The sequence below is a fragment of the Ruminococcus sp. XPD3002 genome, assembly GCA_900119535.1.
Lineage (GTDB): Bacteria > Bacillota > Clostridia > Oscillospirales > Ruminococcaceae > Ruminococcus > Ruminococcus flavefaciens_H.
The window spans coordinates 57672-138437 of sequence record FPJT01000010.1 but is presented as its reverse complement, the minus strand read 5'-3'; the positions used below and the strand labels follow the sequence as shown (position 1 = coordinate 138437).

Below are 80766 nucleotides of genomic sequence, written 5' to 3'. Positions count from 1 at the left end.
ACCGTTTAACGGAAAACTATTGTGTTTTTTTTGCATCATGCTATAATAGAATCATGAGGTGAGCACAAAGAAAGAAAACACCTCAGAAATTCCTTTTCTAAGGTATCTCAGCCTAACCTTCAAGCGCGCGTAGTATGGAATGGCTTTGATATAAATACATTAAAAAACAATATTAAAAAAATTCAGGAGGAATTTACAATGGAAAACGTAATGACAAACGGTTTTGTTGAGCTTTCAGCAATGGATATGTGTGATGTTAACGGTGGTTCATTAGGCGAATGCTTATGTGTTGCCGCTGGTGCAGGAATAGGCGGAAAAGTAGGCGGATATATTGGAGGTACAATTGGATCAGCTGCAGGACCTGCTGGCACAGCTGTCGGCATACTCGTTGGTACTGCTGCAGGATATGGAATTTATCACCTTTGTGACTGGCTGTTTTAATTAATTGGAAGGAGAATGTAATATGAATAATTATTTTGTTGAATTAAACAATAATGAAATAGAAGAAATATACGCTGGTGGAGTCGTTGGCGGCATAGTTGGAGGTATTTTCGGTTTTACCGGCGGAGCAATTGTTTTGGCTGGAGCTGCGATTGCAAAAGGCGGCGATTTAACTGGTAAAGACTGTTGGCACATATTAAGTACGGGTGCATTGTGCGGAGCATATGTAGGATGCTGCACACCAGTTTAATATTATTATATTAATTTTTGGGAGATGAGCATAATGAAAGTTTTTTATAGGTATTTGTTGCATTTTTCTGCCATTGGATTAATTGCATTTGTTATTGGACTAATTGCAATACACAAAGATAAAGATTTATTCAGTATGAAATTCATACCTTTTTTAATTTTAGCAATACTTGTTTATGTTGTTCCAATGACATATTTTTGTTCAAATTCTGCTAAAAGTTATTCATTTAAAATAGAAGATACTTCTCCAGAATTAATAACTAAGCTTGATAATATATTCTTGAATTCAAAAGATCCCAAGCGAATCAAGCAAATAAAAAACGGAACTATCTACTACGTATATGAAAACAAATATAGCGCATGGTTAGCAGGGAGTATCTCCATTATTCAAAATGATGAATATACTATCGTTTATGCTCCCAAAAGATATAAAAATAAAATTGAGTCTTTATAATACCACATATAGAAGCATACTGCGTTTTTTATAATGCAGTATGCTTTTTATTTTCTCCCCGTTCCTATTTACTTTTTCGCAGAGAAGTGGTATAATATTCAGCAGATGTTATGATACGGAGGTTTTACCCATGAGCTTTACTCCAAAGGAGATACTGAATTTTGTCGAAGAGAATGACGTAAAGTTCATACGTCTGACATTCTGCGACATGTCGGGCAGTCTGAAAAACGTAGCGATCATGCCGAACGAGCTTCAGCGTGCATTTACGGACGGCATACCCTTTGATGCTTCATACTTTGACAGCAGCTGCTCTGATCTGCTGCTTTTCCCTGATATATCGACTCTTTCCGTACTTCCGTGGAGGCCGAAATCCGGAAGAGTAGTACGTTTCTTCTGCAGTCTCAAAAACACGGACGGTTCTGACTACGCAGGAGATATGCGAAGCGACCTCATAAACTACATGAATTCGCTTAGACTGGACGGCTATTCCTGTGAAATGGGTACTAAATGCGAATTTTACCTCTTTGAACTGGATGAAAACGGCGAACCCACAAAAACTCCACATGACAACGGCGGATATCTGGATGTTGCACCTCTCGACAAGTGCGAGAACGCCCGCCGTGAGATATGTCTCTCTCTCGAAGAAATGGGACTCAGTCCGAAAAGCTCATGTCACAAGCACGGTCCCGGACAGAACGAGATAGAGTTCCGTGAAAACGAACCTGTTACAGCTGCGGACGATATGGTACACTATAAGACCGTAGTTAAATCCATTGCCGCACAGAACGGACTTTTCGCTTCGTTCATGCCAAAGCCTCTTCAGAACGAGCACGGAAGTGCGCTCAGCATACTTCTCAGCCTGAAAAAGAACGGCGAATACATCTTCGGAAGCAGCACAGATACCATGTCCGAAGAGGGAAAGTGCTTTATTTCGGGAGTTCTCAACCGTATAAGGGAGATAACCGCATTTCTGAATACCACTATCAACTCCTACGAACGTCTCGGGATAGGATATGCTCCCAAGTACGTAAACTGGTCCTATGAGAACCGTTCTCAGCTTATACGCATACCTGCTGCCGCAGGAACAGCTCCGCACATCGAGCTTCGCTCTGCGGACGCCTGCTGCAATCCATATATCGCCTTCAAGCTCATTCTCGCCGCAGGCATCGAGGGTATCCGTTCTGGGGATTCATCACTTATGGGTTCGACCATGAAAACGGACGGTGCACCTTCGGGATTTGATCCGCTGCCCCACACACTTGACGAAGCGCTTGAAATAGCAAAGGAAAGCGAATTTGTAAGGAAAACTCTTCCCGAGAGCATCAGAAACGGCGCATATGCACTGATCGAGAGCCAGCTTCAGGAATACAGACTTGCAAAGGACAAGGAAGTATTTGAATACACTAAATACTTCAAATACATCTGACGGGGACGTAGATAGTTATGAATAAAGCTATGATAGTCGCACACCAGTCCGATACCACATCCTGCATCGAACAGGTACTGAGGAACGAGGGATTCGGAAAGATATCCGTTATATCGAGCTGCAGTGAAGCGCGGCGCATAATAAAAAGCGAGACCGAACCCGATATCATCGTAATAAGTACGCCTCTGCCCGATGAATTCGGTCAGGAGCTTGCTGAAATGGCGGCGGACAATACCTCCGCAGGCATAATACTCGTCTGTCTAAACGATATAGCAGAGGATATTGCGGACCGTGTATCGGATTCGGGAATAACCGTAGTTCCCAAACCGCTGGACCGTCAGCTCTTCACACGTACCGTAAAGCTGGTAACAGCCAACCGTTCACGTATGCTCGGACTGAAAAAAGAGAACGAGGAGCTTCTCTCGAAAATAGACGAGATGAGACTGATAAACCGTGCAAAATCCACACTTATGAAGTATCTTAAGTTCACCGAGCCTCAGGCTCACAAATATATCGAAAAGCAGGCAATGAATACACGTCAGACACGCCGCGAGGTGGCAATGCGCATCCTTGCGACCTATGAAAGATAACAAAGCCCGTCAGACTCTCGGAACAGAGCGGTCTGACGGACTTTTTGATTTTACGGATAAAAAGTAAAAAGCTATGCTGGGGAAGCATAGCCGAAAATGAAATAAATATAGAAGGGGAATTGGGGGATTACTTAATCCACTTTTATTATATAGAGCCAATCTTAAAATAATCTTAACCGAAACTTAAAACCAACTGAAATTTATCGGACGAATCTTGCCTTGATTATCGTATAGCCATATGGACTTACGGTAAGTCTGTCATCTGCAAAATGTCCATAGGCAGGAGCAAAATCTGTAAATCTGTAGAGTATCCTGCTTACATTTTCAAGAACTACATTATCTCCGCTCCTGTTGACGAACACGATATAATCCATATCATCGCCCTGACGGGTAAAGCCTGCAAGTCTGTCATCCGTTATCTCCTCGTCGTTGAGTACGAAATAAGCTCTTCCGAATCTCATGTTCGGTATGGACTTCCTTACGCGGCTGAGTTCCGAAATATACTCGATAAGCTCCTGATCCTCGTGTCCCCAGGGGTAACAGCGGCGGTTGAAGGGGTCCTTATAGCCCTGCATACCTGCCTCGTCTCCGTAGTAGATGCAGGGAACTCCGGGAAGGAAGAATATGAGTGCATAAGCGGCTTTCAGCAGGTTCTTGCCCTTCTTGTACTGTTCCTCATCGAGCATACGCTCTGCCATCCAGTCCTTGCTCTTGCCCTCGCATGATTCGCCGCCAAGACAGTTTATGGCACGTTCTATATCATGAGTTGAAACGAAGTTCATAAGTACGTTTCGTGAAGGTCTGGGGTAGTGTTCAAGGATAGTCATGATGCCGTCGATAAGGTCTGACTGACTTCCGCCCTTAAGGAAATTGATGACAGCTTCACGGAAGGGGTAATTCATGACGGAATCAAGCTGATCGCCAAGCAGATAGCGTCTTTTTACGCCGTAGCTCTCCTTGTTGGTAGCGTCCTCCCATACCTCGCCGATTATCAGCTTTTCGGTGTTGAAACCTTTGACCGATCTTCTCAGGTCGTTAAGGAACTTATCGGGAAGCTCGTCCGCAACGTCCAGACGGAATCCCGCTGCGCCAAGTCCCAGCCAGTAGTGGAGAACTCCCTCCTCGCCGCATATGAACTCGGTATAGCTTTCGTTGGTCTCGATAACGTTCGGAAGAGTGTCGATTCCCCACCATGCCTCATATTCATTCGGATAGTTGATGAATGAATACCATTCGTAGTATTTGCTGTCCTTGGACTGGTAAGCGCCGACCTCGGGATAGCGTCCGTTCTTGTTGAAGTAGATGCTGTCTGAACCTGTATGGGAGAAAACTCCGTCCAGAAGAACGTACATGCCGCGCTTTTTTGCCTCTTCGCAGAGCTGTTTAAAGTCCTCATTGGTACCGAGAAGAGGATCCACCTTCATGTAATCTGCTGTATTATAGCGGTGGTTCTCGTGGGCTTCAAATATCGGGTTGAGATAAATACAGGTAACACCGAGCTTTTCAAGGTAATCGAGCTTTGATATGATACCTGCTATATCGCCGCCGAAGTAATCGTTGTTCCAGACATGACCGTTATGGTCGGGCTTATACCAGGGTGTACCGTCCCAGTCCTCGCGGATAACTCGTCCGGCAGGGATATTATCGTGAGGCTTTCCGCTCCTGCAGAAGCGGTCGGGGAATATCTGGTACATGACTCCGCCCTTAAGGAAATCGGGAGTGAAATAGTCATCGGCATATACAGTCAGCTGGAAAAGTTCACCGTCCTGTACCGCACCCTGATGCGCATTGATACGCTTGATGTAATAGCGTATTCCTCCGCAGGTATAGGAAAAGTAGTAGTAGTGGACATCGGTGTATCTTGCGTTATAATCGCAGGAATATACGAAGCAGTCCTCCTCCTCGGCGGAAACGTGCATAGGTATGAAGCGCTCCTTGAAGCCTGTTCTGAAGAGAACAAGTACAGGCGGATAGTCGGGACAGACATCCTTCGGGAGCCTTATTGAGAAGCGGCAGGTCTCGTTCTTGCGGACCGCACCGAAAATAGACTTATATTCAATATGCCATGTATCATATATAGGTCTCATGAAAAACACTCCTTATTTTGATATTCAGCAAAGCGGTTGTGTTACCACAAAGGGAACGCCCCACAAGGCGTCCCCTCTTTTGATCGTTGTATTATTAAAGATTCCAGATGTTCTCTGCGTACTCGGTAACAGCACGGTCAGCCGAGAATATACCTGCGCCTGCGATGTTGTTAAGAGACATCTTAGCCCATTTCAGCTTGTCATTGTAACATTCTGTAATATAGTTCTGAGCGTTTCTGTAGCTGTCATAGTCGGCAAGCACCATATACGGATCACGGGTTCTGAGCGAATCAGCAACATCGTTGAAGGTGCATCCGTTTATACCGTGATACATGCGCTCGATAGCCTCATGGATCCTGCCGTCATTGTTGAAATAGTACTGCGGATCATAGCCTCTGCCCTTAAGGTCGTTGACCTCGGGAGTTGTCATGCCGAAGATGACTATATTATCGTCGCCGCAGGCTTCCTTGATCTCGATGTTTGCGCCGTCGAGAGTACCGAGTGTGATAGCGCCGTTGAGCATGAGCTTCATGTTGCCTGTACCCGAAGCCTCTGTACCAGCAAGGGATATCTGCTCGGATATATCAGCGGCAGGCATGAGAACCTCTGAAAGCGATACGCAGTAGTTCTCAAGGAATACCACCTGAAGCTTCTGGCTGATGCGCGGATTCTTTCTTATCTCCTCGGATATAGCCCATATCAGCTTGATTATCTGCTTTGCAAGGTAGTAACCTGGAGCAGCCTTAGCAGCGAAAATATAGGTCTTTGGAGTGAACGGAGCATCGGGATTATTCATAAGATAAGCGTAATCCGTGAGTATATTCATAACGTTAAGGTGCTGTCTCTTGTATTCGTGGAGACGCTTTACCTGAACATCGAAAATGCTGTCCGTGTTGAGTATCACGCTTGTGGAGTTCTTTACATGCTTAGCGAAGAACTCCTTGTTCTCCTTCTTGACATCCATAAGTCTGTTGAGAACTTCCTCATCGTCAGCAAACTTTCTGAAATTTTCCAGCTCAGCGCCGTCCTTGATGAACTTCGGACCGATAGTGTCCTTAAGGAGATTTGTAAGTCCGGGATTGGACTGATACAGCCAGCGTCTGTATGCGATACCGTTGGTAACGTTCTTGAACTTCTCTGGAGTATTCTCATACTCATCGTGGAATACAGACTGCTTGATTATCTCGGAATGGAGCTTTGATACGCCGTTTACGCTGTGTGAAGCCGCAACGCAGAGCGTAGCCATGTGAACTGTATTGTCCTTGATTATGGACATGCGTGTGGTCTTTGCACTGTCATAGCCGTTCTTTTCCATAAGTGACTGGCAGTAGCGGTTGTTTATTTCAACGATGATAGAGAAGATTCTCGGAACGATGTGCTTCATGAGGTTGACATCCCATTTTTCGAGAGCCTCTGCCATAACAGTGTGGTTAGTGTAAGCGAAGGTCTTTGTAACTATGCTCCAAGCCTTATCCCAGCTGTAGCCGCAGTCGTCAAGAAGTATACGCATGAGCTCGGGGATAGCGAGAGTCGGGTGGGTGTCATTGATATGGATAGCTACCTTGTCTGCAAGGTTTTCGAGAGTTCCGTAGACCATCATGTGGTTGTTTACGATATCGCCGATAGATGCAGCACAGAGGAAGTACTGCTGACGCAGACGGAGGCTCTTGCCTTCAAGGTGGTTATCGTTAGGATAGAGTATCTTTGAGATAGCATTTGCTATAGAGTTCTGAGCAAGAGCGCTTGCATAATCGCCCTTGTTGAACATGTTCATATCGAATCCGGGAGCCTTTGCGGACCAGAGACGGAGAGTTGATACTCCCTCGCCGCCGTAACCCGATACATAGAGGTCGTAAGGAGTTGCAACGACAGTATTATAGTTTACGAGTGAGATGTGGTGATACTGTTTGTCCCAGTACTCCTGAAGGTCTCCCTCGAAGTGTACTTCAAGTGAAAGCTCGGGCTTTGGTACGAGCCATACGCTTCCGCCGGGGAGCCAGTTATCGGGGAGCTCGGTCTGCCAGCCGTCCTCAAGCTTCTGCTGGAAGATACCGTACTCATAGCAAATGGAATAACCCATTGCAGGATAGCCTGTAGTAGCAAGACCGTCAAGGTAACATGCGGCAAGACGTCCGAGACCGCCGTTTCCGAGACCTGCATCAGGCTCGTGCTCGAATACCATGTCGAGATTTATAGTATAGTCCTTGAGGAATTTGCGTACATCGTCCGCAAGCTCAAGGTTATAAAGACTTGTTTTCAGTGAACGTCCCATCAGGAACTCCATTGAAAGGTAGTATACCTGCTTGCCGCCGACAGAGTGAGTGTGGTTAACGAAGCTTTGTCTTTTTGCACCAAGGATATCCACGATTATGGAAGAGAGTACCTGATAGACCTGCTTATCTGAGGCTTCCTCGGGAGACACGCTGTAAAGAGCCTGTAACTTCTTCGGAAAATCCTGTTTGATTTTTTCCATCAGAGGGTTTGCCTTTTTATTAGCCATTTTATTCTCCTATCCGCCGCACTGCGGCTAATTTACTTTCTGTATATTTTCATACTTATTTGCAATACGGAGAGTAGCCGAAAATCCACAGCGTAATTACAAAAAGTATATATAATATTCTATCACGTTTAATGAAAAGTTGTCAACTGTATATTTCAACAAATATTTCTCAACCGAATATCTATATTGCTGAAAACCAAACGAAAAAACGTGCATGTAGCTCTAATAAGCCTTAATTTATTTGTGCACATTATCCAAACCATACAAGTAGCAACGCCTAACTTTGTCTAATAAGTCGATTACAAAAAATATGCAAAAACACAACGATTTGATAAAAAAATAAAATTATATAAAATTTTCAAAAACATTTGAAATCTTTATAAATGTGTGGTATAATAAGTTTACAGACGTTTTTCACGGTTCGTCATAATCCGATGAAAAAAGACAAAATGTGTAGAATTATCAAAGAAAAAACAAATGTAAAGGAGCTTGAAAGAATGGAAAAAAAGAAAGGATTCTCAGTACTTAAACTGATCATAACTATTATATGCATCGTCCTGATAATTATTTCAGTGGCGCTGAATATTGCTTTTTCAAAAAGCAGTTCCCCGAAACTTCTCGGAAGACAGATCTTCATCGTCAGCGAAGAGAATAACGCTATCGGCGATCGCCTTGTAAACGGCGCCGCTATCCTCGCAAAGGATGCCGCTGATGTAACTCTCGCCGTGGACGATATCGTTCTTTGCTATCCCGCAGATAAGCCCGATGAGCTCTGCGTAAGAAGCATCAGCTCCATAATCACATCTGATGACGGAAGCGAAAGATACTACACCCGTGATTCAGCTCACGAGGATAACAGCGATTCGATAACAAAGGATAAGATCTCTGCGGTCTGCACAGGCTATCCACAGAGCCTCGAGCTCGGACAGTTCATCAGCTTTGCCACAAGCGGCAAGGGCATAATCGCACTTCTCCTTATCCCGTGTATCCTCCTCGTTATCTTCCTCATCGCAAAGATAGCTTCTTCAAGAAACTCCGACGAGGCAGACGGAGGAAACTTCGATTTCTACGAATACGACGAGCAGCAGCCTGTTCATACAAACACTGCTCCTCTTTACGATCCTGCTGCAGAGGCAGCAGCCAATAACGAACTCGAGCGCAAGAAGATGTCAATTGCCGAGAACTTCAGCCAGAAGAAGGTCAACCCCGATTCTCCTTACCAGAAGGAAAAAGAGCGCACGATGCAGTTCAAGGCACAGCGCGCAGGAATGGGCAACACCACTTCATTTGCAGCTCCCGGAACTTCAAGCTCAGCCGAGTCCGCATTCGCAGCAAGAAACATGGGAGGACAGTCCTCTACAGCTCCTATGGCAGACGCTCTCCGCGAGGAGATGCTGAGAAAAACTGCCGAGGCAGAGCGTACAGGTACATTCAACATCAAGACCACAAGCGTTACAGGCAACCCGATGTCACCCGTTGATGCAGTTGCCGATAACACAGGCATCCTTTCCAAGTCACAGCTTGCAGAGATGTCAAGAGACGATATCCCTAAGACAACTCCTCTGAGAAGTCAGTCCGCTGCACCGTCGGCAGCTCCGAGAAAGAGCAGTTCACCTGATATTTCAGATATTCTCAGCAAGTCTGAGAGCCTCGAACTGAAAAAGACTCCGTCAAAGATGTCAGTTGATGACCTTCTTAAGATGATCGAGGACGAAAAGAGCAGATTATAATAAAAAGCGTACTTAAGGTACTGCTTACAAAGATTTTTAAAGCCATAGCATTTCTGATATCCATTCGGAAACACTATGGCTTTTCTTTTAACACTGAGGAGGTATAAAATGAACGCACTTGTTATTAATTGTAGTCCCGTAAGAACAGGAGCTACGGCAGAAATAGTAAGACTGGTCTCGGAACAATTATCCCCGAAATACAGCACAAAAACAGTCTGTATCGATGACTACGGTTTCGGATTCTGCAAAGGCTGCCGAAGCTGTCATACGACCGCTCAATGCGTACAGCATGACGAAGTCGACCTGCTGATGAGTGAATTTGAATGGGCGGATGTCATCGTTTCTGTGTCTCCCTCTTATTGGGCAGATATCCCCGGACAATTCAAGGCGTTTATCGACAGATGCACTCCATGGTGCAACACCCACGAACCTCACGCCTGTATCAGTCCCGGTAAAAAAGGGTATGCGATAGCATTGCGGACGGGACCAAGTATGAAAGAATGCGAAAAGGTCACAGGCAGCATCGAGCATTTTTACGGTCACTTAGAAATAGAGTGCTGTGGCAGGCTTGGGTTATGTTCCGTGGAATTCAAAGAGTCGGTAAAAGACAGAGAAGCTGAGATAGCGGATTTTTGCAGGCAGATATAATATAAGCAATGTCTTGATAATTAAAACCGTAAAGCTGACATAGATCATTATATGGAGGAATTTGATCATGAAAAAATGGTATGATGAAGAATATGAATTCAGTATTGAAGTAACAGGTTTTCTTCGCAGAGACCATACAGAAAGATACTGCCGTAACGGAGAAGAGATCGGTGACAAATACACATGTACATACGGATGTCCTGTTAATAAGGATGGATACGGTATCTGCTCCAAAGCCATGATGATGCTGTTTCCGTTAATGGAAGCCGTCAGAAGCGGCGGTGATCTTGAAAATCTAGGCGGAGACAGCAAATACACTAAAACTATCGTCTGTCCGGACGGCTGTGTTGTTTTCAGACTGACAGCAACTCCGCTGGGAAACATTAATTTTCACAAGGGTGGTTTCTGGAAAGAACCATAAATATATAGTATCTTTATTCAGAACAATGATACCAAAGCAAAACGCCCCAAACGATAACCGTTTCGGGGCGTAACTTTTATATTGATATCAGCGGACATTGCGTCTTTTACGACAGACGCTTTACCGCTTTTTTTGCGCTCTCATTTCCGCCGTCCGCCGCACGTTTATACCAGCTTTTTGCCGCAGTTATATTCGGAAGACTTCCTATGCCCTTTTCAAGGCAGAAGCCTAAATTGTACATCGCAGGAGCAAATCCCCTTTCAGCAGCCTTCCTATAGAAGGACATCGCCTTATCGGGGTTCTTATCCGTACCTCTGCCGAAGAAATAACAGTTTCCGATGGCGTTTATAGCCGATGAGTAGTTCTTGTTAGCCGAGAGATTATAGTACCTGAAAGCCATTGCATGGCTCTTTGACGTACCTTTTCCCGTCTCGTAGCAATAACCTGTATTGTACATAGCCGCAGGACTTCCCTTATCCGCAGCCTCCTTGAAATAGCGGAAAGCAGTAGTCGGGTTTTCGGTAACTCCTCTGCCGTAGAAATAGCAGTTTCCGAGTTCCAGCTTAGCGGCAGTGTGTCCCTTGTCGGAAGCCTGCTGGAGATATCTCACTGCTGAGGTATAATTCTTCGGAGTACCGTTACCGTAGTAATAACAGCAGCCGAGGTTATAGAGTCCCGCAGGATCGTCGTGCTCGGCAGCCTTCGAGAACCAGTAGAAAGCCGCAGGTATATTTTTATCCGTGCCTTTTCCCAGGTAATAACAGCGTCCCAGCTCGTTTTCCGCAGGAGGATATTCCGCATCTGCGGCATAGGTGAAGCTGTTGAAGGCGCTTACGAAGTCATCGGACTGGAATGAAAGCAGACCTATCTTATACTCGTCCTCAGGTAGAAGGGAACGTCCCTCCACTGTCATTTTTTCGGGCTTGGGAGCATCACAGACCATGCAGTTCTCACTGCTGTCCTCATTTGAAGTTGAACACATGGGACAAACCCAGCTCATTTGAATACCTCCCTGTAGTATCAGTCAGCCGTTTTTGAAGCAAGCTTCTGTATTACAGCCATTTCCTGACGGATGAACCTGCTGTTTCCGTCAGCAGTGTAGAAATTATAACCGTTCACGCCGCCGAGAGTAGTTCTCTCGCAGCTTACGAAGCCTTTCGCTCTGATGCCTTCCTCGTTGAAGACTATTTTGTGATCTTCCCACGGTTCGCAGATGCCTGAAGGTACCGAAGCCATTTCGGGTTCGGGAGCTGCTGTTGTTTCAGCGGCAGGTGCAGGAGCGGCAGCAGGAGTCGGAGCAGATACAGGCTCAGGTGCGGGAGCTGAAACAGGCTTTGGTGCAGGTGCGGGAGAAGCTGCACCTGCTGCACTTCTGAAGCGCTCTGCATCGGGATGATCCGACGGTACTGCGTACTTCATAGCAATGAGCATCTCAGGCTTGAAAAACATGGAATTAGAGTCCGCTCTGTAGAGCTGATAACCCTTGATACCGCCCATTTCCTTCTGTTCGCCCGAAACGAATCCGCGGTGATTGAGTTTTTCCGTATCGAATACCAGATCATGCTCCGCCCAGGGCTCGCAGAAGCCTACAGGAGCAGTGAACTCCATGAAACCGAGGCTGATTATATCGTCCTTTTCAGCGGGAACTGTCCTGCCGTCGCCGTAGAGCAGCTCGTAGGAGTGCTTTCCGTCGGTATTGACCTTCTTCATGCCGCATACGCCTGCGGTCTTCATAGCTTCCCTGTCGAGAATGAGGGAATGTTCGGGCCACGGCTCTTCTATAACGGGTTCAGCCTCACGAAGGCGCTTAAGGACCTCTGAAGCTGTAGGTCTTGCCTCGGGATCCTTGTTGAGCATATCACGTATGAGTGAAGCATACTTGTGGCTCTTTATCTCGGGACTTATCTTAAGCTCGCATCCGCTGTTGAGCATTATCCAGCAGTATACGACTTTACCCTTAGCCTTGCGCTTTTCCAGTTTTTCGGTAAGTGAAACCGCTTCGGGAAGTGCGCCTGCAAGGTAATAGTGGAAAATGAGTCCCAGTGAGAATATGTCCGATTTTTCGGTTATCTTCTTAGCGATCTCCTCGCGTTCGTCCTCTGAATCGGCGTATTCGCCAAGCTCAGGGGAGTAGTAATCTATAGTTCCGACAATCTCATCGGGCTTATCGTCAACGAAGTAGCTGCTGTCGAAGTCGATGAGCTTTGCAACATAGTTGCCTGTCTTGTTGCGTACAAGGAGGACGTTTTTCAGCTTAAGGTCGCTGTGGATGATGCCCTTGCTGTGTACGCTGAACAATGCGCCTGCGGCGGTCTGCATAAGGAGCTTCTTTACGTCTGTGGAAAGACTTGCAAGAACTGCCTCTGTCTCGTCGTCACTGATAGCGCCGTCCACGAATTCAGCGGCTTCAACGTACTGATTGCCCTCTATGAACTCATCGCAGGGTATGACTATATTGCCGCCTGCGCCTGCGATAGTGCGGATAGTTGTGTTTACGCCTTTTCTTGTAGCGACGAATTTATTGAAAAGCTCCTGATTGTGAGCGAACGTCTTAGCATCGAGAGTGCCGTTATTCAGCGGTGCAACAGGAGTCTGATACTTCTTAAGAAAGTACTTCTTTCCTCGCTTCGTAGCAACTGCTGTCTGTCCGCACTGACTGTTCTTCCAATCACTTACAAGGTCATAGCCGTGGAACATCATTATTCGTCACCTCTCATATACTTTGAATAGTTCTTATTGTATTTTCCGAAGAGCTCTCTCTGGAGCTTAGCCTTTTCTGCTGTTTCGCTGTCCTCACTTGCGGCAGCTTCAAGAGCAGCATTTATCTCAGCAGCCACATCCTCTGGGATCCCGGTAATATTGCCGTTTGCAGCCTTTTCAACTATAGCGGCGCCGTTTGAATTCCAGTATTCAGCGGCAGCCTTTGCAACTGCTTCGGCAGCTGACTTGTCAGAAAGCTCCTTTACCTTCTCTCTTGAATCCTTTACAGCCTTGACCATAGCGGAAGCTTCCTTCGATGCAGGAACAGTCCCGTCTATGACCAGTTCACAGAGACGGTCAAGCTGATTCTCGCTCTTTTCCGCAAGTTTACGGTTCTGACGGAGATACTCGTCCTTGCGCTTAAGCATATTGTTTATGCTGATATTGCTGCCTTCTTTGAGACTTACAAGGAAATCGAGAGTGCTGTTCATAGACGCCTCGCAGGATTTCAGCTCGCTGAAAGTCACTGCCCTGTAATCGTCGATGCTGTCGGGAACTCCGATACCGCTTATCTGCTCGATAAGGGAATTGAGCTGTTTTGCAGTCTCGCCGACGCTGTTCTTATGCTGTTCAAGCTGCTTGATGTAGCTTTCAAACTGCACACGGCAGCCCTCGCCCATTTCAGCCACCTGTTCTGCGGACTTTGTATCGAAACCGCTGCCCTCGGGAGCGCGCATAAGGTACTCGGCGTAATTCCTGCGTATCTCGTCCGCAAGGGGAGCGACTGCCTTTTCAGCAGCTTCCTTTGCAGCTTTCAGCTCATCGCTGTCCTGCATATCTGCTAAAACGCTGTCTCTTACCGCTGTGCAGCAGAAATTCTGAACTGCCTTGCTGCCGTTAAGAGACTCCTTTATCTCAGCATACATCTTCTTTTTCTCATCGGGAGACTTTTCCGAATCGCTGATATAGTCATTCTCCAGAAGGTCGGGCATCTTTGAGATATACTCTTTCTTTATGACATCAAGGCGCTTCTGTGCTTCATTGCGGAATGCGGAGAAGTCCCTGTAGCCGAAGAATTTCATTGCAATGGTACTGCTGTCGTCGTGTCTGCCGTACTCCGTGAAGAACTCTGTGAGCTGCTTGCCCATTTCCTCCTCGGATACGCACTTGCAGGCAGTTTCAAGGAGAAGCTTCTCGAAAGCCATAGGAGCGATGAAATAGCCCGAATCGAAGCATCCGTCCGAAGCGCAGAAGAGTACACAAGGCTTATTGAAGCGCATATAACGGCAGTTTATGCGGAAAGACTCGTCATCGTTGGCTTTTATGTAGTTGGTCATACCTCCGTCGTCGCCTTCCTCATCGGCAACTATCTGCGAAAGACCGTCCGTAACGTTCCATACATAGGGGCGCGAATCGCCTGCGGTGATGTAAATAGCCTCAACAGCGTCCTTGAGCTCGTGGTAGTAAGCAGCGCAGAGCGTAGTTCCGAGAAGGGCAAGTCCCGAGTATGATGACTCATAGACGAGGTTTGCATTCTTCGCTATACTGCGAAGGTCGGAACGTATCTTATCCGAGAAGTAGTCTCCGAGACGGCCGAGAGCCTTTTTCCTTTCGTCCTCATTTTCCTCTTTTGCAAGGGCATCGAAGAACACCTCAGGCTTGAAAACGGGATTTGTAAGGAAATCGTGGAGAAGTATCGCAGTTACGATACGAGAAGCGAAATATCCGCTCTTTTTTATATTGTTGACGTTATCCGTATAGCAGTCCTTAACGGCAAACAGCTCGAAAAAGGAATCGGTAACGTATTTTACGAGAATATCGTTATTATAGTCGTTATAAACGCCGTTGAAAAGGGTATCAAGAAGCTTGTCCTCGCTGAAAAGCTCGGGAGCGATTTTCTGATGCCTGATAGCGGCAGCTCCGCCGAGTCCGTCGGCAGCCATGATAAGCTGTCCGTCAACATAGGGCAGAGCGTCCTCGCCCTTATAGACCACAGTGCCGTCGGGGCGTGTTTTAGAGGACTGTCTGTATACGGTCAATTCCATAATTATCTCCTTATTAAACAAATTATGACCGAAGCAGAAATAGCTCCGCCTCGGTCAAATACGCTGATCAGAATGAACCTACAACAAGGTCGATAGCAGACTGTATATCTACATCGGGAAGACCTGTTCCTGCAGGTGAGAATGCAGGCCAGTATCTGTTCCATGCCTGAAGCTCTGTCCAAGGCTCTGCGTTAGGAACGAAGGCAACAAGACGTCCTGCCTTAGCCTGATAGTTGCTTCCGAGAGTCTGGTCTGTAGCTTCCCACCAAGCACCGAGCTGAGCGATATCAGCAGGCATTCCTGTAGGATATCCTGCGGAACCTGCACGAGCGCCGAGCGGAAGTGCCGGAGCGTCTGAGAACACCAGTACAACGTGACGTCTCTTGGAACCCTCTGTAGTCCAGTCGGACTTAAGTGCAAGAGCGATAGCCTCAAGAGCGTTCTCGGGGATGTCTCCGCCGCCCTTAGCCTCGATACCGTTGACAAATGCACGGAATGCATCGTTATCCTCAGGTAACTTAAAGAACTGAGACTCTACCATTGGTTCGGGATCTACACCGTAATCGCGGAAAGCGATGACCTTTATACGAAGGGTTTCGACCTCTTTATCATTTTCATCCATTGATTCGATGAATTTCTCATAGAATGAGATAGCGTTTCTTTTAACTTCATCCAGAATAGGAGCCATACTGCCTGTAGCATCGATACACATAACGATATCAACGCAGTATTCACCCATGCCCTGTCCTGCCATAATTATATCCTCCTTTAATCTGTACATCATGCAGAATAAACTGCAAATATAAGTATACAGTATTTTACCGAAAAAGTCAATATATTAAGCGTTATTTCATCACTTTTTCACAATGGAGGACAGCTGTTTTCATCAATTCATCACAGTATTGTTCCGCCAATTTACTCTCGAAGAATTATAGCGAAGGACGGGCAGCGAAAGGCAAGGGAGAAAAATCAAGAGTCAGTTGGCGGAGCAATAAAAACGCGTGATAAATTATGTGTCATAAAATTCGCCATTTTTTTACTATGTGAACTATAGACAAATTCCACAAAATATGATATAATATTTGTGAAACTACAACGAGGAACCTGCTTGATATCCAACAGGTACTCACATTATGCCGCCGAAAGACGGCAGGAAAGGAATGAGCATGCTTCACGAAAAATCATGCGGAGCTATCGTATACAGGAAATTCCACGGGAATACCGAGATACTCCTCATAAAGCATATAAACAGCGGTCACTGGTCCTTCCCGAAGGGACACGTTGAATCAGGCGAAACCGAAGTTGAGACTGCAAAACGTGAGATAATGGAAGAGACCTCGATCGATGTGATAATCGATCCGACTTTCCGCGAGACGGTGACATACTGTCCGAAAAAGGATACCATAAAAGTCGTTGTTTACTTTCTTGCAAAAGCCAAAAACGTCAATTTCATCCCACAGGAGGATGAGATAGCAGAGATACGCTGGGTAGATATCTCATATGCGGCAAATATTCTTTCATACGATAACGATAAGACCATAGTCACAAAGGCAAAAGCCGCTATAAAAGAAGCTATTTAGCTAAATATTCAAAAAATTCCATATACCACTTGACAAACGCTTTACGATGTGATATAATCAATAAGCTGCGATAAATAAGCAGTATCGTATTCTAAAGACAGCTGGCAGGTTTTAACCATAAGTCCCGCCGAGGAATTGCAAGTGATATATCTATGTTATCATTGTCCTTTTCCGCGCTGTCGGCAAAGGACTTTTTTGCTCTTCGGATACGATAAGATCAATTCGGAGGTGAATACACACATGCCAAGTAATGCTGTACTCGAAGCTAAGAAGGCTAAGGTTGAACAGCTCACAGACCTCATCAAGAATTCCGTTTCAGGCGTTCTCGTTGATTACAAGGGTATCACTGTTGAAGAGGATACTAAGCTCAGAAAAGAGCTCCGTGAGGCTGGCGTTAACTACTTCGTAGAGAAGAACACAATGCTTCTCCGTGCTTTCAAGAACTGCGGTATCGAAGGTCTTGACGATGTACTCAACGGTACAACTGCTATCGCTCTTTCAAACGACGATCAGACAGCTCCCGCAAGAATCCTCGGTAAGTTCGCTGAGAAGGCTGGCGACGATAAGTTCAATCTTAAGGCTGGCTACGTTGAGGGTGAGATCTATGATCAGGCAGGAGTTATCGCTCTTTCCAAGATCCCTTCAAAGGACGTGCTGCTCGCTCAGCTCGTTGGCTCTCTGCAGGGTCCCCTTCAGAAGCTCGCTGCAACTGTCAAGGCTGTTGCAGACAAGAAATCAGAAGAAGCTGCCTGATTTCTTTCATATCTACAGGACTTTTCAGTCCGCAGCTTAATACAAGATCTATCGCCGTTTAACGGCAAATACTATTAAAAGGAGATTATTATCATGGCTTCAGAGAAGATCACTAAATTTGTTGAAGATATCAAGACTCTTTCCGTTCTTGAGCTTTCAGAGCTCGTAGACGCTATCCAGGAAGAATTCGGCGTAACAGCTGCTATCGCTGCTGCTCCAGCTGCTGGCGGTGCTGCTGCAGGCGGCGCTGCTGCTAAGACAGAGTTCGACGTAATCCTTGCTTCATTCGGTGACGCTAAGATGGCTGTTATCAAGGTTGCTAAGGAAGTTCTCGGTCTCGGTCTTAAGGAAGCTAAGGAAGTAGTTGAGTCTGCTCCTAAGGCTATCAAGGAAGGCGTTTCAGAGGCAGAGGCTAACGAGCTTAAGGCTAAGTTCGAAGAGGCTGGCGCTACAATCGAGATCAAGTAATTTTTACTTAGTATCTTTCAGGACTGTACCTTCGGGTGCAGTCCTTTTTATTTTTCACAGAAAAACTCCTCTGAACCTGATAAGCAATATTTCAAAGTTGTAATATTCCGTAATATTAAAAACAGGACAATTCTTCGTCTATATGATATACTATGATCATGGAAACGAAATAAACCTCAGAAAAAGGAGTAATAACTATGAAAAATAATGCAAAACAGATCACAATGGATTTCATCGAAAACAGAGAAACTATCAAAAAGGCAGTAAAATTTGAAGACTCTTATATATATCCCGTTGCAGCAAATGTATTCTGTACAGCAGGAGTTAAAGCTGATGAAGACAAGCTTCGTCAGTGCAGGAGCATCATAAAGAAAAACGCAGGCTTCGGCTCATATCTCAAGGGAAATGTTCTTCCGGTATTTGCCTCTAAACTCTGCGTTTCGGAAGATCCCGAGGCTCATTTCGAGAAGACAATGGATATGTACGCTATACTCAAAAAGCACTTCAATAGCTCGGAATACCTCGCTATGCTGGCAACTCTTCTTGCTGAGAGAACAACTCCCGAAGAAGCCGAGCAGATAGCTTCAAGAGGCCGCAGAATCTACGATCTTATGAAGAAGGATCACCCTATCCTCACATCAAGCGAGGACAGTATCATGGCAGGCTTCATGGCATTCTCGGAAAAGGCCGATAAGCAGCTTGCAGACGAAGCAGAGCAGTGCTATCTCCTTCTCAGGAAGAAATTCTCCGACAAGAACGCTGTTCAGACAGTTTCACATATACTCGCTATAGCTGACGGAACTTCCGAGGAAAAGGTCGGAAGGTTCTGCAATATGTTCGATATGTTCAAGAATTCGGGACACAAGTTCGGCAAATCCTACGAGCTTACCTCACTTGCAGCATTATCCGTTATCGATGCCGACGAAAAGGAACTTGTTGACACAGCTGTTGAGATCGACAGCCTTCTCGCAGAACAGAAGGGCTACGGCATATTAGGTCACGACAAGAAGACAAGACTCATGCATGCAGCAATGCTCACAGCCGACCTTTACGATGACAGCACTAACAATCAGGCAGCCGTATCCGCTTCTTCACTGGCAATTATCGCCGCTCAGGAAGCCGCAATGTATGCAGCTATAACTGCTGCTGTAATTGCATCATCTGCTGCAAACAACTCGTATTGATGAAAAAATACGAATAAGCGACGATAAGACCGTAAAAAAGTCCTCTCTTACTATTGCTTTTTTGAAAATGATATGTTATAATATCTTTTGTATGGATCAACGACCAAGCAAGTAAGGAGATATAATTATGAAGAAAAAAATCACAAGATACCTTATCGCCGCTATATCAGCAGTTTATACAGCTTCATTCGCTGCTATGACCGCTTTTGCAGAAGAAGCAGGCGATGCCGCAGACAATGCAGCTAATAAGCAGCAGGGCTCAATGATGACATTCGTTGTACCTTTCATTATTATGATAGTTCTGTTCTACTTCATGCTCATAAGACCGCAGAAGAAGAGAGAACAGGAAATGAAGGACCTTCAGAGCAGCATTCAGGTAGGCGACGAAGTTGTTACAAACGGCGGTATCGTAGGAATGGTAGTCCGCACAGGTGAAGACACAGTTGTTATTGAGACAGGCGGAGAGCGCAACAAGATACGCATAAAGAGCTGGGCTATCGCAGAGAATGTTTCCGCTAAGGAGCGCGCTAACGAAGCCGCAGGCAAGGACAAGGCAAAGAACCCTCTTGCTGCCGCAGGACTCAGCGAAGATCCCTCAGCTAAGAAAAAGAAGAAGAAAAAGTCGGACGAAGACGACGAGGACTGATCCCGTCATACGATAAAAAACAGCCATAAAGAAGTTTCAATGCTTCTTTATGGCTTTTCTTGTTTATTCTTTTACGTAAACTCCTGTTATCTCTGCGATGTAAGCGCGGTGATAGGGATCTTTTCCGAAGAACTGTGCAGGGAATCCGTCATCTGTAACGAATCCGCTTTCCTGCCAGTCGTAAACATAGAGCTTGCGGCAGGTGAATACCATTTCCGCTTCCTCGAATGTAACAAGTCCGCCGACCTCAGCAGGAGTTATGCCCGCTTCCTTCGCCTTATCGCAGTCTCTGCCCGAATGTGAACCGCAGAAAGCAAGTGCCTCACGGCATCCTTCACCGAAAAACGATGCGGTGAACTCCTCTTCCTCTTCCACAAAGCCGTAGGTATAGCGGTTGGGACGGATATAGCAGGTAAGCACGTTTTTGCCCCATGCTACTCCGAGCTGTCCCCATGAAGCGGTCATGGTGTTGTATTTGTCCATATTTCCGCCTGTAATGAGCATCCACTCTTTTCCTATCTTGGTAAAAGGATTGAAGCAGAGCTCTGAAATATCGATCTTTCTGAATGACATATGTATTACCTCCCTGTTTTGTTTATATAGTTTATTCCGAGCCGTGCGTTTTCATTCCGCAACGGCTTCTGTTTCGGTATCCTGTACTGCTTCCTCAGCACCTGTTTCAACTGCGGTAGTTGTGGTTTCGGCAGGCTTTTTGGTAGCAACTGTTGTTACGGCAGGCTTAAGCTCCTCGCCGTCCATTATCTTCTTGTACTCATCGAGAGTTATAGCGCCGTCGGAGTTGTATGCACGTACCAGCTTGTCCTTTGAAGTGAACTCCTCGGAAAGCTCGCCGTTCTCATCGCAGAGATACTTTCCGTACCAGAGTCCGAAGAAGGACCACAGTGAATTATCACGGTAAGCCTCGTCAATATCGGGTATGGTACTGCACTCGCTGAGGCCGATTATCTTGTTCTTGCCGACTATCTTCTGAAGTGCAAGGAACTGTTCATATCGGCTTCCGTACTCCTTGTCGCTTCCCATGTATATGTCCACAGAAGCAATATCGAAGGTCTTCTTGTCCACGAGAGTGCTCTCGCTCTGACCGTTCCACACCCAGATAAGGTTATCAAGCTCGAAGTACTTGGTAAAGCGGTCGTACATAAGCTGCCAGAGCCATTTATAGGCATCCTCGCCGCCTGCTCCCCACCAGAACCAGTCACCGTAACCCTCGTGGAGAGGTCTCCAGAGTACAGGTATGCCCTTGTTTTTCAGTGAAGTGAGCTGACCTGCCATATTATCGATGTCAAGCATGATGCCGTAGCACTCTTTTGATATCTTCTTTTCGGCGTAGAGACCGCGGAGCTCCTCCTGTGTGAGCTCAGCTATCTTCTGATCGGTAACAGCCTTTGTTATGTCGAAATCAGTGTCCTTTGCGTATACGGAAGGCTTCTTCGAGGGCGCTTCCCAGAACCACATAAGTCCCACTATACCGCCCTTTCTGTACCAGTCCGCACAGGCGTCTATGTCCTTGAAGGTATTGTCGAAGGACGCATTCGCATTGTGTATCGCAGAGAATCTTATAACGGGATATTTGCCCGTAGTCTGGTATATCAGTTCAAGCTCCTTGTTTTCCTCATCGGAAGCATACTGTCCCGTGATAACGAACTTTCCGAAGTTGTCATTAAAGAAGGTGAGAAGCTTCTTTGCCTCTTCGCCTGCATCCTTGTTTGATGGAGCATCGTCCGCATCATATGCTATCTGACTGAGCGATGTATTATTGGACATTCTCAGATAATCAAGCTTGATATCGCCGTTTTCGGGACGTATCTCTATCTCGGACTTGCCCTTTGTAAGGAACACTCCGTAAAGAGTTATAAGTGTGAACTCGTTATCGTTCATCGTCTTGAAGGTACTTACCTCCGCACCGTTTACAGTAACAAGGCAGTCCACTATGCGCTTTGAAGCGATACTGAATGACAGGTCGTAGTGCTGGTTACTCGGAGCATCCACGGTAAATGTAAGGGAAGTGCTTCCGTCGGGCTTGAATCCCGTAACATATCCCTCGCCGCTGTAAGGCTTCCTTACTGCCTGAGTAGCAGCTTCCGTAGTATCCTCACTGTCGTAGTCATTGTCATCAGAGGTCGCCGCATGAGTCGGAGTCTCAGGCTCAGGGGACTCAACTCGCAGGTCTCCGTTGAACTTTGCTTTCTCCGCCTCGTAGAGGTCACCTGTGTCCTTCTGCTCTATTTCGGGGAAGGATACGGGATAATCGGGGTAAGTTTCGACCTGAATATCTTCCTTTCCCTTTTTCTCGGTAGCTTTCTCAGAATCCGATACCGATGAAGTATCGGAAAGACTTTTCTCGTTCTTTCCTTTTTTTCCGCTGCATGATGTCATGCCCGAAACGGCTATGACTGCTGCCGCAGCGGCACATAACAGCTTTTTAAGTTTCATATTTATCCTCCTGAGCCTTACGGCTTTACGGTATAGACCGCACCTTCTGCGGTATTGAAGACTATAACGCCGTCCTCTATGCGTGAGCCGACAGTTTCTCCGCGGCATATTATACTTGCAACGCAGTTAGGTCTGAGTCTGCATTCTCCGCCCTTTTCCGAGGTTATTGAAGCAGATACGAGCTTTCCAAAGCGCCACTCTATATCCACCGTGAATCCGCCCTTTGCCCTGAGACCGCGTACACTTCCGCTCTCCCACTCATCGGGAAGTGCAGGAAGAAGTTTTATCTCTCCGCCTGTGGACTGCATAAGAGCCTCTGCAATAGCGTTCGTACCGCCGAAGTTTCCGTCTATCTGGAAAGGCGGGTAGCAATTGAGCATATTGGGACTTGTGGAATGTGAGAGGAGCTTTTTAAGGTTCTCATAGACCATTCTTCCGTCATAAAGACGAGCCCACATATTCGTTATCCATGCACAGCTCCATCCCGTGTGACCGCCGCCGTGAATAAGTCTGCGGACAAGTGTGGCTCTTGCCGCATTTGCCAGCTTCGGAGTCTTTTCGGGAGTTATAAGGTCAGCAGGGTGAAGTGCGAAAAGCTGGGATATGTGTCTGTGACCGATATCCACTTCATCCACGTCCTCCAGCCACTCCTGTACCTGACCATATCTTCCGACCTGCGGCTGAGGTATCTTCTCCAGCTTAGCGGAAAGCTCTTCACGAAGCTCGCTGTCGCAGTCCAGTATTTCCGCAGCCTTTATGGTATCACGGAACAGGACCGTTATTATCTGGCTGTCCATAGAGGGACCTTCGCATAGGCATCCTCTTACGCCGTCCTTTGTGATATATGTATTTTCAGGCGATACAGAGGGAGATGTGACAAGTCTGCCCTTGTCGTCCTCAATAAGGAAGTCCGCACAGAACTCCGCAGCGCCTTTCAGCAGGTGATACCTTTCAGCAAGGAACTCCTTGTCGAGGGTATACTCGTAATGCTCGAAAACATGCAGAGCGAGCCATGCTCCGCCCATAGGCCACAGAGTAGAGGGGATCCATGTATCCTGCGGCGCAGGATCTCCCCATATATCGGTATTGTGGTGACATACATATCCTCTTTTTACACCGTACATGTCCTCGGCTGCCTTCCTGCCGTTTGCGGCAATTCGTTCAAGCAGCTCGAACAGCGGCATATGACATTCCGAAAGATTGCATATCTCCGCAGGCCAGTAATTCATTTCTGTATTTATATTAAGTACGAATCGGCTTCCCCATGCAGGCCACATTGTCTCGTTCCATATACCCTGAAGGTTCATGGGCTGAGTGCCGTTACGGCTTGCCGATATCATAAGGTATCTTCCGAAGTTGAAGTAAAGCTCGATGAGCTTGTTATCGTGTATAAGGCGTGCGCAGTCCTTAGTGTCCAGCTCGTCACCTTTAAGTCGAGCTATACGCTGATCCGTCATAAGACCGCTTATATCCTCGTCGGCATTTTCACAGAGTTCCAGTTCAACACGTCCGAAGAGCTCACGGTAGTCCTCTGCGTGGCGGTAATACAGTTCGCCAAAATCGCAGTCCATAGCCATTTCAACGTCCACTTCGGCAGCTTCACGGTAGTTCTCTGTGTAGAAGCTGGTTCTTACAGAGAGCAGAAGCAGCGCCTCGTCCGCACCGCTTATGACTATCTTTCCGCCGAGAGTACGGCAGGTTCCGCCAACGCTCTTTGCACCAAGACATGCCGCAAAGAAAATACCGTCGCTGCTTCCCGTACCGCCTGTGTAGATGAGCATATTCTCACCGCAGGGACGGTTATCGTCATAGTAATCATCTCTGCCGTCCAGTCGGACAGTAAGATCCACAGCGCCCTCCTTATCTGCGGTTATATGTACTGCCATAACATCATCGGGAGCGGAAACGAATACCGAACGGGTATACCTTACGCCGTCAGCGGTGAAGCTTACCTCCGAAACCGCATCGGAAAGGTCAAGTGTACGTGAATACTCTCTTGCCTTGCCGCTGAAACTGCTGTGGATAAGCAGATTGCCTAAAGGCATATAATGTCGGCTGTTAGGAGTTACACCCTGAAGCTTTTCAAAGGCGATCTTTTCAGCTTTGGCGATATCTCCGCTTCTCAGCAGACTGCGGACTTCGGAAAGTCCCTCGGCGGAATCGGGATTTATCCTGTCCCTGAGGCCGCCTGACCATATTGAATCCTCGTTCAGTCTGATGACTTCATCCACGGCATTTCCGAAGATCATGCCGCCGATACGGCCGTTTCCGACTGGTATAGCCTGATTGAAGTCCTCTGCGGGGCTGTTGTACTTTAGAAGTGTTTCTGTAGCCATATTTATCTCCTGATCCGAAATAGTATTCATCCTTGATATCCTTTGAACTTGCGCAGAGTATAAATCTGTGCGCAAGCTGCAACTGTAACCGATCCCTGACAGTTAATAACTTATATTAATGTCTGCTCAACAACTAAAAAATGGCTTATTATAGCTTCCAAAGCCGTTTTTTAGTTGTCAAAGTGCAAGAAAATAATGATATTAAAGTTTTTTCTTGCACTTTGTTTTGCCCTTTCGGGCAAAATGAGCTTGACATAAAGAAATGTGACGCGCAAATTCTTTATATTTCAGGGAATTTGCGCTCCCCGAACAAAGTTCGGGGCAGTAACCGCCCAAAGGCGGTTACTGAGTACACATTATATTATAACACATCCTGAACTCTTTTGCAAATTTCCGGTACTTGACCGGAAAATTTCTTGATTTATCATAAAGAATGGTAAACTCATTGCAGACTATTTAGTAAAAAATACAACAATATTCCCCATAAATGACAAAAAAAGTCTTTGGAAAAGAGTTCGGGGAAAACCTTCCTCAGAAAGGTTTCCCCCGATAATACATTTTAAATTGTCTGTATACACAGCGCTTGTAAGACGTTCTTTTTATTCCTTCTCGGAATTGATGAACATATCGTATATTCTGCGGATAGCCTCGGCAAAGTCGCTTTCGCTTACGCCGATTATAACGTTCAGCTCGCTTGAACCCTGATCGATGAGCTTGACATTTATACGGGCATGAGCCATAGCAGCGAAGATACGTGCAACAGTACCGCGGGTATTCTTCATTCTTCTTCCCACAACAGCGATAGTAGCTATACCGTCCTCGATCTCGATATGGTCAGGCTCTACAGCCTTGCGTATCTCAGCGACTACCTTATCACGGATAGGCTCGAGCTGAGCGCTGTCGAGAGTAATGCTCATAGTGTCGATACCTGAAGGCATATGCTCGAATGAGAGGTCGTTATCATAGAGGACCTTAAGGACCTTCATGCAGAAGCCCTTTTCGTTGTTCATCATTGCCTTTTCGATATTTATAGTGCTAAAGCCCTTTCTTCCTGCGATACCTGTGATAGTATGTGCAAGGCTCTCCTTGCTGAAATCGTAATCATTTGACACTATCATAGTACCCGGATCCTCGGGAGCATTTGTGTTTCTGATATTTATCGGTATACCTGCTGAACGAACAGGGAAGATAGCGTCCTCATGAAGAACAGAAGCACCCATGTAAGCAAGCTCACGAAGCTCGCGGTAAGTGATAGTCTCGATAACATCGGGCTTTTCAACTATTCTCGGATCAGCTACGAGGAATCCCGAAACGTCAGTCCAGTTCTCGTAGATCTCAGCTCTTACGGCATTTGCGATGATGGAGCCTGTAACGTCCGAACCGCCTCTTGAAAAAGTCTTGATATAGCCTTCTGTGGTACGTCCGTAGAATCCCGGGATAACTGCGTTGTCAAGTCCCTTTATTCTCTCGCGTACTGCCTTGACAGTCTCGTCGAGAAGAAGGATACCCTTTGTATCGAATATGATAACATCAGCGGCATCCACGAAATTGAAGCCGAGGTAATTTGCAAGTACCTTTCCGTTAAGGTACTCGCCGCGGCTTGCAGCGTAATCCTTTGCAGGACGAGCCTTAAGCTCCTTAGCGATAGTATCAAACTCGTCCTCGAGTGAGAAATCCATGCCGAGGTCGCTGATAATGCCGTTATAGCGTTCTTTGATGAGAGCGAGCTGCTCTGTGAAATCAACGCCGCTGCCTGCAAGTTCGCAGCACTTATACAGCATATCGGTTACCTTGATATCATCGGAGAAGCGCTTTCCCGGTGCAGAGGGCACTACAAAACGGCGCTTGTCATCCGACTTTATTATAGCAGCTACCTTTCTGAACTGATTTGCATCAGCAAGGGAGCTTCCGCCGAATTTTACTACTTTATAACTCATTTATCATCATTCCTTCAGTATTGATAGTCCGCAAAGCGGAATTGAGATTTTAGTAACAAATACAATTATATTCCAAAAACACCATAAAATCAATTGACAGATGCCCCAAATAATAGCCGCATCGATTTGTATTTTTGGTAAATACGCTTGTACGCCAGTGGCGGACAATGCGGGCAAAATAAAAAGCCCTTGCAGACCGTGAGTTGTCCGCAAGGGGGATATTTAAATAAAAGAGACTGAATTATTCAGCGGCATTGAGCTTCTTAGCGAGCTGAGCCTTCTTTCTTGCAGCCTTGTTCTTGTGCATAAGACCATGAGCGCAAGCCTGATCAACTCTCTTTATAGCTACCTTGATAGCCTCTGCCTTGTCAGCAGCACCTGTAGTGCAAGCGATATCAGCCTTCTTGAGAACTGTCTTGAGGTTAGACTTTCTTGCCTTGTTAGCAGCAGCCTTAGTTGCATTAACCTTAACTCTCTTCTTTGCAGATTTAATATTTGGCATTTCTTTACACCTCCTTGACTTGCGTGAGCGAATAAAGCTCCGCATAATACAGATAATAGGCATACACGGGTTCGTATGCCCCGATAGCTGCAACGCACAGCTATCCTACTGAGACAATGTTAATTATACCATTTTTCGGACTGTATTTCAATAGGCAAAATAAAAATAATCCGCCAAATTTACCGTATCAAATTAAACACTATGCACAAAACAAGGAGAAACAGGCTATGAATATACGTACAGACCTCGCTCTTGAACAGCTTCCGCCAGACTCTCTCCCCGAGGGCGTAAGCATCAGACGAAGGGGAAAACACTTTGCGATAACCGAGATAATCGTAAGAGATGACAGCTGTATCGGAGTTCTCGGGAAGGGAAGGGGACGCTATATAACTCTCGAAGGCAGTGACATAAGCCGTTTTTCTGCATACTATGAGGATATGGCGAAGGAACTTGCCGAAGAACTGTCACATCTCATACCCGAAGGTGAGATACTCGTGGCAGGGATCGGAAACAGGGATATAACTCCAGATGCCATAGGTCCGAAAACTGCGGAAAAAGTACTTGCCACACGTCATCTGCAAAACGAACTCAAGGACAGCGAGCATCATTTTCTCACATCACTTCGACGGGTAAGTTCCTTTGCAGGCGGAGTAATGGGACAGACAGGTATAGAGACCGCAGAACTGATACACGCCGTATGCCGCGAAACAAAGCCTTCCGCGGTCATAGCCGTAGATGCACTGGCGTGTTCGGATATAAGCCGTCTCGGCAAGACGATACAGATAAGCGACGCAGGTATATCTCCCGGAAGCGGCGTGGCTAACGCAAGATGTGAGATATCACAGCGCAAATTAGGTGTACCGGTCATAGCAGTGGGAGTTCCGACTGTAGTGGATATGCACACGATAGTCCGCAGTCTTACAGGGATAGAGATAGACCGTGAACTGCCGAATATGATGGTAACTCCCCGTGATGCGGACAGACTTGCGGAAAGAGCCTCTCAGCTTGTTGCACTCGGCATTAACCTCGCATTACAGCCGACTCTCAGTTTCGACGAAGTACAGGGACTTTTCTGAATGTCAAATTCATCAGGGATACATTCAAAAAAATATTTTCAAACATATAAAAAACTCTTGACAAACCTGCAAAAGTGTGATATCATTGTATTAGTCAATTAATACATGAATACATTAAGACAAATTGGGGACATTGTTAACTGTGGGTATTATTTTTTCAGGAGGTGTTTTTATGTGGAACTTTACTAATGACAAACCTGTTTACATCCAGATCATCGAAGAGATAATGTACAGGATAGCTTCAGGCATATATAAGCCGGGCGAACGTATCCCTTCTGTAAGGGACCTTGCGGAAGAAGCAAGGGTAAACCCTAATACTATGCAGCGTGCCCTTTCCGAGATAGAACGCAGCGGATATATAATCTCTCTGCGAACTTCAGGAAAATTTGTCACGGACGATCAGGAACTCATCAATAAGCTTAATAAAGACCGTGCTTCCGATGTCGTCAGAAACTTCGTTGATGAAATAAAAAAGATAGGACTCTCAATTGAAGACGCAATAAAATTACTTGAACAATATAAATAATTAAGATCATAAGGAGATCAGATATGGAAGATAATATGATAACAACAAACAACTCAACAGATTTACTTGACGAAACGATGACCGAGACAGATTCAGCTATAATGCTTGAAGAGACAAGCAAAGAATTCAAAAAGAACTGTTCACGCAAGGTAGGCGTAGGACTTCTCCTCTATACGCTCGTTTCATTCGCTGTGACCGCCATTGTTGCACTGGCATACATTGCGGTTCAGGGTATACAGGGAAAGCTCGATTCATTATCAGGAGATGTTGATCCTTCACTTGAAGGCTGGTCGATGTTGATTGCCGTAATACTCGGAATCATTTTCCTTTTTGTGTATTCCCAGAAGTTCATCACACCAAAGCAGGTTCTCAAAAAGCAGAACAAAATAACTCCCAAAGCGATCCTCGGAGCTACCGCACTTTTCCTCGGCATGTCATTCATCTATGAATTCATGATGGATGGTATGGAAGCATTATTAAATCTCGGCGGTTATACAATACAGGATTCAATTGACACAGCCAATCTTAATATGGAAATGTCGCTGTCGCTGACACTCTATGCAGGTATAATCGGACCTATTGCCGAAGAACTCGTTTACCGCGGATTCGTTATGAAATCCCTTGAAAGGTTCGGAAAGGTATTCTCTATTATAACTTCTGCACTTTTCTTCGGCGTAATGCATGCAAATCCCGCTCAGATACCATACTGTGCTATCGGCGGACTTATTCTCGGATACATAGCTTCAAATTACGGAATTATCTGGTCGATGTTCATACATATAGTGAATAACCTGATATTCGGCGTATTTGTAGAGGACGCTCTGGATAAATTTTTCGGCGAGAAAGTCGGCGAATACGTAGAAATGGGTATGCTTTTCGTCCTTCTTGTGATCGGAGGATACATCGTTTATCTCAACAGAGAGAAGATCGGCAGATTCATTAAAAACAATCCCGCAAAAAATAAAAAGGTTTACCTCTGGACATTTACAACAATTCCTGTTATAATATTTATCGTATTCAATCTTATTTTAGCTGTCACAGCTATCGAAAAAATCAAATAAAGGAAGAATTGTCTTTGACTCTCACAAAACCGGATAACAAAGAACTAACTCCGAAGCAGATCTTCAAAAAAGACATAAACTATGTACTCTTTGCAATAATATTCAATCTGCTGTTCCAGCTGATAGGCGTATCGATCGCATCTTTCATTATCAGCGACCAGGTATTATCTACCGCTGTCGGTATGTACGCAGGAGATGCAGTTTCCTTCCTGCTTCTTATGCTCTATTTCAAGGGAAGGCTCTCTCTCGGGGATATATTCTCGGGACGCAGCAGAATGACTCCTCGTATGCTTGCTGTTGCAGTATGCCTGACAGAAGGCATGAGCTTCGTATGGACTAACCTTTCACATGGCATCGAGGCTGTGCTTCAGAAGATAGGTCTGTCTGCTGCTGAAGGTCTCGCCGCTGAATCACAGATAGGAACTTCGGCAGCCGATATAATTGCCGCATGTATACTTGCTCCGATATTTGAAGAGATACTGTGCCGCGGATTTATTATGCGCGGTCTCGAAAAATACGGAAAGGTATTTGCGATCGTAGTTTCCGCAGTTATCTTCGGTCTCATGCACGGCAACCTCACCCAGACTATCGGCACATCTCTTATGGGAATCGTTCTCGGCTATGTCGCTATGGAATATGGCATAAAGTGGAGCATGTTCCTGCATTTTACAAATAACTGCATATTCTGTTGTCTTATTGAGCCTGCACTGAAAAAACTGGAGCTCGATCCTGCAATAACTATAATGTATGCACTGTTTTTTGCTGCATCTGTAGTTATCCTGATAATCAACAGGAAAAAGGTCGCTTCATATCTGAACAGAAACAGGACCGATAAGAAAAAACGCTATCTTTACACTGTTCTCACGGCATCATTCATTACTTATACTATCATTAAAGTCCTTGAAATGACTCTTTTCATAGCAAGGACAGGAAAGGGGTAATTATATGGCTGAACTTGTTAAATGTTCAGGACTTACCAAGAAGTACGGCAGCAAAGAAGCGCTGTGCGGTATAGATCTTACGCTTGAAAGCGGCAAGATAATCGGACTTCTCGGTCCAAACGGAAGCGGAAAGACCACATTCATAAAGATACTCTGCGGACTCCTTACACCAACTTCGGGAGAAGTTACCATAGCAGACAATAAAATAGGTCCCAAAACCAAAGCTATAGTATCATACCTTCCCGAAAGGACCTATATCCCCAACTGGATGAAGGTCTCGGATATACTCGAATACTTCCAGGATTTCTATAAGGACTTCCGCCGTGAAGTTGCTGAGGATATGCTCAGAAGGCTGAATATATCCCCCGATCAGAAAATGAAGACTCTTTCAAAGGGTACTAAGGAAAAGGTTCAGCTCGTACTTGTAATGAGCCGTGATGCAAAGCTCTTCCTTCTTGATGAGCCTATCGCAGGTGTTGATCCTGCTGCAAGAGACTACATCCTTGATACTATCATTTCAAACTATAACCCCGATGCTTCCATAATCATCTCAACCCACCTTATTTCCGATATAGAAAACGTTCTTGACGATGTTGTAATGATAGAATACGGTCATATCAAGCTCCACGGAAGCGTGGATTCCCTCAGAGAAGAAAAGGGAATGTCCATCGATCAGATTTTCAGGGAGGTATTCAGATGTTAGGAACTCTTATAAAGCACGAATTCAGATATATCATAAAGACCTTTTCGATGATATATATTATATTTCTTCTTATTGCTCTTGTGCTGAAGATTCTTTCTTCCACAATAATCTCATTATCACCTGAAAAAATCGACAGCGCTTTCGATGCATCATCCACCGATCCGATGATGTCTACGGTATACATAGCGTTCATGACAATCACATTCATATTCGGCGCTCTGTCGGCAGCTATGCCGTTCTTCGCTATAATTGACAATATCCGCCGTTTCCAGAAAAACATGTTCACGGACGAGGGATATCTCACAAATACCCTTCCCGTAACAGCTACAGAGCATGTTGCAGCAAAGCTCCTTGCAGGACTTGCGAACTATATAGTCTGCGGCATCGTACTTATCGTAGGTATGCTCATTACAGGCGGAACTGATACGATAGAGGTCCTCAACGAAATAATCGGAGGCATCACAGATCCGAATATCCCGATACATGAAAAGCTCGGCGTTGTGCTGATACTGATAACAGGCTTCATCATGTTCATACTCTATGGTTATCTCATCACAGCGTTCAACTCCATGACCAACAGTAAGGGATGCGTAACAGCTATCATCGTATTTTTCTCGATAACACTCGGAATAACATTCTTCTCAAGACTTATGTCAGCTATAATACTTGCTACCAACAGCGAAGACTTCGGAATGTTCATAGTAGCCGGAGTATTCACACTCGTTTCAGCATTATTCTGGTTCCTGCTGACGAATATACTCAACAAACACCTTAATCTGCAATAATTCAATACAAATCAAAGGGCGGGACTATAGTTCCGCCCATAACCTGTTTAAGGCAGCACCGCACATTATATAAAGGAGTGATACTATGTTTGAAGCGGTTCAGACATCACGAAGCCTGAATCCCGAACAATCGGCACTTATAAAAAAGATGACAGGCGAAGTTGAAAGACCTGATATAAAAGCTGTTAATATACGCCTTGAAGATGTACTCGTACTACTGCCCTTTTCGGAATATTATGATATATTCATGCTTCTCGAGGACGACTTCAAAAGCCTGTATATAGGCAAACGTACCTTTACCGAGCTCCGTACCGAAGCACAGGAAGAGGCTGAGAAAAAAACTCAGAAAAGCGGTAAGCTGACTATCGACCTCATCTATGATATACTCATGAAAAAGAGCAAGATAAGCCAATCGAGCCGCGATAAGCTCCTGAAAAGAGAATGTGAACTATATGTTTATTTCGCTTATCCGAGAGAATTCGGCAAGCTTATATTCACCAAAGCAAAAGAGAACAGGAAAAAGGTCATCATAACGGCAGATATGCCCTATCCCCGCAGTATAGCCGTAAACGTACTCAGCAGATACGGATATGAGACCTGCGACGAGCTGATAGTGACCTCAGAACTTGATGCATCCGAAAGGAACGATATTTTTGCAGAGGTGCTCAGACGATCGGGAGTTTCCGCAAGGGAACTGCTGAATATCGGCGGAAATGTTGAAAGAGACGTTGAAAAGCCTATAATGCAGGGAGCTAAAGCACTTCTTGCCGCACCTGTCGATATGCTCATGGTGCGTTCGGGAAACCTTCGCTGTGCTGTTCAGGCAAGACATATCTACGATTATGAATCCCCTGCCTGTCTCGCACTCCACTGCGCTTTCGGCATCTATGGCGCCTATGGCTTCGATGTACCGCAGAACCGTCAGCCTCACAGTGATTTCTGCAGCGACGGCTATATGCTGGGATTCATGGTATACGGTCCGCTTCAGCTGGTCAAGAAGTTCAAGCCCGAGAACGAGCTTCAGTCCGCAATTCTCGACGCCATGGAAAAATGTCCCGAAACTCGTGCAGGCAGAGATGATTTCGTTGCGGTATTCCGCTCTCACTTTGCCGATTTTCTTGATAAATTCGGCTACAGCTCCTGTGAGCTGCCCTTCGAGATATTCACATACAACAGCAGTGTAGGCGACAGGATGCTCCTTCAGAAGTACATGTCCCCCGAACATAATCAGCTCTGGACCGATTCTTCCTCTTCTCCTGCACTTGCACCCATACAGAAGCGCAAAATGAAAAAGAACGCCATGGAAAAATTTGCGGACAAAATGTTCCCGCCGGGAACAAGAGTAAGGATCATGACAGATGAGATGATATACAAAATGAAAGGCGGCAAATAACTCGCAGCATACGAGAATTTCAGAAAATATTCACATATTATTTCAATAAAAGTATCAGATTTGTAAGTTTTAATCTTGACAACTATGGAAAAAACAGTTATAATAAAATCATAAATCTTGATTGGAGGAGTTTTACCGTGCGCGCGGGAGTCTCGACTGCTTGTCTTTACCCTAAGCCGCTGGAAGAAAGCCTGTATGATCTTACTGTGAATGGCGTATCTTGTGTTGAGATATTCATAAATACCCATTCCGAACTGAAAAAAGGCTTCGCTCACGGCGCTGCTAATATGTTGAGACGCTTTGATGCTCAGTGTGTTTCGGTCCACCCCTTTACATGCGAGATCGAGCCGCTTATGTTCTTTTCGGACTACGAGCGGCGCATAAATGATATTCTTGAATACTATAAGCTGTATTTTCGCTTCATGAACATTGTCGGCGCCGATATCTTCGTCTTTCACGGAGGTAAGGCTGACCGCGGCAAAGAGCTTTACTGTGAAAGGTATTCTCAGCTTTACCGCCTCGGAAAAGAGTTCGGTATAACAGTAGCCGTTGAAAACGTTTCAAGATGTCAGAGCGCTTCCTCTGCATTCATACGAGATATCGCAAGAATGCTCGGAAACGAGTTCGCATTTGTCCTTGATACAAAACAGGCTATACGTGCAGGAGAATCCCCCTTCGCATTCCTCGAAGCAGCAGGCGATAAAATAAGACATGTCCATATCAGCGATTCGGGAGAGCTCGGCGACTGCATGCTCATAGGAAAGGGCAGTTTCAGGTTCAAACAGTTCTTTCAGCGCCTTGCACAGCTGAATCCCGATGCAAACGTTATTCTTGAGCTTTACCGCAGCGGCTTCGGCGGCATCAGCGATCTGATCTCAAGCTATAACAGACTTGTTGGCATGACAGAGCCCTACAGCAGAGAGGTGATCACATGAAATGCCCATACTGCGGCTTCGATGATTCAAAAGTCATCGATTCAAGACCAAAGGAGAACAAGATCAAACGACGGCGTGAATGTACAAAATGCCTCGCAAGATTCACTACCTTTGAGGCTGTTGAAAAGCCACTGCTCATGGTTGAAAAGAAAAGCGGTATGTACGAGCCCTTTGACAGCAGCAAGCTGATAAAAGGCATCTACAGCGCTATAAAAAAGCGTCCCGTGACCTATGATCAGGTAGAAGATATAGCAAATTATGTCGAGAATCATTTTGCAAACGATCTTAAAACTGTAGCAAAATCAAGAGAGATCGGCGAACTCGTGCTTGAAAAGCTGAGGGAGATCGATCTGATAGCATATATCCGATTTGCTTCTGTATACGAAGAATTTACGGATATTGCAAGTTTTGTGGAGATGATCAGTGAGCTGGAAAGAAAAAACACCGCTCCTGACGATAAATTATTGGAGGTAAATGAAAATGCTTGATAACATCTTTGAAACTTTTAACGATCCCGCTGCTGAGGAAAGCTTCGGTCCCGACTCTGAAACATACAGAGTACACGCTTTTGTAGCTTATCTTATCCCGATCCTTTTCTTCGTTCCGTTTATTACTAATAAGTATTCCGATTACTGCAAATTCCACTCAAACCAGTGCTTAGCATGGATGATCGGTGTTTTTGCTCTTAACATAATAAAGACTATCCTTGCTCATATCCCTGTACTTGGTACTATTTTAAATCTTGTTATAACACTTGCTATGCTCGCTGCATGGGTAATTCTCCTTATCGGCGTTTGGAGAGGCAAGGCTCTTAAGATCCCATTCCTCGGTGACCTTATCCAGGCTTTCAAATAATCTTATATAACAGGCAGTCTTATACTTCCGCCGTCCTCACTGTATACAAGCGAGGCTGCGGCTGTATCATCACATACGATCAGCTCCGCAAGCATTTTATGGCTTTCGGGGCTGTAGTTTTTTACATTATATATGTATATCTTTCCACTGTGTCCTTTGAAGCGGTCAAGCGGAAGATGCTGTGAACGCTGTATTTCAGCGTATTCCTTATACTCACCTGTGAATTCCGCAGGGATGATTATGTCCCTTTCGGATACTTCTTCAACCTCCCAGCCGTGAGAGGCGAAAAAGCTTATGCGCTGGGATACCGTCGCCGCAGGTATGAGCGTCGGTTCGTTTTCATAGGTCCTGCTGTCAGGGAATAGTATCACGATGACCGCAAGGATGACTGCGGCTGAAATAAGTATAACTGCCGTACTTTTCTTCATAAATATACCTCCGATACTTTGTTTCCGCTTTGCGGACAATATATATTATTCACCATATAACCTGTTATATTCACGAAAGGAGCCCGAATGGCACTTATCAGACTTGATAAATTCATATCTGAAAGAACTGAATATTCAAGAAGCAATATAAAAGAGCTTGCAAAGAAAGGTCAGCTTTCTGTCAACGGCATTGTTGAAAAAGCTGCCGACAGAAAAATAGACTCCGATAAGGATACAGTAAGCGTCTTGGGAAAGACTATTTCCTCACAGCGCTACAGGTATATCCTCCTTAACAAGCCCGCAGGATATGTCTGCTCTACCGACGATAAGGACGGCAAGACAGTTATGAAGCTCATTCCGCCCGATATGCGAACAAAAGATATGTTCCCCGCAGGCAGACTTGACAAGGATTCACTGGGAGCACTGCTGATAACGGATGACGGTGATCTCGCACACAGGATACTCTCTCCGAAGCACCATATACCGAAAATATATATTGTGAAACTTGACAGACCTTTTCAAAATAAATATGTTGACATATTCAAAAAAGGAATAGCCTTATCTAATGGGGAGCAGTGCCTGCCCGCGCTTGTCCGAAAAGCTGAAAACAGCGATTTACTGGCTTTTATCCAGTTGAACGAAGGAAAATACCATCAAGTTAAAAGAATGTTCGCATCTGTTGACAACCATGTTGAAACTTTAATGAGAGTTTCCGTCGGAGGTCTGATTCTCCCCGAAAAACTGGCATGCGGTCAATGTATGGAATTATTGCACAAAGATGTTGAAAACTTGTTCCGTCCAATCGATTTTGAAGCTTTCTGTTCGGATTTTTCGGCTTTTTTTTCGGCATTGTTAATAAACAAGTAAATGTAAGTTTGTCAATTTAGCATCTTGAAAAATTTACGGAAAAATGGTATTATATTAACATAGCTGATACTGTGTAGAAATAATAAATTATCAGCAAGAAATTTTGAACTGGAGGACTGGACTAAATGGCAGGCTTAACACTTAAAGGCATTTACAAGAAATATCCGGGCGGCGTTGTTGCTGTTTCAGATGTTAACTTAGAAATAAGAGATAAGGAATTTATCGTTCTCGTTGGACCTTCGGGATGCGGTAAGTCAACAACTCTCCGTATGATCGCAGGACTTGAAGAAATCTCAGAGGGTGAACTTTATATAGGCGATCGTCTCGTAAACGACATCGCTCCTAAGGACAGAGATATCGCAATGGTTTTCCAGAACTACGCTCTGTACCCACATATGACTGTTTTCGATAACATGGCTTTCGGACTTAAGCTCCGTAAAGTTCCTAAGGAAGAAATAGAGAGAAAGGTTAACGAAGCTGCTAAGATTCTCGACCTTACACACCTCCTCGACAGAAAGCCAAAGGCTATGTCAGGTGGTCAGAGACAGCGTGTTGCGCTCGGTCGTGCTATCGTTCGTTCACCTAAGGTATTCCTCCTCGACGAGCCTCTCTCAAACCTCGATGCTAAGCTCCGTGCACAGATGAGAACCGAGATTGCTAAGATCCACAAGAAGCTCGGTACAACATTCATCTATGTAACTCATGACCAGACAGAGGCTATGACAATGGGCGATCGTATCGTTTGTATGAAGGACGGTTTCGTTCAGCAGGTCGATACACCTCAGAACCTCTACGAGAATCCTACAAACAAGTTCGTTGCAGGCTTCCTCGGATCACCTCAGATGAACTTCATCGACGCTGTACTCAAGGAAGAGTATGGCCAGTATATAGTTGAATTCGGTTCAAACGATTCAAGAATGAGACAGGGCGTTAAGTACCAGATCATCGTTCCTGAGTCTAAGGTAAATGATGCACTCGGTCACTATGTTGGCAAGGAGATCATCCTCGGCGTTCGTCCTGAGAGCATCCACGATGAGGAAATGTACCTTTCAAATGCTACAACAGGTATCATCGATGCATATGTCGAGATCACTGAAATGATGGGTGCAGAAACATACCTCTACCTCCTCTGCGAAGGTATTCCGCTTACAGCAAGAGTAAGCCCAAGATCAACAGCTAAGCCTGGTGATGACATCAAGGTAGCTATCGATCCTAACAGAATCCATATCTTCGATAAGGAAACAGAGAAGGCAATTGTTAACTGATATATTCACTTTTCATATTTATCCTTTCTTTCTTCTCGGTCGTCCTCAAAGATGATCGGGGCAAAAAGCCGCAGTCAGTTCTGCGGTTTTTTGTATTTTATACGGAGGTTACAATGCAGAACTCAATAAAAAAATATCTTGAAGAACATAAACAGGAAATGATAGACTTCCTCGCTGAACTTGTGGCAGTTCCAAGCGTTCAGGGAGAAGCTGAGGAAGGCGCTCCCTTCGGAAAAGAACCCAAACGCGCCCTTGAAATAATGCTTGAAAAGTGTCGGGAGTCCGGTTTCAACGTTGAAAATGTTGAAAACTATGTTGGTACAGCAGATTTGAACGATCTCTCCCCCGAACTCGGCATTCTCGCACACCTTGATGTAGTACCTGTGGGAAGCGGCTGGAGCAGTCCGCCTTTCACCCTTACCTACGATGAAAAGACCGATAAACTGGTCGGCAGAGGAACCTGCGACGATAAGGGACCTGCCGTAGCTGCGCTCTACGCCGCAAAAGCTGTGAAAGAACTCGGTATCCCCCTGAAAAAGGGCGTGCGACTCCTTTTCGGTACGAACGAGGAGAACGGTTCGGCTGATCTGGCTTACTACCGTCAGAAGCGTCAGCTTCCGCCGAATGTATTCACTCCCGACGGCGAATACCCCGTTATAAATGCGGAAAAAGGTATGCTGAGAGTTTACTTTTCAACAGTTGCACCTGAGAATGTTGAAATCTCGGCAGGTACCGTTATAAACGCAGTTCCTGCAAGCTGTAAATATCAGCTTCCGAAGGCAGGAAATGCCGATACAGAGGCAGTTTTCGGAACTGTGGAAGGCAGCTCCGCTCATGCTTCAACTCCCGAAAAAGGCGAAAACGCTATAACAAAGTTTCTGCGATCCACCGATCACGGTCTGCCGATGTTGAAAAGTCTCTCGGAACTTTTCCCACACGGTGAATTAAACGGCAAGAGCTGCGGACTTGGTTTCCGTGACGATATATCGGGAGATATGACCTGTGTGCTTTCCATGCTCAACACCGAGAACGGAAGGCTTTGCGGCGGTATCGACATTCGTTTCCCGCTGGACCGCAGCAAAAATGAGATAAGTGAAATAATATGTGGAAAACTCCGTGATGCAGGTTTCGAGATCGATTCCTGCGAGGGAGTTGATCCGCACTGTACCGATGAGAACAGTCCGTTTGTGCAGGCGCTTCTCCGTGCTTATGAGGGAATTACAGGCGACAAAGGCCGCTGTATCGCTATCGGCGGAGGTACTTACGTACACGAAATAGAGGGCGGAGTCGCTTTCGGAGCTGAATTTCCCGGCGAGGACGGCAGGATGCATTCGCCTGACGAATTTATTACCTCGGAAAACCTGATAAAAAATGCGGAGATAATGGCTGCGGCTATTATCGAGATCTGCGGATAATTTGGGATTCTAAAGGGGTTTCACCCCTTTAGCGAAGTCCAGAGGCAGAGCCTCTGGCAGGGTGTGGGACAGCGTCCCACATTCTACAAAGCGCTCCTAACAGGAGCGATGACCATCTGTCAGCTTCGCTGACATCTCCCTACACTGTAGGGAGTCACCGCAAAGGGTGAATTTCAAAACAGTCCAGTGGACTGTTTTGAAAGAGGGAACGCCCTGTAAGTGAGGGCGTTCCCTCAAAAGAATACAAAACAGGGGACAGCCAAATGTAATGCTGTCCCCTTATCTTTTTATCTTCCTGTAGTTACCGAAATTGTCGGATATTCCGTCTCCCGTTCACCGTCCATACCGTCAGCGATGTCCTTTGCAGCTTCACCTGCGCCCCTGACGATATCTTCGCCTGCATCTTTTGCGCCGTCAACTGCGTCATCTACTCTCTCCTTGACGGGACTTGTAGCGTCAAGCTTGTCCTTGCGTTCCGCATCATCCTCGGTAATTCGCTTATCGTGGTCATTATCCCGATAGCCGAAATCGGTTACTGTTGAACTTGTATCACTTGTTTCCGCATGATCCCTGTCCGAACCGCAGCCTGTCATGATACTGCAAGCCGCAAGTAATACGGACGATATTGCTAATACTTTCTTCATTCTGATCAGATCCTTTGCATAGAGTTATTGTGGACAGCTTTTCCACAATACATTTTTATTGTTTACACATTTTCCCCATTTATCCACCGAGTTTTCAACTTTTCACAGGTGGTAAAACTTGTATTTTTCGTATTTATCCACACTTTCCACATTGTTTTCAACAATTGCACCCAATTGCCAACAGTGTTTTCAACAGGCTGTTGAAAACAAATCCACATATATGTGTAAAGTGAAATTAGGATAATATTGCTTTTACAGAACATTCTTTCTCATGCAAAATTCTGTTATCAGTTACATTTTATCCAATTTTGTTATTTTCTTTTTACTTGTATTTTTTTGAGTAATTATGATTTTTTTCTTGCAATTCGTCTTTATTTGTGATATGATATAAGGTAAGAAATTATGCCAAGCTTAAGTTGGTAAATATTATTACGTACATCTTTGATGTACGGGTTGGGAGAAATAGTATGCCAAAAAAACAGGATATCAACAAAATAATGATAATCGGTTCAGGTCCTATCATTATTGGACAGGCCTGCGAGTTCGACTATTCGGGCACTCAGGCATGTAAGGCACTTCGCAAGCTGGGCTATGAGATAGTTCTCGTTAACTCTAACCCCGCTACTATCATGACAGACCCCGATGTTGCCGATATTACCTACATCGAGCCTCTTAACCTTGCAAGACTCACTCAGATCATCGAGAAAGAGCGTCCTGATGCTCTCCTTCCAAATCTCGGCGGTCAGTCGGGTCTTAATCTCTGTTCGGAGCTTGATCAGGCAGGCGTACTCAAAAAGTACGGCGTACAGGTCATCGGTGTTCAGGTAGATGCTATCGAGCGCGGCGAGGACAGAATAGAGTTCAAGAACGCTATGAGTGAACTTGGTATCGGAATGCCCAGAAGTCAGGTTGCATATACTGTTGATGAGGCTGTTAAAATAGCTGAACAGCTCAAATACCCTGTTGTTCTCCGTCCTGCTTACACAATGGGCGGCGCAGGCGGCGGAATGGTTTACAATGTGGACGAGCTCAAGGTTGTCTGTGAAAGAGGTCTTCAGGCTTCTCTCGTCGGACAGGTACTTGTTGAAGAGTGTATCTTCGGCTGGGAAGAGCTCGAGCTTGAAGTAGTACGTGACGCTAACAACAACAAGATCACTGTATGCTTCATCGAGAATATCGATCCTATCGGTGTTCACACAGGTGATTCATTCTGCTCAGCACCAATGCTCACTATCCCTGAGGACGTTCAGAAGACTCTTCAGGAAATGTCATACAAGATAATCGAGTCTATCGAAGTTATCGGCGGATGTAACTGCCAGTTCGCAAGAGATCCCGAAACAGGACGTATCGTTGTTATCGAGATCAACCCAAGAACTTCACGTTCTTCTGCACTTGCTTCAAAGGCTACAGGATTCCCGATCGCTCTCGTATCTGCTATGCTCGCTTGCGGACTTACTCTCGATGAGATCCCATGCGGTAAGTACGGAACTCTTGACAAGTATGTGCCCGACGGCGACTACATCGTTATCAAGTTTGCTCGCTGGGCATTCGAGAAGTTCAAGGGCGCAGAAGACAAGCTCGGAACTCAGATGCGTGCAGTCGGCGAGGTAATGAGCATCGGTAAGACTTACAAGGAAGCTTTCCAGAAGGCTATCCGTTCACTTGAAAAGGATCGCTACGGTCTCGGATTCGCTAAGAACTTCCACGACCTCAGCAAGGAAGAACTCCTTGACATGCTGAAATATCCTACAAGCGAGAGACAGTTCGTAATGTACGAGGCTCTCCGCAAGGGCGCTACAGTAGATCAGCTTCACGATATCACAAAGATCAAGAAGTATTTCATAGACCAGATGTACGAGCTTGTTCAGGAAGAAGAAAAGCTCATCGAAAACAAGGGCAGTGTTCCCGGTAAGGACGTTCTCAAACAGGCTAAGATGGACGGTTTCTCAGACCGTTACCTCAGCTCTCTCCTTGAAGTTACAGAGGAAGAGATACGCAATGCACGTATCGGCTTCGGCATCAAGGAAGCATGGGAAGGCGTTCACGTAAGCGGTACTGAAAACGCTGCATACTACTACTCGACATATCACCTTGACGAGGACAAGAGCCCTGTAAGCGACAAGAAGAAGATAATGATCCTCGGCGGCGGTCCTAACCGTATCGGTCAGGGTATCGAATTCGATTACTGCTGCGTTCATGCTGCTCTTGCTCTTAAGAAGCTCGGCTTCGAATCAATTATTGTAAACTGCAACCCAGAGACAGTTTCAACTGACTATGATACATCAGATAAGCTCTATTTTGAGCCACTTACTCTTGAGGACGTTCTCTCTATCCACGATAAGGAGAAGCCTTTAGGCGTTATCGCTCAGTTCGGCGGACAGACTCCGCTCAACCTTGCTAACGACCTTAAGAAGTACGGCGTTAATATACTCGGTACAACTCCAGAAACTATTGACCTCGCTGAGGACCGTGACCACTTCCGTGCTATGATGGACAAGCTTGGTATCCCGATGCCCGAGGCAGGCATGGCTGTAAATGTGGATGAGGCTCTCGAGATCGCTAACCGCATCGGCTATCCTGTTATGGTTCGTCCTTCCTACGTTCTCGGCGGACGCGGAATGGAGATAGTTCACGATGACGATATGATGAGAGTTTATATGTCCGCAGCTGTTGGTGTAACTCCTGACAGACCTATCCTCATCGACCGCTTCCTCAATCACGCTACAGAGTGCGAGGCTGACGCTATCTCAGACGGCGAGCACTGCTTCGTTCCTGCTGTTATGGAGCATATCGAGCTTGCAGGCGTTCATTCAGGCGACTCGGCTTGTATCCTTCCTTCAAAGAACCTTACAGAAAAGCAGATCGCTACTATCAAGGACTACACAAAGCGTATAGCTGTTGAGATGAACGTTTGCGGTCTTATGAACATGCAGTACGCTATCGAGGGCGATACAGTATACGTTCTCGAGGCTAATCCGCGTGCTTCAAGAACAGTTCCGCTTGTATCAAAGGTATGCGATATCAACATGGTAAAGATCGCTACAGATATAATCACATCCTCACTCACAGGCAGACCTTCTCCCGTGCCTGAGCTTAAGGATCGTCAGATCAACCACTACGGTGTTAAGGAAGCTGTATTCCCATTCAATATGTTCCCGGAAGTTGACCCTGTTCTCGGACCTGAGATGCGTTCAACAGGTGAAGTTCTCGGTATATCAAAGTCATTCGGCGAGGCATACTATAAGGCTCAGGAAGCTACAAAGAATCCTCTTCCCGAGGAAGGCACAGTTCTCCTCAGCGTTTGCGACAGAGACAAGCCTGAACTCGTAGAGATCGCTAAGTCCTTCCATGAGCTCGGATTCAATATCATCGCTACAGGCAGAAGCTACGAGATGATAAAGGAAGCAGGCATCCCATGCAAGAAGATCTTCAAGATCTACGAGGGACGTCCAAACATTGCTGACGAGATCGCAAACGGCGAGATACAGCTCATTATCAATACTCCTGCAGGTAAGACAAGTGCTCACGACGACAGCTACATCCGTAAGGCTGCTATCAAGCACCGCGTAACTTATATCACTACTATGGCAGCTGCAAAGGCAAGCGCAGAGGGCATCAAGGCTATCAAGGCTAATAAGCACTTCGAGGTCAAGTCCCTCCAGGCTCACCACGCTGACATACTCTGATCGAATTATATTCGTACTCAGAAAAATCTTCTTCATAGCGTCCCCTGATAATAATATAGGACTGCATATGGCAGTAACAAAAGATCACCTTTTGCATACAATGCAATGAGGTGATCGTTTTGTTTAAAGAAGTCATTCTCGCAGCTGTTGTAAGCGTTGATACTCTGCTTGCATCCGCTGCTTACTGCGGAAGCGGCATAAGGATACCGTCCTCATCTGCGGCGCTCATAAACCTTATCAGCAGCGCAGTACTGTACATTTCGCTTATTTTCTCGGAACTTGCAATGCGCTGTATTCCCGTGGAAATATGCCGTATCTCAGGCTTTATCATTATGACGGCGATTGGTATGTTCGCTATATCTAAAAGCCTTGTACGGGGGATAGTCCGCCGTATATCACGTCATGGAGAACTGTCTCTGCGTCTCGGCAGCGAGGGCATTGTTATGAAGCTCTATCTGGACGATACCGCAGCGGACCGTGACCACTCGAAAATCCTCTCTCTCGGTGAAGCCGCTGCACTTGCCGCCGCAGGTTCTCTTGATTCCGCAGCTACGGGACTTAGTGCAGGTCTTACGGATGTACGTCCGCTATACGCAGCGTTATTTACTTTCATTGCAGGAACACTTGCGATAATTCTCGGAAATATCGCAGGAAAAAAGATCTCCTCCATGAACCGCGATCTCTCGTGGACAGGAGGAGTTTTACTTATAGTATTTGCTCTTCTGAGCTTCTGTCATATCTTATAAACGACCATTTCCGCAGGATTGAATAGTCTCAGCTTACCGATTCCCGAAGTTACGAGAAGCTTCATATTACCTACCGTATACACGCCCTTTGTGTATTTCGGGAAGAATTTACGCTCGGGAGAAAGAACACCCTTTCCGAATATTCTCACAGCACCGCCGTGTACGTGACCGCTGAAGGTCATATCAGCGCCCCACTGAGAATAAGCCTCGGCAAACAGCGGATTATGGGCAAGGAGCAATGTCCTTCCATTTGGCTTATCACCTAAAACATTGATGATATCCTGCTTGTTTACGGTATCGAGGTTTCTGTAGCCGTCCTTTCGGTATGTGGTATATTTTGGCGTAAAACCGCAGATAAACAGTTCCTTGTCATTTACAACTATCTTTGAAGTATTGTTATCCAGGTAGTAAGTATTCGTTTTTTTAACTCTTTGTATAAGCTCCTCATGATATTCCGCAGGGAGACTCTGCTCGTGATTTCCGAAGATCAGATACACATGAGCGATCTCGTTGAGCTTCTTAAGAAGCCTTTCAGCCTCTGTAAAATCGTAGCAGTCACGGGTTACAAGATCACCTGTAACGAAGATAATATCGGGATTTTCCTCACGTATCATGTCCACGAGCCTGCAATTCTCTTCACCGATATGGCGCTTGTGCAGATCGGATATCTGGACTATCTTAATTTCGCCTCCAAGATCTTCACGGCGTACCTTGAAGCTATACAGCGAGTCAATTACAGTAATTACCGCCAATACGATAAGTATTATTAATACTATCAGTAAAACAACAATCATACCACACCTCACAGTCGGTCTTATACTGAAGCTCTGCGGCGGTTTATCGGGGGCAAACCTTTCTGAGGAAAGGTTCTTCCCCCGCACCCCCTTTCCAAAGACTTTTTGCTCCAAATTTTCAGCCTGATATATCCCTTTCAAAAAATTATTTGCTGCTTATAATGCATAACAAAGGGATATATCAGGCCGAAAATTTAAGGCGAAAGTTTTAGGAAGGGAGTTTGAGGGAGAACCCTTTTTCAAAAGGGTTTCCCTCAATAATCGCTGCAAAACTCCGTATAAGATCATTCTTCATCATCGGGTTCTTCGTCGATGATGACTTCGTTCTTTTCTTCTTCAGCGGCTTCAGCCTCAGCCTGTCTGAGTTCTTCCTCGCTGAGCTGCTCGACCTTTTCCGTCTGAGCGTTCTCGTCATGCTCTGCACGGGTAAACGCAACTACCTGAGCGCCCTCGTTGACTCTCATAACTCTTACGCCCTTAGCGTATCTGCTCATGATACGGATATCGCTTGCAAGTATCCTTATGATGATACCGTCGCTTGAAACAAGGATTATATCGTCTTCCTCGTCAACTATCTTTATGCCGCAGACGTGTCCCCTGACATCGTCCACCTTATAGTTCTTAATACCGTAGCCGCCGCGGTTCTGAATTCTGTAGCTGTCAAGGCTTGAACGCTTACCGTAGCCGTTTTCGGTAACAGTAAGGAGAGAAGCTCCCTCTCTGACTCTTGCTATACCAACAACGTAGTCGCCCTCACGGAGCTTGATAGCCTTAACGCCATGAGCCGAACGTGAAAGTGCTCTGCCCTTGTTCTCCTCGATGCGGATGACCATACCGTCACGGGTAGCAACGAATATCTGAGCGTTGCCGTCAGTCATGCGAACTCCTGCTATCTCGTCGCCCTCATCAAGACCGATAGCGATAAGACCGTTCTTGCGGACGTTCTTGTAAAGCGAGAGGTTAGTTCTCTTTATCTTACCGTTCTTTGTTACCATAGTGATGAACTTCTCGTCGCTGAAATCGGTAGTCTTTATCATAGCGGCGATCTTCTCACCATCGGTAAGAGGAAGGAGATTTATGAGATTGAAGCCTCTCGAAGCCTTTGAACCATCGGGTACTTCATAGCATTTCAGCTTGTACATGATACCCTTGTTGGATATAAACAGTATATTATCGTGAGAACCGCAGATGAACATTTCCTCAACGAAGTCTTCTTCACGCTGTTTCATACCTGTTATACCGCGTCCGCCACGGCGCTGAGTCTTATACTCTGTAACAGGCATACGCTTGATATAGCCGTTGTTTGTAAGAGTAACAACGCAGTCTTCCTCGGGGATAAGGTCCTCTATGTCGACTTCACCGCTTACGGACTCGATATCTGTACGGCGGTCGTCGTTGAACTTCTTGCGGATAACGTTAAGGTCCTCCATGATGATACCGTAAACACGGTTGATATCAGCAAGAATATCCTCGAAATCGGATATCTTAGTGAGAAGTCCGTAGAGTTCATCGGTTATCTTCTGGCTTTCGAGACCTGTGAGCTGTCCGAGACGCATCTGAACGATAGCCTCAGCCTGTTCCTCTGAAAGACCTTTTGCGCTTGCAAGGTGATTGCCTGAAAGGTCGAATTCAGCGGTATCAAGGATATTGAACACGTTCATGCCCTTGAATGCGTCGGTTCTCTCGAGAAGTGCGGAGAGGTCCTCGTCCTTGAAGCGCTCCATGAGCTTTTCTTTAGCTTCGGGGATATTCTTACTGTTGCGGATGATCTTTATGATCTCGTCGATATGATCGGCTGCGAGGATGAAGCCCTGAAGGATATGAGCTCTTTCGAGAGCCTTTCGCAGGTCGAATCTTGTTCTGCGCTGGATAACGTCTACCTGGAAATCAAGGTAATTCTGGAGCATCTGCTTCAGTGTAAGAACCTTTGGTTCGCCGTTTACCAGAGCAAGCATAATGATACCGACAGTATCCTGTAATTTTGTCATCGAGAAGAGCTTGTTAAGGACGATATTGGGTATAGCATCCTTTTTCAGCTCGATAACTATTCTCATACCCTCCTTATCGGACTCGTCACGGAGGTCATAGATACCTTCAAGGCGCTTGTCCTTACAGAGCTGACTGATATTCTTGAGTATGAGAGTCTTGTTTACCATGTAAGGTATCTCGTCAACTATGATGCAGTTTCTGCCCTTTATCTCCTCGAAGTGTGTACGGCTTCTGAGGATAATCTTGCCTCTGCCTGTACCATATGCAGCACGTATACCTGCCCTGCCCATGACGATACCGCCTGTAGGGAAATCAGGTCCCTGTATATGCTCCATGAGCTGTTCAAGGGTGCAGTCGGGATCATCGATAAGGAGCTGAAGTGCGTCTATTACCTCTCCGAGGTTATGGGGAGGGATATTTGTAGCCATACCAACAGCGATACCTGTTGAACCGTTAACAAGAAGGTTCGGGAAACGTGAGGGGAGAACTACAGGCTCTTTCAGACGGTCATCATAGTTAGGAGCAAAATCGACTGTCTCCTTATTGATGTCTGTGAGCATATCGAGAGTTATCTTAGCCATTTTAGCCTCGGTATAACGGTAAGCGGCAGCCTTATCGCCGTCTATCGAACCGAAGTTACCGTGACCGTCCACAAGGGGATAACGCATAGAGAAGTCCTGAGCGAGACGGACGAGAGCATCATATACAGCGGCGTCACCGTGTGGATGATAGCGTCCGAGAACAGAACCTACGGTATCTGCACATTTACGATATGCTTTTTCAGGGGTCAGACCATTCTCGTGGAGAGTATAGAGTATACGTCTGTGAACGGGCTTAAGACCGTCCCTGACGTCGGGAAGCGCTCTTGAAACGATTACCGACATGGCGTATTGGAGCATAGAGCTTTCCATCTCATCCACTATTTCAGAATGTATGACCTTAGAATTGTCATTATACAGCAAAACTTTTACCTCCTGTATCTATCGGCTGATGAGCCGTCAGCTTTTTGATATATTCCTGATGATATCCTGTTCATCTGCGGAGAATACCGCCTTCGGGAGTATGTATACCGCAGTTTTTCCGTTTATCAGCACGAAGTAGCTTTCGCCTTCGAGGATATCGGTATCGATGCCGAAATTTATCCTTGTGGCTTCGGGAAGGGGTTCGGAATGTGATTCTCCGTCCTCATCGAAAGCCTCAACGACTGGTTCAGCGGAAACAGTGCCTATCTCGGCGTAGTCATCTGCAACTGTAAGTCTGTAAACAGGTTCACCCATTTCCGCAAAGCTCTCAACATAGCTTCTTCTCATTTTGCGCGGGTTATACCACTGTCTGAACGCCATGAACAGACAGACAACTATCAGAATATAAGCGAGATAGTTATCGGGAGCATAAACAGCTCCGTAAACGAAATTAGCGGCAAGTATCAGAAATATCACCATAAATATGGTATTTCTCGGGTATATTGTTTTCTTCTGATAGGCTCTGTAGCCTTCTCTGAAAACGTCTGTGGGGATAGTATATTCCTTAACGAATTTTATATTATCTTCCATCAAAACACCTTATATATCAAGATTCTGGGCGAATTTAGCGTTTTTCTCAATGAAAAGACGTCTTGGCTCAACCTTGTCGCCCATGAGTATAGAGAAAGTCTCGTCAGCCTTAAGAGCGTCCTCCATGTCTATCTTTACGATAGTACGGCGCTCGGGATCCATAGTAGTTTCCCAGAGCTGCATAGGATCCATCTCACCAAGACCTTTGTAACGCTGAGTTTCTACCTTGTACTTTCCGCCTTCTGAAAGTTCAGCGATATACTTGTCTCTTTCTTCATCCGAGAAAGCGTATTCAACGTGCTTGTTGCGCTCTACTCTGTAGAGAGGCGGCTGAGCGATATACACATTTCCGTTTGTTATGAGCGGACGCATATAGCGGAAGAAGAATGTAAGGAGAAGTGTACGGATATGCATACCGTCAACATCGGCATCGGCCATGATGATAACTTTACCGTAGCGGAGCTTCTCTATATCGAAATCCTCACCGATACCGGTACCAAGTGCAGTAACAACGGGGTCCAGCTTATCGTTGCCGTAGATACGGTCGATACGAGCCTTTTCTACGTTGAGCATCTTACCCCAGAGAGAGAGTATCGCCTGATACTTTCTGTCACGTCCCTGCTTTGCAGAACCGCCCGCAGAATCTCCCTCGACTATGTAAAGCTCGGTGTATCTGTTATCACGTTCAGCGCAGTCCGCAAGCTTTTCTGGCATTGAAGCGTTTCCGAATGCATTCTTTTTACGCTCGGCTTCTCTTGCCCTCTTTGCAGCTTCTCTTGCACGGCAGGCTGAAAGACATTTTTCAAATATGATATTGGCAGTTTCGGGATTTTCCTCCAGGAAGTTCATGAGCTTCTCGGTAACGAGCTTCTCTACGAAAGGCTTAACCTCGGGATTTCCGAGACGTCCCTTTGTCTGTCCCTCAAACTCGCACTCTGTGAGCTTTACCGAAACGATAGCTGTAAGACCTTCAAGAACGTCCTCTTTCCTGAGACTTTCTATCTCTCTCTTAGAGGATTCTTTGCCCTTCTTTGAGCTTTCCTTTTCCTTGAATTTACCGAATTTCTTTCCGTATTCGTTAATTACCTTGACCAGTGCATTCTTGAAGCCTGTCTCATGAGAACCGCCGTCCTTGGTATGGATATTGTTCGCAAATGAGAGAACGACCTCGTTGTAGCTGTCGTTGTACTGCATAGCTATCTCGGCAAAAGAGTCGCCCTGCATACCGGAAACATAGATTATATCTCCGCCAAGTGATTCATAGCCGCGTGTAGCGTGGATATGTTCTATGAACTGACGGATACCGCCCTCATAGTGGAGAGTTTCGCCGATGATATTCTCCTCGTCACGCTTATCCGAGAATACTATCTTGATGCCTGCGTTAAGGAAAGCCTGTTCACGGAGTCTCTTAAGAAGGACCTCGTAATCATAGACAGTGCTCTCGAATATCTCGTCGTCAGCCTTGAACATAACGGAAGTACCTGTTTCATTTGTATCGCCGATTATCTTCAGCTGCTCGTCGTAGTGACCGCGCTCGAATCGCTGGAAGTAAACATGCTCGCCGTCCTTTACGGTAAGCTCGAGCCACTCTGAAAGGGCATTAACAACAGAAGCGCCGACACCGTGAAGACCTCCTGAGACCTTGTAACCGCCGCCGCCGAATTTACCGCCTGCGTGGAGAATGGTATAAACTACGGTAGCCGCAGAGATACCCTCCTTTGGGTGGATACCTACAGGTATACCACGTCCGTTATCAGAAACTCTTATGATATCGCCTTTGAGTATCTCGACGGTTATCTCGGTACAAAAGCCTGCAAGAGCCTCATCGATAGAGTTATCCACTATCTCGTAAACGAGGTGATGAAGTCCTCCGGGACCGGTTGAACCGATGTACATACCCGGTCTTTTGCGGACTGCTTCAAGGCCTTCAAGGACTTGTATATCGTTTTCGTCATAGTTATTATTCTGCTGACTCATGATTTACCTCCATGAATTTTGGTTGTATTGCTCCACAAATTAAACTTTGCCAAAAAGGCGAGGTCAGAAAGGAAATTGATCAAGGAAGGAAAACGCAGGAATGCTTTTGCATTTCAAGTTTTTCTGACGAAGAAAAATTTTCTTTATGACGAGCATTGGTTAGCAAGGTTTAGTTGGGGGAGCAATATATATCGTTGACCCAGTTTATCGGGTTATTGTCTATGTAATCGCATATCTCGGTGAATTCCTTTTCATTCCTTATGATATGGTCATGAAATGATTTCTGCCATATTCAATGATTTCTGCAAGATAATTGATCCTGTTTCTTGTACATATCGTAATGAAATAAAGACCATTATCCGAATAATCGTGATATTTCAATCTGTTATGCTTTCTTTGTTCTTTCATATCCTATGATAGACAGAATCATTCAGTCTTTTACGAAACTGTTGACTCATTATCAAGAATGTATTGGAATAATCCTCTGTACTTACCTTTCTTGTCATCGACCTTTTTGAAACTTACCATTATTTCATGACCGTTATCCATTCCCTGATACACTATATTACTTTTATCGGGAGCTTCTCTCTTTAGATTCATACCGTCACCGGTAAAGCTGTCCATAAGCTTCTCATAATCATCGGTATAAAGGACGAGCTGATATTCGTGCCCGAGCAGTATCTGTTTGAATCTCTCAGGAACAGCATCATCAAGACTTATCTTGTACATATCTTCCACCTCGGCAATGCGTTCAGCATTGAATCTGTGATAATCCACAGGTATCATAGTTCTGTACATCAAATAAAATAAGCCTGCTATGACAAAAAGGACAACAAAAATAATTATCTCAGCTTTTCTGCTTTTCTTACCATTATCGGTCATTTTTTCCTCCATATCCGCTACCTCCACTGATCATCGGAATTATTCAGTCTCTTGCGGAGCGTAGCAGCGGAGAGCTGCGAGATCCATATTCTCGTTCTGCCGTTCTTCACGGTTATTATAAAGCTCTTCGGCAGTTCATAGGTCGCATAGGTAAGCTGTTTTTTCTTTTCTGCGTTTTCAAGGAGCTTCCTCGTGGACTTATCCACGGTGGTATTATCCATATCGAATATCCCTACCACATCACGCAGATCAACGGAGTAGTTATTCCCGATATGAAGGTATATCGCCTGTTTCATCAGTTATCCTGCCTCCGCTTATACGCAGGATCTTCCCCTTTATCTCGGGAAGGAGCGCACTCTCATTCGGAGTTGTGAGAAAAACCTGCATATCCTTTATCATGTCAAGTATGAATCTCTGACGGTTTTCGTCCAGTTCGCCCATAACATCGTCAAGGAACACTACGGGAGCATCCTTTGAGCGTTTCATGTATATTTCAGCCTGAGCGAGCTTCATGACCAGTGCGGCACTCTTAATCTGTCCCTGCGAGCCGAAATCACGGGCACTGACTCCGTTTATCTTTATCACTATCTCGTCGCGGTTCACGCCGCAGTGAGTAGTGCCTGTACGGATATCGTAACCCTCGGTCTCACGAAGCTTCATGAAATAGCGCTCGTAAGCCTCCTCGCCGCAGGGCTTGTCGAAGTCCTCGGACTTATAGACGTTTGAGCGGTATTCTATGACGAGTTCCTCCTCGCCGCCTGAAATAGTACGATAAAGCCTTCCGCATATCTCGTTGAGCTTCATGACGTAATCATGGCGCATATAGGATATCACAGCGCCTTCTTTAGCCGCCTGTCTGTCCCATACTTCAAGGAACGAACCGCAGGAGCTTCCCTGCATAAGTTCTTTCAGAAGAGCATTGCGCTGATTCATGATAGAGTTGTTTTTATTTATGTGCGAAACGAATACAGGTTCGAGCTGAGAAGCCGCCATATCGATGAAATTACGCCTTTTTTCGGGAGAACCCTTGATGATATCCACATCATCGGGTATGAATGCGATGCACTTGAACACATCGAAAAGTGCTCTCGTACCGCGCTGTTTGACTCCGTTAAGGGTGATATTCTTCGGAGAAGCGGCATTTTTGGTCATCTCGAACTCTATTTTCTGTTCGCGGACACTGTCGAGTATCTTAATTTTTGCGGACATTCTGTTTCCGCCGAGTGAGATATAGTCCTTTTCCTTGGAACCTCTGAAGCTCTTGCAGCCCGAGAGTATCCACATAGCTTCAAGGAGATTTGTCTTTCCCTGAGCATTGGGACCGATTATGATATTATACTTAGGATCGGGAGCAAATGAGATCCCCGAAAGATTCCTGAAGCCGTCTATATCGGCATATGTAACGATCAAACTACCGTTACCTCTTCTTCGCCCTCAATAGCCACCTTATCTCCGGGACGTATCTTTTTTCCCCGCATGGTGCAGACTTCACCGTTTACGAGGACCATACCGTCCTGGATAAGAGCCTTTGCTTCTCCGCCTGTATCTGTAAGACCTGCGAATTTAAGAAGGGCATCGAGCTTTATGAACTCGGTAGTTATTTTTATCTCATTATCGGGCATACTATCCACCTCTGGGTATTACTTCTTTCTCTTTTTGATCTTGCCGTCCTCGGTGCGTTCATACTTTTCAGCGAAAGCGGGATTCTCTTTTACAAGAGTATCATAAGCCTCGGGATTCTCGCGGCAGTATAAAAGAGCGTAGCTTGGCTTTGTCTTGATATTCTTTTCACCTTCGGGACCTGCTATCTTCTCGGGGAAAACTCTTGACATGTAGAAGAACATGAAAACAGCAGCTCCGAGACAGAGAATGGTCCAGAGAAGGTATATCTTGTTATCCGGAACTTTTACAGAACCGAAATAGAATGCAAAAATAAGGAACAATACAGCCGCCATTGAACTGAGTGCAGAAACAGCAGTAGCCTTTGGTGCATATTTATAGTATTTATATACCATGAACATATGGGTAAACTCCTTTACGTCGTCAGTTTTTAAGCTGTATAGGCATTACAAGGAAGATATAGCTTTCGCCATCCATAGGAAGGATCTCTATTACCTTCATAGCGCCGTTGAAATGTATTTTTACCTTATCGCCCTCGGCAGCTCTGAGAGCTTCGAGAAGAAGGCGGTTATTGAAGCCGATAGTAACAGTTTCGCCTGAGATATCGGCTGATATAGCGTCATTTACACGTCCGATGCCTGTCTTGCAGCTGATCTTCATAACGCCGTTGCCGACTTCACAGCGGATAGGCGACTTGTTCTTATCGTCGATGATAAGCGAGCAGCGCTCGAGACAAGCAAAGAAATCGCGCTTATTTACGATAACTTCAGTCTTGTTGCTGCTTGGGATGCTGAGCTTGTAGTTATGGAAAGCACCTTCAAGAAGACGAGAGATAACGAAAACGTTGTTTATCTCGAAGATTATGTGTCTGTCGTTGGTGCATACAGTGCAGACCTTCTCGTTATCGTCATCACGGAGAAGTGTAGATACTTCCTGAAGTGCCTTTTTAGGTACAACGAAATGGTATGTATCCTTTGTATCAACGAACTCGCTGCGAATAGCAAGACGGAAACCGTCGATAGCAACGAGGTTGAACTTGCCGTCCTCGATATCGAAAAGCTCACCTGTGAGAACGGGCTTGCTTTCGTTGACAGAAGCAGCATAGCTTGTCATATTTATCATAGACTTGAGAACAGACTGTTTTACGGTGAAGCTTCTGCTCTGGTCAACAACAGGAAGATCAGGGTAATCCGAAGCAGACATAGCAGAGAAGCTGCACTCTGTAGCTTCGCTTGAAACATTTATAACAAGGTTTTCATCTATATCGAAAACAACTTCATTGCCTGACATTTTTCTTGTGAATTCACTGAAAAGCTTTGTACTTACAACGAACTCGCCGCTGTCTTCCGTAGCGGCGCTAATAGTCGTTCTGATACCGACTTCAAGGTTATATGCAGTGAGTTCCAGCTGATTCGGAGAAACTCTTACTCTTATACCCTCAAGTGCAGGGATAGTGGATTTAGGTGAAACAGCTCGTGAGACATTGCTGATAGCCTCACTGAGTTCATTTTTACTGCAAACGAATTTCATTATAATAAAGACCTCCGAAGGTTAAGTATGATATCTGTGTAAGATATGAGAACATCTCACAGAGATCATGATAAGATTAAGATAAGATAAGAATAAATAATATAGTAGTTGTAGTAGGGGCTGTGGAAAAGTCAGTATCCCTTTTGAACGTCTGTATTCAGGGAAAAACTCGTCCACAAAAGACTGTTGTGAAAATTTTGAAACTGTGAACAGATGTGTGAAAATGGGATTTTCATGTTGACAGCGTTGAATAATGTTGAGTTGAAGTTGAATAATCGGTTGAACTGCGGGTATATTTTCATAATATTTAATTAACGATCGCAGAACACGGTTGATGTTGAAAAGTGAAAATGTGGAAAGGCATCTTTTTCCGTGAAGGAAAGTTCAAGTGATAATGCTTGTACATTGGGAAATGAGTACAAGTCCTATTATTCAACTGAGTTTTAAACACTGTGTTGAAAACTTGGTTGAAAAGGTTTTATTCAACAGTTTCAAAGTTGATCACGGTTGTCAACTCTTGCTCTTATCCTTGATGTTTTTGATTATATCATTGACCAGATTGCTGAGGTTCTGATCCTTCTGTATAGCTTCTGTAACACTGTTCACGGAGTATACTATAGTAGAGTGGTCACGTCCGCCGAATTCTGTACCGATAGATGCAAGCGGCATCTGAGTTATCTCGCGGACAACGTAAATAGCGACCTTACGTGCGATAGATATCTGCTGTGAGCGCTTATTTGAGCGGAGGTCATCAGGAGATACGCCGTAAACTGTAGAGACCTCTGAGATTATCTTCTCAACGGTTATCGGGATAGGCTGCTCATCTGTAAGAACGTCACGGATAACGCTCTGAGCCATTGATATAGTTATGGGACTTCCTGCGAAGTGGTTGAGAGCCTTAAGGCGTATAACAGCGCCTTCAAGCTGACGGATATTGGATTTCAGGCGGTTAGCCATGAATTCCGAAACCTCTCCGGGCATCTTAAGGTCGAGAAGCTCAGACTTGCGGTTGATGATAGCGAGTCTTGTCTCATAGTCAGGAGCGGAAATATCAGCGATAAGACCGCCCTCGAAGCGTGTTCTGAGACGTGATTCAAGGGTTATGAGTTCCTTTGGAGGTTTATCGGATGTGATAACTATCTGCTTGCCCTCCTGGTGGAGCTTATAGAATGTATGGAAGAATTCCTCCTGCATACTTTCCTTGCCTGCGAAGAACTGAACATCGTCGATGAGGAGTATATCAGCATTTCTGTATTTCTCGTGGAAATCGTCTATAACGTTTGTCTTAAGAGCCTGAATAAGGTCATTTCCGAATGTTTCGCTGGTAACATAGACGATATTGAAATCGGGGTGATTCTTTCTGACCTCAGCGGCGATAGCAGTTATAAGGTGGGTTTTTCCCATTCCCGAAGGACCGTAGATAAACAGCGGATTATAGCCTGAAACTTCACGTTCGCCGCAGTTTTTTGCAACCGACTTGCTGCAGGCAAGGGCGAAGCTGTTTGAAGGACCTTCGATGAATGTATCGAAAGTATAATCATAGTTAGCGAATTTATATGTTTTTTCAAGCTCTTCGTTTTTCTGGTCGAGCTCTGCATCGGTAAGAGCGTGGCTTACCGTATCTTCTTCCTCGGTATCAACGTTGATAATGATATTGACATCCGAACCGACCACGTTCATAAAGGCATCCTTCAGAATTGATACGTAAGTATTCATAACGATATTTTTCTGGAAAGGGGTCTGGACACTGAATACAGCGTCTGTTCCGTTGAAGCTTACTGGAGTCATGGGGTCGATCCATGTCTCGATGCCGATCTTGGGGATCTGTTTGTTTTCAAGGCAGTATTTCTTGACATTTCCAAAAACTTCCTCAAAAGAATTCATCATTTTAACCTCCATCAAAAATAGTATAAAAGGGGTTTATTCACCAATAAACGATACTTCCCTATAATAATACTATTATATTATAACATAGAGTTTGCAAAATTGCAAGCTAAAATAAATTTTCAACAAGTAGAAAAACGAACTTGTTTTCAACAATAAACTGTCATAATGTTGAAAACTGTGTTGAATCAACCCTCCGATGTAGAAAAAGTGTTTGTTTTATTGCTGTATCGGACGTATAAGGCTGTTGAAAACTGAAAATTCCTCTGTAAAGCAACGCTCTGTCAACACTTGTTTCAACTTTTCCACAATCATAAGTGAACATATCAACTCTTTCTTTCCACAGTTAACTGACCATTTTTCAACCGTTCTTTGTCCTGACAGACGTTAACTAAAATGTTGAAAAACAGGGCGTATATGACCGCTTTGAGTTGACAAATCGCATAAATTTGTCCTTCGCAAAAAAAATTTTCCCGAAACCCTTGACATATCCGTTTTTTTGAAGTATAATTTTATAGTGTAATGCGGATAACTATGTCCGTATGACTTTTATTTGTTTGTAAGCCTGAGCTTTCCGTATTTCGGGGAAGGCTCTTGTATACACCTGAGAAGAGAGGAGGACACTGAAATGAAAAGAACATATCAGCCTAAGAAGCTCCACAGAAAGAAGGAGCACGGCTTCATGAAGAGAATGGCTACTAAGAACGGCAGAAAGGTTTTAGCTCGTAGAAGATCTAAGGGCAGAGCAAGATTAACTCACTGACGAGGCTGACCACAAAAATTGATTTTTTGTGGTCTTTTTTGTTAGAACAGGATATATCTTGTTCTTCTAAAAATTATTATTATGCTTTATACGGAAATTCTTAAGGATAACAAAGACTTCCTTACCCTTTACAAGAAAGGAAGATATATCACATCAAAGTATTCTGTGATATATTTCCGCCCGAATAATCGCCCTTATAACCGCCTTGGAATAACGGCAGGAAAAAAGATAGGCAACGCTGTCTGCAGAAACAGAGCGAAAAGGCTTATCCGTCTCGCTTATTACCAGTCTGAGATCGATCTTCCCGTGGGGATAGATGTAGTGATCGTTGCGAGAAGCCGTCTCTGCGAGATAAAGTCGGATGAATACTGCGAATACATGAGGAAATACGGCGTTCCCGAGGTCAATAAAGGCGTTAAGAAGCTTATGAACAACAGGAAGGATAAATGAAATATATTTTTATCGGTCTTATAAGGCTGTATCAGAAGTTTGTAACTCCCTATACGCCTGCAAGATGTAAATACTATCCTACTTGCAGCTGCTATGCAGTTACCGCTTTTAAAAAGCATGGCGCTATAGGCGGGCTTCTCCTGAGCGTATGGAGGATACTGCGCTGCAATCCCTGGTCTATGGGCGGGATCGACCATGTACCCGAGAAATTTACTTTCAAAGTAAAAAAATATGATTACCTTAATGATCTCTCCGTTGAGCATGATGAGCAGAATACAAGCAACAGAGAGGTATATGAAAATTGAGTATTTATGATATCGTAGGTGTTCCCTTCGGATACCTTATGCGGATCATTTATAAGATCTGCGGAAACTACCCTGTTTCCATCATACTGTTTACTGTCGTGGCTAACCTTATACTGCTTCCTATAAGATATAAGAACCAGAAAGGTACATCACGCATGCAGCTGCTCCAGCCAAAGCTGGATAAGCTGAAAAAAAGCTATGCAAACAATCCGCAGAAACTTCAGGAGGAACAGCAGAAGCTGTACCAGCAGGAAGGCTATAACCCGATGGGAAGCTGTCTTCCTATGTTTCTTCAGATGTTTATGCTCTTCGGAGTTATCGATGTTATCTATAAGCCGATAACTCATATCCTTCGTATCAGCAGATCTGTAAGAGAGGCTGCTGTAGAAGTCGCTTCAAAGCTCATCGTAGAGGGCGGCGGAAAGGAACTTTCCTTCAAGAACCTCAGATGTGAGCTCTATACTATGGAGCAGCTCAGCAAAACTCCTGCAAAATTCGCAAACCTCGGCGAGGATTTCCTCGATAAGGTAAGCGCTTTCAATGAAAAATTCACTATCTTCGGAGCTAATCTCGGTCAGACACCGAATCTCCACCCCGAAGAATGGACCAAAGAAGCTCTTGTTCTCTGCCTCATCCCATTTGCGGCAGGTGTAGCACAGCTCATATCTTCTATCTATTCGCAGCTTCATCAGAAAAAAGTAAATCCTACAATGCAGGCAGGCGGCTGTATGTGGGGAATGACTCTCGTTCTTCCATTATGGTCTATATGGCTCGCTTTCACATTCCCTGCAGGTATCGGTTTCTACTGGATATGCAGCGCAATTGTAAACTTTATCATCACATTCGCACTTAACCAGTATTTCACTATCGACAGGATCAAGGCAATCAACGAAAAGGAAAAGGCTAAGGCTAAAGAGTACGCTGAAAAGCACCCAGGCAAGAAGACCTTCATGCAGAAGATCATGGAACAGCAGGCTATCTATGATGAAGAACTCAACAAGGCAAGAGTTGATGAAAACGGAGATAAGATCTCAAGATCGGAAATGAATAAGCAGAACCGCGACCGCATAAAAGAAGCAAGAAAACGTATGGCAGAAAAGTACGGGGACGATTTTGACGAGAATGACAAAGAGGATTGATTCCTCAGGGAGGTATAAATATGACTGAAATATTTACAGCTAACAGTGTTGAAGAGGCTAAGGCTCTTGCAGCAAAGAAATTCGGAAAAAGTATCAGCGAAATTAAATTTGAGGTCCTCGATGAAGGAAAAAAAGGTTTTCTTGGAATAGGCAAATCAGATGCTAAGGTAAAGGCAACAGTTGCAGATGCTGCTCCTGTAAAGTCAGCTCCCGCAGCTAAGGCTGCCGAGACTGTAAGCAATGTTGTTTCCGCTGCCGAGGAAAAGGCAGAAGAAGTAAAGGAAGCAGTTACAGAGACTGTTTCAGAAGCCGTTCAGGAAGTTAAAGAAACAGCAGAAGCTGCTGTTGAGACAGTAAGCGAAGCTGCTGAACCCGTTATCGAAGCAGTTGAAGAAAAGGCTGCCGAGGAAGTTCACTATGCTACTCCCGCAGAAGAAGACGAGGCTGAGTTCTCTATCGATAACTTCACTCTTATCGAGGATGAGTCCCTTCTTAATCCAAAGGTAAAGATAGCTAAGGACTATATCACAAGCATTCTCCGCGCTATGGACGTTGATGCAGGTTTCAGCATCTATCAGAACGAAACAGGCGCTGTTATCAATATCGAGAGCGACAACAACGGCACTATCATCGGACGCCGCGGTGAGACTCTTGATTCACTCCAGTATCTCTGCTCTATCATAGCTAACAAGGGCGATAAGGATTACTTCCGTATTACTATCGACTGTCTCGGCTACCGCAGCAAGAGAAAGGAAACTCTCCAGCAGCTTGCAGCAAAGGTTGCAAAGTCTGTACTCCGTACAGGCAGATCACAGCCGCTCGAGCCAATGAATCCTTACGAAAGAAGAGTTATCCACTCCGCTATATCAGAGATCGAGGGTGTTTCTTCACGTTCAGTCGGTGAAGAGCCTTACAGAAAGATAATCATTTCTTCAAATAACCCAAGACCAAACAACAGACGCAGACACAATGACGGCGACAGAAGAAACGGACGCGGCGGTGACAGAAGAAATAACAACAACAGAAGAAGAGGTCCGCGCGAGCCATTCGAGCCAAGAGCTATCGACCTTTCAACAAGCTTTGAAAAGGATTACAAGAAGCCAAAGCCGGAAGACTCAATGGAAGGCGGTCTCTACGGAAAGATAGAGCTTTGATAAAAGCCCGGAACTATAATGCACGGCGGTACTTTTACCGCTGTGCATTTCCTTTATTCAATGATAGGAAGTGGTCATATTGTCAACCATAGCTGCGATATCTACCCCGAACGCTTCAGGCGGTATCGCTGTGATACGTATCTCGGGCGATAATGCCATAGAGGTCGCAGAGAAGATCTTCCGTCCCCTCAGCAGGAAAAGCGTCGCCGATATGGATGGGTATACCTGCGCTTACGGTATCGCTCACGACGGCGATGAACGTATCGACGATTGCATCCTCACTGTTTTCCGTGCGCCCCACAGCTATACAGGAGAGAATGTTGCCGAGCTTTCATGTCACGGAGGTCTTTACGTGTCAAGGCGTATTCTCCGTGCGGCACTGAAAAACGGTGCAGTCAACGCAGAGGCAGGCGAGTTCACGAAAAGGGCGTTCCTGAACGGAAAACTTGACCTTACTCAGGCGGAAGCAGTAATGGATATAATCTCGGCAAAGAGCGAAAGGGAGCTGCGGATGGCTGAGTCTCTCAGAGAGGGAGCTGCTTTCCGTAAGGCGGAGAAGTGCTCCGCTGCCCTCATGAAAATACTGGGAGACCTTGCTGCATGGGCGGATTATCCCGACGAGGACATTCCCGAGGTCAGTACCGAAAATCTCATCAGTGAACTGACCGATGTAAGGGGCGAGCTTTTCTCTCTTGTAGAACACTATGACAGCGGAAGACTTCTCCGTGAGGGTGTTGCTACTGCAATTGTGGGACGTCCGAACGTGGGTAAGTCCACACTGTTCAACTGTCTCAGCGGATGCGAGAGAAGTATCGTTACCGAGATCGCAGGAACTACACGAGATGTGGTCGAGGAGTCAGTCCGCCTTGGAGATATAACCCTTCGCCTTGCAGACACCGCAGGTATACACGATACTGATGATATGATCGAGGGGATCGGTATCGACATTGCGGAAAAGCTTGTGGATTCATCCGAACTTATCATTGCAGTGTTTGACGGAGGTTGTCCGCTCACAGAGGACGATCAATATTTAATAAATAAAATTAACAAAAAGAAATGCATTGCTGTTATTAATAAATCTGACGTTGAACAGAAGCTTGATGTAACTGAGATAAGTAAATCAATTCAACATATAGTATATATTTCCGCTAAGGAGAATAATGGTATTGATGATCTCCATAAGGCTGTGGAGGAACTGTTCCGACTTGATCCCGATGCATTTTCGTCTGTATGTGCTGCCAATGAGCGTCAGAAGCAATGCATTGACTCTGCACTCAGGTGTACTGATGAAGCACTTTCGGAGCTTCAGAACGGTCAGATGCTTGATGCGGTCAACGTTATTATAGACGAAGCTGAGCAGTATCTGCTTCAGCTCACCGGTAAAAAGGTAACGGATGCAGTAGTTGATGAAGTATTCTCACGTTTTTGTGTAGGAAAATAATGTTCCACGTGGAACAATTCAAAGGGGTATCGATATGTCATATAAAATGGGTGATTTTGATGTAGCTGTTGTGGGCGCAGGTCATGCAGGCGTAGAAGCAGCTCTTGCTTCTGCAAGACTTGGCTGCAGGACAGTTATGTTCACCATATCGCTGGATCAGATAGCAAATATGCCTTGTAATCCCTCTATAGGAGGTACAGCCAAAGGCCATCTTGTGCGTGAAATAGACGCTCTTGGCGGTGAAATGGGTAAGGCTGCGGATAAATGTTTCATCCAGAGCCGTATGCTGAACCGCGGAAAGGGACCTGCTGTACACAGTCTGAGAGTTCAGGCGGACAGAGTAAAATACCATGAATACATGAAACATGTCTGCGAAAAACAGAAAAAACTCTACGTGAAACAGGGCGAAATAACAGAAATAATTACCGAAAACGATAAAATTGTTGGAATCAGAACGTCCCTTGGAGCTGAATATGGCGTAAAAGCAGTCATTATAGCAACAGGAACTTACCTTAAGGGCAAGATCCATATTGGTGAAGTGTCTTACGAGAGCGGTCCTGATGCTGCTTTGCCAAGCAGAGGACTGTCCAAGAGTCTCACAGATCATGGGATAGAGCTTCGCAGATTCAAGACAGGTACACCTTGCCGAGTAAGCAGGAGAAGTATCAATTTTGACATTATGGAACGTCAGGACGGCGACGAAACAATAGTACCGTTTTCATTTGAAACACCAATGGAGGGACTTGAAAACAAGGTAAGCTGTTATGTAACTTATACCAACAGTAAAACCCATGAAGTAATACTGTCAAACCTCGACAGATCCCCTCTTTACTCAGGCAGAATAGAGGGAGTCGGTCCGAGGTACTGTCCTTCAATCGAGGACAAGGTAGTACGTTTTTCTGATAAACCGAGACACCAGCTGTTCGTTGAACCAATGGGAATGACAACAGAAGAGTACTATTTACAGGGAATGTCATCGTCACTTCCCGAGGACGTACAGCTTGCATTCCTACGCACAATAGACGGACTTGAAGACGTTGAGATCATGCGTCCTGCGTATGCAATTGAGTACGATTGCTGCGATCCGACTCAGCTGCTTCCGACATTGGAGTTCAAAAAGCTGGAAGGACTTTACGGTGCAGGACAGTTCAACGGAAGCTCAGGCTACGAAGAAGCGGCTGCACAGGGAATAGTTGCAGGCATCAATGCGGCGCTTAAAATACACGGAAAAGAACCGATGATACTGGACCGCGCAAGCTCGTATATCGGTACTCTTGTAGATGATCTCGTAACAAAAGGATGCTCCGATCCGTACAGAATGATGACCTCACGAAGCGAATACAGACTGATTCTTCGTCAGGATAACGCAGATCAGCGCCTTACGCCAATTGGTCACGCAATAGGACTCATCTCTGATGAAAGACTTGAAGTGCTAAACAAGAAAATTGAGCTCACGGAAGCCGAAATAAAGCGAGTTTCTGCTACTAATATTGCTCCATCCGAGGAACTGAACGAGTTTCTTGAAAGCAAGGGTACAGCTCCGCTTTCAACAGGCTGTAAGCTTGCTGACCTGATACGCAGACCGCAGATAAGCTATAATGACCTTGTAGAATTTGATGAAAAGCGTCCTGAACTGCCATTTGAGGTAGCAGAACAGGTAGAATTGCAGATAAAGTACGCAGGATACATCGAAAAACAGCTCGTTCAGATCGAACAGATGCGTAAACTCGAGGAAAAAAAGCTTCCAAGCGATATGGATTACAGCCTTATATACGGACTAAGGCTTGAAGCAATCGAGAAATTGAACAAAATAAAACCAGTATCGATTGGTCAGGCTTCGAGAATATCGGGAGTTTCGCCTGCGGATATCTCGATGCTGGTTGTCTGGTTATCAAAAGAAAAGGAGTAAAAAATGCTTCCTGAATATGATTTTTCACGTGAATTATTCTCGCAGTACGAACTTGAACTAAGTGAATCGCAGTACAAGAAGCTTGATATTTATGCAGAGTTTCTTGTGGCGTACAATAATAATGTTAATCTGACTGCAATTACTGATCCTAAAGAGATACTTATAAAGCATTTTCTTGACAGTATTTTACTGGTCAGATATTGCGATATACCACTTGGAAGCAGTCTCATAGATGTTGGAACAGGGGCAGGATTTCCTTCTGTACCGCTCAAAATATACCGTAGCGATTTGAAGATAACACTTCTTGACAGTCTGAACAAGAGAATTTACTTCCTTGAACAGCTTTGTGATAAGCTTGAAATAGAAGCAGAATTTATTCACAGACGTGCTGAGGACTTCTCGAAAAAGTCTGAATACAGGGAAAAATTTGATTTTTCATGTGCAAGAGCAGTTGCAAATATGTCATTGCTTTCGGAACTGTGTATTCCTTTTGTTAAAGTAGGAGGATACTTCATTTCTATGAAAGGACCTACAGAGAACGTTTCTGAAGGCGAAAATGCGATAAAGATATTAGGCGGTGAACTGACCGATATTTGCGGTTATGAACTTGAAGGTGAAGAGCGAAGGATAGTTAAAGTGAAGAAAATATCGCAGACACCGACAAAATACCCGAGAAACAGCAGTCAGTTAAAGAAAAAAACGCTTTGAAAATAATTGAAATAGTATTATATTCCGTTTTTGTGTCGAACAAAGGCGGAATTTTTTTATAGATTTTATTTCCCGCAGATGATAGAATTATATCAGTGAGTACTCATAATAAATTAAAGCGAGGAACTGATATGTCTGGATTTTTAAATTTCACAAAAGAAAAGTCGATAAATAAGGTAATTGAAGTGTCTGTAAAATCGATAATTCCAAATCCGAATCAGCCGAGGAAAAGATTCACTGAGGAGGATATTAAAGCTCTTGCTGTGTCAATTGAGCAGAATGGAATTTTACAACCGCTTTCAGTACGGAGAGTGGGGGAGAGGTATGAATTGATAGCTGGAGAAAGACGTCTGAGAGCAGCGATAATGTGCGGTTTGAGCGTTGTACCCTGTATTGTTCACGAGATAAGTGACAGTAATTCCGCAGTTCTTGCGCTGGTAGAGAACATTCAACGTCAGAACTTGTCCTTCTTTGATGAGGCGATAGCAATTGCAAAACTGATTGAAAATTACGGAATGACTCAGGAAGATGCAGCTGCAAAGCTTGGAAAAGCACAGAGTACGATTGCTAATAAGCTTAGATTGCTCAGATTGACCGATGACGAACGTGCAATCATAATGAAATATGGACTAACTGAACGTCATGCACGAGCACTTTTGAAGCTTGGAAGTCAGTCTGACAGATTGACGATACTTGAAAAAGTAGCAAAAAACGATCTGAATGTTGAACGTACCGAACATATCATTGAGGAATACATAGGTTCTCAGCGTGAAAAAGCGGCGTATAAGAAGCGTTCAAAGGTATTTCAGAACGTAAAGATATTTGTCAACACGATAAATAAAGCGGTCGAAACTATGCAGGCAGCTGGAATATCTGCGGATTCCCGAAAAATACAGAGTGAGGACTACATAGAATACAGAGTTAGAATACCGATAAAACACTGATATTGTTCCACGTGAAACAATTTGCACTATGTTTCACGTGGAACATTTTATATTTTTGTTTCACGTGGAACAATAAATTCGCCATTTGATATTTACAAATCACGCTTTAAGTGGTATAATAATAGTATTAAACGGAAAGGAAGATTCTATGGGAAAAATCATAGCTGTGGCTAACCAGAAGGGCGGCGTCGGAAAGTCCACTACAGTTGTTAATCTTGCAGCTTATCTTGGTTCTCGCGGCAAAAAGGTACTTTGTATCGATTCTGATCCGCAGGGCAACTCCACAACGGGCTTCGGTATCAAGAAAAAGTCAGTTAAAAGTTCTACATATGATGTGCTGGTAGGCAAGAACCGAATTAGCGAAGCTGCAATAGAAACAGAGTTCGAGAACGTTTCTGTAGTTCCTGCCACTGAGGATCTTGCAGGTGCGGAAATAGAGCTTGTGAGCATGGATAACCGTGTGAATCGCATGAAAATGCAGGTGCTGACTGTGAGAAATGATTATGACTACATATTTATAGATTGTCCCCCTGCACTTGGCACGATAACGATAAACGCTCTTGTAGCAAGTGACAGTATAATTGTGCCTATGCTTGCTGAGTTTTACGCACTTGAAGGACTTTCACAGCTTGTAAATACAGTGAAAATAGTCAAGAGCAACTACAATCCTGCGCTTGAAATAAAGGGAATACTGTTTACCATGTTCGACGCACGTCTGAAAGTGGCTAATGACGTTGTAGCAGAGGTAGAAAAGTATTTTCCGGGAAAGGTATTTGAAACTAAAATACCGAGAAACGTCAGAATTTCGGAAGCTCCGAGCCATGGTATGCCTGTGATGTACTATGACAAGTCCTCAAAGGGCGCAGAGTCCTATGAATTACTGGGACACGAGCTTCTGGGCGAACCTCTTGAGCTTCCAAAGAAGAAGCGCAGGGGAATATTCTCGTTCAAGAAAAAGAAGTAACCGTTAAATCGGTAGTTTAAGGTGGTGAACAGATGGCAAAAGGTGGTTTGGGATTAGGACTTGACATGCTTTTCCCCGATAATGCAAATGAAGTTCAGGTCAAAAAGACACTGCGGACTTCCGAAATAGAACCTAACCGCGATCAGCCGAGAAAGAATTTCAGCGACGAGGCAATAACTGCCCTTGCTGATTCAATAAGAGAGCACGGCATCCTTCAGCCGATACTTGTACGTCCGATGAGCACAGGAAGCTATCAGATAGTTGCAGGTGAAAGACGCTGGAGAGCTGCACGTATGCTCGGTCTGGACGAAGTACCTGTCAATATCCGTGAGCTTTCGGATGTTGAAGCAATGCAGATAGCAATAATCGAGAACCTTCAGCGTGAGAACCTCAACCCTGTTGAAGAGGCGAACGGTTATAACGAGCTCATTGAAAAGTACGGTATGACTCAGGATAAGGTAGCGAAAATGGTGGGACGTTCACGTTCAGCGATCGCTAATGCAGTAAGAATACTCTCTCTGCCTGACAGAGTCCTGAAAATGCTTGAAAACGGCGAATTATCGGCAGGTCACGCAAAGGCACTCCTTGCATTTGAAAACGAGGACATCCTTGTGGGAGTAGCTGAAAGAGCTGCGGACGGCGGAATGACAGTACGTCAGGTAGAGCGGCTTGCACAGAAACAGGGCGAAGAACCTGCAGATGACAAGCGTTCGGACAAGAAGATAGACAACTATTTCGTTGAAATGGAGATATCCCTCAAAGCGCGTCTCGGACGAAAGGTAAAAGTTGATTACGGCAAAAATAAGGGCGTATTAGTCCTTGAATTTTATGATAAAGAAGACCTTGCAGCTATTGCAGAAAAGCTTGCAGGTGAAGAATAAGGAGAATGAAAAATGATAGACATTAAACTCATCAGAACAAATCCTGACCTGGTAAAGGAAAACATCAAAAAGAAGTTCCAGGACGAAAAGCTTGAACTTGTTGACAAGGTCATCGAACTTGACAAGAAGTTCAGAGAGACAAAGCTTGAATGTGATAACCTTAGAAATATGAGAAACGTCAAGAGCAAGGAAATCGGCGGTTTCATGAAAAACGGTCAGAAGGACGAGGCTGAAAAGGTAAAGGCTGAGGTTGCTGAGATCGGCAAGAAGCTTGAAGAACTCGAACAGCTTGAAGTCAAGACAGAGGCTGACATCCGTGAGATAATGCTGGTCATTCCGAATATAATCGACGATTCCGTACCTGTAGGCAAGGATGACAGCGAGAACGTTGAAGTTGAGCGTTTTGGCGAGCCTGCTGTACCTGATTTTGAAGTGCCTTATCACGTTGATATCATGGAGAAGTTAAACGGTATCGATCTCGACAGCGCACGTAAGACAAGCGGTAATGGTTTCTACTACCTTTGCGGAGACATTGCACAGCTCCAGTCATGCATCCTTTCATACGCAAGAGACTTCATGATCGATAAGGGCTTCACATACTATATTCCTCCGTTCATGATCAGAAGCGACGTTGTTACAGGCGTTATGAGCTTTGCTGAAATGGAAGGCATGATGTACAAGATAGAGGGCGAGGATCTCTATCTTATCGGTACTTCCGAGCACTCAATGATAGGTAAGTTCATCGATACTATCATCCCTGAGGGAGAGCTTCCAAAGACACTCACCAGTTATTCACCATGTTTCCGTAAGGAAGTTGGCGCACACGGCATCGAGGAGCGCGGTGTTTACCGTATCCACCAGTTTGAAAAGCAGGAAATGATCGTAGTCTGCAAGCCTGAGGAGTCTATGGATTGGTTCCACAAGCTCTACAGCTACACAGTTGAATTCTTCCGCACACTTGATATCCCTGTACGTACTCTTGAATGCTGTTCCGGAGACCTTGCAGACCTTAAGGTAAAGAGCCTTGACGTTGAAGCATGGTCACCACGTCAGAAGAAGTATTTCGAGGTAGGAAGCTGTTCAAATCTTGGCGACGCACAGGCAAGACGTCTTGGAATCCGTGTAAAGGGTGAAGACGGCAGCAAGTATTTTGCACATACTCTTAATAATACAGTTGTTGCACCTCCGAGAATGCTCATTGCATTCCTTGAAAACAACCTTAACGAGGACGGTTCTATCCGTATTCCAAAGGCACTTCAGCCATATATGCGCAAGGATATGATAAAGGTACCCGAGGGCAAGTAATCGGATATAAAGGCTATATAGATGAAAAAAAGGGGAAACCTTCCAGAGAGAAGGTTTCCCCTTAATTGTATCTGATGATAAAAAAGTCTGACCTTTTGTGATATGATGCAGAGAGATCACGAAATGTCAGGCTATGGTTAGAATATACAAACAAAAATTTAAAAGGTAAGACGGCACAGTCGTCTGTACCGCCTAAACAAAGGAAAGGGAAATATGATAGAGAGTATTCGAATAGAAAATTGTAGCTGCCATAGAAAAATCAAAGACTGTTAGTAGTGTTAGCTTCGTCAGCCCATTTCGCTGCAGTGCATAAACAGAAAGATGAGAAAACTGACGCCCCTCCTAACAGGAGACTAACAATAAGTAATACCATAGTTATCACCTCTTTGATTATGTTTGTAATTTTTTCAAATTTTCTATTGCATCACCATTATAAATGAGAAACCTTAAAATAACCTTAAAAAATACTACATTTTTCAATTTTTTTCACAAGTATTACAAATTGTAAAACCAAATTTGTTAAGTTGCACAAATTAGCGATATTTTATGAATGATATTTACTATTCGTAATATTTTCACCAAATTTTACAGCTTCGCATAATGAAAAAGCAAAGAATCCAACTGCTCCGCCTATAAAAACTCCCGAAATAAAGCATAACATTAAAGAATCACCCCGATATATATTATGTCGCAGAAATTAAATTGTATACAGTGAAATTAGTAAAGATATACTGGAAAAAACTTTTTATTTGTTGCAAATGCCACTATTCAGTGTTTTGAAAATATGATATAATAAATGCAAAAGCATTCATTATATATTTATCTGAATGTCCTTGCAGATACGCAGATCTCTGATCTGCTCCCTGCATATCGGACAATTATATCATAACGCTTCGCTTTTATGATATAATGTAACTGTCAAAATTATAAAAATCAAGAATCGAGGTATAATTATGAATAATGTAACAAACGATATTTTCTATATAGGCGTTAACGATCACGATCTGGATCTCTTTGAGGGACAGTACATCGTACCTAACGGCATGGCTTACAACTCATACGCTATCATGGACGAAAAGATCGCTGTTTTCGATACAGTAGATGCTAATTTCACAGATCAGTGGCTTGCAAATCTCCGTGAGGTGCTTGACGGACGTAAGCCCGATTACCTTATCGTACAGCACATGGAGCCCGATCACTCGGCAAATATCCTCAATTTCCTTAAGGAATACCCTGATACAGTAGTTGTAGGCAACAACAAGACATTCGGATTCATGGCTAATTTCTTCGAGGGACTTGACCTCGGCGACAAGAAGCTTGAAGTCAAGGAAGGCGACACTCTCGACCTTGGAAAGCATAAGCTCACATTTGTATTTGCACCAATGGTACACTGGCCAGAGGTAATGTTCACATACGATTCAACTGATAAGGTGCTGTTCTCAGCGGACGCATTCGGCAAGTTCGGAGCTCTGGACGTTGAAGAGGACTGGGCATGTGAAGCTCGCCGTTACTATTTCGGTATCGTAGGAAAGTACGGTATGCAGGTTCAGGCAGTTCTCAAGAAGGCAGCTGCACTGGATATACAGACAATTTGTCCGCTTCACGGACCTGTTCTTAAGGAAGACCTCGGATACTATCTTGGACTTTATAATACATGGTCAAGCTACGGAGTTGAGTCAGAGGGCGTATTCATTGCTTACACTTCTGTATACGGCAACACAAAGAAGGCAGCAGAGCTTCTTGCTGAAAAGCTCACAGAGAAGGGCTGCCCGAAGGTAGCAATAGCTGACCTTGCAAGAGAGGACATGGCAGAGTGTGTAGAGGACGGCTTCCGCTACGGAAAGCTTGTACTTGCAACAACAACATACAATGCTGACATCTTCCCGTTCATGAAGCATTTTATTCTTGACCTCACAGAGAGAAATTATCAGAACAAGACCATCGGACTTATCGAAAATGGCTCATGGGCACCAATGGCTGCAAAGGTAATGAAAGGAATGTTCGAGAAGTCGAAGAATATCACATGGACAGATACAACAGTATCTATCAAGTCAGCAGTCAAGGCTGAAAATATTGCACAGATCGAAGCTCTCGCAGACGAGCTCATGAAATAATTGAATCATTTTAAGGGCATACTCCTGTGGAGTGTTACATGTGTACTTATCGGGGGCAAACCTTTCTGAGGAAAGGTTCTTCCCCCGCACCCCCTTTCCAAAGACTTTTTGCTCCAAATTTTCAGCCTGATATATCCCTCACCAAAGTTAATAATTGTGCCTGATAGTTATAGCAGAGGGATATATCAGGCTGAAAATTTCAAGGCGAAAGTTTTAGGAAGGGAGTTTGAGGGAGAACCCTTTTTCAAAAGGGTTTCCCTCAATAGATATACATGCAGCTCACAAGAGTATAGCACTTAAAGTGATCCCGTGTGGAGGAGGTAGGGCAATGAAAGTTACACTCAATCCCGACAAAGAAGTAGTAGCAAGAATAAAAGAAGGACTTAAAATGAAGGACGGCTACTGTCCGTGCCGGCTGGCAAGGACTCCCGAGAACAAATGTATGTGCAAGGAGTTCCGCGATCAGATAGCTGATCCCGAGTTTGAAGGCTTCTGTCATTGTATGCTCTACTACAAATCACTTGATGACGAAAAAACACCACAGAATGGAGGTTCAATATGAACGAAGTAGTAATAACCAAGGAAAATTTTGATGAAGAGGTACGCAACTACAAGGGTATGCCTGTGCTTCTCGACTTCTGGGCAGGCTGGTGCGGACCATGCACAATGCTGTCTCCTATCGTTGCCGAGATCGCAGAGGAGCTTGACGGCAAGGTAAAAGTCGGCAAGGTAAACGTTGACGAGCAGCCCGAGCTTGCAGCTGCTTTCCGTGTTGAGAGCATCCCGCTTCTCGTTGTAGTCAAGGACGGAGCTATCCATCAGCAGGCTGTTGGATACCGTTCCAAAGAGGCTGTTTACGACCTTCTGGGGATCTATCCCGACGTGAAGTAAGCTATTTTTACTATGTCAAGAAAATACCATTTTATAACGGACGTCTTTTCATGGGACGTCCGTTTTCTGTTATGTGGTCATAGCTTTTTTCATTCAGAAGTACACATTCATCAGTACGGGACAGATGAGATATGGTCTTACTCTATCTCAGGACTATCAACCGCAGATATGCATTTTTAATACATATTTAACTATATTACATTGCTCTTCTTTCCGTTTTTGTACTGTGTTATACGGGAAGTGCGGACAGCTCCCGTCAGTGTCAACAGCCTCCCTCCCATGCGAAGCTAACCCCTCCCCCCTGCCTCTTTGAGGCTATTTTACGGGCAGGGGAGTGGGGGAGAAACAAGGTGCAGAGCGGACAGGTACAAATGAATGGCGGAAGATGTTGAAAGAATTCGTAGCAATGTCCTTTGACAAAATAAGCTGGATGTGGTAAAATAATAGCATCGAGTAGCGAAAGCGTAAGTCCGGATACATGTTCGGACTTGCGCTTTTTTTGTTGCAAAAAAAGACTCCGAGGGATATCGGAGAGAGGAGAAAAATATGGAAAAAGATAAAACAATTGTCAGGATGTCCGAGACACCTGTCAACAAACTGATGCTGTCAATTTGTACACCTGATATCATCTGAGTGTTATTCCCGAACTTTCATAATAAAAGCAAACTGCCGCACCTGTGAAGATGCGGCAGTTTGTGATGTATGGGGATTATTACAACTAAAGAAGCGGTTATCATATCTGACGGGTTTGCTGCGGATAAAATACCGCTGAGAGGAAATGGCCCGTCGGTATAAATGCCGTTCATTTAAGCAGGATAGAACATCCTGTTTTTCTTATGAACAGGTAAAAACATATACTCTTATAAGCATTATACCATACTTCTCAACAGTTGTCAACATTTTTTTCTCCGGATGTTGATTTTTTGTTGAAAGTTCCTCGTATCGTCATACCGTCCTCATAGTCATCAAGGAAGTGGTGACGATCGTTGCCTTTGTGGTAGGATATGAGAGTCTGAAGGTTCACATTCTCGGCACTTCGGAAGATATTCATATCAACAGCGGGATCGGTCTCTCTCAGCTGACTGAGCAGAGCCTTGACCTTTGCACGTTTCGAGCCGTTGCCTTCCGCTTCATTTTTCTCCGAGACACTGCATGCACAGCGTATGAAGCTGAGAGCGTTCCTTTCGGTCCACTTAATGATATCGGCTTCTCTGACGAGATACAGCGGACGTATCAGCTCCATACCTTCATAGTTCTCGCTGTGAAGCTTAGGCATCATGGTCTGCATCTGCGAGCCGTACAGCATACCCATGAGGATAGTTTCTATAACGTCATCGAAGTGGTGTCCGAGAGCTATTTTATTGCAGTCGAGTTCCTGAGCTTTTTTGTAGAGCCAACCGCGTCTGAGACGGGCGCACAGGAAACAGGGATGCTTTTCTGTATTTTCTGCGGAACTGAAAATACGTGTGGGATAGACCTTAGCATCTATCCCGAGAAGCTTTGTATTATCGAGTATCTTCTGAAGGTTTACCTGATTGTACCCGGGGTCCATAATGATGTATTCCAGCCCGAAGGGTATATTCCCGAACCGCTGGAGTCTTCTCAGGCAGAGTGCCATGAGCATCGAGTCTTTACCGCCAGAAATGCAGACAGCAATTTTGTCGCCTTCCTGAATGAGACGGTACTGCTCCACGGCTTTGTGGAGTTTTTTCCAGATGGTCTTGTTGAATTCTCCTGCGATAGTATCTTCAATGGGATTATTGATGTACAATATATGCACCTCCGTGCTGTTTCAATGGAACAGGGTTCAGGCTCTTCTCAGTGCGGACTTGTAACGCAGCCGGAGCTTATCCGTAATAAGGGCGATGAACTCGGAATTAGTTGGCTTACCCTTACAGGTATCAACGGTGTAACCGAAGAACGAGTTGAGTATATCGACGTTTCCCCTGTCCCAGGCTATTTCTATTGCGTGACGAATGGCACGTTCCACTCTTGAAGATGTGGTATCGTAGATATTTGCTACAGTAGGATAAAGGAGCTTAGTCACGCTTTCGAGCAGTTTTTTATCCTCTATGGAATAGAGTATCGCAGTTCTCAGGTAGTGATACCCCTTGATATGTGCGGGTACTCCAAGCTGGTGTATCATGTCGGTAACGACGATCTCCATATCATCGCTTAGACTGTTCACACGGCTGCCGATGGCTTTATCGATAGCGGAATACAGGTCATCCGCATCGTATGGCTTCAGAAGGAAAGCGGAAGCGCCGTTTTCAGTTACCTGACGTTCGATGAATTCGTTATCGATGTCCGAAGTTACGATAAAAACGGGGAATCTTACACCCATACCGCGGACCTTTTTCATAAGCTCAACAGCATCTCCGCCGTTCATGTCAACGCTTACCACAACAGCATCAGGTGGATCATTTTTTACCGAATCCGCTATAATACCGCAGTCTTTGCGTCTTGTATAGGCATAGATACCTTTTTCACGGAGCTTATTTGCCAGACTAACGCCTGTTCCTGCAGAATCATCACCGATAAGCACTTTAATTTTATTGTTCATTATTTTATACCTCCTTTAGTTCAGTAAGTCTATATTACCACAGGAGGAGACACAATGCAATGAAATAAAAAAACGTATCTTGACGGTAATGGCAGAAAAAACGTACAGAGAGTCGAAGTCATAAAACGCCGTCATAAAACGCGGGTAATTGTCGAAATACAGAGGTACTCAGCTTGTGAGCATCTCGTAGGTAACACCGTACTTTTCGGCAATATCTCTTGCGTATGAAAGTCCCTCGGGCCTTGCGACCTCAACTTTGAAGGACCTTACGCCGTCCTCGCTTCTGACTATCAGAGAGGAAGCCTTTACGGGACTGTCCTCCGCAGACATTTCTTCTGCATCGGCGGCAAGCTTATGCATATGAGTGTTATAAATAGTACGTATCTGCTTCCGGAGTATAGCCTTTACGGAATCCCTTGCGATGTAATAGCCTTCCTCGAAAGAAGTGGTCGAGAAGGTCTCGTTAAGAAGGAGAAGGCTGTCTTTTGTGCAGGCGGAGTATATCTCCTTGAATCTTACACATTCCTCACCGAGTCTGCCGAGGTCCATAGTTTTATCCTCGTCGGCAGGGAAGTGAGTGTAGATGCAGTCAACGGGATTATATGAGAATGACGAAGCAGGAACGGAGATACCGCCCTGAGCAAGAACGAACATAAGTCCCACAGCCTGAGTTATGGTAGTTTTACCGCCGCGGTTAGCGCCTGTCAGGATGTAAACGGTATGTTCTGTATCGAAATCGAGATCGTTGAGAACTATATCAGCCATACTTTCATGGTTAACAGCAAGCTTCAGGTTATAGAGTCCTTTTGCCTGCATGGATGCATCGTTATCGGAAATAACAGGATCGCAGAAAGTGAATCCCTTTTCGGTGCATCTGCTTATAAATTCGGCTGACTTTATATAGTATATGTATTCGGGGATCACCTGAGATATATTGAGTATAGTGATATTTGCGTATTTTGTGAGAGTATCGCGAAGCTTTCTCACAAGGGTATCGAGAACTTTATTAAGTATATTATCCAGATAGAAAGTGGAGTTGCTTACGCCGTCACTGTCGGGAGCGCTGATAACTGTGGCTCTTACTCTTGCGTCCATAAACGGATTGCTTCTTACAGCGGAAAAACCTGCAAGTCTTTCGATAAATTCCGCAGCCTTGCTGCTCTGTTGTTTTTCCACCTGATGATAGTGCATATCGCCGTCCCAGTCCGTACCGCTGTGAATCTTATCCTTTGAAGCGAGAGCGTCTGCAAAATTGCTGACGATTCCCGACTTTTTGAACGGTTTGTCATTTACGGAGATAAGTCCCATACTTACAGCCTCGAAGCGCTGATTAACGTTTACTCCGAGGGTAACGCTCTGAACTGCTGAGGATTTTTCCTTTAGCTCGGCAATATCCTTTTTCATTGCTTCAAAGCAGGAATCCTCATAGAGGATGTCGATATGCTCCTTGAACTTTTTAAGACCTGCCGAACGGATATCCTCATCCGAAAGACATTCTCTCATAGCTTCGACGCAGCAGATATAGTCATTAAGCTCATCGAGTCGGTGCAGGAGATGCCAAAGACCGAGCTTCTCGTCGTATTCCTTATGTACGGTGCTGAAATTCCTTATGAACTCTATTCTTTCAAAAAGCTCGGTAAGGCGTTCTCTCAGGCGCGGAAGCCTGAGAATATCCTTGAAGACCTCGTGTCTGAACTCCGCAACACGGGGATCGGAGGTCATATTTGAAAGGATATTCATGATAAGGCTTTGTTCTTTCGGATCGTTTGAAAGAGTTTTGCACAGGGTATCGAGTCCGAGGTCGTGACAAGCGGACTCTGAAAGCTGTTTGTATTCCGTATCCTCATAATACGGGAAGAGAATGCTTGCTTCATTTTTCTCATTCATAGTTTTCATCCTTTATTATGGCGGTTTATGTTCCGAAAATAGTTTTTACAGCGGTGAGAACTGTCTGACCTACGCTTCGTGAGTATACAGCCTCAGCGGCTTTTTCGGGACGGTTAGTGATAATATTGTCCACTCCGAGAGCAATAACATGCTGCATATCGGAGGAAGAGTCCACAGTCCATACGAAAACTCGCTTGCCGTTCTGATGAGCGGAGTTTACAACAGTCTGATTAACGAAGAGGTGATTAAGGCTGAGAGCGTCGATGTATTTCAGCTGACTGAATGAAGCGGTAGTTGCAACATTAGCGATCAGACCTGTTTTGATCTTCGGGTTGAGTTTTTTCACCTTTTTGAGTGCCTTATAGGAGAAAGAAGTAACATAGCAGGAGGACACTATATCGTATTCCTCGATGAGTTCAACGGTCTTTTCGGCGGTAGCGATAGCGTCACCGCGGTCCTTTATCTCAATGTTTAGCATAATGTCGTCACCTGTCAGGTCGAGGACCTCGGACAGAAGCGGTATTTTAGTATCGGCAAATTCAACGCCGTCACCGAACCATGAACCTGCGGAAAGCTGCTGGAGCTGTTCGTAGGTGTACTTGCTGAGTATGCCCTGACCGTCGGTAGTTCTGTCGAGTTTCTCATCGTGGAATACGACGAGTTCGCCGTCGGAAGTGAGCTGAACGTCAAGCTCGATATAGTCAGCACCGCTTTCGATAGCAGCTTCAAATGCAGGCAGTGTATTTTCGGGTGCAGCCTTTGAAGCGCCGCGGTGAGCGGTTATCTGCGTATCGGAGAGAAGACCGACATTGAGGTTGATATTGCCCTTGTAGAGCGATTTGATATAGGTGAAGTTAAGAGCGAGAGCAGCAGCGATGAATGCAGTGAGAATGATAGCTCTCGGAAGGCGTTTCATAGGGAGGTGGTCTCTGTCGGGGAGGGTGATAGTCTCTTCCTTTTCGGCATCAGCGAAGAACTTTGAAGTCAGCCAGCACATAATGGCAGGAGCAGAAATGAAAGCCGATATCGCCGAGAATATCTGTCCCGCATATCTCAGTACCTTAAGTGCAGCGGAAACTGCGCGCTGAGGACGAGAGAATCCCTTTATGAAGAGGAGTATGACGAAGCTTATAATGAAAGTCAGCGCAGCTGCGGCAGCTATCATTGAGAAGCTCCACAATATAAGTGAAACGGCAGTTTTTGATTTCTTGCCATTGATTTTCTTTTTGCTTTGCTTTACGCAGTCTCCGAACTTCCTGTCCGTAAGCACAAGGTAGTGAAGGCTGTAGCTCTTGCTTACTATGAGCATGATGAAAAGCAGGTTCAGAAGGATATAGACTGCCGCCGCCATTTTGCTGTTGAGCGAGACAGAGCGGAAAATGTTCCGCAGTATAGGCATCAGCGGAGCCATGAACACACCGGAGGACATTGTGAACTGCGCCAGCGGCATGAACAGCATGAACGCCAGAAAACGCAGTATACCCGTACCCCGGAAGGCCTTTTTGAATGAACCGAAGCCCGTCCTTATCATACCCATAACGGACATTCGTTTATGCTCGTGATAGCAGGAGAAGCATCCGGCGAGTGCGGATAGTTCCACAAAGGAGAACAGTCCGATAAGGAACAGTAATATAATAAGAGAAACTATGGTCACAGGATGAATGAGGAACAGTACAACGTGTTCATCAGAAAGGTAGCTTATACCTGCGGCTTTCATAGTCAGCTTAAGAGCGAGGGTGAGTGCGGGAGCTCCGATAGCCACCATAATAAGGCGGAAAAGAAGCTCGAAGAGAATGACAACAGGCAGAGCACGAACAAAGGTGCTTGCCGAACTGAAAAATTTTTTCATAGCAAGGTATCCTTAATAAAGTATTTAAAAACAATACATTTTTAATTCATAAATATTATACGACTTTACACCGTGTTTGTCAATACAAAAAAGGTGAATATTCGCAGAAAATCAAGGGATTTTCAGTTGAAAAGAGTAATGTTGGACTGTATTTGTCGTATCATCGGGGTTTATGCTTGCTGAATAAATTTTTCCTCGTTTTAATAAAAAATCTATTGACTTTTAAGAGAATAACTGTTATCATCATATTATATTACTGCGCCTTGCGGGGAGCAGTTTTAAGGAGGTTGTCATACTATGGATAAAAAAGCAATGTATAAAATAAGCTACGGACTTTTTGTTGTTACCGCCGCCCTTAACGGCAAGGATAACGGCTGTATAACCAACACTCTTATGCAGGTAACTTCAGAACCTAACAGGGTATCGGTCACAGTAAACAAAGCAAACCTTACACATGATATGATAATGGAGAGCAAAAGCTTTACTGCTTCAGTCATAAGCTGCGAGGCGGATTTCGACCTGTTCAAGCATTTCGGATTCCAGTCGGGAAGGGACGTTGACAAGTTCGGCGGATATACAGACTGCAAGCGCGGAAGCAACGGTGAAATGTACGTTACAAAGGGCATAAACGCATTTATCTCTGGCAAGGTCTGTCAGACCGTTGACCTCGGCACACATACCATGTTCATTGCCGATGTCACCGATATGGAGGTAATAAGCGATGCGCCCTCCGCAACTTATGAGTATTACCAGAGCAATATCAAGCCTAAGCCGCAGGCAGTAGGCACTGCTCCCGATGGTCAGACCATATGGCGCTGTACGATATGCGGATATGAGTATGTAGGCGAAGAGCTTCCCGATGACTTTATCTGTCCATTGTGCAAGCATCCTGCATCAGACTTCGAGAAGGTAGTGAAAGAGGCAGAAAAGGAAGAAGCAGTACCCGTAGGCAAGACGGAAAGCGGTCAGACAATATGGCGCTGTACAGTATGCGGATACGAGTATATAGGCGACGAGCTTCCCGAGGATTACACATGTCCTCTTTGCGGAGTACCGGCATCGGAATTTGAAAAACTATAATAATAAAGCGGCAGAGAGATCTGCCGCTTTATTATTTGATAGGTTAGGTGGTGTGGTTGACATTATTTAGAAAAAATGTTAATATAAGGTATGTTTGAATGAATTACACTAACGATCGATCAGCCGAAAAGCCAGTCCCACATACGATCCCACTCCTTTCGTTGAGCTTTGATGCTATTATAACACCTTTGCGCGGATATGTCACTGTTTTCCGAGTAAACGGTAGTTTTTTCAGAGCGAACGGTAGATTACTGCCCAAAAATTAACTAAGGAAGAGGCTAAATATTATGAAGATAGCAATTTGTGATGACAAACCGCTCCTCCACAACGACCTTAAGAAATGTCTTGAAAAATATGCGAAGGACCGTCGTCTCGTATTTGTATACGATGATTTCACCAACGGTTCGGATCTTCTTGCAAGCAGGATCGAATACGATATTATTTTCATGGATTACCAGATGGACGGTCCCGACGGACTTGAGACCTGCCGCAGACTAAGGAAGAAAAACAGCGATGCCGCAATAATATTTCTTACGGGCTTTCCGCACATAGTCTTCGATGCTTTCGAGGTAAATACGTATCGTTTTCTTGTAAAGCCGATAGACATGGAAAAACTGTCTTCCGCTATGGACGACTATCTTGCTGATCACGATGATGACAAGTTCATCATAATAAAAACCGATGACAATAACCGACGTATCAGGATAGACGATATAATCTATGCTGAGGCATCGGATAAATACTGCTGCATCAGAACGGCAGACGAGAACATACTTTTCAAAAAGACTCTTTCCGAGTTTGAAAAACTGCTTCCTCAGGACAGGTTTTTCCGTACTCATCGTACCTATCTTGTGGGATTCCGCCATATAGTCTCGCACACTTCGGCAGACATTCTCTTCGACAACAAGGAAAAAGCACTTATAAGCAAGCTGAAGTACGGTGCTTTCAAGAAAGCATTTGTTGATTACGTAAAGAGATTCAATTTTGCAGGAAGGTGACGGGTATGCTTTACGCTTTATATTTCTTTTCATCAGTAGTGCTATCTTTTTTCACCGTGAGACTGATGGGAAAGGTACTCGGATACGAGGTGACAAAGAACAGATTTCTGTTTTGGTTCTGTATGGCTGCGATAGCAGGAGATTCACTGCTTCTGACGCTTCCAGCCGAACTTTTCTATGTTCCCGTAAGAATGGTGATACTGCTTGTGGTAATGCTGCTGAACAGTCTTGTATACTCACTGCTGTTCCGTAAATTCGAGCTGAAAATGCTCTATCTCAGCCTTCTGACCTTCGTGACAAATGCGAACTATACCACGATATTGCAGATGTTCATAAGCGAGAGGATATACTACAAGATAGTGGCATGTTATCTTGAAACGGCAGTTATAATACTCCTTCTTGTGCTCATCAGAAAGAAAAAGAAATACGGAGTTATAATAACCGAAAGCATAAATCTGATACCCCGTCGGCTTTATGTGGTGATACTTATTTTCCTCTATCTTATGAGTCTTTACGAGTATATCTCGATAAGGACCGATTTCGTACACTTTGCAAGGTTCCTGATATTCCCCGTGGTAGTGACGATATTCTACATAACCGTAAGGATAATGCAGATAAGTATAGCCGAGCGTGAACACGAACAGATATCCGCACTTTTGTCTATGCAGCTTGAAAATCAGGTGGAATACTACAGGAAGATAAACGAGATATACAA

General features: G+C 44.9%; 74 protein-coding genes and 1 other annotated feature (1 of these 75 cut by a window edge). Of the genes, 46 read left to right on the top strand and 28 right to left on the bottom strand.

All coding sequences use genetic code 11. From position 1 onward, the window contains the following. The first annotated feature begins 198 nt into the window (after window positions 1-198). From BT127_RS10675 to BT127_RS10655, 5 genes are all read left to right on the top strand, one after another. A complete protein-coding gene (locus BT127_RS10675; protein WP_075424983.1) occupies window positions 199-441 on the top strand; it encodes a hypothetical protein in 243 nt (80 codons plus the stop codon). 22 nt (window positions 442-463) lie between these two features. Further along, a complete protein-coding gene (locus BT127_RS10670; protein WP_075424982.1) occupies window positions 464-691 on the top strand; it encodes a hypothetical protein in 228 nt (75 codons plus the stop codon). A gap of 33 nt (window positions 692-724) precedes the next feature. Further along, window positions 725-1144, top strand: a complete 420-nt coding sequence (locus tag BT127_RS10665; protein ID WP_075424981.1) for a hypothetical protein — start codon at window positions 725-727, stop codon at window positions 1142-1144. A gap of 130 nt (window positions 1145-1274) precedes the next feature. Beyond that, the gene (locus BT127_RS10660) at window positions 1275-2570 is read left to right on the top strand and encodes a glutamine synthetase family protein (protein WP_075424980.1); all 1296 of its coding nucleotides are present in this window, start codon (window positions 1275-1277) and stop codon (window positions 2568-2570) included. A gap of 17 nt (window positions 2571-2587) precedes the next feature. Next, window positions 2588-3160 (top strand): ANTAR domain-containing response regulator, encoded by a 573-nt coding sequence (locus tag BT127_RS10655; protein WP_075424979.1) that lies wholly within the window; start codon window positions 2588-2590, stop codon window positions 3158-3160. Window positions 3161-3360: 200 nt separating this feature from the next. Here the strand turns inward: BT127_RS10655 and BT127_RS10650 are convergent, their stop codons facing one another. Continuing rightward, window positions 3361-5247, bottom strand: a complete 1887-nt coding sequence (locus BT127_RS10650; protein ID WP_075424978.1) for a glycoside hydrolase family 13 protein — start codon at window positions 5245-5247, stop codon at window positions 3361-3363. Window positions 5248-5341: 94 nt separating this feature from the next. Then, window positions 5342-7747 carry a glycogen/starch/alpha-glucan phosphorylase gene (locus BT127_RS10645; protein WP_075424977.1) on the bottom strand — a complete coding sequence of 802 codons (2406 nt, stop codon included), beginning with the start codon at window positions 7745-7747 and terminating at the stop codon, window positions 5342-5344. A 497-nt stretch (window positions 7748-8244) separates the two neighbouring features. On the opposite strand from BT127_RS10645, the gene BT127_RS10640 reads away from it, so the two are divergent. The 3 genes from BT127_RS10640 to BT127_RS10630 all read left to right on the top strand — a co-directional run bounded on the left by BT127_RS10640 (window position 8245) and on the right by BT127_RS10630 (window position 10546). Continuing rightward, on the top strand, window positions 8245-9477 hold the full coding sequence (locus BT127_RS10640) for a hypothetical protein (RefSeq protein WP_075424976.1): 1233 nt from the start codon (window positions 8245-8247) through the stop codon (window positions 9475-9477). A gap of 108 nt (window positions 9478-9585) precedes the next feature. Then, window positions 9586-10125 (top strand): flavodoxin family protein, encoded by a 540-nt coding sequence (locus BT127_RS10635; protein WP_075424975.1) that lies wholly within the window; start codon window positions 9586-9588, stop codon window positions 10123-10125. A 67-nt stretch (window positions 10126-10192) separates the two neighbouring features. Further along, entirely contained in the window at window positions 10193-10546 is a 354-nt protein-coding gene (locus BT127_RS10630) for a TIGR04076 family protein (RefSeq protein WP_075424974.1), read from the top strand. Window positions 10547-10652: 106 nt separating this feature from the next. On the opposite strand, the gene BT127_RS10625 is transcribed toward BT127_RS10630, so the two are convergent. The 4 genes from BT127_RS10625 to BT127_RS10610 form a co-directional block, all read right to left on the bottom strand. Beyond that, window positions 10653-11546: a tetratricopeptide repeat protein gene (locus tag BT127_RS10625; RefSeq protein WP_075424973.1), complete on the bottom strand. Its 894-nt coding sequence runs from the start codon at window positions 11544-11546 to the stop codon at window positions 10653-10655. A 20-nt stretch (window positions 11547-11566) separates the two neighbouring features. Further along, on the bottom strand, window positions 11567-13246 hold the full coding sequence (locus tag BT127_RS10620) for a protein kinase domain-containing protein (RefSeq protein ID WP_075424972.1): 1680 nt from the start codon (window positions 13244-13246) through the stop codon (window positions 11567-11569). Further along, on the bottom strand, window positions 13246-15291 hold the full coding sequence (locus tag BT127_RS10615; protein ID WP_075424971.1) for a hypothetical protein: 2046 nt from the start codon (window positions 15289-15291) through the stop codon (window positions 13246-13248). Before BT127_RS10615 ends, BT127_RS10620 begins: the two co-directional genes overlap by 1 nt. 67 nt (window positions 15292-15358) lie before the next feature. Next, window positions 15359-16045: a vWA domain-containing protein gene (locus BT127_RS10610; protein WP_075424970.1), complete on the bottom strand. Its 687-nt coding sequence runs from the start codon at window positions 16043-16045 to the stop codon at window positions 15359-15361. A gap of 412 nt (window positions 16046-16457) precedes the next feature. On the opposite strand from BT127_RS10610, the gene BT127_RS10605 reads away from it, so the two are divergent. From BT127_RS10605 to yajC, 5 genes are all read left to right on the top strand, one after another. Then, window positions 16458-16871 carry a bis(5'-nucleosyl)-tetraphosphatase gene (locus BT127_RS10605; RefSeq protein ID WP_075424969.1) on the top strand — a complete coding sequence of 138 codons (414 nt, stop codon included), beginning with the start codon at window positions 16458-16460 and terminating at the stop codon, window positions 16869-16871. Between the two features lie 73 nt (window positions 16872-16944). Next, window positions 16945-17077, top strand: a sequence feature (ribosomal protein L10 leader region). A gap of 34 nt (window positions 17078-17111) precedes the next feature. Next, window positions 17112-17624, top strand: a complete 513-nt coding sequence (gene rplJ / locus BT127_RS10600; protein ID WP_075424968.1) for a 50S ribosomal protein L10 — start codon at window positions 17112-17114, stop codon at window positions 17622-17624. A 93-nt stretch (window positions 17625-17717) separates the two neighbouring features. Next, entirely contained in the window at window positions 17718-18092 is a 375-nt protein-coding gene (gene rplL, locus BT127_RS10595; RefSeq protein ID WP_075424967.1) for a 50S ribosomal protein L7/L12, read from the top strand. A 197-nt stretch (window positions 18093-18289) separates the two neighbouring features. Then, on the top strand, window positions 18290-19276 hold the full coding sequence (locus BT127_RS10590; RefSeq protein ID WP_075424966.1) for a DUF4003 family protein: 987 nt from the start codon (window positions 18290-18292) through the stop codon (window positions 19274-19276). A 127-nt stretch (window positions 19277-19403) separates the two neighbouring features. Next, window positions 19404-19922 (top strand): preprotein translocase subunit YajC, encoded by a 519-nt coding sequence (gene yajC / locus BT127_RS10585; RefSeq protein ID WP_075424965.1) that lies wholly within the window; start codon window positions 19404-19406, stop codon window positions 19920-19922. A gap of 63 nt (window positions 19923-19985) precedes the next feature. Here yajC and BT127_RS10580 read toward each other — a convergent pair whose 3' ends face one another. From BT127_RS10580 to rpsT, 5 genes are all read right to left on the bottom strand, one after another. Beyond that, window positions 19986-20495, bottom strand: coding sequence for a flavin reductase (locus tag BT127_RS10580; protein WP_075424964.1), 510 nt, complete (start codon window positions 20493-20495; stop codon window positions 19986-19988). A gap of 51 nt (window positions 20496-20546) precedes the next feature. Then, entirely contained in the window at window positions 20547-22376 is a 1830-nt protein-coding gene (locus tag BT127_RS10575) for a glycosyl hydrolase (protein ID WP_075424963.1), read from the bottom strand. Between the two features lie 17 nt (window positions 22377-22393). After that, a complete protein-coding gene (locus BT127_RS10570; RefSeq protein WP_318257224.1) occupies window positions 22394-24742 on the bottom strand; it encodes a glycoside hydrolase family 95 protein in 2349 nt (782 codons plus the stop codon). A 569-nt stretch (window positions 24743-25311) separates the two neighbouring features. Continuing rightward, window positions 25312-26649: an aspartate kinase gene (locus BT127_RS10565; RefSeq protein ID WP_075424962.1), complete on the bottom strand. Its 1338-nt coding sequence runs from the start codon at window positions 26647-26649 to the stop codon at window positions 25312-25314. A gap of 241 nt (window positions 26650-26890) precedes the next feature. Continuing rightward, window positions 26891-27151, bottom strand: coding sequence for a 30S ribosomal protein S20 (rpsT, locus tag BT127_RS10560; RefSeq protein WP_075424961.1), 261 nt, complete (start codon window positions 27149-27151; stop codon window positions 26891-26893). A 227-nt stretch (window positions 27152-27378) separates the two neighbouring features. On the opposite strand from rpsT, the gene gpr reads away from it, so the two are divergent. The 10 genes from gpr to BT127_RS10510 all read left to right on the top strand — a co-directional run bounded on the left by gpr (window position 27379) and on the right by BT127_RS10510 (window position 35426). Then, window positions 27379-28227, top strand: a complete 849-nt coding sequence (gpr, locus tag BT127_RS10555) for a GPR endopeptidase (RefSeq protein ID WP_075424960.1) — start codon at window positions 27379-27381, stop codon at window positions 28225-28227. A 172-nt stretch (window positions 28228-28399) separates the two neighbouring features. Next, window positions 28400-28753 (top strand): GntR family transcriptional regulator, encoded by a 354-nt coding sequence (locus BT127_RS10550; protein WP_075424959.1) that lies wholly within the window; start codon window positions 28400-28402, stop codon window positions 28751-28753. Between the two features lie 23 nt (window positions 28754-28776). After that, window positions 28777-29814 carry a CPBP family intramembrane glutamic endopeptidase gene (locus BT127_RS10545; protein WP_075424958.1) on the top strand — a complete coding sequence of 346 codons (1038 nt, stop codon included), beginning with the start codon at window positions 28777-28779 and terminating at the stop codon, window positions 29812-29814. Between the two features lie 14 nt (window positions 29815-29828). Then, on the top strand, window positions 29829-30755 hold the full coding sequence (locus tag BT127_RS10540; RefSeq protein WP_075424957.1) for a CPBP family intramembrane glutamic endopeptidase: 927 nt from the start codon (window positions 29829-29831) through the stop codon (window positions 30753-30755). 4 nt (window positions 30756-30759) lie between these two features. Further along, complete coding sequence (locus tag BT127_RS10535; RefSeq protein ID WP_075424956.1) at window positions 30760-31458, top strand: ABC transporter ATP-binding protein; 699 nt, start codon at window positions 30760-30762, stop codon at window positions 31456-31458. Next, complete coding sequence (locus BT127_RS10530) at window positions 31452-32243, top strand: hypothetical protein (protein WP_075424955.1); 792 nt, start codon at window positions 31452-31454, stop codon at window positions 32241-32243. The genes BT127_RS10535 and BT127_RS10530 overlap by 7 nt, the downstream gene beginning before the upstream one ends. A gap of 85 nt (window positions 32244-32328) precedes the next feature. Continuing rightward, a complete protein-coding gene (locus BT127_RS10525) occupies window positions 32329-33636 on the top strand; it encodes a hypothetical protein (RefSeq protein WP_075424954.1) in 1308 nt (435 codons plus the stop codon). A gap of 137 nt (window positions 33637-33773) precedes the next feature. After that, a complete protein-coding gene (locus BT127_RS10520; protein ID WP_075424953.1) occupies window positions 33774-34571 on the top strand; it encodes a sugar phosphate isomerase/epimerase family protein in 798 nt (265 codons plus the stop codon). Then, window positions 34568-35059 carry a transcriptional regulator NrdR gene (nrdR, locus tag BT127_RS10515; RefSeq protein ID WP_075424952.1) on the top strand — a complete coding sequence of 164 codons (492 nt, stop codon included), beginning with the start codon at window positions 34568-34570 and terminating at the stop codon, window positions 35057-35059. The genes BT127_RS10520 and nrdR overlap by 4 nt, the downstream gene beginning before the upstream one ends. Further along, the gene (locus BT127_RS10510) at window positions 35052-35426 is read left to right on the top strand and encodes a DUF4870 domain-containing protein (RefSeq protein ID WP_075424951.1); all 375 of its coding nucleotides are present in this window, start codon (window positions 35052-35054) and stop codon (window positions 35424-35426) included. Before nrdR ends, BT127_RS10510 begins: the two co-directional genes overlap by 8 nt. Window positions 35427-35428: 2 nt before the next feature. Here BT127_RS10510 and BT127_RS10505 read toward each other — a convergent pair whose 3' ends face one another. Then, window positions 35429-35854, bottom strand: a complete 426-nt coding sequence (locus BT127_RS10505) for a DUF4830 domain-containing protein (RefSeq protein ID WP_075424950.1) — start codon at window positions 35852-35854, stop codon at window positions 35429-35431. Window positions 35855-35941: 87 nt separating this feature from the next. On the opposite strand from BT127_RS10505, the gene BT127_RS10500 reads away from it, so the two are divergent. From BT127_RS10500 to BT127_RS10490, 3 genes are all read left to right on the top strand, one after another. Further along, window positions 35942-36721, top strand: coding sequence for a pseudouridine synthase (locus BT127_RS10500; RefSeq protein WP_075424949.1), 780 nt, complete (start codon window positions 35942-35944; stop codon window positions 36719-36721). A 125-nt stretch (window positions 36722-36846) separates the two neighbouring features. Then, entirely contained in the window at window positions 36847-37986 is a 1140-nt protein-coding gene (locus BT127_RS10495; protein ID WP_075424948.1) for an ABC transporter ATP-binding protein, read from the top strand. 113 nt (window positions 37987-38099) lie between these two features. Then, window positions 38100-39401: a Sapep family Mn(2+)-dependent dipeptidase gene (locus tag BT127_RS10490; protein ID WP_075424947.1), complete on the top strand. Its 1302-nt coding sequence runs from the start codon at window positions 38100-38102 to the stop codon at window positions 39399-39401. Between the two features lie 287 nt (window positions 39402-39688). Here BT127_RS10490 and BT127_RS10485 read toward each other — a convergent pair whose 3' ends face one another. Continuing rightward, window positions 39689-40045 (bottom strand): hypothetical protein, encoded by a 357-nt coding sequence (locus BT127_RS10485; protein ID WP_075424946.1) that lies wholly within the window; start codon window positions 40043-40045, stop codon window positions 39689-39691. Window positions 40046-40512: 467 nt separating this feature from the next. Here BT127_RS10485 and carB point away from each other — a divergent pair, with 467 nt between their 5' ends. Continuing rightward, a complete protein-coding gene (carB, locus tag BT127_RS10480; RefSeq protein ID WP_075424945.1) occupies window positions 40513-43731 on the top strand; it encodes a carbamoyl-phosphate synthase large subunit in 3219 nt (1072 codons plus the stop codon). Window positions 43732-43850: 119 nt separating this feature from the next. Next, complete coding sequence (locus tag BT127_RS10475; RefSeq protein ID WP_075424944.1) at window positions 43851-44477, top strand: manganese efflux pump; 627 nt, start codon at window positions 43851-43853, stop codon at window positions 44475-44477. Here the strand turns inward: BT127_RS10475 and BT127_RS10470 are convergent. The 11 genes from BT127_RS10470 to dnaA all read right to left on the bottom strand — a co-directional run bounded on the left by BT127_RS10470 (window position 44465) and on the right by dnaA (window position 56706). Then, on the bottom strand, window positions 44465-45271 hold the full coding sequence (locus BT127_RS10470; protein WP_082334999.1) for a metallophosphoesterase: 807 nt from the start codon (window positions 45269-45271) through the stop codon (window positions 44465-44467). The two genes, BT127_RS10475 and BT127_RS10470, sit on opposite strands and share 13 nt — an antisense overlap. 284 nt (window positions 45272-45555) lie before the next feature. Continuing rightward, on the bottom strand, window positions 45556-48222 hold the full coding sequence (gyrA, locus tag BT127_RS10465) for a DNA gyrase subunit A (protein ID WP_075424943.1): 2667 nt from the start codon (window positions 48220-48222) through the stop codon (window positions 45556-45558). A 36-nt stretch (window positions 48223-48258) separates the two neighbouring features. Then, the gene (locus tag BT127_RS10460; RefSeq protein WP_075424942.1) at window positions 48259-48813 is read right to left on the bottom strand and encodes a YcxB family protein; all 555 of its coding nucleotides are present in this window, start codon (window positions 48811-48813) and stop codon (window positions 48259-48261) included. 9 nt (window positions 48814-48822) lie between these two features. Further along, entirely contained in the window at window positions 48823-50790 is a 1968-nt protein-coding gene (gene gyrB, locus BT127_RS10455) for a DNA topoisomerase (ATP-hydrolyzing) subunit B (protein ID WP_075424941.1), read from the bottom strand. 438 nt (window positions 50791-51228) lie between these two features. After that, window positions 51229-51684: a hypothetical protein gene (locus BT127_RS10450; RefSeq protein WP_075424940.1), complete on the bottom strand. Its 456-nt coding sequence runs from the start codon at window positions 51682-51684 to the stop codon at window positions 51229-51231. 5 nt (window positions 51685-51689) lie between these two features. Next, window positions 51690-51968 carry an extracellular matrix regulator RemB gene (remB, locus tag BT127_RS10445; protein ID WP_318257223.1) on the bottom strand — a complete coding sequence of 93 codons (279 nt, stop codon included), beginning with the start codon at window positions 51966-51968 and terminating at the stop codon, window positions 51690-51692. Next, on the bottom strand, window positions 51934-53082 hold the full coding sequence (gene recF / locus BT127_RS10440; RefSeq protein WP_075424939.1) for a DNA replication/repair protein RecF: 1149 nt from the start codon (window positions 53080-53082) through the stop codon (window positions 51934-51936). Before recF ends, remB begins: the two co-directional genes overlap by 35 nt. Beyond that, window positions 53079-53294, bottom strand: a complete 216-nt coding sequence (gene yaaA / locus BT127_RS10435) for a S4 domain-containing protein YaaA (protein ID WP_075424938.1) — start codon at window positions 53292-53294, stop codon at window positions 53079-53081. The genes recF and yaaA overlap by 4 nt, the downstream gene beginning before the upstream one ends. Before the next feature lie 18 nt (window positions 53295-53312). Beyond that, entirely contained in the window at window positions 53313-53693 is a 381-nt protein-coding gene (locus BT127_RS10430; RefSeq protein ID WP_075424937.1) for a hypothetical protein, read from the bottom strand. Window positions 53694-53715: 22 nt separating this feature from the next. After that, window positions 53716-54822 carry a DNA polymerase III subunit beta gene (gene dnaN / locus BT127_RS10425; RefSeq protein ID WP_075424936.1) on the bottom strand — a complete coding sequence of 369 codons (1107 nt, stop codon included), beginning with the start codon at window positions 54820-54822 and terminating at the stop codon, window positions 53716-53718. Window positions 54823-55332: 510 nt separating this feature from the next. Further along, on the bottom strand, window positions 55333-56706 hold the full coding sequence (dnaA, locus tag BT127_RS10420; RefSeq protein WP_075424935.1) for a chromosomal replication initiator protein DnaA: 1374 nt from the start codon (window positions 56704-56706) through the stop codon (window positions 55333-55335). A 628-nt stretch (window positions 56707-57334) separates the two neighbouring features. Here dnaA and rpmH point away from each other — a divergent pair. The 15 genes from rpmH to trxA all read left to right on the top strand — a co-directional run bounded on the left by rpmH (window position 57335) and on the right by trxA (window position 71674). Continuing rightward, a complete protein-coding gene (rpmH, locus tag BT127_RS10415) occupies window positions 57335-57469 on the top strand; it encodes a 50S ribosomal protein L34 (RefSeq protein ID WP_009986162.1) in 135 nt (44 codons plus the stop codon). 81 nt (window positions 57470-57550) lie between these two features. Continuing rightward, window positions 57551-57919: a ribonuclease P protein component gene (gene rnpA, locus BT127_RS10410; RefSeq protein ID WP_075424934.1), complete on the top strand. Its 369-nt coding sequence runs from the start codon at window positions 57551-57553 to the stop codon at window positions 57917-57919. After that, entirely contained in the window at window positions 57916-58224 is a 309-nt protein-coding gene (gene yidD / locus BT127_RS10405; RefSeq protein ID WP_075424933.1) for a membrane protein insertion efficiency factor YidD, read from the top strand. Before rnpA ends, yidD begins: the two co-directional genes overlap by 4 nt. Next, window positions 58221-59363, top strand: coding sequence for a YidC/Oxa1 family membrane protein insertase (locus BT127_RS10400; protein WP_318257221.1), 1143 nt, complete (start codon window positions 58221-58223; stop codon window positions 59361-59363). The genes yidD and BT127_RS10400 overlap by 4 nt, the downstream gene beginning before the upstream one ends. Window positions 59364-59383: 20 nt before the next feature. Further along, the gene (gene jag / locus BT127_RS10395; RefSeq protein WP_075424932.1) at window positions 59384-60517 is read left to right on the top strand and encodes an RNA-binding cell elongation regulator Jag/EloR; all 1134 of its coding nucleotides are present in this window, start codon (window positions 59384-59386) and stop codon (window positions 60515-60517) included. Between the two features lie 79 nt (window positions 60518-60596). Continuing rightward, window positions 60597-61958 (top strand): tRNA uridine-5-carboxymethylaminomethyl(34) synthesis GTPase MnmE, encoded by a 1362-nt coding sequence (gene mnmE / locus BT127_RS10390; protein ID WP_075424931.1) that lies wholly within the window; start codon window positions 60597-60599, stop codon window positions 61956-61958. 34 nt (window positions 61959-61992) lie between these two features. Further along, on the top strand, window positions 61993-63867 hold the full coding sequence (gene mnmG / locus BT127_RS10385; protein ID WP_075424930.1) for a tRNA uridine-5-carboxymethylaminomethyl(34) synthesis enzyme MnmG: 1875 nt from the start codon (window positions 61993-61995) through the stop codon (window positions 63865-63867). Window positions 63868-63870: 3 nt separating this feature from the next. Beyond that, window positions 63871-64575, top strand: coding sequence for a 16S rRNA (guanine(527)-N(7))-methyltransferase RsmG (gene rsmG / locus BT127_RS10380; protein ID WP_075424929.1), 705 nt, complete (start codon window positions 63871-63873; stop codon window positions 64573-64575). Window positions 64576-64706: 131 nt separating this feature from the next. Then, the gene (locus tag BT127_RS10375; RefSeq protein WP_075424928.1) at window positions 64707-65519 is read left to right on the top strand and encodes a ParB/RepB/Spo0J family partition protein; all 813 of its coding nucleotides are present in this window, start codon (window positions 64707-64709) and stop codon (window positions 65517-65519) included. Window positions 65520-65667: 148 nt separating this feature from the next. Continuing rightward, on the top strand, window positions 65668-66483 hold the full coding sequence (locus BT127_RS10370) for a ParA family protein (RefSeq protein ID WP_075424927.1): 816 nt from the start codon (window positions 65668-65670) through the stop codon (window positions 66481-66483). A 32-nt stretch (window positions 66484-66515) separates the two neighbouring features. Further along, complete coding sequence (locus tag BT127_RS10365; protein WP_075424926.1) at window positions 66516-67364, top strand: ParB/RepB/Spo0J family partition protein; 849 nt, start codon at window positions 66516-66518, stop codon at window positions 67362-67364. A gap of 12 nt (window positions 67365-67376) precedes the next feature. Beyond that, window positions 67377-68669: a serine--tRNA ligase gene (gene serS, locus BT127_RS10360; RefSeq protein WP_075424925.1), complete on the top strand. Its 1293-nt coding sequence runs from the start codon at window positions 67377-67379 to the stop codon at window positions 68667-68669. A 953-nt stretch (window positions 68670-69622) separates the two neighbouring features. Continuing rightward, on the top strand, window positions 69623-70783 hold the full coding sequence (locus tag BT127_RS10355) for an FprA family A-type flavoprotein (RefSeq protein WP_075424924.1): 1161 nt from the start codon (window positions 69623-69625) through the stop codon (window positions 70781-70783). Window positions 70784-71111: 328 nt separating this feature from the next. After that, complete coding sequence (locus tag BT127_RS10350) at window positions 71112-71345, top strand: ferredoxin-thioredoxin reductase catalytic domain-containing protein (RefSeq protein ID WP_075424923.1); 234 nt, start codon at window positions 71112-71114, stop codon at window positions 71343-71345. Next, entirely contained in the window at window positions 71342-71674 is a 333-nt protein-coding gene (trxA, locus tag BT127_RS10345; RefSeq protein WP_075424922.1) for a thioredoxin, read from the top strand. Before BT127_RS10350 ends, trxA begins: the two co-directional genes overlap by 4 nt. An 883-nt stretch (window positions 71675-72557) precedes the next feature. Here the strand turns inward: trxA and BT127_RS10340 are convergent. The 4 genes from BT127_RS10340 to BT127_RS10325 all read right to left on the bottom strand — a co-directional run bounded on the left by BT127_RS10340 (window position 72558) and on the right by BT127_RS10325 (window position 77973). Further along, the gene (locus BT127_RS10340; RefSeq protein WP_075424921.1) at window positions 72558-73445 is read right to left on the bottom strand and encodes a tRNA 2-thiocytidine biosynthesis TtcA family protein; all 888 of its coding nucleotides are present in this window, start codon (window positions 73443-73445) and stop codon (window positions 72558-72560) included. Window positions 73446-73481: 36 nt separating this feature from the next. Continuing rightward, window positions 73482-74237, bottom strand: coding sequence for a sporulation transcription factor Spo0A (gene spo0A, locus BT127_RS10335; RefSeq protein ID WP_075424920.1), 756 nt, complete (start codon window positions 74235-74237; stop codon window positions 73482-73484). A 168-nt stretch (window positions 74238-74405) separates the two neighbouring features. Beyond that, on the bottom strand, window positions 74406-76124 hold the full coding sequence (locus BT127_RS10330) for a MutS-related protein (RefSeq protein WP_075424919.1): 1719 nt from the start codon (window positions 76122-76124) through the stop codon (window positions 74406-74408). A 25-nt stretch (window positions 76125-76149) separates the two neighbouring features. After that, entirely contained in the window at window positions 76150-77973 is a 1824-nt protein-coding gene (locus BT127_RS10325) for a glycerophosphodiester phosphodiesterase family protein (protein ID WP_075424918.1), read from the bottom strand. Window positions 77974-78270: 297 nt separating this feature from the next. Here BT127_RS10325 and BT127_RS10320 point away from each other — a divergent pair, with 297 nt between their 5' ends. The 3 genes from BT127_RS10320 to BT127_RS10310 all read left to right on the top strand — a co-directional run. Further along, window positions 78271-79053, top strand: coding sequence for a flavin reductase (locus tag BT127_RS10320; RefSeq protein WP_075424917.1), 783 nt, complete (start codon window positions 78271-78273; stop codon window positions 79051-79053). Window positions 79054-79340: 287 nt separating this feature from the next. Then, complete coding sequence (locus tag BT127_RS10315; RefSeq protein WP_075424916.1) at window positions 79341-80051, top strand: LytR/AlgR family response regulator transcription factor; 711 nt, start codon at window positions 79341-79343, stop codon at window positions 80049-80051. 5 nt (window positions 80052-80056) lie between these two features. Further along, a protein-coding gene (locus tag BT127_RS10310) for a sensor histidine kinase (RefSeq protein WP_075424915.1) crosses the window boundary here: on the top strand, window positions 80057-80766 show its 5' portion. It continues 586 nt past the right edge of the window; 710 of the gene's 1296 nt are visible here — the first part of the coding sequence; it begins with the start codon at window positions 80057-80059; its stop codon lies off the right edge, out of view.

Bases quoted from the DNA above. Each gene is read 5' to 3' on its own strand.
- BT127_RS10675 (WP_075424983.1), top strand. From the start codon at position 199: ATGGAAAACGTAATGACAAACGGTTTTGTTGAGCTTTCAGCAATGGAT.
- BT127_RS10670 (WP_075424982.1), top strand. From the start codon at position 464: ATGAATAATTATTTTGTTGAATTAAACAATAATGAAATAGAAGAAATA.
- BT127_RS10665 (WP_075424981.1), top strand. From the start codon at position 725: ATGAAAGTTTTTTATAGGTATTTGTTGCATTTTTCTGCCATTGGATTA.
- BT127_RS10660 (WP_075424980.1), top strand. From the start codon at position 1,275: ATGAGCTTTACTCCAAAGGAGATACTGAATTTTGTCGAAGAGAATGAC.
- BT127_RS10655 (WP_075424979.1), top strand. From the start codon at position 2,588: ATGAATAAAGCTATGATAGTCGCACACCAGTCCGATACCACATCCTGC.
- BT127_RS10650 (WP_075424978.1), bottom strand. From the start codon at position 5,247: ATGAGACCTATATATGATACATGGCATATTGAATATAAGTCTATTTTC.
- BT127_RS10645 (WP_075424977.1), bottom strand. From the start codon at position 7,747: ATGGCTAATAAAAAGGCAAACCCTCTGATGGAAAAAATCAAACAGGAT.
- BT127_RS10640 (WP_075424976.1), top strand. From the start codon at position 8,245: ATGGAAAAAAAGAAAGGATTCTCAGTACTTAAACTGATCATAACTATT.
- BT127_RS10635 (WP_075424975.1), top strand. From the start codon at position 9,586: ATGAACGCACTTGTTATTAATTGTAGTCCCGTAAGAACAGGAGCTACG.
- BT127_RS10630 (WP_075424974.1), top strand. From the start codon at position 10,193: ATGAAAAAATGGTATGATGAAGAATATGAATTCAGTATTGAAGTAACA.
- BT127_RS10625 (WP_075424973.1), bottom strand. From the start codon at position 11,546: ATGAGCTGGGTTTGTCCCATGTGTTCAACTTCAAATGAGGACAGCAGT.
- BT127_RS10620 (WP_075424972.1), bottom strand. From the start codon at position 13,246: ATGATGTTCCACGGCTATGACCTTGTAAGTGATTGGAAGAACAGTCAG.
- BT127_RS10615 (WP_075424971.1), bottom strand. From the start codon at position 15,291: ATGGAATTGACCGTATACAGACAGTCCTCTAAAACACGCCCCGACGGC.
- BT127_RS10610 (WP_075424970.1), bottom strand. From the start codon at position 16,045: ATGGCAGGACAGGGCATGGGTGAATACTGCGTTGATATCGTTATGTGT.
- BT127_RS10605 (WP_075424969.1), top strand. From the start codon at position 16,458: ATGCTTCACGAAAAATCATGCGGAGCTATCGTATACAGGAAATTCCAC.
- rplJ (WP_075424968.1), top strand. From the start codon at position 17,112: ATGCCAAGTAATGCTGTACTCGAAGCTAAGAAGGCTAAGGTTGAACAG.
- rplL (WP_075424967.1), top strand. From the start codon at position 17,718: ATGGCTTCAGAGAAGATCACTAAATTTGTTGAAGATATCAAGACTCTT.
- BT127_RS10590 (WP_075424966.1), top strand. From the start codon at position 18,290: ATGAAAAATAATGCAAAACAGATCACAATGGATTTCATCGAAAACAGA.
- yajC (WP_075424965.1), top strand. From the start codon at position 19,404: ATGAAGAAAAAAATCACAAGATACCTTATCGCCGCTATATCAGCAGTT.
- BT127_RS10580 (WP_075424964.1), bottom strand. From the start codon at position 20,495: ATGTCATTCAGAAAGATCGATATTTCAGAGCTCTGCTTCAATCCTTTT.
- BT127_RS10575 (WP_075424963.1), bottom strand. From the start codon at position 22,376: ATGAAACTTAAAAAGCTGTTATGTGCCGCTGCGGCAGCAGTCATAGCC.
- BT127_RS10570 (WP_318257224.1), bottom strand. From the start codon at position 24,742: ATGAATACTATTTCGGATCAGGAGATAAATATGGCTACAGAAACACTT.
- BT127_RS10565 (WP_075424962.1), bottom strand. From the start codon at position 26,649: ATGAGTTATAAAGTAGTAAAATTCGGCGGAAGCTCCCTTGCTGATGCA.
- rpsT (WP_075424961.1), bottom strand. From the start codon at position 27,151: ATGCCAAATATTAAATCTGCAAAGAAGAGAGTTAAGGTTAATGCAACT.
- gpr (WP_075424960.1), top strand. From the start codon at position 27,379: ATGAATATACGTACAGACCTCGCTCTTGAACAGCTTCCGCCAGACTCT.
- BT127_RS10550 (WP_075424959.1), top strand. From the start codon at position 28,400: ATGTGGAACTTTACTAATGACAAACCTGTTTACATCCAGATCATCGAA.
- BT127_RS10545 (WP_075424958.1), top strand. From the start codon at position 28,777: ATGGAAGATAATATGATAACAACAAACAACTCAACAGATTTACTTGAC.
- BT127_RS10535 (WP_075424956.1), top strand. From the start codon at position 30,760: ATGGCTGAACTTGTTAAATGTTCAGGACTTACCAAGAAGTACGGCAGC.
- BT127_RS10530 (WP_075424955.1), top strand. From the start codon at position 31,452: ATGTTAGGAACTCTTATAAAGCACGAATTCAGATATATCATAAAGACC.
- BT127_RS10525 (WP_075424954.1), top strand. From the start codon at position 32,329: ATGTTTGAAGCGGTTCAGACATCACGAAGCCTGAATCCCGAACAATCG.
- nrdR (WP_075424952.1), top strand. From the start codon at position 34,568: ATGAAATGCCCATACTGCGGCTTCGATGATTCAAAAGTCATCGATTCA.
- BT127_RS10510 (WP_075424951.1), top strand. From the start codon at position 35,052: ATGCTTGATAACATCTTTGAAACTTTTAACGATCCCGCTGCTGAGGAA.
- BT127_RS10505 (WP_075424950.1), bottom strand. From the start codon at position 35,854: ATGAAGAAAAGTACGGCAGTTATACTTATTTCAGCCGCAGTCATCCTT.
- BT127_RS10500 (WP_075424949.1), top strand. From the start codon at position 35,942: ATGGCACTTATCAGACTTGATAAATTCATATCTGAAAGAACTGAATAT.
- BT127_RS10495 (WP_075424948.1), top strand. From the start codon at position 36,847: ATGGCAGGCTTAACACTTAAAGGCATTTACAAGAAATATCCGGGCGGC.
- BT127_RS10490 (WP_075424947.1), top strand. From the start codon at position 38,100: ATGCAGAACTCAATAAAAAAATATCTTGAAGAACATAAACAGGAAATG.
- BT127_RS10485 (WP_075424946.1), bottom strand. From the start codon at position 40,045: ATGAAGAAAGTATTAGCAATATCGTCCGTATTACTTGCGGCTTGCAGT.
- carB (WP_075424945.1), top strand. From the start codon at position 40,513: ATGCCAAAAAAACAGGATATCAACAAAATAATGATAATCGGTTCAGGT.
- BT127_RS10470 (WP_082334999.1), bottom strand. From the start codon at position 45,271: ATGATTGTTGTTTTACTGATAGTATTAATAATACTTATCGTATTGGCG.
- BT127_RS10460 (WP_075424942.1), bottom strand. From the start codon at position 48,813: ATGGAAGATAATATAAAATTCGTTAAGGAATATACTATCCCCACAGAC.
- gyrB (WP_075424941.1), bottom strand. From the start codon at position 50,790: ATGAGTCAGCAGAATAATAACTATGACGAAAACGATATACAAGTCCTT.
- BT127_RS10450 (WP_075424940.1), bottom strand. From the start codon at position 51,684: ATGGAGGAAAAAATGACCGATAATGGTAAGAAAAGCAGAAAAGCTGAG.
- remB (WP_318257223.1), bottom strand. From the start codon at position 51,968: ATGAAACAGGCGATATACCTTCATATCGGGAATAACTACTCCGTTGAT.
- yaaA (WP_075424938.1), bottom strand. From the start codon at position 53,294: ATGCCCGATAATGAGATAAAAATAACTACCGAGTTCATAAAGCTCGAT.
- BT127_RS10430 (WP_075424937.1), bottom strand. From the start codon at position 53,693: ATGTTCATGGTATATAAATACTATAAATATGCACCAAAGGCTACTGCT.
- dnaN (WP_075424936.1), bottom strand. From the start codon at position 54,822: ATGAAATTCGTTTGCAGTAAAAATGAACTCAGTGAGGCTATCAGCAAT.
- dnaA (WP_075424935.1), bottom strand. From the start codon at position 56,706: ATGAATTCTTTTGAGGAAGTTTTTGGAAATGTCAAGAAATACTGCCTT.
- rpmH (WP_009986162.1), top strand. From the start codon at position 57,335: ATGAAAAGAACATATCAGCCTAAGAAGCTCCACAGAAAGAAGGAGCAC.
- rnpA (WP_075424934.1), top strand. From the start codon at position 57,551: ATGCTTTATACGGAAATTCTTAAGGATAACAAAGACTTCCTTACCCTT.
- yidD (WP_075424933.1), top strand. From the start codon at position 57,916: ATGAAATATATTTTTATCGGTCTTATAAGGCTGTATCAGAAGTTTGTA.
- jag (WP_075424932.1), top strand. From the start codon at position 59,384: ATGACTGAAATATTTACAGCTAACAGTGTTGAAGAGGCTAAGGCTCTT.
- mnmG (WP_075424930.1), top strand. From the start codon at position 61,993: ATGTCATATAAAATGGGTGATTTTGATGTAGCTGTTGTGGGCGCAGGT.
- rsmG (WP_075424929.1), top strand. From the start codon at position 63,871: ATGCTTCCTGAATATGATTTTTCACGTGAATTATTCTCGCAGTACGAA.
- BT127_RS10375 (WP_075424928.1), top strand. From the start codon at position 64,707: ATGTCTGGATTTTTAAATTTCACAAAAGAAAAGTCGATAAATAAGGTA.
- BT127_RS10370 (WP_075424927.1), top strand. From the start codon at position 65,668: ATGGGAAAAATCATAGCTGTGGCTAACCAGAAGGGCGGCGTCGGAAAG.
- BT127_RS10365 (WP_075424926.1), top strand. From the start codon at position 66,516: ATGGCAAAAGGTGGTTTGGGATTAGGACTTGACATGCTTTTCCCCGAT.
- serS (WP_075424925.1), top strand. From the start codon at position 67,377: ATGATAGACATTAAACTCATCAGAACAAATCCTGACCTGGTAAAGGAA.
- BT127_RS10355 (WP_075424924.1), top strand. From the start codon at position 69,623: ATGAATAATGTAACAAACGATATTTTCTATATAGGCGTTAACGATCAC.
- BT127_RS10350 (WP_075424923.1), top strand. From the start codon at position 71,112: ATGAAAGTTACACTCAATCCCGACAAAGAAGTAGTAGCAAGAATAAAA.
- trxA (WP_075424922.1), top strand. From the start codon at position 71,342: ATGAACGAAGTAGTAATAACCAAGGAAAATTTTGATGAAGAGGTACGC.
- spo0A (WP_075424920.1), bottom strand. From the start codon at position 74,237: ATGAACAATAAAATTAAAGTGCTTATCGGTGATGATTCTGCAGGAACA.
- BT127_RS10330 (WP_075424919.1), bottom strand. From the start codon at position 76,124: ATGAATGAGAAAAATGAAGCAAGCATTCTCTTCCCGTATTATGAGGAT.
- BT127_RS10325 (WP_075424918.1), bottom strand. From the start codon at position 77,973: ATGAAAAAATTTTTCAGTTCGGCAAGCACCTTTGTTCGTGCTCTGCCT.
- BT127_RS10320 (WP_075424917.1), top strand. From the start codon at position 78,271: ATGGATAAAAAAGCAATGTATAAAATAAGCTACGGACTTTTTGTTGTT.
- BT127_RS10315 (WP_075424916.1), top strand. From the start codon at position 79,341: ATGAAGATAGCAATTTGTGATGACAAACCGCTCCTCCACAACGACCTT.